The following is a 111,839-nucleotide window of genomic DNA, read 5'->3' on the forward strand; positions in this document are numbered from 1 at the left end:
ATCGTTGGGGAACGGGCCCTGATTTTGGGCCATGAGGCGATTCACAATTTCCGCTTCCCGACCGGGCGTATGCAGGTTCGCGTTGCTGTCCGATTCCTTTTTCAGTTTGCCGATTTCGATGACGGACTTGGACCGCTCGTTGAGCAGGCACAGGATCTCGTCGTCGATCCGATCGATCTCCTTCCGGAACTGCTGGATGTCCTGCCGGTTTGCCATAGATTACTCAGCCGGACGCAGCCTATTCCTGCCTGCGGCCAGACAGGAAATGGTACAGGAAGCAACCTGGCTTTGCAAGATTTATCAATGGGATTCGAATGGTTGGGGGAGCCGCCGGCTCTCAGCATTCAACTTTCAGCTCGGAGCCGCTTCGCAGAGGATTCTGACTGTGCACGCTGATGACTGATGGCTTCTTGGCTACGTCAGTAAATCTTTCGTCTTTCCAAAGTGTTCGAACGTAAGCCTGGTGGCCTGGCGGCCGCGTGCGGTCCGCTCCAAGTAGCCGGATTGAATGAGGAAGGGCTCGTAGACGTCTTCTAATGTGCCTTTCTCCTCGTTAACGGCCGCCGCCAGGGATTCGACCCCGACCGGCCCTCCACCAAACTTCTCGAGAATCGTCAGGAGAATCTTGCGATCCATGTCGTCGAACCCTGCTTGGTCCACACCCAGCCAAGCCAAAGCGTCGCAGGCCACTTGGCGGGTGATACGGCCCTCCGCTTTGATCTGCGCAAAGTCGCGAACGCGCTTGATCAAGCGGTTGACAATGCGCGGGGTGCCCCGCGCGCGACCGGCAATCTCAGCGGCTCCTTCAGGGACGATCGGAATGCCCAGGAGGCCGGCCGAGCGGGTGACGATGGTCTGCAGATCGGCCGGCGCGTAGAAATCCAGGCGGTTCACCAACCCGAAGCGTTCCCGCAGGGGCGAGGTCAAGGCTCCGGCCCTGGTCGTCGCCCCGATCAAGGTGAAGCGCGGCAGGTCCAGCTTGATCGTGCGCGTCGAGGGGCCCTGCCCAACAACCAGGTCGAGCTGGTAATCCTCCATGGCCGGATAGAGCGCCTCCTCGACGGAGGCCGGCAACCGGTGGATTTCGTCGATGAAAAGAACATCGCGCTCCTGCAGGTTCGTGAGGATCGCCGCCAGGTCTCCCGCATGGGCCAGGACCAACCCCGAGGTCGAGCGGATTGCCGCCCCCATTTCCCGCGCGATGATATGGGCGATCGTGGTCTTGCCCAACCCGGGCGGCCCGTAAAAAATCGCATGGTCGAGGGCCTCCCCCCTGCGCTTTGCGGCTTCGATGCAAATGCGCAGCGACTCCTTCATCCGTTCCTGCCCGACATATTCCTCGAGCGTCTGGGGACGGAGCGTGGCTTCCAGCCCCCGTTCATCCTCCGTCATCTGACTGGTCACAATCCGGTCGGTCACCCCGGTACCTCATGGTTCGTCATCCAAGGACGGAACGGCCCGTTCACTTGCTCTCCTTCGCCGCATCTTTCGGAGCGGGCACGTACTTCGGCGGGGACGGCATCGCCCCCTGACCCGGCGTCGGCATCGTTCCGGCGCAATTTGGCGGACAGAACCGGCCCCCCTGAGTCGGGTCGGGCAGATGGTCCTCGAACTTCTCGAGCTGGCACTGACTCATGCGTCCCCCCTCCTCGCTCCCGCAGCGGGCCGGCACCGACGAGTAGCCCACTTGGCGATAGCCCTCGGGACAAGACCCGCAGACCGCCAGGAGATTCATCGCGCCGATGGGCACACATTCCACCAGGACCGGATCGCCGTCTTTGCAGATCTCCGGCGCCTTGGTGACCCCCGTTTTGGCATAGCCAGATGGGCACGTTCCGCAGGTCATCCTGATGCTCTTGGGCGCTTCGTCCTCGGCTGAAGCGGCACAGGGGAGCACGACCCAGGCCAGGACCAGCAGCAGCCGTCCGCCTACGGCCAGGACCTTCGACCCAATGCCCTGTTGGCCCTGTCGCATGGACTATCCCTTCGCCAGGTCCTTCAAGACCTCTCGAATGACTTCTTTCAACGTGCCTGCCGACGACGACCTGGCCGCCACGCCTTTGAGCGTCTGCTTGACCTCGGCGGGCTTGTACCCCAAGTTAACCAGCGCGGACAAGGCGTCCTCCTGGAGCTGATTCAAGGGTTCTGCGGCGGGTTCCGGAAAGGCCGCGGATCCGGGAGCCAGCCGTTCGACCTTGTCCTTGATCTCCAACGCGATTCGCGCTGCGGTTTTCTTTCCGACGCCGGGCACCGTGGCCAGCTTGTCGACGTCGCCGGCTCTCACCGCCGCAATCAGGTCGGCCACGCTCAGGGCGGACAGCACGCTCAGGGCCAGCTTCGGGCCGATGCCGGAAATGCCCGTGAGCAGGATGAAGGACTCCTTTTCCAAGAGGGTCAGGAAGCCGAAGAGCTGGATCGCATCCTCCCGCACATGGGTATGCACGCTGAGCGACGCAAGCTCGTTCAGCTCCGGCAGGGAATAAAAGGTGCTGAGGGGGATGAGAACTTCGTACCCGACGCCGTGGACATCGAGCGTAATGTGGGAAGGAGCCTTGAAGGCCAGCCGGCCGGTCAGTGAGGCGATCATTGTCGAGGCAACACGGAGTGATGAATGCGAAGCGCTGAATGAAGGGCGAACGGCTGTCGCTCAGCGTTCATCTTCAGCTTTCATCGTTCGTTAACCTGCTGCCGCCACCTTCTCCATGATCTCGTCCGGAATGTCGAAGTTCGCATGGACTTTCTGGACATCGTCATGCTCGTCCAGGATCTCCATCAGCTTGAGCATCTGCTCGGCCGCCTTCTCTTGGAGCTTCACATAATTCTGCGGCACGAAGGTCACTTCCGCCAGAGAGGATTCGATCTTCGCGTCGGTCAAGGCCTTCTTGACCGTCTCGAAGTCATGGGGTTCGGTGATCACCTCGAAGGTCTTCTCGTCCACCTTTACGTCCTCGGCCCCGGCGTCCAGAGCCAGGGACAGGAGCTTGTCCTCATCCACCTTGCCCTTTTCCACCACGATTAACCCCTTCTTCTGGAATTGCCAGGAGACGGCGCCGGCCTCGGCCATGTTGCCGCTGTTCTTTGTGAGCAGGTTCCGGATTTCCGCGACAGTGCGATTGCGGTTGTCGCTGGTGATTTCGAGCAGCACCGCCGTGCCCCCCGGCCCGTATCCTTCCAACGTGAACTCTTCATAGGTAACGCCGGGCAGTTCGCCCGTGCCGCGCTGGATGGCTTTCTTCAGCGTGTCGCCGGGCATGTTGGCATCTTTGGCCTTGGCGATGGCCAGGCGCAGACGCGGGTTCCCATCCGGATCGCCGCCTGCCCGGGCCGCAATCGTGATCTCGCGGATGATGCGGGTAAAGATTTTGCCGCGTTTGGCGTCTACCGAAGCTTTGTGCCGCTTCGTGGTGGCCCAGTGACTATGGCCGCCCATGATTCAGTCCCCCCAAATCTCAACAATCATCTGTATTTACGCGGTCGTTCTAACATACCCACGAGAGCAGAGTCAACGCCGAACCAGCCGCCGGCAGGTCACCGATCTGTTTAGGAAGCGTCGCGCGGCAGGTCATATTCTTTGGCAGTCGCCACTGCGTCTACGACGCTCCAGGCCGCCAGGGCCAGGAATGGGAAGGCGCGGAGCAAGATAGCCCCGCTGTTCGGAAGCGACGTTCCGGTCAGCGCCCCTTGCAGCAAACTCAGCATGCCTTCGGAGACCCCAAGCCCGGCATCGATGACCAGGGCGCCGACGAGAAACCCCGCACCCTTTCCCCACTTCCGGCAATAGAATTGCCCGAGCCCCGGCATCAGGCCGGACAGGACGCCCGCCACAGTCGGATTTTTTGACGGCTTGGCGTCCATCGGTTCCGCTCCAAAATGAGAAGGGCCCATCCCCAGGATGAGCCCTTGCCGCACGACGCAATCCGAAGGGACCGCTACATGAACTTCATGAACTTGTCTTTGGCCTCGTCCATCACCTGCGCCGTGATCGTGGTGGCGCCGCGCTCCTTCGCCAGCCGCTCGATCTCGCGGCGGGCCATGGGGCGGATGAAGTCCGGGATGTTTTCCAGCCGCTTCTCCGCATCGGCCGACCAGGTGACGCCGTTGGAGTCGTTCTTGGAATCGTCCATCACTTGCAACGTGATGGTGGTCAGGCCATTCTTGCGGGCATAGGCCTCGATACTGCTCTGCACCATCGGTTTGACGAAGGAGGGGAGCCGGTCCAGTTTCTCTTTCGCATCCGGGGTCCAGGCAAAGTCCGACGTGCCTGGCTGGCTGGACGTCAACCCCATCTGCGCCACCATGGCGGAGAAGGGACAGCCGCCCGCCTTCTCGCCTTCTTTCGCCGGAGTCTCGGCGCTCGCCGTGGCGCCCGCCGCAGGCGCGGCCGGCTTGCCGGCCTGAATCTTTTCGTTCAGGTAGGCGGCCATCTGGCCGGAGCCGGCGAGAGCTTCGTCTTTGAGCGTACCCCGCGTCATTTCAAACGGCTGGGCCGCTTCGGTGCGGCCGCCCAGCTTGACGCCGAGCGAACTGACCATCTGAGTTTCGCCCGGGTTCGTCACCATCGAGAACTTGGCGCTGCAGGAGGGGCAGGCGAAAAAGACGCCCAGCGAACCTTCCGCCGGTTTTTCCACCTTCTCGAAGGTCATGTAGGTTTCACAATTCAAACAGACGAATTTCATATGGAACTCCTTGGGGAAGTCGTCAGTATTCAGTTCTCGGCCTACTGAAGACTGATCGCTGAGAACTGTCTACAACTTTTCCGCCAACACCTTCTTATAGTCCAGCATCGCCTGGACCCGCTCCGCGATCTCCTGATAGCGCTGGATGGTCGGGTACGTGGCGTCCAACAGTGGCAGGCCCTTGTCGAAGGTCCGCGCCAGCGTCCGATCGAAGGGGACGCGGCCCAGCAAAGGCACGTTCAACGCGTCGCACATGGCGTCCGTGTCCCCCTCGAACAGTTCGTGCTCGACGCCGCAGGAAGGGCACCGGAACCGGCTCATATTCTCCACCATGCCCAGCACGTGGATCCCCATGTCCCTGGCATAGGTCACCGATTTCTGCACGACGTCGGAGGCGACCTCGGAGGGCGTCGTCACGACGATCGCCCCGGCCAGGTCCGGGATGAACCCGGCGATGACCGGCGGCTTGTCCGCCGCGGCCCCGGGCGGCAGGTCGGTCAGCAGGTAGTCCAACTCGCCCCATATCACGTCCGCCAGGAACTCGCGGATCACGTTCATTTCCATCAGCCCGAGCCAGACCGGGCTCAGGTCCATCGGCCCTTTCCAGCGCACGGGCGACGCAGCGCCCAGAAAGAAGTCCATGGACGCGACCTTGACCCCCAATGGGCCGACCGGCGGAATGGCCCCCTCCGGCGTAATGGTGAGCGCCTGCCCATGCATGCCCAGCATGCGCGGCACGCAAGGCCCGTTCAGGTCCACGTCCAGCAGCCCCACTTTATGCCCCAGGCGGGCCAGCGCCAGAGCCAGGTTCACCGTGGTCATGCTCTTGCCGACGCCGCCCTTGCCGCTCATGACCACCAGCTTGTGCCGGATGCCGGCCATGCGGGCCTGTACCTGCTTCATCTGCGCGGTAATCTGCTGGACGACCTTGGCGTCGTCGCTGTACTGGAGCTTGCTGAGGATGGATTTCAGGTCTTTATCGGCCATGACGAACTCCAAAGAGACTGTCAGCCGTCAGCAACAGGCTACTCTTGATTGCTGAAGGCCGGGTGTCGATCGCTTCGTGGCATTGGCACGGTAACACAGGGGTTTCGAGGGAGTCAAACCGCTCAAATTGAATACTGAAACGTCGGCTTGCCCCCGATTGCCTGCGCCAGGACGCCTTTTTTCTTGAGTTCTTCGATGATCCGGCGCGCTGCCTCATCGAAGTCCTTCGGCCCGGCGAACTGGATATCCGTGTCGGGAGGCGACTCCTCGGCCGCCTTGCTCATATGCACGGTGATGACCGGAGCCGGATGCACCAAGGTACGGATCGCTTGGGCGGCTTGCGCATAGGCCGACCCGAAGGCTTTGGTGGTGGACACCACGATCAGCCCCGTGTCGATGAGCAGGCGGGCCACTTCGCCGTACCGGCGCGCCATCTCGTCCGTCCCGGCCTGGTCCGCTCCGGCCAGGTCCGCATCCAGGCCGCGCCGGAGGTTTTCCCCCTCCAACAGGTAGGCATGACGACCCTCGGCCACCAGCACCGACTCCAGCTTGCGGGCCAGGAAGGACTTGCCGGTCTGCGGCGCTCCCGTGAGGAGCACCACCGCCGCCCGATGTCCGTAATGCTGCGCCCGCTCTTCCGCCCCCACTTCTCCTTTGACCCAGGCGAAATCCCTCCGCCTGGCTTCATCGCGCAGAAACTCCTGTTCGTCATGCACCAAGTCGGTGATGATGCCCCCGCCGGCGATATCATACTCGTCCACGATCACGAACCGGCCGGTCGACTCGAAGGCATAGTACGGGTCGAACGCGATCGGGGATTTCGTCCGGAGCGTCAACTCCGCCACCTGGTTTCGCTCGACGACACTCCCCCCCTGCCGTTGGTCCAAATCCGCCGTGTCGACGATCCGGTTGATCGCCGCCACCTCGCAGTCCACCTCGTGGGTGGCCAGACGAAGCTGATACTTCCGGCCGCGCTCCAACGGGCGCCGGCCCAGCCAGAACAAGTTGACCCGGAAAGAGGTGGAGACGAGCGGGATGGACTCCTGGCGGGACGCGATCTCGCCGCGCTCGATGAAAATCTGCTCGTCCAGCGTGATTCCGACGGACTGTCCGGCTGTAGCCTCGGTCGGGGACGGTTCGACGTTGAAGGCCTCTACGGATTTAATGTTGGCCGACTTGTTGGACGGGGAGAAGACCAATCGGTCGCCGACCTTCAAGCGGCCGGCGGTCAAGCGGCCGGCGATGATCCGTCGCGCGTCGAACTTGTAGACGTCCTGGACCGGGAACCGGAGCGGTTGCTCGCGGCGGGCGGTTTCCTTGCGAAACGCCTCCAGCGTCTCAAGCACGGTCCGGCCCTGGTACCAGGCCATGTGGGTGCTGCGGGAGGCGATGTTGTCGCCGAGCTTCGCGCTCACCGGAATGACGCGCTCCGGCACCACCTTCAACTGGCCCAAGAAGTCCCGGTATTCCTTTTCGATGCCGTCGAACACGTCCTGGCGGTACCCGACCAGGTCCATCTTGTTCACTACCACCGCGACCTGCTTGACGCCCAGGAGCGACAACAGATACCCATGCTTTTTGGACTGCTCCTTCACGCCCTCCAGCGCGTCGATCAGCAGCAGGGCCGCCTCCGCGCGGGCGGCGCCGGAGATCATGTTCTTGAGAAACTCCTTGTGGCCCGGCGCGTCGATGATGATGTACTGGCGCCCCTTCCACGTGAAAAACGTGCGGGCCGTGTCGATCGTGATGCCCTGCTCCTGCTCCTCCAGGAATGCATCGAAGAGGAAGGCGTACTCGAACTCCTTGCCCTGCTGGCGGCAGATGGCCTGCACCTTCTCCAGCTTCCCATCGGGGAGCGAGCCGGTGTCGGCGTAGAGCCGCCCCAGCAGCGTGGACTTCCCATGGTCCACGTGCCCGACGATCACGATGTTCAGATTTTCCGTGGGTCTGGTTTGTACGGTCGCCATTACATATACCCGTCTTTCCTCAGCAGCTCCATCCCGCGCCCCTCATCCTGCGCCCGTCCGGACCGCTCGGCCACCGTGGTATGGCGCAGCTCTTCAATGATGGCATCCACGGTCTTGGCCGTGGATTTGATCGGGGTGGTGCAGGGGGCGCAGCCCAGGCTGCGATACCTCATGCCGTCGCCCTTGTCGAGATAGAGGTCGATAAAGGGGATGTTCTCGTACTTGATGTATTCCCAGATGTTGATCTCCGTCCAGTCCAGGAGCGGGTGAATCCGGATGTGGGTGCCCGGCGGGAACGCGGTCTTGAACTGATCCCAGAGCTCCGGCGGCTGATCCCTGAAATCCCAGTCGCCGTGCTTGTCGCGCGGCGAGAAGTATCGCTCCTTGGCCCTGGTGCCCTCTTCATCGGCCCGCACCCCCAAAATGATGCCCGTGTAGCCCTTCTGCTCGATCAGCTGCTTCAGCCCGTTGGTCTTGAGCGCCGTGCAGCAGGCAACCCGGCCCAACGTATGGTTCATGCCGCCCGCGAGGGCTTCCTTGTTCTGGCCGACGACCAGGTTCAACCGCCACTCACGGGCCAGCCGGTCCCGGTACTCGATCATCGCGGGAATCTTGTAGCTGGTATCCACATGGAGCAGCGGAAACGGCACATGGCCGAAGAAAGCCTTGCGCGCCAGCCACAAGAGGACGGTCGAGTCCTTCCCCATGGACCAGAGCATGGCCAGGTTGTCGAAATGCTTGTAGGCTTCGCGAAGAATGTAGACGCTTTGGTCTTCGAGCTGGCGGAGGTGCTTCATCTAAAACCTTTAAAACCTTCGGGTTGAACAGTCGTCAAGTCTGAAAGTCTTCAAGTCGAAATAAAAAGTGGAACCCATAGGTTGCGGCATTGGCTCCGATGACTTCACGACTTGATGAACTTTCGGACTTTCAGACATGAATAGGTTCCTTCACAATAGCAAGTTCGGCCAGCTTCCGCGCCGCCGCGCCGCTGTCCAGCGCCTGCTGCGCCAGCGGAACGCCGGCCGAAATGGATTGGACCTTGCCGGCGGCATAGAGCAACATGGCCGCGTTCAAGACCACCCAGTCCCGCTGCCCGCCGCGCACCTGGTTGTGCAGGATGCGCCGCAACAGGGTCGCCTCCTGGTCCAGCTGCCCAGGAGGAAACCCGGACATGGATTGAAAGCTCCCCGGCGAAAGACCGCAGTCCTTGGACGTCAGCGTCAAGGGCGCGATGCGCTCGTCCCGCACCTCGAGCACCCGGGTTGCCGAGGCGATGGACAATTCCGGCTCGCCTTCCGACCCGCGGATGATCAGCGCCCGCTTGCCGCCCAGCATGAGCAGCGCCTCGGCCGTCTTTTCGAAATAGGGGGGATGGCTCAGGCCGATCACCTGCGAGGCGGCCCGGGCCGGGTTCAGCATCTTGGCCACCGGATGGAACAGACTCCGCACCCCAAGTTCGCGCCGCAGATCCAGAAACCGGGCGACCGGCGGATGGTAGAGGGCGATATCCAGATAGACCAATCCTTTCGCCGTCAGTTCCTCGGCCGCTTGCTTGGGCGGCAGGTCGGTCGGCAAGCCGAGCTTGGCCAGAATTTCGACGGTCCCGGGCCGCTCCGGAATGCCTTCATGCCCGTGCATCAGAATCGCAGCCCCGGCGGCGGCGGCCACGATCGCCGCGCCCGCGGATACGTGAAAGGTGTCCTGTTTCCCCGCGTACGTCGGCAAATCCACCAGCGGCAGGTGGCGCGGCACCGGCAGGGGCGGGACATACTCCCGCGCTGCCGAGGTGAAGGCCGCCAGTTCTGTGATCGATTCCATCTTCACGCGCATGGCCAGGAGGAAGGCGCCGACCTGCGCCGGCGTGGTCTGTCCCTCGACGAGCATCCGCATCGCCTGCTTGGCCTCTTCCCAAGTCAGGTCCTTGGAAGCCTTCTGACCCTTGCCGATTTTGGCGATGAATTGCGAGAATTCCGTCATGCCTGATCCGTCCTCCGCGCCCGCGTTAAAACGTCAGCACCTGGTCCGCCGGCGCGACCGCTTCCTTCCAGAAGGCCTCGGCCTTCTGCACCTCGTCCAGTTCGGGCAGTAGCTGATCCACGGTGATCTCGAAGTACTCGATCGTCTCGCGGCAGATCGAGAGCTTCACGTCCCCCGCCTCTTTGACCTCACGCAACACGGCCGGCACATCGAGCCGTTTCCGCTCCCGCAGCAAGTCGCGCACCTTCGACTCGCGTCCCTTGTAGGCCTCCGAAAACGTCAACTGCTTCACTTTCTCGTGCGTCAATTTGGACGCCGCTTCGTCCCGAAACAACACGCTGACCTGCGCGCCGGACGCAGCGGCGATGCGGATCCATTCGCAGGCCTGCAACAGGTTGTTGTAGCTTCCCCCGGTCACGATCACGGCCAGCTTCTTCATCTCTGGAACCTCACTGCAAATGATGAATGCTGAATAATGAGTGATGAATGACGGTTCTGGTTGAATTCATCATTCAGCGTTCCGCATTCAGCACTATTTGTGGAGCCCACACTCGGTTTTCGCGAAGTTCTGCCACCGGCCGGATCGCGGATCGGCCCCGGGCATGACCGGAGCCGTGCAATGGGTGCAACCGATGCTGGGGTAGTTTTGGTCATGCAGCCGGTTATAGGGCACCTCGTAGACCTTGATGTAGGCCCAGACCTCCGCCACGCTCCAGCGGGCCAGCGGGTTGAACTTGACCAACTGAAATTTCTTGTCCCATTCCACCAGTCCCGCGTTCGCGCGGGTCGGCGCCTGATCGCGCCGGATGCCGGTGATCCAGGCCTCGTAGCCGCCCAACACCCGGGTCAGCGGTTCGACCTTGCGCAATTGGCAACATTGGTCCGGCTGCTTGGCCCAGAGCTCCGCTCCGTATTGAGCCGCCTGCTGCTCGGGCGTCAGCAGCGACTTCACCTGGATCACTTGCGCGGGACGCAATCCGTATTGGGCCGCGATTCGGTCCCGCACCTCGTGGGTTTCCGGAAACAGAAAGTCCGTATCCAGGTAGAAGAGGGGCGCGTTCGAGTCCAACCGGTGGATCATGTCCACCAACGCCACGTCTTCCGCCCCGAAGCTACAGGCCAACACGATATGCCCGCGATATCGCTCTAGAGCGTAGGCGAGCACCTCTTGCGGCTGCTTGGACTCGAAGGAGTCGCTCAGCGCCTTCAATTCCTCATCGGAGGGTCTGGTCCGGACTTCCGTCTTGTCGGTCACGATTGTCCCTAGCCCTCGACCTTTTCCACCAGCACTTTGAAGTGGGCGGCCGTCGGCTCCAACGGCTCTTCCAACAGAATCTTGTGTCCGTCGTTGCGCAAGCTCATGGGCACGTTTTTGATCGGCTCGCCCGCGTCCAGCCAGACCTCCAGCCGCTCGCCTGCCTCCATCATTTCCAGCTTCAACTTGGTCTTCACATAATTGAGCGGGCAGGCCACGCCGCGGAGATCGTAGACCGCCGCCTCCGGCCCGGCTGCAACGGGTTGGGAGGGAGGCTCGGCCTCCGCCGCCTGCATTGCGGATACCTCGGCCTCGCCGGCTTGCGCCAGCTTCAAATCCTTGCCGATCTGCTCGGTCGCCGCCCGGCACACTTCCACGAATCCCCGGGCGAAGGCAATCTTGGCCTGCGCGAATTCCGGGCTGCTGTCCTTCTGGCCCAAGTCACCCGCCTGCACCCCCAGGTTCTTGTACCGGGCCGGCACGATGCTGCGCTGGCCCAACCGCCGCTCGAACTCGGCAAAGGTTTCGGCATCCGTGGCCGGATCCAAGCCCTCGGTCACCAGCAAGGCCTTGGCCGCGGCCAGCACGGCCCGGTAGGATTTGTTGACCGAGACGGAATACTGGTGCTTCTCGGCCAGCAACTTGGCCTGATAAAGTTCCTGCTCCGCCTCGAGGATCCGATCGCCGATCATCTCCAAGGCGCCGCCGGCGCATTCGCCCGGCCCCAGATCCTCCAGGATGAACTCCTCTTCCCCTTCCCAGTCGTAATAAAAGGTCTGGTCCTCCTCGAACGCCGGCACGATCGTATAGGGAATCAGCTCTTCTTTCAGCGCAACCTTGCCAGCCCGCGTGATGAAGGAAGGGAGGCTCTCACCCTGGCGCCGGTCGCGGCGATAGACCGAGAGCAGATGCGTGATGGCGGCCGGCACGCTCTTGGCCGGCAATTTCACGGTCATCTGGCCGATCTTGGCCGTCCCGTTCACCTGCCCGCCCAGGTGCAACTCATAGTGAGGCGCCACATGGTCTCCCAGACGCTTGCCCACGCCATGCAAGCCGATCGTCGCGATGTGGTGTTGGGCACAGGAATTGTGGCAGCCGCTGATCTTGACGCTGACGTCCTTCAAATCCTCGGGCACACGGCCGGGCGGGAAGACTTCCGCCATGGCCCGCGCCAAACCCTTCGACGAGGTGATGCCCAGACCGCAGGTGTCGGTACCGGGGCAGGCGATGATGTCTTCAACCAACTCCGCGCCCGGATCGCCTAATCCCTGCGAAACCAGGTCTTCGTAGAGGGCCGCCAACCTCGCCTCCGGCACCCACCGCAATACCAGATTTTGATTGATCGTGGTCCGCAAGTTCCCGTTTGAATAGTCCTCCGCCAGATCCGTGACGAACTGCATCTGCCGGGCGGTGAGGTCGCCCATCTGGAGCTTGATTGCGGCCACCGCATAGCCCTGCTGCTTCTGGAGCACCACGTTGGTCCGTTTCCACATCTGATAGGGCGTTTCAGCGACCCCATGGCCGTTGCCCGGTGCTCCGTTGCCATTGCCATTGCCGTTTCCATTGCCCGCAGAGGAGGACGAGGTCGGCATGATGAGGGGCACCGGCTCGTCGGCATGCGCGAGCAGCTTGATGGGGCCGTGATCTGGCCTGGCGTGGCCCAGACTCACATAGGCCTCTTCCCAGCGCCGCTTGAACTCCTCGAAGCCCAGCTTGTCGATCACGAACTTCATCCGGGCCTTGTTGCGGTTCTTGCGGTTCCCCAGCGTATCGAAGACTTTGATGACCGCCTCGATCGTGGGGATCAATTCGTTCATCGGAACGAACTCGCGCAACAGCTGCGCGATGCGCGGGGCCGAGCCGAGCCCGCCCCCGACGACCATACGGAATCCGATGGTTCCGTCCTCGCGCCTGGCCGCCAGAAGTCCCACGTCGTGAATCGGCGTCAAGGCGCAGTCGTGCCGGCAGCCGGAGAAGGCGATTTTGAACTTCCGCGGCAGGCTCTGGTTGAGCGGGTTCCGCAAGAGATGGAACGCCACGGTTTTGGCATAGGGCGTGACGTCGAACACCTCGCCCTGGCAGACGCCGGCCAAGTGGCAGGCCGTCACGTTCCGCACTGTGTTGGCGCAGGCCTCCCTGGTCGTCAGCCCCACTTCGGCCAGTCCGCGCATCACCGTGCCGACATCCTTGAGTTCGACGAAGTGGAGCTGGATGTCCTGGCGGGTCGTGACGTGACCGACGCCGGTCCCGTACCGGTCGGCCAGTTCGGCCACCCGTCGCAGCTGATTGGCATTCAGTCCGCCGAAGGGGATCTTAATCCGTACCATTTGCACACCGGGCTGGCGCTGCCCGTAAATGCCATGTTGCAACCGGAAGGGCTTGAACAGGTCGTTGGACACATCTCCCGCCTGCAGCCGTTGGGCTTCGCCTTCGAAGGTTTCGATCTCTTCGAGAATGTCAGGCGGAATGGGGGCGGTCTGTATGGCCACCGGCTGCAGGGTCCGTGGAGTACTCATGAGAATTGCTCCATTTGAAAATTCGAGCATGAACGATTTGAAGTAGTCGTCGTCAATCGACCATCCCAACGATCGTCAATGATTCAAATGTGGTACATCAGGGTCCGTTCACGGTCAAGTTGCTGATGGCGTTCTGCCAGCTCGCGAAGCGTCACGGCACTCAACACGCCCAGTTCCGCCTGGCGGACCCGTTCCCAAACATCGGCCAAAAGCAAGTCCGGCCTCGATGGCCCCTTGATGTGACGCCCCGTCCCTCGATGGCCGCTCGGCGCCGAAAGGGTACCGTCCAACGCTTCCACGATGTCCGCCAGTGAAATTTCCTCCGGTAGTTTGCCCAAAAGATAGCCTCCCTGGGCACCGCGGAGGCTGTCCACCAGCCCTGCGTTCTTCATCGCGTTCAGGACCTGCTCAAGAAAACGGAGCGGAATAGCCTGACGCTTGGCAATCGTCTTTGCCTGGATGGGCGAGGTGCCGTCATTCAAGGCCAAATCCAGCGCTGCAAGCACTCCATATGTGGCCTTCAACGAGATTTTCATGGATTGTTATTCACGAGTATTCCGATAGGAAATGATATAGACGTACTTATACAACCCAATCACATGAAATGTCAAGTCGTTTTACCTCTCACATGGCTGGATTCCCCCTCGGACTCACCGCTATAGTTCAGAATATCTGTGCCATTTCCCATGCTACGGAGCATGGGCTCCTTCCCCAATTCTGGTGCCGAGGGCAGAGGGAACCGCACCCTCTTTCCATGTCAGCCACGAGCGATACAATATTCCAAATTCTTCAGCTCTGGGATAGCAAAAACCGGCAGGCATACCAATTTTTCGGCCCACTCCAGCTCCTGAGTAGGGGAGACAGCCAAAGAAATCCAGCCGAATTGCAAGAAGTGCAGACCATGACATCGTGGCACCACTGTTGCTTCTTCCCAACCGACTCGGCTGGACGAGTCGGTCCTACTTTATCCGTTGACTTGGCGGAATCCGGTGGAGGATAATCCCGCCTCTTCTTCTTGGTGCCTTCATGCCGACCCGAACAGCCGCCGTCAGCATTCTTTTGCTCACTGCCGATCCTGACCTCCAGGCCCAGATCAAGCGCGACTTCAAGGACACGGCGATTACGGTGGCCAAGGATCTGGCATCGTTGCCTCGGGCTTCGGCCAAACGTACGTTCGACGGCGTGATCATCGAAACCAAACGGAACCATCCCCAGGAGCTGGCGGAACTCTCCCGACATATCGATCCGGCCAGAACGGTTGTCGTCGCGGGATCGCGTGCAGTCCTCCGGCAGACCCACCGTATGTTTCACGCCCTCTCGAACGGCGCCGGTCCCTCGGCCAACCATGCCGATCCGAACTTTTCCCTCGAAGACTATATCAAGTCAAAATTGGGAGATTTTGTCAGGGGAATGAAGAACGGCTCCGCCCGTGATTTGCATCCGATTTTGATCAAGGCGGTGGAAGAACCTTTGATTACGCTCGTGCTGAGGGAAACTAACGGCAATCAGATGCAAGCCGCCGACCTGCTGGGCATGAACCGCAACACCCTCCGCAAGAAAATCACCGAGTTCCGGATCTCCGTCAAGCGGGAGCGAGCACGCCGGACGTAGAACCATCCGCCCCGAACAGGGCTGGCCCGATCGGGGGCGGACTGAATCCATTTGACGCCCCCTATCCAGGCGAAATTCTTGACAGTACCGCTTGGGCTATATTAGCATGGCCCCGAACGTTAGGCGCGTAGCTCAGGGGGAGAGCGCTACCTTGACACGGTAGAGGTCGACGGTTCAAGACCGTCCGCGCCTACCATTTCGCGGAACGAGGGCATCAGGTCGCCGGGGACGAGAACCCATTCGATTGCGGGAGACGGAGTCAGATGCGAGGTCGCGGGCAACAGAGAACCACGGGCGCAGTAACGTCCATGCGTTGAGGGTTTCTCCAAGCCGGTCCGGCCGCAGATGATTTCGGGATGCTTCCCGCAGGAACGAAGAGGTTCCGAGAGACGAGTCCCGCGGCAATCATGATGCCTTTTCTTATTTGAGCCCTATGCCCATCGGGACCCAACAGATTCAGATCACATTGACGGACGGGACCACCCGCCAGGTTCCGAGCGGCTGTACCGTCGCTGAAGCCCTGAGCGGAACAACCGGCCGTCTCAGCCCGGACATCCTGGCGGCGAAGGTTAACGGCACGCCCGTGGACCTGAGCAAGACCCTGACCGAACCAGCGACGGTGGAACCGATTACCTTCGCCACCCCGGAGGGTAAAGAAGTCTACCGGCACAGCAGCACCCATATCATGGCTCAGGCGGTCAAAGAGGTTTTTCCCTCGGCCCAAGTCACCATCGGCCCGGCCATCGAGGAGGGCTTTTACTACGACTTTGCCTTCGAACGGTCGTTCACTCCGGATGATCTGGCCAAGATCGAGGCCCGCACATTGGAGCTGATCAAGGCCAACCGCCCCTTCAAGCGGTTGGAGATGCGCCGCTGGGACGCAGTCAATTTCTTCAAACAGCGCGGCGAGTTGTATAAGGCTGAAATCCTCGAAAGCATCGAAGACGAGACCGTGTCCCTCTACGATCAGGGTGATTTCATCGACCTCTGCCGCGGACCGCACCTGCCGTCCACCGGACGGGTCGGGGCCTTCAAGCTGCTCTCCAGCGCCGGCGCCTACTGGCGGGGAGACGAGCGCAACCCGATGTTACAGCGGATTTACGGAACCTCCTTTCCGACCCAGGCGGAGCTGGATGCGCACCTCGCCAAGCTCGAAGAGATCAAGCGGCGGGACCACCGCAAGCTCGGCAAAGAGCTCGACTTGATCTCGCTGCAGGACGAGATCGGACCCGGCCTCGTCCTGTGGCATCCCAAGGGCGCCCTGGTCCGCCTGCTGATCGAGAATTTCTGGCGGGAGCAGCACATCAAGCAGGGCTATGAGCTGGTCTATTCGCCTCACGTCGCGCGGCTGGATCTCTGGAAAACCAGTGGACACGTGGACTACTACCGGGAAAACATGTTCGCCTCGATGAAGGTGGAGGCCAGCGAGTACCAGCTCAAGCCGATGAATTGCCCGTTCCACATCATGATCTACAAGGGCCACCTGCGCAGCTACCGGGACTTGCCGATCCGGTACGGCGAGTTGGGCACCGTATATCGGTATGAGCGAACCGGCGTGCTGCACGGCCTGTTGCGGGTCCGCGGCTTTACCCAGGACGACGCCCATCTGTTCTGCCGCCCGGACCAGATCGAATCCGAAGTCAGCCGGGTCCTGGACTTTACCTTCTTCGTGCTCCGAACGTTCGGCTTCTCGGAATTCGAAGTCTACGTCTCGACCAAGCCTGAAAAATCCGTCGGCGCGCCGGAAAACTGGGCGCTGGCAACCAGCGCCCTGGAAGCCGCCCTCAAGGGACGGGGCGTCGCCTACGAGATCGACCCGGGCGAGGGAGTCTTCTACGGCCCCAAGATCGACATCAAGATCAAGGACGTGCTCGGCCGGGCCTGGCAATGTTCCACGATCCAGATCGACTTCAACAATCCCGAACGGTTTGGATTGACCTACACGGGCGAGGATGGGAAGGCCCACCAGCCGATCATGATCCACCGGGCGCTGATGGGGTCCATCGAACGCTTCTTCGGCATTCTGGTGGAACACTACGCAGGAGCCTTTCCCACTTGGCTCGCGCCGGTCCAGGCGATGGTGCTGCCGATCAGCGAGCACCAGCATGACTATGCCGTGAAGGTCACGGAACAGTTGAAGGCGGCCGGGCTACGCGCCGACGTCGATCTGCGGAACGAAAAAGCCGGCTATAAAATTCGCGAAGCCGAGAAGGCGAAAATCCCCTACATGCTGGTCGTTGGCGCCCGCGAGCAGCAGGCTGAATCGGTGTCGATCCGCAAGCGCGGCGGCGAAGATAAGGGCAGCCAGCCGGTGCTGGCGGCCATTGACCTGATCAGGGCCGATCTGGCGCAGGCCCTGTCGTGACCATAACCCTTTTCCTGAGAGGTGTCGTATCGTCCCCAAGCTGCGTGTAAATCGGGAAATCCGAGTCCGGGAAGTGCGCGTGATCGGGCCTGAAGGCGAGCAATTGGGCATCCTGCCCACGCTCGATGCGCTCAAGAAGGCCCAGGAACTGGGCTACGATCTAGTCGAGGTGGCGCCCACGTCGGCGCCGCCGGTCTGCCGGATCATGGATCACGGAAAGTACAAGTACGAGCTCCAGAAAAAGGAGCACCAGAGCCGGAAGCATCAAAAATCCACGCAGGTCAAAGAGATCAAGCTTCGGCCCCGCACCGACAAGCATGATCTGGAGATCAAAATCCGGCAGGTCAAGGAGTTCCTGGCGGAAGGCAACAAGACCAAAGTCACGGTCACATTCCGGGGGCGCGAGATGGCGAACCAGGAAATGGGACGCACGATGATGAACAGCGTGATGCAGCAGTTGATGGAAAACGGGACGATCGAGTACGCGCCCAGGATGGAGGGGCGCAGTCTCATCATGATCGTCGCGCCCAAATAATCGGAGTCGGCCCGGTGCAGGACGAATCGACGCGAGAGAAACGTTGAAGGGAGAACGATGATGGCAGGCCAAAAATTAAAAACGCACAGCGGCGCCAGCAAACGCATTAGCAGAACCGGCAGCGGCAAGCTGCGGCGGCGCAAGGCCGGGAAGCGGCACATCCTGACCAGCAAGGCGCGCGACCGCAAGCGGAGACTCAAGGGCACGGCGCCCGTGGATCAGACCATGACCATGTCGGTGAACCGGTTGCTCCCGTATAACACATAGCTATCAGCCGTCGGCTGATGACTACGATTAAGGTAAGGAGAACAAGACATGCCACGCGTAAAAGGCGGTCCCAAGACCAGGCAGCGGAGAAAGAAGCGGCTGAAACTTGCCAAGGGCCAGTACGGAGCGAAGAGCCGGCTGTTCCGAAGCGCCACCGAATCGGTGGACAAAGGCCAGACGTACGCCTATGCCGAGCGGAAGAAGCGGAAGCGGAATTTCCGGCGCCTCTGGGTCACCCGGATCAGCGCCGCCGTGCGCCAACACGGATTGACATACAGCCGCTTCATCAATGCGTTGAAAAAAGCCAACGTGCTGCTGGACCGGAAGGTGTTGTCGGATATGGCCATCAAGGACCCGGCAGGATTCGACCAGCTGGCCGTCCTGGCCAAGCAGACCGCCTCGGCATAGCCCGCTCACAAGTCCGAAAGTCTGAAAGTCAGAAAGTCCGCCCCGTTTCAGGACTTGACGACTTTCAGACTTTATGACTTTTCGACAGTCCCCTCGGCCAGCCGATCCACTTCCAGTTCAAACACCACCGCCGGCATCGTCACCTGCCACTGCTCCAAGACCTCCGGATGCAGTTCGCCGATCAGGCCGATGGCGTGGCCGTGCAGCAGAATCCGGCCCGCCCGCCCGGGTAAGAACGAGGGGTGGGCCACCGGCTCCAGACTGTAGGGGCAATTCAAATAAAACAACAGCAGGTCCAAACTGGAATGGACTTCGGAAAAGTTCGCGCTGGCATGGGCGATCAGCGCGCCGAGCGCCATCCGGGTACGTGACCCGAGCTCCTCTGCCTGATCAGGCACCGCCACTTCCCCGACCTCAAAGAGCCGGTGCGGATAGAAGGATCGGGTGGACGCTGCTTCCACCCGCAGCAGGGACGGAACGATCCACTGCCGCAGGCAACTGAAGGTCTGGGACATCGCATTGTCCACTTCCACGATGCGGTCCCACTCGCTTCCGGTCAGCCGCATCCGCTCAATCAACTCCTGCCGCGAAGCCAGGATATTGGCCATGATTTCCTGGAAACCCAGCCCGATCATCAGATCGCGCATCCGGTCGGACAGCTGCTCCACGCGAGACAGACCGCCCACGGTGAACTGCGACGGCATCACCGGCTCGAACGATCCGTATCCGCGGCTGATCGCCACGTCTTCCACTACGTCGACCGCATGCATCAGGTCGTTCCGGTAGGGCGGCAGCTTCACCGTCAGCTTGTCCTTCGCCCCGCGGACCTCGCACCCGTACACCGACAGGGCCTCGCGAATCTGTTTCGGCTCCAACGGCACCCCCAGAGCTTCACGGATCACTTGGATGGCAATGGACCGTGGCTGGCCGAAATCCAGCGGCGTGGGCATGGATTTGCCCAGCGCCGTGGCATAGGGATAGGTCACCTGCACCGGCTCAATGGCCGCGCCCCGATCCGCCAGATTGACCGCCAGAATGTTCAAAGTCAGCACAACCATCAACAAATCGGTGCCGGTAACTTCGACAAAGAGATCCCGGTCGCCGATCCGCACTTCCCCGATCTCCCGGCTGTTAATGATGGGCGGGAGGGAGAGCACCTGCCCCTCGTCGTCCCGCAAGAGGGGCACCCGGTCATGGCCCGCGATCAACGCCCCGTACTCCAAACCTTTCGGGTGCACGGCCAGGATCTCGCGCAGCGACATCTTGTCGTCGAAGCCCAGGGGGGTGAACCGGGCATCGTCCTGCTTGACCAGGTCGTAGGTGACCGGAAAGACGATCTCCGGGAGGCGATAGAGCCCGATCGACACAGTGCTGCGCTTCCGCCCGAAAATGTCGGCCAGTTTTTCCTGCACCTGAATCAACTGCGCCAGGCCGGCCTCGGTCACCGCATACCCGCAGGCCGTGCAGGCCGCCACGTAAGGACGAATCTTCTCTAAGCCCGGCGCGACGAGCAGGCGCCGTTTTGCCTGTGGCTTGGCGCCGAAGAACGGATAGGCCGGCGCGGCACCTGTGAGCTTGATCCGAATCTGCCGGGCCACTCCTTCGGCGGACCAGAGATCGGGCCGGTTACTGTCCTGCAGTTCGACCCGCACCTCACCCGTTTCGTGGTCATGATCCTTGAGTTCGCCCTTGACCAGCGGGAGCCACGACTCCAGGCTCTCGGCGGTCAAGACGCCTCCTCCCGCCGTGGCTTCCCCGAGCGCGGCGGGACCGAGGAGCTGCTCGAAGTCTTTTAGATTGATGGAGATGGTCGGCATGAAAATACGCTTTCAGTGGTCGGCTGACAGCTCTTCAAAAATGTCCGCGCGTGGTCCGCAGCATGTCCAGATCGGTGGAGAACAGGTCGCGAATATCGTGGATACCCAGGGCCACCATGGCCATCCGGTCCAGCCCCAGCCCCCAGGCGATCACCGGCACCTCGACACCCAGCGGCAGCGTGACCTCCGGGCGAAACAACCCGGCCCCGCCCAGTTCCATCCAGCCCAGCTTGGGATGTCTGACATGAAGCTCGACGGACGGTTCGGTGAAAGGAAAGTACGCCGGCAGGAACCGGCTTTCCTTTGCCTGCGCCATTTCAACGGCAAACAAATTCAGCAGTCCCAGCAAGGTGCGAAAATTGATGTCCGGCCCCAGGACAATCCCTTCGACCTGAAAGAAATCGCAGGCGTGGGTCGCGTCCACCGCATCGTAGCGGAAGCAGCGGGCAATGGAAAAATACTTCCCCGGAACCGCAGGCCCGGATGCCAGCCGGTGCGCCGACACCGCCGTGCCCTGGCTTCGCAGCACCAGCCGCTTGGCCCGTTCGCGATCATAGTCATAGCCCCAGCCGGCGGATCCCGTGTCGCCGCCGTTCCGATGCGTCTCCGCCACACGTGAGAGGAAGGGCTCGGCGATCCCGCGCGCATGCGTGGGGTCTTTCACGAAATAGACATCGTGGATGGCCCGCGCCGGATGGAACTGCGGCATATATAACGTATCCATGTTCCAGAACTCGGTCTCGACCAGAGAGCCCCGCATTTCCTGGAACCCCATGCTGACCAGCTTGCGTTTGACCAGATCGAGAAACTCGCGGTAGGGATGCCGACGCCCAGCCGACAATCGCGGCGGCCGCAGGCTGATCGTATATTGCCGAAAACGTTTCGTCCGCCAGGACCCGTCCTTGAGCAGCTCCGGGGTGAGTTGCGAGACCTCGTCGCCCAGACCCTGGGTCGCAATCGTCTGCGCGGCTTCCTGCCCGGCCTGGGTCAATTGGTAGCGGCGCTCGACCCGGTCGTCGATCCGGAAGGGCTCGTTGGGATTGCCTCGCTTGACGGCGTAGTGCTCGATGACCCGGCGCAGAGGCTCCGGAAACGCGTGGAGCTCCCTGGGCGCGCCATGCAGATCCTTCAGCAAAGTACGCAAGGATTCGGACAAGGGGCTGGGCGCACCGGTGGCTTCCACGTGCCCACCCTGTACGATCCGAATCGCGCCTTCCTTCTTCAGACTCCCGACGGCCCCGCTCATTTCGCTGGGCTCCAATCCTTCGCGGGCCTGGAGGTCCTGGATGGTCATGCGCTTGCCGGTCTGCTTGGCGTCCCGGACCACCGACAGAATGCGTTCGATGGGGGCATATTTCTCGAAGTACCGTTCGCCCACCTTGCTCAATGACACGATCGGCGTGACGACTTCGGATTCCACCCGGAGCAACGCTTTCGCCAGCAGCCACTCTACGGCCATGCTGAGTTGGGAGGGCTCCAGGCCGGCGGCATGCCCGATATCTTCCTGGCGAAGAGGGCCAGGCTGGTGCGTCTGATGCTGGCCGAGTACGGTCAGCACCTTGACCTCAAGGGGATGGAGGCTGCCGATTTGAGAGGGAGTGTCCACCGGGTTGTCCAATCACGGCCGACGCGCCGGCCCGCCGGCCGGCGCCACGCCGGATGCAGGCGCCGTACGGTGCGAGGCCCGACGCAACGCGCCGATCACCGCGCCATAGTCCGCGCTGCAGAATATGGCCGAGCCGGAAACCAGGACGTCGGCTCCGGCCTCGATGATGCGCCCGGCGTTGTCGACCTTGACGCCGCCGTCCACCTCCAGCAAGGCGCCGCTGCCGGTCTGGTCGATGAGCTGCCGGGCTCTCGTAATTTTGTCCAGGACCGACGGGATGAACTGTTGCCCGCCGAACCCAGGATTGACCGACATGATCAACAGGAGGTCGGCCTCGCCGAGAATTTCCTCCACCGTCGCCAGCGAGGTCGCCGGATTCAGAGTCACCCCGGCCTTGACGCCCCGCTCCTTGATGGCCTGGACCGTGCGATGGAGATGCGGACAGGCCTCCACGTGGACCGTCAGGTAGGTCGCGCCGGCCTGCGCAAACTCGGCAATGAAGGCATCGGGGTTCGTCATCATCAGATGCACGTCCAGCGGAAGCTTCGTCACCTTGCGCAAGGCCTCGACGATCGGCGGCCCGACCGTCAGGTTGGGGACGAAGTGGCCATCCATGACGTCCACATGCAGCCAATCGGCGCCGGCCGCCTCCACACGGGCCACTTCCTCGGCCAAACGGGCAAAGTCCGCGGAGAGAATGGACGGAGCGATCCGCAGGGAAGGTCGTGCCATCAGGCACCAGCCTTTCGGAGCCGGGCGGCAAAGAATCCATCCATCGAGAACCGATTCACCGCCGTCGACAAGTCGCCTTGTTGGGTCATCAACTCCAAGCCGCTTGCCGGCAGGACAGCCGCAACCGACTCCCTGCGGAACTCCGCGTGCTTGCTCAGGAATTGATGGATCACGTCGAGAGTCTCCTCCGGCTCTGTGGAGCAGGTACTATAGACCAAGCAACCGCCGGGCCGCAAGAGACGGCACGCCGATTCCAGAAGCAGCAGCTGCCGCTTCTGGTGGGCAGGAAGCATCTCGGCATGCTTCTGCCACTTTCCCTCCGGATGACGTCGCAAGACGCCCAGCCCGCTGCAGGGAGCATCCAGCAAGATACGATCGAACGGCCGAGCGGCCGTCGGGTTTCCACGCGTCACATCTCCTGGAAGCGGGATGACGATCCGGACCCCGAGCCTTGCACAATTCTCCTGAAGCCGCCGCAATCGGTCCGGGCTTTGGTCCATAGCCACCACGTCGCCCCGATTCTCCATCAAAGCCGCCAGGGCCGTGGCCTTTCCTCCCGGCGCGGCACAGGCATCCAGAATCCGCTCACCAGGCTGCGGGGCCAGCAGTCCGGTCACCAACTGGGCCGCCTCGTCCTCGACGTAGAACAGCCCCTCGCCGAACTGGGGAATGTCGGTAATCGGCCCGCACTTATCCAGCACCAGGCCAAGCGGGCTGACCGACGTCGGGGCAACCTGGTAGCCGCTCAGCCGCAGGGCGTCGGCCAAGGCCTCGCGGGTGGTTCGCAGGCTGTTGACCCTGATCGTCAACGGCGGAATCGTCAGGGTGGCTTGGCAAAGTTGCTCCGCTTGGGCCAGGCCGAAGCGTGCCGCCCATCGCTCGGCGAGCCAGGCGGGACACGCATAGCGAACGGAGAGAAACGTTGCGGGCTCCTTGTCGTAATCGGGCCAAGCTGGGGCCGGCTCCCGGATCAAACTGCGGAGCACCGCGTTGGCAAAACCGGCCCATCGCGTTCCTATTCCAGGCTGGGCTTTGACGAGAGCTACTGATTCGTTGACCGCGGCGGACTGAGGAATCCGGTCGAGATAGAGCAGTTGGTAGGCCGCCAGGCGCAGGGCCGCTTGCACAGGATGGGGCAGGCGCCGGATCGGTCGGTCCGCCACGTGATCAAGCCGCCAGTCGAGGGTCAGGCGATGCCGGAGCACCCCATAGACCAGTTCCACCGCGAGCGCCCGGTCGCGGGTATCCAGCGAGGCTCGGCTCACGCTCTGGTCGAGCGCATCGTCGGCATAGACGCGCGCGCGGTCGACGGCCAGCAGCGTTTCCAACGCCGCCGCTCTCGCCCCTTTCATCGGTTTCATGAGGGCACAGTCGGTGGAGGAGATCCGAACCGGAGGCCCGGCTCAAGCGCATGACCGGCCAGGTATTGGGCCACGGACATCCGCCGGCTGTTGGCCGGCTGAACCTCCGTGACGCGCAACAGCCCCATGCCGGTTTGCACGAGCAGCGCATCTTTTCCGACGGCCACGATGTCGCCGGGAACGGACGACGGGCCGGCCCCTGAGGCAGCCGGCGCAACGGCCTCGGCCTTCCAGAGACTCCAGCGATCCTGATCAAGATACGTATAGGCACCGGGCCAGGGCGACAACCCGCGCACCCGGTTGGCCATCGCAGCGGCCGGCAAGGTCCAGTCGAGCAATCCATCCTCCTTCTTCAGCAACGGCGCCATCGAGGCCCGGCTGGAGTCCTGTAGACAGGGAGTCAGGTTTCCCGCTTTGAGGCGACGGAGGGTTTCAATCAGCAGTCGCCCCCCGACCGCCGCCAGCTTGACCGACAGGGAGCCGGCCGTGTCGTCCGGGGCAATGGGCACCGGCTCCTGCAGCAGAATCGCGCCCGTATCCATCCCCTCGTCCATCAACATGGTCGTGATCCCGGTTTCACGCTCCCCGTTGATGACGGCCCACTGGATCGGTCCGGCGCCGCGATACTTGGGCAGAAGCGACGCGTGGACATTGACGCAGCCTTTGGGGGGCAGATCGAGAATCATCTTGGGCAGAATGCGCCCGAACGCCGCCACCACAATCAGGTCCGGCTGCCAGGCCTTCAGCGCATCCAGAAAGACAGGGTCTTTCATTTTCAGCGGCTGCAGGATCGGAATCTGCGCGCGCTGGCCGACAAGCTTCACGGGAGACAGAGCCAGGGCCTGCCCTCGCCCCTTCGGGCGATCCGGCTGCGTCACCACCCCCACGACGTCGTCCGGCGAATGCAGCAGCGCGTCCAGCGACGGCACGGCGAACTCCGGCGTGCCCATGAAGACGATACGCATGGGGCTGTGTTAACACGCCATCGGCGCGAAATCAACGACCGGCCCTACCTTGACTTCGCTTCAACCGCTTTGTTAGTATCCGGCCGCGGGGTGGAGCAGCCTGGTAGCTCGTTGGGCTCATAACCCAAAGGTCAGAGGTTCAAATCCTCTCCCCGCAACCACCCTTCTCCCAATTCAATCAACAACTTCTCGCGGTCGGCTGGGTCTTCGGACGGACCCGCTAAGGGCTCACGAAAACAAAAAGCCTGAGGCAGAAGAATTCTTCTGCCTCAGGCTTTTTCGAAAACGTCACAGACCTGTCGCGATTCGTTCCTTTAGGCGATCGCGTCCACGATCGCATTCAAGGTTGGGCTTGGTCTCATCGCCTTTGACGCCTTTGCGTCATCGGGATGATAGTACCCGCCGACATCGACCGGCTTGCCTTGGGCGCCGAGCAATTCGGCCGAGATCTTGGCTTCATTGTCCGCCATATCCTTCGCAATCTTGGCAAACCGCGCCGCCAGATTCTTGTCCTGCGTCTGCTGGGCCAAGGCTTGCGCCCAATACAGCGCCAGATAGAAATGGCTTCCGCGGTTATCGATCTCACCGACTTTACGGGCCGGCGACTTGTTGCTCTCCAGGAACTTGGCGTTGGCCTGATCGAGCGTATCCGCCAAAATCTTTGCGGCTTGGTTGCTTGCGACCTTGGCAAGATGTTCCAACGACGCAGCCAGCGCCAGGAATTCACCCAGCGAATCCCAGCGCAGGTACCCTTCTTCCTGGAACTGCTGCACATGCTTTGGGGCAGACCCTCCTGCGCCGGTCTCGAAGAGGCCGCCGCCGTTCAGCAGCGGAACGATCGAGAGCATCTTGGCGCTGGTCCCGATTTCGAGAATCGGGAACAGGTCCGTGAGATAGTCGCGCAACACGTTCCCCGTCACGGAGATCGTGTCTTTCCCTTCCTTGATCCGCTCCAACGAGAGGCGCGTCGCATCGGCTGGAGTCATGATTCGAATGTCGAGGCCCTGCGTGTCGTGCTCTTTCAAGTAGCGTTCGACCTTCGTGATTAATTGCGCATCGTGCGCTCTGGTCTTGTCCAACCAGAAAATCGCCGGGGCTCCGGTGGCCTTCGCACGAGTCACCGCCAGTTTAACCCAGTCCCGAATCGGCGCGTCCTTGACCTGGCACATGCGCCAGATATCGCCTTCCTCGACTTTATGCTCCAACAAGGTCCTTCCGGACGCACCCACCACACGGATCGTGCCGTTGCCCGGCGCCTTGAAGGTCTTATCATGCGAGCCGTATTCCTCCGCCGCCTGCGCCATGAGCCCCACGTTGGGCACGCTGCCCATCGTCTTCGGATCAAGAGCGCCGTGTTTTTTGCAGAACTCAACAACCTCGTGATAGACCGGGGCGTAACTGGCATCGGGAATCACGCACTTGGTGTCCTGCAACTTGCCGTCCGGGCCCCACATTTTTCCGCTGTCGCGGATGACCGGCGGCATGGAAGCATCGATGATAATATCGCTGGGCACATGTAGGTTGGTGATCCCTTTGTCGGAATTCACCATCGCCATGGGGGGCCGTTTCTTGTAGACCTCTTGGATGTCGGCTTCGATCGCCTTGCGCTGATCGTCCGGCAAGGTTTTGATCTTGGCGTAGAGATCGCCGAGACCGTTGTCCGGGTCCACGCCCAGCCTTTTGAGCGTCTCACCGTGCTTCTCGAACACATCCTTGAAATACACCGTCACGGCATGACCGAATATCTTGGGATCCGAGACCTTCATCATGGTGGCTTTCAGATGGATCGAGAACAACACGCCCTGCTTTTTGGCGTCTTCCATCTGCGCCTCGAGGAATTCGCGCAAGGCGCGGCGGCTCATGTAGGTGGCGTCGATGACTTCGCCCGCCTGAAGAACGAGTTTGGGCTTGAGCACCGTGGTCTTGCCGTCCTGGCCGACGAACTCAATGCGCGCGTCAGTGGCCTCGGTGAGCGTGACCGATTTCTCGTTGGAATAGAAATCCCCGCCCTCCATATGGACCACGTGCGTCTTGGAGTCCGGACTCCAGGCTCCCATCCTATGCGGATGCTTCCTGGTATGGGCCTTCACGGAGAGCGGCGCGCGGCGATCGGAGTTGCCTTCGCGCAGAACCGGGTTGACGGCACTGCCCTTCACTCTGTCGTAGCGGGCCTTGATGTCCTTCTCTTTATCGTCTTTGGGATTTTCAGGATACTCGGGAAGCTTGTAGCCCTGGCTCTGCAATTCCTTGATGGCCGCATTCAACTGGGGAAGCGAGGCGCTGATGTTCGGCAGCTTGATGATATTCGCTTCCGGCGTCTTGGCCAGTTCGCCCAATTCCGTCAACGCGTCAGGCTGCTTCTGCCCCGGCGTCAGATATTCGGGGAACACGGCGAGAATACGGCCCGCCAATGAAATATCCCGCAACTCAACCGACACGCCAGCCGCCTTGCTGAAGGCGTTGATGATCGGTAGAAACGAATAGGTCGCCAGCATAGGCGCTTCATCGGTCTTTGTATAAATGATTTTGGATGCTTTTGCTGTCATGTTGTTCCCCACGTGAGTGATAACGATTGACCCGAGAGTCGGTTAGGATAATGGATTCTCCGTTTTCTTGTCAACATGCAGACGTGCCGACAGGTTTCATGCCCATCCGCCTAAACAGCACTGCTGGCGCGGCGTTTATGGCGATTCATGGCGTAAACAATTGAATGCCCCACGCATCCGGCAGGCCTCCCGGACTTGACCGGGAAGAGCCGACGCACCCTGGCAAGCTCGTGATCGCTCACGCGGCGGTGCTCTCACCAGGGCGCACCTTCACCGGCAGGATTGCGGCGGCCGCTCCTTGACATTCCAACCCTGGAGTGTCTGCTTAGGGGTAAGGTCGGCCTGTACTCGACGTAGCCTGAGGCATCGAACGGCGAGTGGGGGATTGCGAACGCCGGCGCGAAACCGGTTCCGGTCAAAGGCCTGCGAAGAGAAGCGGACTCCGGTTTTCCAGAACCTGATCAATCCTTCAACAAGAACGACATCTTTACGCCCGCGACTTCCAGCAGATCCCCGTCTTTCAGATCGGCCCGGCCGTGAATCGGCGTACCGTTGACCAGGACCTTCTTGCCGTCTTCCGAGAGGCTGATGTTGTAGCCGTCCGGCCGGCGGCTGATCATGGCCGCCACCTTCGGGGCAAACCAGCCGGTGAGCTTGACCGTGGCGCCGTCCTGCGACCCGATCAGCACGATCCGGCCGGTGAGCTGGTACTCCTTTTTATCCGTGCCGCCTGAGAGGACCTGCAAGACCCCGAACCGTTCCTTGGGTTTGGGCTGCGTGGTCTGCTCGGCTTTGAGCAATTCCCGCTGCCGCTGCGTATCCAGGATCATCGTCTTGTCCGTGTCCACGGCCGGCGCGGGCGGCGGCGCCATGCCCTTCGCCTCGTCTTCATAGAGCAGCACGTGCTTGCCGATCGTGACCCGGTCCCCGTCCTTCAACTGGCGCTTGTCGATCTTCTTCTCATTGACGAAGGTGCCGTTGGTGCTGCCCAGGTCTTCGAGAAAATAGACCGCCTGCACGCGGGACAGCTTGGCATGGTGCCCGGACACGGCCGGATTGTCGATGACCACGTCGTTGTCGGGCTTCCGGCCGATCGTGAGTTGTTCGCGATCCAGCGGCACGTCTTTGATCACCGCCTCGTTGAACTTCACAATGATCTTTGGCATACCCTCTTCACCTCACCTGGCCCCATGAACGTGTGACGCCATCCGTCATCCCCAGACCCGATGCCAGAGCCCCCGCAACCCGCTTTCACGCAGGGCGATCAGCACGACGGTCGTATTATCCTCTCCTCCCGCGGCATTAGCCAGCGCCACCAACCGTTCGGCCGCGGCCTGCGGCGTCGCCCCGTTACGCACCTCCTGCAAAATCTCATCCGGTTTGACCCCCCGTGTCAACCCGTCCGAGCAGAGCAGCAGCACATCGTGCACCCCCAGGGGCAGCTCGTCGAGCGCGACCTCCACCGTTTCCTCGACGCCCAGGGCCCGCGTGACGATGTTCTTCTGAGGCGACCGCTCGGCCTCCTCCTCGGTCAGCAAGCCGCGACGGACCTGTTCCGCCACCAGCGAATGGTCTTCGGTCAGGGGCTGGATGCCGCCGCCGCGGATCAAATACAGCCGGCTGTCCCCGATGTGCGCGACGGACAGCAGTTGCCCCGTGATCAGCGCGGCCACCACGGTCGTCCCCATGCCGGCCTGCTCGGACTGGCTCTGCGCCGCCCCGTGCACCACTTGATTGGCCAAACGAAGCGCGCTCGCCAGCCGGTTGGTCTGCGGCGAGAAGCTGGCATCCATCGGCCCGATCATCGGCAACGACGCATTCTGTCTGGCGTCACGGATATGCTGTTGGATCACTTCCACCGCGAGACGACTCGCCACCTCCCCCGCGTTGCGCCCGCCCATGCCGTCACAGACCAGGTAAAGGCCCAGTTCGGGAGCGGTACAAAAACTATCCTCGTTATGGCCCCGCTTGAGGCCGACGTCCGTCTTAGCTCCGAACCGACTTTCCATGGCTGCCGCCTATCCGATCCTCTCGCGCGTGCGCCCGTGCTAGAGCCCCTGGAGGCACCCCCGTATATCTCGGGCCATCTCACTCCCACGCTGGTACCGCAAAGTAACGTCCTTTTGCAAGGCCCGGTCGATCACCGCCTGACAGGAAGCCGGCAAGTCGGGCCGGATCTTGGCCGGCGACTGGTGGGGCTGATTCGCGATCTGGAACAGGAGGGTGGCCACGCTGTCGGCTTGGAACGGCTTTTCGCCGGTCAGCAACTCGAACAGGACCACTCCCAACGAGAACAAGTCGGACCGGCCGTCCACCTTGGTGCCGGCCAGCTGCTCCGGAGACATGTAATTGGGCGTGCCCAGCACCACGCCGGTCTGGGTCTTGGAGGAGGCCGCGATCCGCGCAATGCCGAAGTCGGTCACTTTCGGCGTCCCGTCCTTCATCAGCATGATGTTCGCGGGTTTGATGTCCCGATGCACGATCCCCTGATGGTGCGCATAGTCCAGCGCATCCGCCACTTTGGCTACGATCTCCAGGGTGCGCGGCAGCGGCAGCAGATTGTCCTTCCGGCAATGGTCCTTCAGATCCGTCCCCTCCAGGACCTCCATGGCGATGAAGCCCAGCTCCTGCTCCTCGCCCGCATCGTAAATCGTAACGATGTTCGGATGGGAGAGCCGGCCGGCCGATTCGGCCTCACGGAAGAACCGCTCCTTGACCTCGGCCAACTGCTCCGTCTCCACTTCGTCCAGACGCATGGTCTTGATCGCGACGGACCGCTGGATCTTGGGGTCCTTGCCGAGATAGACGACGCCCATGGCGCCGCGGCCCAACTCTCTGACAACCTCGTACCGGCCCAACGTCGGCTTAACCCCGCTTCCCTCCAGGATGACGGTCCCTTCGGCCCCGCCTTTCTTGAGGCCGCCCGATCCGAAGATCATGGTCTCGCCTGCCTCTTTCAGACGCCGCCTGCGCTCCTCGACGTCTTTGAACCGGCGATCCTTGGTCTGAATGTGCTCGTAGACGGCCACGGCCTTATTGAACATGCGCTTGCGTTCGAAGTCGAGGGCGAGGTTGTAGAGGAGCCCCATCACGGCCTCGTCCAGCGGGCACTTGCGGAATTTTTCGAAGGCCAGGTCCAGCATGCCCTGCCCTTGGAACGAGAGACCCAGCGTTTTATTGCTTTCGATGCTGTCCGCTTCCGCCAGTTCCTGCCGCCGTTCGCTGAGCAGGAAGCGTGTGGCGACGACGCCCGCATAGCCCAGACCCAACAACAGGCAAGCCGGCAGGACGGAGACCACAGCACCGGACATCGCAAAGAGCGCCGCGGCTGTGCCGGCAAGAATTAGGATTGCGGCTCCGGTCGCGATGCCGCCCCACCTGACGCTCAGCCGCGGCAAGCCCGCGACGAGAACCGCGCCGGACAACAGCAGGGCCAAGAGTTCGAACGGACCGGCCCACACAGGGACGGAGATGAAGCGCTGATCCAGAAGGTTTTGCGCCACGCTGGCCACCACCTCGATGCCGGGGACCGAGGCCGAGAACGGCGTGACGTGGCGGTCGGCCAGGCCATCCGCCACGGGGCCCAGCAGAACCAGCTTGTTGCGGAACGTCCCCGGCAGGGCCTCTCCCGAGAGGACCGCATGCGCCGGGACGGTCTTGAAGACATGGTCCGCGCGGGCGAAGCCGACCGGCAGCCGCAGCCAGGGGTCCGTGGGAATCTGGAGCGGGCCGAGCGACACCTGGCCGCCCAGCTGCACCTGTACCTTGCCGGGTGGGACGTTCAAAAATGCGCCGACCGCCCGCAGGGCGAACGAGGGGAAGACGTGCCCGTGGTATTCTACCAACAGCGGCTCGCGGCGCACCACGCCGTCTTCGTCCGGGTGCAGATTGACGTGGCCGACGGCCATCCCTTCGTGCTGAAAGATCGGGAGAGGCGGCGTGAGCCGCCGGGCCTCGGTCGGCGGGAAGACGTTCCGGTCCTGCGGATTGCCGATGGCGTCCATGGCATTGGCCAGAATCGGCGCCGGGGGATCGTTGGCCTCCGCGCCCAGCGGGGGGCCGATCTCGAACACCATCGGCAGCACCACCTGGGGCGCCCGGTCGAGCGAGGCGGCCAGCTTGGCATCGTGGTCCAGACGGGTTTCGGCCTCGGTCAGATCTTGCAGCAGCGCGGTGTATATCTCCTGCGCCCGAAGATCCGCCTCGGCCGGTTTCTTGGCCGCCTCCAACTCCGACGCCACGGCCTGGGCTTGCAGCGCCAGCTCTTTTTTGAGCCCGCGTATTTCCTGCAAGCCTTGCGTCTGGTCCGGTTCGGACAGGGCAAAATCCACGCCGATCACCGTAGCGCCGCTTTCGCGCAGAATGTCGATCAGCTCTCCCATGGTGGATCGGGGCCAGGGCCAGCGACCGACCCGCGTCAGGCTGTCGTCGTCGACGCCGACGATCACGATCTGGTCCGACGGTTGCGCGGATGCACGCAAGGGGAGACGCAGGTCGTAGGTGAGATAGTCGAGGTTGCGCAGGACCGACCAGTCGGCCAGGTAGCCGACGACGAACAGGAGGGTGAGGACCCCTCCGATGACCCGCTCGGAGAGCAGGTGTTTGGACGATGCGACGCTCATGGCCTCATCCAAGACTGGCCGTGGCAAGTCCAGCCAGAGTAGTCAAACGGCCCATGCAAGTCAAATAAAGCGCGAAGTTACAGGAGGCGAGAAAGACTGGGCCGGTTACGGTCGCCCAAGAGGTTGAACCGGAGCCTGAGGTTGGGCCGGCGGAAGGTCGGCATAGAGTTCCATCCGATCCCGCACTTGCCTGAGGTAGAGCCTGGTATCCTCCGGAGCCCGCTGCGCCAGGAGGCTGAGCACTTGCGTGTCGGTCAGGTCCTGGATCCGCACTTGCTTGAGCACCTTGTTCTGGACGTTGGCCGGCCCCCATTTATAGGCGCAGATCAAGAGGGAGGTTTGCTTGTCCCCGGCCTCCAATCCCCCGACAAGCTGCTTCCGCAGGAGACGCAAATAGGCGGCACCCAACTCGACGTTGTGGGCCGGGTCCAGGAGATACTCATCGTCCAGCACCCGATCTTCTTTGTAGAGAAAGTTGTAGGCGTCCCGCGCCGCCGCGCGGGGCACCAACTGCATCAGCCCGTAGGTCGGCGAGGGGGACTGGGCCCGGGGATTGAAAAACGATTCCGTATGGATCACCGCATAGAGCAAGCGCGGATCGAGGCCGTGTTGTTTTGCGTACGGCGGCACCACGTCCTGATATTGCAAGGCGCGCCGCTTGATGTGGTCGGGGGTCATCGCGATCTTGGCCGTGATCTTCACGCGCGCGACCCCATCCCGCGATTCCACCGGCTTCTGCTCGACCACCGCGGCGGGCAGAACCTCGTCCTGCACGTAGGCCTTAACGGTCTGCCGATCGACCGGCTTCCCCTCGCGGGTCACAACTTGGCCGGCCAGCGCCATACGGCCAGGCGCAGCTTCCTGGTCGAAGACCCGCTCGAACTGGTGGAGGAGCCGGGTCCAGGACGCGGGCAAGGCGGTCAGCCGCATCTGCGCCTGGTCCGGGAGCGGCGCCAGCAACGCCGGCACCGCCCGCAACCCATCCAGAGTCAGGCCGACTTTGGTCAGGGACAAGAACCAGGCCGGCTGCACGGCGCTGACTTCGGCGAGAGGCACGAGCGCCACGACCTCGACCGTCCCCTGCTCGAAATCCACGATGCTGCGGGCCTCATGCGTCTGGGAATAGTCCACCCAATCCTTCGGGGTGGACCGCAACGCCCGGTCCCACTTCTGCTCGATGGTCTGCTTGGTCTGATCCCAGCGGGCCTCGATCTCCCGTTCCCGTTGCTTCCACTGAGTCTCCATGGCCTGCCGCTTGCCCCGATACTCCTCGTGGAGGCCGCGGAGCGCATCCTCTCCCTGCTGCTGCCGCTCTTGAAACCGCCGGTCGATTTCCTGAAACGGGTCGGCGGCACGGACAGGGCCTGGAGCCAGCTCCCCCGCCGTGATCCCCATGATGACTCCGATCGCCAGCATCCGCCGCCACAATTGTGTCATCGCATACTCCCCGCGTACCGGGCCTCGCTCAAATGCCGAACAGCCGTTTCAGCTTGTCGATCTCGACCGGATCGTATTTCTTCCGAATTTCCAATTCCTTCTTCAGCGCCGACACTTGTTCGGACAGTTCAAGAAAATCCTTGATCCAGTTGCCTGGCACAAAGGCTTTGATATCGGTGGACTTGTAGGTCGGACCATAGGGCGTCTGCTCCTCGATCAGGTCGATCGTCAGGAGCGTTGCGCCGGCGTCATGACAGAAGGAGAGGAGCATGGACGCGGGACACCCCGTCGTCAGACCTTCGGAGACCCGTTTGCGGCAAATGATATAGCCGCGACTGTTCTGATCGAAGCGGAGGAACTCTCCTTCGCAACCCTCGGTCCCGACCGGCGGGGGAACCGACGCCTCATCCGCCGGCGCCTCGCGTGCCGACTCGCCGCCGGCCGTCTCGGAAGCAACCTTCTCCCAATGAGGCGAGCTTCGGACTTGTTCGTACATGTCCAGCAGCCGCCGGCTCAGTTCCAGGCTGCGGGCAAGAGCCTTACGTTGTTCCACTTGAGCATGGATGTTCCCGGTCATTTCCCGCAAGTCCTGCTCCAGGCGGCGGAGCCGCGCATCGAGTGCCCGGCGGAGCGAGATAAGGTCGTGAAATTTCTGTTCGTCGTCCATGGGTCCATCACAAAGACGGCGAGGCGCTCAAAGTCCAGGGCCGGCCGCGACTGGGTTCCAGCTTAGCATTGAGATGCATGACGCACAACTCCGCCACGACATTCGACCGAGCCACCGGCGGCCCACGTATGGGTGGCGGTTGCACGTCAAGGAACGTCCAGGTACAGTACCTCCGCAACAGGGCGGGGAGCCTGTCGAGGAGGGCACATGCAGTATCGGCGGTTGGGGAAAACGGGCTGGCAGATCTCCGAGGTCGGCTTCGGCGCCTGGGGCATCGGCGGCACCTTTTGGATCGGCGCCCAGGACCAGGAATCCCTGTCGGCCCTCCACGCATCCATCGACGCGGGGCTGAATTTCATCGACACGGCCCTGGTCTATGGCGACGGGCACAGCGAAGCCCTCGTGGGCCAGGTGGTCCGGTCCCGCAAGGAACGTCTCTACGTCGCCACCAAAGTTCCTCCGAAAAATCTTCACTGGCCGGCCTTGCCGGACGATACGGTCGAGACGGCCTTCCCGCCTGCCCACATCATCGACTGTACCGAGCAGAGCCTGAAGAACCTCAAACTCGACTGCATCGACTTGCAGCAGTTGCACGTCTGGCGGGACGAGTGGATGGAAGACCAACGTTGGCTGGAAGCGTTGCTGACGCTCAAGAGCCAGGGAAAGATTCGAGCGATCGGGGTGTCCATCAACGACCATGAGCCGGACTCGGCGCTCCGCCTGGTCGCCAGCGGCCTGATCGATTCCGTGCAGGTGATCTACAACATTTTCGACCAGTCCCCGAACCGTGCGCTACTCCCTGCCTGCCTCAAGCATGACGTCGGCGTGCTGGCCCGCTGTCCCTTCGACGAGGGGGGCCTGACCGGCAAGATCACCCCCGAGACGATCTTTCCCGCAGGCGACTGGCGCAACGACTACTTCAAGGACGACCGCAAGGCCCAGGTCGCCGAGCATGTCGAGCCGATCAAGCGACTACTCGGCCCCGAAGCGAAGACGCTGCCGGAACTGGCGCTCCGCTATTGCCTGGCCCATCCGGCGGTGAGTACGGTCATCCCCGGCATGCGCACCCAGGCCAACGTACGAGCGAACTGTTCCTGGTCGGACGGGCGGCGCTTAAGCGAGGGACTCGTGAAGACCCTCCAGGCCCATGCCTGGGAGAGAAACTTTTACGACTGATCGAAATCCGGTGAGGTGGTGATGGGCTATCTGAAGGTTGGGGAACAGGCGCCGGATTTTACCGCGAAAACCGGAACGGGCGAAACGGTCTCGCTTCATTCCCTGCGCGGCACACAGGTCGTGCTGTACTTCTATCCGAAGGACGACACGTCGGGCTGCACGATCGAAGCCTGCGGGTTTCGGGACGCCACAACCTCATTGGAACAGGCAGGGGCGGTGGTGCTGGGCGTCAGCCGGGACGGACAGGCTTCCCATCAATCGTTCAGCCAAAAATTCAACCTGCCGTTCCGTCTGCTTTGCGACGAAGACGGGACGATCGAACGGGCCTACGGAACCCACTGGCCGGTCCTGAGCTGTTTGCCGGTCATCGGCCGCTTGATCGGTTCCAAGCGCAAGACTTTCGTCATCGACGCAACCGGCCGCCTCAAAGCCATCTTCCCTAACGTCAACGTGCAGGGACACGTCGAAGAGGTATTAGCCACGCTGCGGAGCTAAAAACGGGCTGCCACTACGGATCAGCTGCGACCAAAGGCTGGCGACTGGATACCAACGTTAGACGACAGGTGATTCAGTCGCCAAAAACTTTAGAAGTTCTTCCTGTGCTTTCGTGATCTGTGGCTGGGCGTCCTTGATACGCCTGGGTGCCTCGTTGACACCTTCCGCCCACGAATTCGAGCCTTTCGGGTGCCGCCAAGCGCTATCGACAATCTGGCTCGCCGCATCCATTGCGACATAGGCGTCAAGAACCGCCTCGCGAATCTCGTCGCGAAGAATGGCAATTGAGCCCACTTCGATGGCGCGCCGGAGTTGGGCGTCATGGAATCTTGCGCCTTGATCTTGCACGTTTGGTCTGGCTGCGACCTTGCCGTTAAGCGCTAACTCATCAATCAAAGCCTGCAATGGGCCTACATCTGCTGCCCGGTGCACCGAAACGAGCACATCTGGGCGCTCATCACAGATCTTGAGCCACTGTTCTTTGTGCTGGCGTAGCTCGTCGGGAAGAAACTTTCGACCCCGAGGGTGCTGGTCGTTGTAACTGTGAATCTCAGCATGACACTCGAAACACACCGGAATGGCATTTTCAATGTCATCGCTGCCGCCCTGCTCCTTGGGCACAATGTGGTCTGTCTCAATCTTTATGCCACAGAAGCGGTGGCACACGCAGCACCGTCTGTGGCATCGCGCCAAGAGTTTGGACACTAAGTCTCGAGGAAAGGCCATTGGCAACTATTCCTTTTACTGTATAGGTACGGGGCCTTTTAGCACTTTGCAAGATATTTTCAGGCGTCCGAAGCCTGACCACAGCGACCTGCTATCTACCTATTTCAGACAGCGGTTCCTTAGTCACACAAATCGCCCCGCGCGGATTGGCGTCCAGTTGATTGGCCGCGGCCAGTTCCTCCCTTGGCGGCGATGTCGTACATTCCGGCGTGGTGACCAGGCCCCAATGTTGGTTGTCGCGGCAGATATTGCTCAGGACCATGGCTTCGGCATTGTGGAAGAGCAGGATGCCGCTGAGCATGTTGTCGCGGCAGACGTTGCGGACCAGGTCCGGCTGCGTACCCTCGTCCCGGACGGCGAGCCCGAAGTGGTGGTTCTCGAAACAGTGGTTCTGGGCGAGGTAGGGGCGGGCACCGGCGAATGAAAAGATGCCGGACTCGCGGTTGTGGCAGACTTCGTTGTCGATCAACGTGGGCCGGCAGTCCGGCCCGTAGATGACCACCCCGGACAGAATGCCTTCGGTCGCGCGGCAGGCGGCGATGGTGCAAGTGCTGTCCAGAATGTTCATCGCGGAATTCTGGTCGCTGCCGACGTAGCGGAAGGTGATCCCGCTGATGCGGCCGTTGGGCACCCGCTGCAGATAGAGGGGCCCGCCGCGCCGGCTGAAGATCTGCACGACGTCGCGCCCGGCTCCGATCAGCAGGATCGGCCGCTCCGACACGAAGAGCTTGTCCTCATACCGTCCCGGCCTGATAAAAACCTGATCCTCCGGCCCTGCCTCATTGACCGCCGCGCTGGGACGGGGATAGGCCGCAGGATCGACCGCGTCCACGATGAGCGTCCGGCCGCCGTTGGGATTGGGTGGAGGTTCTTGCAGAATGGGCTGGGCCTGAGGCGGCTGGTCAGGGGAGCCGGGGCGAGGCGCCTTCTCGGAATCACCCGCAGATCCATTCGCCATGCTCTGGCCTCGGGCCGGGAAATTCCGGCTATTACTCGAAAGGAATGCGACGGTCCACGACGCCGACTTGCAGTTGATACTGTCCCCTGCGGCGATCTTCCACGTATCGGGCCAGCGCTTCATGAATGACCGGGAAAGCGAGGCGATCCCAGGGCACCTTGTCCCAGGGAAACAATTGCACATCCAGACTTTCCATGCCGGCGCCGAATTCCAAGTTGCGGAGCGTTCCCCGGAACACGAGATAGACCTGGCTCACGTGGGGCAGGCTGAGCAGGGCATAGAGCGAGGTGATCTCCACGGAGGCCTTGGCTTCTTCCAGCGTCTCGCGGGCCGCAGCCTGGGCTGTGTCCTCGCCGGCCTCCATGAAGCCGGCGGGAAAGGTCCAGAAGCCGATGCGCGGCTCGATGGCCCGCCGGCAGAGGAGAATCTGATCTTCCCATTCGGGAATGCAGCCGGCGACGATCTTGGGATTTTGGTAATGGATCGTCTGGCAGGCATCGCACACATGGCGGGGCAGGTTGTCCCCCGGAGGCACTTTGAGTACGACAGGACGGCCACAGTGGCTGCAATAGTTCATGGCCGACTCATATCCGATCCGCCGCCATGGTCCAAGAACTCCTGCAAGGCCTTGGGCGAGGGTTTCGCAAAGGTGGCGGCCCGGCTGACCTCCGTGCCGTTAAGCCGGCGGAGGGTCACCGCCAGCTCGGCCATCTTGGCCAGCACCGCCAGGCCGTTCAGCACCACCGCCTGCCCGACGGTGAACTGCGCGACGCGGGAGAAGAGGAGCATCGGCAGGCCCCCGGCCGGGATGATCACTTCCACGCCATCGTCCACCAACGGCTGGGCCTGCTCCTTGAATTGTTGGAGGATGCGCTCGAACGCACCTGCGTCCGTGAAGGCTCGGTTGAGTTCTTCCGGGTCGGTCGTCAGGGCCTTGACCGCCACCACCCGCTCCGTCAGTCCATAGCGGGCGATCTGCTCTTCGTGAAAGGGAATAAAGACCGGGTTGATGGTCACCAGCGCGATCTTCCTCCCCAACAGGCAGGCATAGAGCATGGTCGTCTCGCCCAGACCCAGGACCGGGATATCCACCGTCGCCCTGGCTTCATAGAGCCCCCGTCCTGGAAATGTCCGATGGCGAAGGCGTCGTAGCCCTGTTGCTGCGCCGTGACGGCATTGCGCACCACCTGCGCGGCGCAGCGAAACTCCGTGATGCGGTGCAGCTCGAGATCGGGCGGCGTGATCCCGTGAATCTCGTAGCTGGCCTCCGGGCCGGCGCAGGCCGTCAGCGCTCTCCGCAGATCGCGGACATACCCCGTCTGCTGGTTGGGGTCGACGAAACTCTGATACCAAATTTTCATTGGACGGCTCATCGCAGCTCCGCGGCCTAGGTCCGGCAGGCAGGAAGCGGTCACCGGGGAACGGCAGCCCCTTCGAGACTGTGTACCACAAACCCCCGCCGCCGGTCACTGGCTCCTGCCCGATTCAAGTTTTTCGGCCATTCGACCGCTAGGCCTCTATATCTACCCATGTCACATGGGTCATTGAGCTCGGGCGAGGGGGCGCCTGCGCATGAATTCTTTTGTCTCGCATCTCAGAGTTCATCATTCTCGGGAACAGCCGGCGGCCCACCGGGATGCCCGGCAACCGGAGCCCAGGATGCTGCGCGACCGCCGGGCGCATCCGCGTCTGGCCGTCTCCTTTCCCCTCGAATTCGGGGTCCTGCCCTGGTTCAGGCACTGGCTGTTGCGCCCGACCTATCAGACAACGCGCAGCCTGGATCGCAACCCAACCGGCAGCCTGGCCGTGCCGGACCCGGAACCCTGGTCCCATCCCTATCTGGCCGTGGCCCGATACCTGGGCAAGCTGCTGTTTATCAACGGGACCCGCTGCTGGGACGGCGAAGGGCAGATTGCCTCCGCCAACGGGCTGGACCTCAGCCAAAGCGGACTCCGCATGACCACTGCCTATCCGCTCTGGCTGGGTGCGTCGCTCCATTTGCGCGTGCCGGCCAGCGAACTGGCCCCCTTTGGATACACCGTGCTGGGAAAAGTCATGCGCGTGGCGAAAACCGATCGGGACGAGGTGGAAGCCGGCGTGGCCTTTACCGGCATTCATCCGTCGGACAGCCATGAGCTTCCCCGCTTCCTCCTGACCCCGCTGCCAAAACTGGCCGCCCTGCGCCGACAGGAACGGTATGTTCCCCGGCCCCAGGCCGACGAGCCGGTGGGAATCGGAGCACCCTGAGCCAGCCATAGGTCCCCGCAGGACTTCCGTCGGGCAGAGGTACCAAGATCGGCTGCGCCTCGCTATGCTCTGGTACTCGCCCGCTAGAGGAGAATCGGCCCCGGTCTTGCCTTCTGACGCCGGCAGACATACACTCGCGCCATGCGACTCCTCTTCATCCTGACCGTGGTCCTGGCCCTCCAGGGCTGTCAGACGGCTCCGGAACCGGTCGATACCCCGGCGACACGCGCCGCCAAGGCCATGGCCCTCGCGGCGGCCGCGAAGGAGGCATACGAGCATCGGGAATTCGCCCAAGCGATCGAGCAGGCCAGGCGCGGGCTCCAGTTGGACGAGACCTCCCTGGATTCATTGTATTGGCTCGGGGCCTCCCTGTTTGCGAGCAATCAGGAGGAGGAAGCCTTTACGACCAACAAACGGTTCGTCGAGCTTGGGGCCGCCCGCCCCGACCGGCAAGGCCAGTTGGCACAGGCTTACGACAGATTGGGATGGATCAGCTTTCGGAAAGGCCGCACGGACGAAGCGGCCAAATATTTTTCCCTGGCGATCGAACGGGCCCCGGCCCTCGCCCACGCCCTGGACGGGCGAGGACAGATCGCCTACTTAAAGAAGGACTATCCCGCCGCCGTCCGGGACTTCTCCAGGGCGTTGGAACTGGGGTCCACAGCGCATCAAATTGCGGTGGAATCCCGTGGGCTGGCCTATTATTGGATGGGCAATTTTGCCAAGGCTTTACCGGACCTGAAAGCCGCGTTCGAATCCACCGGAGCCGATCGGAGGACTGATCGGAAGGACTTGCTGCGGGCCAGAGCCTTCTGTCACCTGGCGCTGGGGGAACAGGAGGCGGCCACGAATCTCTTTACCCGCGGGACGGACTTCAGCGAGGAAGAACGCCGCTACAACCTCGCCGTGATCACCTATCTCACGGGAGACAAGGAGTTGGCCTTGCGCCAGGCCGGTAAGCGCACCGGCATCATTGTCAAAGAAGCCAAGCTCAACGCCGCGATCATTGCCCGTGTGGACAAGGTGGCCACGGGCAGCCCCGCCGAGAAAGCCGGCGTCCAGGTCGGCGACGAGATCACAATGGCCAACGGCATCCCGGTTTCGAATCTCGAGCAGTATCGCGAGGTGATGCGCTCCATCCCCCCCGGCACCAAGTTCACGCTCAGCATCGTCCGGAACGGGGCCAAACGGGATCTCGGTCTGACGATGGGCGACGCCGAGTACGTCATCAAGTCGGACCCCTACCTGGCCCCGCTCCTGGCCAAGCCGTTACGATCCAAAAATTAGCCGTCGCGAGTCTTCCGTCAGTCCTTCTTCAGAAAAGACCGTCCCGTTCCGACAAGGACAAGAAGGAGCAAGAAGTCCCATGGCTCAGCCCAAGACCCACGAACATAGCAGCCCGGCCCGCGGCTCTTCCGAACCAGAAGTTCCGGAGCCTTCGCTGGCCGAGCGGGCGCGAACCCTCATGCACCTGGGCCCGATCGGGAGCCTCTGCACCCTGTCGCAAAAACAACCGGGCTGGCCTTTCGGTTCGATCATGCCCTACGCCCTGGACGGCCAGGGACAGCCGATCTTTCTGATCAGCACCATGGCCATGCACACGAAGAATCTCCTGGCCGATGCCCGCGCCAGCCTCCTCGTCGCACAGCCGGAAGCCGCAGGCGATCCGTTGGGCGCGGCCCGCGTCACGGTGATGGGGCAGGTGGCTCGGGTGCCCAAGGACGAGAGCGACGCCGCACGGCAGGCCTATCTGGCCCGCCATGCGAACGCGAGCTACTGGGTGGATTTCGGCGATTTCGGGTTCTACCGCATGGCCATCGTGGATGTGTATTACGTCGGCGGGTTCGGTGTGATGGGCTGGGTTTCCGCCGACGACTACCGACGAGCTTCGGTAGACCCGCTGGCCGACCAGGCATCAGGCCTCATGCAACGGATGAACGCCGAGCGGGCCGCGGACCTGCTGGATCTGGCCCGGGGCTCCGGCTACGCCCAGGCGGAGGAAGCCAGGCTGACGGCGATGGACCGGCTGGGTTTCCACCTGCGTCTGCGTACGGGAGAGCGGGTACAAGGGGTGCGCATCGCCTTCCCCCGAGCCGTCACCGGCGGGCAGGAGGCCGAACAGATGTTGGGAGAGATGATCCGGCAGGCAAGGGCCAAGGCTTAGACTTAATGCGCGGCGGCGGGCGCCCGCCGGACCCGTTTGGGCGAGAAAAAGACCGACAAGAAAAAGACCGTGGTGGCCAGCAGCACGATGGCCGGGCCTGACGGCAAGTCCCACCAGTAGGAGACCATCACTCCTCCCACGGCGCAGACCGTCCCGATCAGCACCGCATAGATCGTCATCTGCCTCAGACTGTGCGTCAGCTGGTAGGCCGTGGAGGCGGGGATCAAGACCATGGCGAAGACCAGAATGGCCCCGACGGTCTTGAGCGAGATGACCACCGTCAGCGCGATGAGCGTCAGGAGCAGGTAAAAGATCCGGCGCGCCGGCACGCCCGAGGCTTCGGCCATGTCCTGGTCGAACGCGATGAAGTACAGTTCCTTGGCAAAGACGACAATCACCCCGACGACCAGCAGGCTCAGCAGCCCGATCACGCGCAGCTCCTCCGGCGTCACCGAGAGCACGCTGCCGAACAGGTAGCCGTAGACTTCCGCGTTGTAGCCCTTCATCAGTCCGATGAACAGGATCGCCAGGGCCATCGTGGCCGTATAGAGAATCCCGATCGACACGTCCAGCTTCATCCGCCCCTGCTCTTCCATGACTCCCGTGATCCACACGGTCGCCAGGCCGAACACGATGGCCAGCGGCAGCGGCGAGACGCCGAGCAGGTAGGCCAGCGCCACCCCGGCAAAGGCCGCGTGGGCCGTGCCGGCCCCGATGAACGCCAGCCCCCGCAAGACAACGAACACGCCGATGACCGAGCAGACCGCTCCCACCAGCGCCGCCGCCAGCAACGACCGCTGCATGAAATCGTATGTGAGCATCTCGATCATGAAGTTATCAGTGAATCGTGAAAGGTGAATGGGCAGAAGAGAAGCCCCATTAACATCGTTCTTCTTTTTCTCTGCTCACCATTCACTGTTTACCATTCACTATTCAGTGGTGGTGGTGATAGTCTTCCACAATAATCAGGTCCTTCTCCGTGATCACGAGTTCCTTGCCATAGACCTGCTGCAGCACATCCTGGCGCAGGACTTCCGCCGGCGGGCCGGCCGCATAAAGACGGGTTTTCAGCAACACCAGCCGATCTACGTAGGACCGGATCATGTTGATGTCGTGGGTGATCAGGAGGACGGTCAGCTTCAAATCCCGGTGCAAGTGCCGGATGAGATCCAACACCGCGTGCTGCGTGGTGATGTCGATGCCGGTGGTCGGCTCGTCCAGGAGCAACACTTGCGGCTGCTGCGCGAGCGCCCGCGCAATCAGGACCCGCTGCTGCTGCCCGCCCGAGAGGTGCCCCAACGCACTGTCCCGGTGATCCTGCATGCCCACCTGTTCCAACGCGTGCAACGCGATCTCCCGATCCTGTTTTCCCGGCCGCGTGAAGAGGCCCAGCGCGCCGTAACGGCCCATCATGACCGCCTCCAACACCGTGATGGGAAAGTTCCGGTCCAGCACGCCCTTCTGCGGCAGGTACCCGATGCGGGCCCGGTGGTGGCAGCGCAGTTCCTGGCAGGCGCAGTCGAAAATCTGGAGGTGGCCGGAGCGCGGCGGCAAGAGGCCCAGGACCGCCCGGCAGAGCGTGGTTTTGCCGGAGCCGTTCGGACCGATCACGCCCACGAATTCCCCGTCGGCGATCTCCAGCGAAATGTCCTCCAGCGCGGTGACGCCGGGGAAGCCGAAGGTCGCGTGGGAGAACCGGATGATCGGAGTCGCCATCATGGGGTCCGCGGATGGAGCCGACTAGGGCTGGGCCAGCGCATGAGCCAATTGCCGGCCATTATACCCCAGCATCTCGAGATAGGTCGCCGTGCCGGGCAATCCGCCGGACAGCGGCGTCAAGACCACCACTCGCACGCCGGTCTCGCGCGCCAGGACCTCGGGAATCTTTTGATTCAACTGCGGCTCGGAGACGACGACGCGAATCCTGTCTTTTCGGATTTCCGCGATCAATTCCTGGATATGATGGGCCGAAGGTTCCGCGCCGGCCTGCGTGACGATCTCGCCGGCGATCGTGAGTCCGAACCGCCGCGCGAAATAGGGCCAGGCCGGATGGTGCACGATGATCCGCCGCTCGGGCACCTGCCGGAACCGCTCGGTCAACTCGGCCTGCAACTGCTCGATTTGACGGACGTAGGCGGCCTCATTGCGCCGATACTCGGCGGCATGGGCCGGATCCACCAGGCTGAAGGCATCGGCAAGGTGCCGAATCATGACCTTGGCATTGTCCGGGTCCAACCAGACATGAGGATTTCCGGATGGGTGCCGATCATCATGGGCCTGCCGAGTTCCCGCGTGAGCCTCGCCCCCCTGGATCAGCTCGATCCCCTCGGAGGTCGTCACCACCAGCAAGCCGGCGTTGCCGGAATTCTTCACGAGCGACGCCACCCACACTTCCAGCCCGATGCCGACTTGTAGCAGAAGACGCGCCTTGCGAAGCGCGATCAAGTCGCTCGGCTTCGGCGAATAGCTGTGCTCGCTCTCGAGACCGGAAATCAAGGACAGGACCCGAACGTGAGCGCCCCCGACCTGCTCCGCCCAGTCCTTCAGGACCGGGATGGTGACGACGACCGGCAGCGGCTCTTCCGCCCATGACGGCACGCTTGCCCCCAGCAGAAGGCAGGCCGCAAGCATCCAGGCGCGGTTCGTAATTGCAAACGGTTTGCGCATGGGCGGGACCGTAGCATCGCCCCCCACGGAAAGTCAAACCGCGCCGCGGCCTTCGCTTGACCCCTCCGGTCACTTCGGTTAGCCTGCGCGGATGCGCTTGGCCCACGGATGGTTCCAATTGAGTGCCGCATGAAGGTCGTCGGCCTCATGTCCGGCACATCCGGCGACGGAGTGGACGCCGCGTTGGTGGACATCCGCGGCGCCGGGCTCGCCCTCAGAGTGACCGCGCTGGCGTTTGCCCCCACGCCCTATCCGGCGGACTTGCAGCGGCGGGTGTTGCATCTCTGCTCCGGCGGATCCGTCGCCGAGGCCTGCCATCTGAACGCCGTCTTGGGCGAATGGTTCGCCAGAGCGGCGCTCCGCGTGATCAAGAAAGCCGGACTGAACCCCGCCGAGGTTGAGCTCATCGGGTCCCACGGGCAGACCATCCAGCATCTGCCGCAAGGCATCCGCGAACGGGGGCTGGGCCCCATCCGCTCGACGCTGCAAATCGCCGAACCGGCGGTGATCGCCGAACGGACCGGCATCGCGACGGTGGCTGATTTTCGCCCCCGCGACATCGCGGCCGGAGGACAGGGAGCCCCGCTGACCCCCTATGTCCACTATCTCTTGTTCAGACATGCCACGCGGTCACGTCTTGTCGTCAACCTGGGCGGCATCGGCAACGTCACCCATTTGCCGGCCGGCGGTTCCCTGTCCACAGTGCGGGCCTTCGATACAGGCCCGGGCAACATGGTGCTGGACGGGCTGGTCCAGCGGCTGACCAACGGCCGACAGACCATGGACCGAGGCGGGCGGCGCGCGGCCCAAGGCACCGTGGATGCCGGACTGCTGGCCGAGTTACTGGCCCACCCCTTTCTGAAACAGCCGCCGCCCAAGTCCACGGGGCGGGAAACGTTCGGGGAGCCCTTCGTCGCGCGGCTGCTCGCCACCATGCGCAAGCGCCGCCTCACGGCCAACGATGTCCTGGCGACTTGTTCGTTGTTCACCGCCGTGACCGTAAGTAGTGCCAGGCGCTGGCTGGGGCCGAGCCTTGACGAAGTGATCGTCGCCGGCGGCGGCGCGCGCAACCGGACGTTGCTGGGGGACCTGGCGGCCGTGTTCGAACCGATTCCGGTGCGCACCCTGGAAGAGATCGGCTGGGACAGCAAAGCCTTCGAGGCCGTCGCCTTCGCCGTCCTGGCCTATCAGACGCTGCACGGGAAATGCGCCAACGTCCCGGCCGTCACCGGCGCGACGCATCCCGTGCTCCTGGGCACGATCGTGCCGGGCACGCGGGGCCCGCGCTCCTTGTTCCGCAGAACCGGCGGGAAAAGCTGAGGCCTTGTGGACGCTCCCCTGATTCTGAATGTGGCCGGAGGGATGCTGCTTCTGGGACTGGTCCTGCTGCTCCGGACCAGGATCAGCCGCCGGCAGGCGGACAGGGGAGACGGCCAACCGAAAGACATCACCTCGCCCATTCCGCCCGGGCTCACCCTCACCCCGCAACCGCTGCTCTCGGAGGCTGAAGCCGCCTTCTACAACCTCTTACGGCTGGCCGTGCAGGACCAGTTTCTCGTCTTTGCCCAGGTGCCGGTCTGGTGCCTGGTTGACATTCATACGCAAGACCGCCAGGCGCGTGGCGCCTTCCTGAGTCAGGTGGCGCTCAAACGCGTGGACTTCGCCCTAGTGCATCCGGGGAGTCTGTCGGTCGTCAAGGTCATCGAGCTGCGTGACGCAGCCCCGCCTTCGCCGCAACGGCAGACGCGGGATCGGCTGCTGAATGCCGTCTGCGAACACGCCGGCATCGAATTGATCAGGCTGGACGGCCGGGAGACCTACACGGTGCCCGGGCTGGCCGCTCGCCTGGGGCTTGAGCCGGAGGAGTAGGCGACCGCTTAGGGGACTTTTCTCGTCAATTCTTTTTTCTCTCCCTCCCGCAGCACCGTGACTTTCGTGACGTCGCCCGACTTCAGATTCGCCAGGCGGTCCCGGATCACCGTAGTGCTGGAGCCGTCGCCCACGATCGGAACCCCCTGCACCTCCAGCACAATGTCGCCGCCGACGAGGATGGACTGCCCCTCGATCACCGCCTGCATCGAACCGGGACGCAACCCGATTTCCGCGGCGGGCGACCGGGCCGCAATCCGCTGGACCAGGAGCCCGGCCGGCTGCGGGAGGTTGAACACCTTCGCGAGGTCGCCGGAGAGCAGGAAGCCCTCGACCCCGCTCCAATAAGGATTCTTCTCCAGCAAGACGCGCCGCGCCACCGACGAGGTCACGACGAACCCCAGCCCCTCGAAGCCGCCCGACTTGGAGATGATGTGGCTGACGATGCCGATGACCTCGCCCGCCATGTTGAACATGGGCCCGCCAGAGTTGCCCTGATTGATCGCGGCATCGGTCTGAAAAAACTCCGCCTGGGCCAGGCCGCCATACATAGTTTTGGGTTTGTGCCGGGCGCTGATATGGCCCACCGTCAGCGTATGCCCCAGCCCCAACGGCGCGCCCACGACGAAGACCTGGTCGCCGACTTGAGCCTCGTCGGAGTTCCCGAGCCTGGCCACCTCGGTGTGCGGCGGGACCCGCTCCAACTGGAGGAGGGCCACGTCGGCGGAGGGTTCGGAGGTCACGACCTTGGCTTTGACCACCTCGCCGGTTTGGAAATGCGCCGTAACCTCGTCGGCCGTCTGGACCAGATGGGCCGCCGTCATGACCTTGCCGTCCGCGGAGATCAGCACCCCCGAGCCCATCCCCGCGAGGGTGGTGGGTTTCTGCTCGGGCCCGCCCACGGTCTCCTTGCGATTGGTCTGGATCACGATGACCGCGCCGTCCACTGCCTTGAACATCTGGCGGAGCGTGTCGGCGTCGGCGTTCCCCCAGGGCCAGCCGACCAGGACCACTGCACACAACAGGATGGCACGCGCGTTCATGGACACCTCCAGCTCGGCGTTGGCGGGCGGGCCGGCTACGTCGGACGGTTCCGCTTCCAGTTCTCGAGGGTTTCCCTTGCGGAATGATAGCCGATGTCCACGATCCGGTCGATCGATTTCCAGTCGAAGATGCTGATCCCTTCGGTCGGGACGTGGAGATAGAGATCCGCCTGTCGTTTGATCGTCTCGATCTTCGACAAGGTGTTCAGCATCGTCGCCCGGGTCAGAATATTGAAGATGTTGGGCACCGACACGCGCTTCGCCAAGGGATTCAACCGGCGCCAAAACAGCTGCCAGCCCGAGAAGAACGTATGGGCGCCGACGTTGGTCGTCAAGTCGGTCCTCGCGCAGACGTCCACCGCGATCACGGCCCCCTGGGCTAACTCGCCCATCACGTCGGCCGGCAGGTTATTGAGGATGCCGCCGTCGATCAGCAGGTCTCCGTTCGGCAGGACCACGGGCGGAATCGCGCCGGGCACCGCCACGCTGGCCCTGGTCCACAACCACAAGGGCCCGGCCTGGTGGACCATCATCGCGGCACGCGTGAGATTCGCCGACACGCAAAAGTATTTGATCCAGAGATCTTCAATCTGCCGGGAGCCAAACATCATCTTGAGCATCTTGGTGAGTTTGCGGCCGGTGATCATCGCCATGATCGGCAGGGTTTTGTCCCGGTGCGGCGCCAGCCCGACGAACCCCTTGCGGTTCAACTCGACGATCTCTTCGACGGAGCGCCCCATGGCGTATTGTCCGGCGATGATCGCCCCCATGCTCGTGCCGCCGATGAGATCGATGGGCAACCCGCAGTCCTTGATCGCCCGGATGACGCCGATGTGGGCGAACCCCCGCGCGCCCCCGCCGCTCAGCACCAAGCTCACCGAGTGCCCGGTCAGGATCCTGGCCAACCGCTCGTAGTCCGCTTGCCGGTCGGCCCGCACGTGATGATGGGCGGACACCTGGCAGGCTTTGAGCCATTGACCGGTGCCCTCCGGTGCCTTCGCGTCATCCGGATGCAGGAGGACCAGTTCTTTCCTGGCGCCGGCCCCGCCGGCTTCCCCCGACCGCATCAGCATCTCGATCACGCCGGGCGATGAGTAGGCGCCCGCCGTATGGACGAGGAGAATCAGGTCGGCTTGTCGCAGGCAGCGCTTGGTCCAGGGGGAGGGAGTCGAGTCGCACTCCAGGAGCAGATATCGGTACTGCGTTTCCTGGTCGTTCAGCCAATCCACGATCCGGTTGTTGCTTAGACTGTTCAGCGGCACCTGGGCCGTGCCCTTCCCCAGGTGCCGGTCCAGCCGGCTGCCGTCCAAATGCAACACCGAGCCGCCGCAGGTCCCCAACGCCGAGACCAGGCGTTCGGCGAAACGGGCATGCGGGACGGCCTGGTGGCCGGGCACCACCGCAATGGTAGCGATCGGCGTCGTCTTCGTCCGCGACGCATCCGATTGCTGCAGACGCCGGGCCAGCGTGCGTGACAGTTCGACGGCGGCCTGCGGATGGGCTTGCAACAAGCGGTCGAACGCCGCTTTGGGGAGACGGATCAACTCCGAGTCGCGTACCGCGCGCACCGTCGCCGAACGGGGGGCCTCCGTCAACAGCGCCATCTCCCCGACGCAAGTCCCCCGCCCAATGGGTCGCACCATCGGATCACCCCCGCCCTCCTCCTGGATGATGGCCTCGAGCCGGCCGCTCACGACGGTGTAGAGGCAATCGGCGGGATCCCCTTGCCGAAACAGGGTGTCGCCCCCGGACAGACGCAGCCACGCGGATTCCTGAATGACCTGATCGAGGGCCGATTGGTCGAGTCCGCGGAACAGATCCATCAAGGCAAGAGACTGGCCGGACTGCCGGCTGCTCGCCAAGCGCTCCAACTGTTGTTTGATGTCCGGATGCTGGGCCAGAAACCGATCGAGCCCCGCCTTGGTGAGACGCATCAGTTCCGACGGCTGGATGGCACGGACGGTCGCCGACCGGGGCTGGTTTGCGAGGAGGGCGATTTCTCCGAGGCAGCCGCCGACGGCAATCTGCCCCAACACCTGTTCGGTGTCGTCGGCCCGTTCGAAAACCACCTGCAGGCACCCGTCCGCCACGAGATACAGACTGTCGGCGGGATCGCCCCGGCGGAAGAGCACCTCGCCGGCGGACAGCCGGACAGGCTCCATCTCGTCCCCCAGCTTCCTCAGCGTGGGCTGATCCAACCCATGAAACAGCTCCACGGAGGCCAGTAAGGCGCTGGTGTCGGGATGCGGGCAAGGAGGTTCCGGACGCTGCATCGGGGTCCTTCTGCTCACGCGCGATCGGTGCGACGGACTCGCGAGAACCGGCCACCGGGCCGGGCCAAGACAGCCGAGCTTACTGACTTATGCGTGAGGGGTCAACGGGGAATGGGGGAGCGCCGGCACGGAAGTCTCGCGGCGCGGTTCGGAACCGGGCACAAGCCGGTGGTCACAAGCGCCCTTCGTCCAACTCGATGGCCTCCACCCAGGTAGTGACCGAAGGAAGCGATTCGACCGGCACCTTCCGTTTGGCCGCGATCTCGGCAAGCCGGACCTGAAACCTGTGTTGTGCCGCCTCGTCCTTGGGCGCGGCTTTCAGGAGGCCCTGGTTCCACAGCCGGATATCCGCCTCCGTCAGCGGCTTGCCCTCACGGCGCACCCAGGCCAGCAGCTCATCGTCCGTGCCGCCGGCCTGCACTCGCCGTTCGAAAGCGTCGCCCGTCAGGCCGAGCAGATCCAGCAGGTACTTGTCGAAGCCCGCCGTGAGATAGTTGTAGTCCTGAATCAAGCCGGCATGGCGCAGGCGCACTTTGTCGATCATGCGCCCGAGATGCATGATGCCGCCGAGCATCGCCTTGGGACTGCGGGGATAGGTGTCGGCCATCTAATTCGCCTGCCGGCTCAGCCGAACCACGATGGCGCCCATCACATCGCCCTTTTTGAAATTGCGCCAGCGGCTTTCCGGGTGGCCGTTGTGGCAGTCGGCGCAGGACTGGGAGACGGCGAAGTCGGCCGCCATGGCCTTGAACTGTTTCCCGTCAGAAAAGGTGACGATCTTCTTGCTGGGATCGGCCATGAGGCTTTTCAAGGCTTCCGTCTCGGCGTCGGTCTTGGGCAGGTTGCTCTTGTAGATGGGGGTCAGACCGATGATGCCGATCTCGAACGTGTCCAGGTCGGACCCGGCGGTTTTCACAAACTGGGCGGGCAGCGGGATCGCATGGGCGTTCTTGACCCAGTCTTCCTTGGGCGCGATACCGACGTCCTTCGTATGTTCGACGACGTGCAGCACGTAAGCGGAGCGGAAGGCGCGGACCGTTTCGAGCACATAGCGGGCCACCAGATCGTAGGTTTCCGCCTGCGCCACGGATCCCCACAGGACCAAGCCGACCACTCCCGCCCCCATCGCCATACCCAAGGCTCGCTTGTTCATGATCCCTGCGCTTTCCTCATTTCTCGTGTTTGTTCAAACGGACGATGACGGCCCCCATGATGTCCCCCTTCTTGTAGTTTCTCCAGGGACTGTCCGGGTGGACGTTGTGGCAGTCCACGCAGGACTGCACCACCGCGATATCGGCCGCCATAGCCTTGAATTGCCTGCCGTCGACAAAGGAAACGACCTTCTGGCTGCGATCCGATGTCAACCGCTGGAGCGCATCGCTCTCGGCCTGGGTGCGGGGGAGATTACTCTTGTACACCGGGGTCAAGCCGATCAGCCCGATCTCGAAAGATTCCAGATCGGCGCCGGCCGCCTTCACGAACTGGGCGGGGAGGGGAATGGCATGGGCATCCTTGATCCAGTCTTCTTTCGGAACAATGCCCCCTTCGCGGACATGCTCCACCACGTTCAACACGTAGGCCGTGCGGAACGCCCGGACCGTCTCCAGCACGTACCGGGCGACCAGATCATAATTGTCCTCGGCCCGGCCCGGAGAGACGGCCAGCAGGATCGCGGCAACAGCCAGGGCCGCTCCCATCTTGATCCGTGTCCAGCATGACATGACCGCCTCCCTTCGCCCCCGTCTATTCCCGTCCCGCACGCAATGCGCCCGACGATGATACTGGAATCACCCAGACCATACAAGGGTCGCAACGAGCTGCGGAACATGGTACAAAAGGGCGCGGAAGGAACGGGCGGAGACGTTCAGCAGGAGGACGACGATGAATCGTAAGGAGTTTGCGGCCGTGCTGGCCGTGGCCCTCGTGGGCGGGTTCCTGGGCGGCCTGTGTGCGGACCGGCTTCTGAACGTGGAGCCGGCGTTGGCTCAGCAGCGGATGAAGGTGGTCAACTCGGAAGAATTCCTGTTGGTGGACAAGTTCGGCAGGACGAGAGCCGGTCTCGGCTTGGATGCCAACGGAGAAGTCGGGTTGGTGTTGCTGGGCAAAGACGGGAACCGGAGCCTGCACCTCACACCCGACGAACCGCAAGCGCTGAAGGTGAAAGACAAGGCGGGGAAAATCCTCTGGGCCGCGCCCTAGTCCGCGGCTTGGGCGCCGGCTACCAATCGGCGCCCAACCGGTCCACGACCACGTGGTGCACGACCGCATGCGGCCCCAGCGTCGCCAGATACACGGCGGTTTCCGCAATGTCGAACGGACTGATCTGCTCGCTGCGCCGGATCTCTTCCGGCGACGCATCCACGAGCGCATCGGCGACTCCGCCCGGGCAAATGGCGCTGACTTTGATCTTGTAGCGACGCCCCTCATCCGCCAACGATTTGCTCAGCGCCATGATGGCATGTTTCGAGGCGCTGTAGGCGCCGGTGCCGGCCCAGGCTTGCAGCCCGCAGACGCTGGACATGTTCAGGATCGTCCCACCCTCCGGCTGCTGCATCATCCGACGGAACCCGGCCCGGCAGCAGAAAAAAGTGCCCCGCAGATTCGTGCCGATCACTTCGTTGAACGCTTCCGTGCTCGTCTCGACGATCCGGTCGCCGCCCCCGATCCCGGCGTTGTTCACCAGAATGTCCAGCCGGCCGTACTGTGTGACCGTGTCGGCGATCAGCCGCTCCACTTGCGCCTCGTCGGCCACGTCCGCGGGCAGGGCCAGGGCCTGCCCGCCCCGCTGCGTAATCTGCCGCACAACCTGCGCGCAGAGATCGCGCCGGCGGGCCGTCACGACGACCTTGGCCCCCTCGGCAGCGAAGGTCAGGGCGATGGCCTTACCGATCCCACTGCTGCTGCCCGTCACGACCGCCACCTTGCCGTCCAAACGTCCGCTCATACATCCGGCTCCTTCGTGAGATGCACGGGCTTCATCCCCGGTTGACTCGACCGCATCGGACAGCGTACACAGAAGACCATTGTAATCCAGCCGGAGACCTTGCACCATGAACTTGTCGGACCTAACCCCCGAGCAACTGCGCGAGCTGGTCTCGGGCATCGTGGACGACCGGCTGCGCGACTTGCTGGGCGACCCGGACTTGGGCCTGACCCTGGGGGAAGCGGCGAGGATCAGGCTCAAGGGATCCCTCGCCTCGACGACACGTCTCACGGGCGAGGACGTGGCCGAAAAACTCGGACTACGCTGGTAACAAAAATGGCTTGGTTTCAGATTGCCTATGGCCCAAACGTGGTGGCCGATTTGAAACAGATCGAGCCGGGCACGGCGCAGCGCCTGCTGGACAAGACCAAGTGGCTGGCCTCCAATGTGGACAATCTCCGCCACGAGCCCCTGGCGCCGGATTTACCCGACCTGTCGAAGTATGCGGTGGGCGACTGGCGCATCCTCTACTCGATCGACAAGGACGAACGGCTCCTGGCCGTGCACTCGATCGCCCATCGCCGGGACTTGTACGGAGCCGTCCGCTGAGAGCCCCGGTGCATCTCCACCATACCGCATTGCATAAAAAAGGAGTCATTCATGGCTGAAATCACGACGCCATCCGGACTGCAGTACGAAGACACACGGGAAGGGACCGGACCCGCCGCCCAATCGGGCCAGACGGTGTCCGTCCACTATACGGGGTGGCTGACCGACGGCAAGAAGTTCGATTCCAGCAAAGACCGCAACCAACCCTTCGAGTTTCCCTTGGGGGCGGGCCGCGTGATCAAGGGCTGGGACGAAGGCGTCCAGGGTATGAAGGTGGGCGGCAGCCGCAAACTCACCATCCCGGCCAATTTGGGCTACGGGGCGCGGGGGGCCGGAGGCGTCATCCCGCCGAACGCCACGCTGGTCTTTGAAGTGGACCTGTTGAAGATCCTCTAGCCCCTTGCCAGCCCGTGGATCGCGGCACCCAGACATTCTTTGCCCCCTGCCCGCGCGGGCTGGAAGATTTATTGTGCGCCGAACTGGCCAAACTCGGCGCGCAGGATATTGCCGGCACGCAAGGCGGCGTGAGCTTCGCCGGCCCGTTCGATCTCTGCTACCGCGTCAACCTCGACAGCCGCCTGGCCAGCCGCATCCTCTGGCGGATCGCCCAGGGTTCCTACGCGCACGAGCAGGACCTTTACCAGGCCGCCCTTCGCCTGCCCTGGCCCGACTGGTTTCCCTCCTCCTGCACGATCAAAGCCAAAGTCAGCGCCAAGCGGTGCCCGCTCAAGAGCCTCGACTTCGTCACGTTGCGGATCAAGGACGCGGTTTGCGACACGTTCAAATCCCTCACCGCAAGCCGCCCCACCGTCGAAACCAGCAGGCCCGATATCCGGATCGACGCCTTCCTGGATGAAACCCGGTTCACGTTCTATCTGGACACGTCGGGGGAAGCTCTCTTCAAACGAGGCTGGCGCAAGGCCGGAACCGAAGCCCCGCTGCGCGAAAATCTTGCCGCCGGAATCCTCCAGCTGGCCGGCTGGACCGGCGACCAGGTCCTGCTGGACCCGATGTGCGGCGGGGGGACGATTCTGCAAGAAGCGGTCATGCTGGCCAAGCGCATCAGCCCCGGACTGGGCCGCCGCTTTGCCTTCGAGAAGCTGCGCAACTTCGAGCCGCAACGTTGGCGGATGCTGTGCGACGCGAGCCGCGGGCAACAAACCAGCGACGCTCAGCCGGCCATCTTCGGGAGCGACCGGGACGCGACGGCGTTGCGCGCGGCCCGGGCCAATCTGGACGCAATCGGTCAGGCAGACGCCGTGCGGCTGACACAGGCCGATGTGTTGGACCTCACGGCACCGGCCACGGAAGGCCTGTTGATCACCAACCCGCCCTATGGGGTCCGCCTCGGTGACGACGCCATGCTGGCGGCGTTCTACCCGAAGCTGGGCGACCTGCTCAAACAGTATTTTCCAGGCTGGCGCGCCTATATTTTGACCGCCGACCTTCGCTTGCCGAAGCTGATCGGACTCGCTCCCTCCCGCCGCACGCCGCTGTTCAACGGCGCGCTGGAATGCCGGCTGTACGAGTTCAAGATGGTGGCTGGTTCGATGCGCCGCAATAGGTCGGAGGGGGCCTAGTGTGAACGGGCTCATCGTCACGATCGGCTTGGGCTTGTTCACCGCCTTGGTCGGATGCGCCGATCGACACCCGATCCCCTCCGATATCGGGGACAAGCCGTTGCCGGTGGCCACGCTGCTCGCGCAGGTGCGCGGAGAGGTCGAACGGTCCGCCGGCGCGCAACAGGCAGCCACGCTCAAGGCCCTGGCCGAGGCTGTGACGGCGCCCGTCCTGTTCAAACAGCCGCTCAGCCTGCGCACGCTGACGGACCCCTGGCGCGGCTTCGCGACATTGGAACAGCGCCTGGCACGCGTGGCCGGCGCCACTGCTTCGCCTCAGCCGCTGGACCCATTGTTGGTGGCGCTGGAACAGTTGTCGGAACGAGCGCCTGGGTCGAAGGCCCAGCCCGCGCCCCCGACATCAACACAGGCAGAGGACCATGTGGCCTATCTGGAAGCCCTGCTCGCCGAAGCTGCCCGGCTGCGCGCGCAAGCCCTCAGTCAGTTGACCGACGAGGAGCGGCAATTCCTGTTCGACCAGGCGGCGCGGCTCGCGGACGGCTTCGTCCCGCAATGGTCGGAACGGGACGAGGACCAACGTCGGCAGGCGCAGGCGGACCGCCGCTTCTTCGCGTTGGTCGGGGATCGACTGGACCAGGCCTCCTTGTTGGACGCCGCGCGGCTCCTCGCTAGCCTGGACGACGAAGAATGGCTGGGCAGGGTTCGCCTCGCCTTCAAAGATACGCCGGCCCTGACTCACCCGCTGCCGGGAATCACGGGGCCAGTGCTCCTGTTCAAGAACGCCCAGTCGGGATTGCTGATTATCGGAGGACCCGGTCCCAACACCTACGACCTACATGAACCGGTCGCCCTCCTGTTGGATTTGGGCGGGGACGATACCTATCGAGGCACGATAGCTGCCGCCACGGATGTCACCCACGGCGTCAGCCTCTTGCTGGACCTCGACGGCAACGACCGTTATGAAGCCTCGCCGCTCGGCCTGGCGACCGGACGGCTGGGTGTGGGACTGCTGATGGATCGCAACGGGGACGACCAATATCGCCTGGCGGCGGGAAGCGGCGGGGTTGGACTGGCGGGGATCGGCCTGCTGGAGGACAGAGAAGGGGACGACCGCTACGTCGGCTCCCGCCTGACGCAGGGAGCGGCAATCGGCGGGCTGGGCCTGCTGGTCGATCTCGCCGGCAACGATACGCACAGCAGCTTCGGCTATGCCATCGGGTTCGGCGGGCCGCTCGGCACGGGCGCCCTGATCGACGTCGCCGGCCACGACCAGTATCAGTGCGGGAATCGGTATCCCAGCCGCTATAACGAACAGGACGCGCCTCAAGCCAAGCAAGGCGACGCGCAGTTCCAATATGAGTGTTTCGGCATGGGGGCCGGAGTCGGCCAACGGTTCATGCCCAAGCTCGACCGTTCCACGACGGCCGACATCGCCGGGGGCCTGGGCCTGATCCTGGATCTGGCAGGCAACGACCGTTCCCTCAGCGCCAACTTCTCGCAGGGTGTGGGCTATGCCTTCGGGACCGGCGCGAAACTGGATCTGAGCGGCGACGACGAGCATGTGGCGGCGCGATACGGCCAGGGGGCGGCGGCCCATTTCGGCGTGGGACTATTCGTGGATGCCGGCGGCAGGGACTCCTACGGCTCCACCGGCCCCCTGTACAACGGCGCAGCGGCCTGGGACCGGAGTGTGGCCCTCTTCGTGGATGGGGGAGAGGACGACGATTGGTATGACTTTCAACAGTCCACCGGCTTGGGCATCGCCGAGCAGCAATCCTGGAGCCTCTTTCTCGACGCGGGCGGGACGAACCGGTATGCGATCCGGAGCGGCAAGGGCACAGCCGACGACGGCAGCATGAGCGTCTTCATCGGACGCTGAGCTGCCCGCTCAAGCTTTGGTTTCCTCCGACCGATATCCCTTTACACCTTGCTGTCTCCCGAGCCGGAGGCGCACACAACCGACACCAACGAACACCGAGCCCTGTGAGCGGGTGACGAAGGGAAAGAGGTCGCGATGCTGACGGCCATGGGCGACGTGATGCGGCACTGTTACGCCAAAGGCTGGATCACCACCAGGGACGGCAACATCAGCCTGTGCAAAAAGGCGGGCAAGTACCTCTACATCACCCCGACCGGATTCAGAAAAACGATCGTGCACCCGGAGCAGATCGTCAAGCTGGAAATCGTCGCGGATGCGGCGACAGCGGAGCGCCGGCCGCGCGTCCTGGAGCAGCAACGGCCTTCGGGAGAACTCTGGATGCATTGGAACATCCAGTGCCATACCCCGCGCACGAGAGCCGTGGTCCACATCCACCCGACCCACGTAGTTGCGGCCATCTATCGGGGATTCGACTTGCAGAAAATTTGCGCGGACTTCCCGGAGATTTCCCGGTACACGAAGGTCGGCCCGTCGGTCCCGCCGCTGCCGGCCCTCTCCCGCGAATTCGCCGACGCAACCGCGGACTGTCTGGGCGTGCACCAGGACGGTTCGTTGGACTATGACATCGTCGGGCAGGCCAACCACGGAGTCTGTTCCGTGGGGTCTGATCCCTGGTCGGCCTACGAGCACATCGAGCGGCTCGACCATATCTGTGAGATTGTACTGAAGAGCGGGGTGAGCCCCGGAGTCGGAATGTTCGACGCAGTCTTACGCTGACGGAAGGCGCCGGCTGTCCGGCACATCCGAACCGATCATCGGCCTATGATCTGATCAGGCCGTGACCCCACCCCGAACCACCATCCAGCTGAACAGCACCACCAGTGAGAATGTAAGCATGTTGGCTTCCCTCCTTGGCACCCTCTGGCTTCCTCGTTCCGTTCAATCGCTTGCCCCTTACTTGAGCAAGATGGGTACCATCTTGACACCAGCCCCGATTACATATCGCAAGATATTGAAATAATATAATTATTTTAGATTTAAACTGGAGCAAATGGCCTGCAAAAAATGGCCATGTGGCACAAAGTTGAGTCTTATAGGACGCCTTTGCGGTGTTTTTCACACACCCGGATGAGATGAAATGATGGAGCTGGCAAATGGGTAGGGAGGCCGGTAAGCTAGATAAAAATCGGGCTTGCGCCAGCCTTCGTAAGGAGAGAAGAGAATCGACGACTAAACGGTACGCGCCTCGCAGCACCGTTGTGCTTGTCGATAAGGAGCCCCCCATGGAACGACGAACCCTGCTCAAGACCCTGGCGGTCTTGGGAATCGGATGGCTGGTTAAGGGCATGAGTCCGAAACCGACCGAGGCAAAGGAGGCAGCAATGGGTTTTGAAGTGGTCAAGACAGACGCGGAATGGAAGGCGCTTCTGACGCCGGAGCAATATCAAGTCCTGCGCCATGAAGGGACCGAGGCGCCGTTCAAGAACCCCTACCACGACAACCATGCCAAGGGCGTCTACCACTGCGCCGGCTGCGACCTGCCGCTGTTTGCTTCCGAGCACAAATACGACAGCGGCACCGGTTGGCCCAGCTTCTGGCAACCGATCAACGACCACGCCGTCCAGACCAGGACGGACTACAAGCTGATCCTGCCCCGCACCGAGGTCCATTGCCGACGCTGCGGGGGACACTTGGGCCACGTGTTCGAGGACGGACCCAAGCCGACCGGCTTGCGTTACTGTATGAACAGCGCGGCCATGAAATTCGTACCGGCCAAGGCCTGACTGTTTTTGCAAAGACCGCTTGGGGCTTGAGGGTATCGCTGGAGGCGGACCCCGTCCTTTCCGTTGTCCTCGCACACCGACAGCAATCGGCGGACGCGATTGACAGAAGCGAAGGACCGCCGTACAACTCACCGGCAGGCCATATCTCCGGGAGGCATCCATGTCCGCCATCAAGACTCACGCTGCACGACAGATCTGGGCCACGGTGACTCTTCTGCTAACCCTAACGATCAGCGGCTGCGCATCGGGCGACGCCATCAAAGCCCCCAAGCCGCCCGCCACGTTCAGCCCGCAGCAGGAAGCGCAACTGCTGAAAACCGTCCTGGACGCCTTGGAGAAAGGCGGCATTCCCGGCGCCGTCATCGGGATCTGGGCGCCGGACCAAGGCACCTGGGTCGAGGCCTTCGGCCAGGCCAGTCTCGCCGGGCACCAATCCATGGCCGTGGACCACAAGTTCCGTATCGGCAGCATCACCAAAACCGCCACCGCCACGATCGTTCTGCAACTGGCCGGCGACGGGGTGATCGATCTCGATCAGGACATCGAGAAGTACGACAAGAAATACGACCTCAAGATTCCCAACGCCAAAGAGATCACGATCCGCCAGTTGCTGAACCACACCAGCGGCCTCTTCAGCTACACCGACGATCCGGCGCTGGAAGCGGTCAGTTACGCCAACCTGCTCCTCTATTGGACGCCGCAGGAATTGATCAAGTACGCCGTCTCCCACCGGGACACCGCACAGCCCGGCAAGGAACACCATTACTCCAACACCGGCTATGCCCTGCTCGGCCTGATCATCGAGGAGGAAACCAAGCACCGGCTCGACGAAGAGATGGACCGTCGGATTATTCAGAAGCTCGGGCTCAAGCACACGTCGTTCCCCATGCTGCCCAATACGACCGAGCCGCATGCGAACGGCTACATCGCCAATGCCGATCTCCTGCGCCTGTCCTTCAACCTGCGGGGAAACAAGACGGCCGAGCTGGTGGACGTGACCGCCTTCAACCCCTCCTGGGCCTGGGCCGCCGGCGCCATGGTCTCGGACGTCAACGACCTGAAGGTCTATGCCAAAGCCCTGGGGACCGGCTCGTTGGTGGGGAAGAAGATGCAGGCGGAGCAACTGAAAATGATACCCGTGGTGCCAGGGTCGGACGTGAAATACGGGTTGGGTCTCGCGGAGTACAAGGGATGGCTGGGGCACCGAGGCGAAGTGCCGGGCTACGACATCAGCATGTATTACTCGCCGGAACTCGACGCCACCTTCGTGGTATGCCTGAACCGGACCCCCAACAGCGTCCAATCCGATGCGCTGCTCTTTAGTCTGGCGAAAATCGTGTACCCGAAGAAATTTTAGAGCGTCAGGGACAGGCGCATTAAATCCCACAGACGCATCACCAGCCAGAGGACGGCCAGGATCGCACCGACCAGCAGAACCAGGGTGCCGGTCAGGAGGCTGATGACGAACGTCCAGTCCACGATGTTGGCGGTACGAGGGACCACGCTGGCTCGCCGGAGTAGTGCCGCATTGCGCCGGTTGCTCTGAAACCAGACCGAGAAAGCATCGCCCATCCCGGGAACCGCCCCGACAACCCCGTTCAACAGCAGGTTCAGGCACATGCGGGCCAGCGTCACCCTCGGCACGCGCAACCGCACGGCCATCACCAGGATCGCCGCGCCGATTAGGCTGGCCAGCGCATCCCCAATGCCGGGGATCAGCCCGATCAACGGATCGAGACCAAGGTAGAGGTTTGTCCCAGGAATCCGGACCGCTGAATCCAACAGCCTCGCCAGAAGGTCCGCCGCCTCCCGGATCGCCTCGGCCTCCGCATCGGCGGACCGTCCGTCCCGCAAAGACTCCTGCCGTTGATCGCCGGACATCCACGCCTCCCGGACGAGGGATTATCGCGCAAGGCCCGGCCCAAGACCATGAGATTCGCGTCGGCGGAACGGCCCCTCCGGGATCTCAATTGACAGGCCTACCGGCCGGGACTATGCTGCCGCGCATACGTAGCCCCATCCCCCGTCACCCGGGAGACTGCCATGACGCTCACCCGCTTCACTTGTCTTGTCCTGATCGGAAGCTGGTTCATCTCCGGCGCAGCCGGGCCGGCGCCGGCGCAAACCGGCCGCTCCTATACCGCGCAGCCCAGGTCCGGCGGCGCGGCCGCGCCGCAGATGCTCATCTTCAACTGGATCGGGCAAGACGCGGACTTCGTCGGCGAGTGGGGGAACGGGAGGCCGGACGGCCGCAAGGACGGCCATTTCCAACTGTCGCTCAACGCCGGCACCGGCGCCGAGGTCACATCCATTGCTGTGTACAGCACCGACGCAGGCGGCAATCCGGTCGGCGGCCAGGTCTGGCACAGCGCCACCACCAATCACTGGATGCTGGGCGTCTTTCAGAACGGCCGGCAGATGAACCCGAGTCACGTGCCGACGCTGGGCACCTTCACGGGGCCGGTCACGCTCGACCTCTACGGCAACGACTCCGGCTGGTTCAAGTCTGGCAACTGGTTTCTCGTAGAAGTGACTCTGGGGACCGGGACGAAGATCAAGAAAACCGTGCAGCTGGGAGCCGCGGCGCCGACCGGACGCTCATACACAGCCCAACCCAGAACCGGTTCCACCGCCGCGATCACCTGGGCGGATACGCCCAAAGAACTGCGCGGTAGGAACGGACAGCAATTCACTTACGTCTGCCCGCCCAACGGCACGCCGGCCCGCGTCTGGGGCACGGATATCTACACCGACGATTCGTCCATCTGCGCGGCCGCAGTCCACGCTGGCCGGATCACCTCCATCGCCGGCGGCACGGTCACGATCGAGATTCGACCGGGCCAGAGCAGCTACATGGGGACTGGCCGCAACGAAGTCTTGAGCGAGGGCTACGGGGCCTGGCACGGCAGCTTTGCCTTGGCCGGAGCCACTCCCGCGACGGGAAGCCCGCCGCCCCCTCCGTCCTCCGCAGCGACCCCGGCGACCTGGACGACCCAGGCGAACCAATGGCGCGGCCAGAACGGGCGGCGCGAAATGCTGACCTGTCCTCCCGGCGGACCCACAGCGGGACGTCTCTGGGGCGCCGATCTTTACACCGATGATTCCTCGATCTGCCTGGCGGCGGTCCATGCGGGAGCCCTCACCGCGGCGGCCGGCGGCACGGTCACGATCGAGATCCGGCCCGGCCTGTCCAGCTATACCGGCAGCGTCCGCAACGGCGTCACGAGCCAGGCCTACGGGGCTTGGAGCGGCAGCTTTGCCGTGGTCGGCGCGACGCCGTGAATGACCGGGGGATCACGAAACCGTGCTCGCCCTTACCATGCATCCGGTAAGACAACAGCTCTGGCCCTGGCTGAGCGGAGCCCTGCTCGCGACGGGGCTTTGCCTGACGCCGGCATGGGCGGCCCCGACCGATCCCTTTCCGCAAGCGGCAGCCGCATACCTGCTCCTCGTCCAGGGAGAGCCACAGTGGGCAAGACATGCGGACATCCCCCTGCCGCCGGCCAGCCTGACCAAGATCATGACTGCGTTGCTCGCCGTGGAGAGCCATAAGCTCGAGGAGACGGCGACCGTCGGCGCCGCGGCGGCAGGGGAAACCGGCTCTCGCATCGGCCTCAAGCCCGGCGATCAGTTGAAGGCCGGCGACCTGCTGGCCGCCACGCTCCTGATGTCGGCCAACGACGCCTGCCACGCCCTGGCCGACCACGTCGCCGGCAGCGAGGCACAGTTCATCAGCCTGATGAACCGGCGCGCGGCAACGCTGGGATTGCGGCATACGCATTTCACTAACGCCTGTGGGCACGACCAGCCGGGACACGTCTCAACGGCCCGCGAGCTGGCAACGCTGGCGCAAGCGGCGATGGACGATCCGGCCTTCGCTTCCCTGGCCGGCGTCGTGCGCACGACGATCGCGACGACGGACGGAGCGCGCCGGTTCCAGCTGGACAACAAGAACGAATTGATCGGCCGCTATCCCGGCGCCGTCGGCGTCAAGAGCGGATTCACTGCCAAGGCGGGAAAATGCATCGCGGCGGCGGTGAACCGGGACGGCCGCCGCGTGCTGCTCGTCCTGCTCAACGCGCCGGACCGTTGGTGGACCGCCGTGTCCATGTTGGACCATGCCTTCGGTTCCACCCAGGTCTCCCGGGCCGGAACCCCCGCGCCATGATCGGCGAACGACTGCGCGGCAACAAGGCCCACCCGTTCATCCTGCTCGGCGCCGTGGGCCTTGCCTACCTCAACGCCTTTGCCGGCGCCTTCCAGTTCGACGACTACAACGTCATCGTGGAGGCCCAAGCTGTCCAGAGCTGGGCCTCCTGGTGGCACGACCTGTCCCAGAGCATCCGCCCCCTGTTGAAAGCCAGCTACACGCTCAATTGGACATCGGGCGCCGGGCTGTTCGGCTTTCATCTCGTCAACCTGCTCGTGCATGCGGGCAACGTGCTGCTGGTCTATACCCTGTCCCGCAGAATCCTCGCGAACACGGAGGCTGTGCGCGCCGACCTGGTCGCCGGCGCCTCTCTCCTGACTTCGCTCCTCTTTGCATTGCACCCGGTCCAGACGGAGGCCGTCACCTATGTCAGCGGCCGATCGGCCTCGCTCATGACGCTCTTCTACCTGGCCAGTCTGTTGACCTACGTCCGAGGATGCGAGGGGCAACAGTCCTGGCGGATGGCCTCCCTGTCGCCGTTCTTCTTCCTCTGCGCGCTGGCCGTCAAGGAAACCGCCGTGACTCTTCCGGCGGCGCTACTCCTATGGGAACTGACCGTCAGGACGGACCGGGCCTCCTGGGGAACCATCCTCCGGCGGCAGGCGGCTCACTGGCTGCTGTTGATCGCGGCGCTCGGCCTCCTGCTGCTGCATCCTCGATACGAATGGCTGCTGGGCGTCAGCCTTGGGGCTCGGAGCCTAGGCGACAACCTGCTCACGCAGATTCACGGCATCGCCTATCTCCTATCCCAGGTCCTCTGGCCGAACCAGCTCAACATCGATCCGGACTTGCCCGTCATCACGAGCTGGACTTCCGGCCTGACGGCCGAAGCGATTGGACTGGCCCTGCTTGCGGCGTTGGGGCTTGTGAATCTCCCCCGGCGGCCATGGCTAGCCTTCGGCATCTTGTGGTTCATGCTGCAGTTGCTCCCGACCAATTCGGTCCTGCCCCGGCTCGATGTCGCCAACGACCGGCAACTGTATCTCGCTGGTTGGGGGCTCTTCCTGGGCGGGGTGGTGGCCTTGGTGAAACTGCTCGCCCGAGGACTCGCTTCGGTTGGGGAAGGATATGGCAGCTACTTCATCCGTCGCGTTGGGCTGACGGCTGCCGCGCTGCTCCTGCCGCTCCTCCTCGGTTGGATGACGATCGAACGGAACGCCGACTATCGGACGGAGATCGCGCTCTGGGAACAGACGGTGAGCCTCTCTCCAAACAAGCCCCGCGCCTGGAATAACCTGGGCTATGCCTACTTCCTCGCCGGACGCCAGACCGAGGCCAGGGAGGCCTATCAGACCGCCCTGCGCCTGGACCCGAGATTCGCACTGGCCGACAACAACCTGGCTCTGTTGACCTTGCAGTAGATGCAAGAGGGGGTAGACTCTTGCGGAATGAAGGGGGAGCATGGAAGTTTTGTGGCTGTACTCCGCTCGGGTAAAAACCGTGGGAGGTGTCCATGCTGAGTCTGATCGTCCTGGCCGCAAGCCTGTACGTCTGTCCGGGCGGAGTCTATGCGGACCATCCTGAACCGGGCTGCAAACCATTCACGGAATCCCAGCAGCATGGCTTCAGCACCAAGGAAGACTTCCCCGCCTCTCCTGCGGCGCCGGTCGAATCACGGCCCAGCCGGCCCCAACCCTCCGTCGCGGCGCCCTCTCCACAGCCGGTGGGCAAAGAACCGTCAGCCGCTGCCTCCGAGCTATGCGACAATTATCGCGAGTGGGTGGCCCTCAGCTTGAAACAGAGCGGGGGCGGATTGACCCCGCAAGAAGTGAATCGGTGGAACGCCTTGCGGGGAGTCTTCGGCACCAGCAGCGCCCCGCCCGTGAAGTGCTGATCCAGTCCTAGCCAGACCGACCGTCAACGCGGCCAGCCCTGCAGGACGCCCTGCCGGCGGCGGCGGACAGGGAGCCGTCAACCGATTCGTACCCACCTTAGGCTCCGTGCTCGGTCATCAACCACCCGGCGACGGAGAGTCGCTTATACTCCCCACCCACGGGGTCCACACGGCACACACGATGGAACCGGGGGACGGTAAAAAGGACCAACGAGCCGGGCAGCGGCGCAATGCAATGGGTGATGGAGAGTCGGCGTCTATTCATGCCACCGCCGGAGCCGTTCGCATAGATGATCAATTCGCCCCCCCAGTCCGGCTGCCATTCATCATGCAGGTAGGTGACGAGGGCAAGGCGCCGTAACGGTGCCACGCCATGCCGTGCATTCGCCGGTCCGGCGGTTTGCACCGTATCGTCATGTGTCAGCAGACAATCGCCCGCCGCATAGGAATAATAGCTGAAGCTCATGTGTCGCCGCCGGATACTCGGGAACGACTCGATGTAGCGCTCGATGCACGGCAGCGACAGCCGCTCCAGTAACCGTTCTGCTTCCGGTCGAGCCATCTCCGCCTTGCCCCAGTTGCCGCAGTCAGGAAACGTCGCCCGAACGTGCGGCATCTCGGACAACGCTCTCCAGGCTGCGCGCGTCCCCGCCTGCAACAGGACTTGGCGTTCCGCATCCGTCCAGAAATCTTCAATGACCAGGACCGGATCCCGGTGGAAGGAAAACTCGTCGGCATCGAACTGATTCCAGGATATATTCATGCAGCGCTTTCTTGACTCCTCTCTTGAGTGAGCGGCCCGAACGAAGCCGCCCGCTTCGCTGCAAAATTCGATCCATGCCTGCGTTTGAAATTGTGCCGTGCCCGTTGCTGTTGAAGAGCTGGAAGAACGCCTCTGATACGCGATCGGCATGTCTTGAAATGGGGGGCGCGTACGCCCCATTCGCAGGATCCAGCACTGAGCGTTGCGTGCGAATTCGCCCATTGCTGAGTCGATCTCAGCGATCACTGGAGAGGCAATGAGTGAGCTATCCGTGAAGGAACCGGCTGGAGCGTGGCGCGAGCAAACGGAGTTACCGGTGGAGAACGGCCAGGAGCTTGTCCCGATCACCGAATATCTGGTCCCGGATCTGCTCCACCGCTTCGGTGAAGGCCCGGTTCAATCTGGCATGAGCCGGGTAGAGGGGCATGGACCAGTAATGATGATCGCGGCCCTCGATCTGGCTATAGTCCGCCTGCCCACGATAGGTCCCCAGCATCCTGCCGTCCGCTGTCGAGAGCACCAACTCGAGATCCACCTCGCCCGCCCATTGCTGGAACGGCACCCAATAGGCATGGGCCGCCCAACTCATCCAGGGGACATGGAGCCAGGAGGGGGTGGACACCTCCCCATAGAACTGATGGATCGTTCCGCTCAAGATCAGATCTGGGCTTTGTTGGTTCCGATGGAGCGTCTGAAAGACGCCGGTCGCGCTGAAGTCCGCCACGATCGCTTTGGTGACCAAGACGCTGAGGTCCCCTTCCATCGAGCCAGGGGCGGTCTGGGACAAACTGGCCTCGCTGGAATTTTGCTTGTCGTCAGGCGGCGAAGCATCGACCAGTGGCCGCACCAGCACCTTGGCGGGAATCGTATCGAACGTCGCCTCCATCTTCAGCGTCGGCTTGTAGGGAGTGGCGCAGGCGGTGAGGAGTAACGTGACGCCGACGCCGGGCAAGAGCTGCAAGGCACCGGTCAAGAAAGAGCGCGACATACCGACATACTAGCGACGGGCCGTCGCCACTGCAACCGAAGCTTCGTTCACCAGCCAGGCTCACGCACCGGGCCAAGCCTCGTGGGGAATGTGCCAGGTGGACAGGACGCCCGCGCGCCGCTCGCGCAACAGCAGGCCTTCGTGGCCCTCTACCGCTTCGATCACGCGATCCGCCTTCCGCTGCAAGGCTTCCAGCAGATGCCCCCGCCGCGGGAGCGAGGGCGGCGGGCAGAGGCAGAGGACGCGGCAGCCCTGGCCGGCCAGGAGCCGGAGCGAGGCGAACAGCACCTGTGCCAGCCGGACCGCCTCCGCCGCAGGCACCGTCTCGTCGTAGAACGTCTCCAGCGGTCCGGAGAGAACGACCGCACTGCCGCGGGCGGCGCGGAGGGCCGGGCCCAGCCGTTCCGTGACCAGCTGGACCATCTGGTGGCAGGTAAAAGCCCGCGACACCTGGATGGAGGGCAAAATCCTGCGCGGCAGTGAACCGGCGGCGCGGGCCAGTCGGCCGATCAGAAATGGATCGAAGGCATTGGCCCCGTCCAGATAGAACAGCGACTCGCCCGCGAGGCTTCGGTCCACGACGGCGCAGAGCCCCAGTTGCAGCACGGCCGGATGGCCGTGAAGCACCACCAGTCCATCGCTCTGGGTGAGCCGCCAAGGCCCCTGGTGGACAAGCCGGTCTACCGGAACGGGCGAGGGAACGGAAGACTCGATCGTTGCACTCACCGATGGCAGCCGCAGTGGAAGGATCTGAGGGCAAAAAGTCCGGCTCATCATGATCGCACCTCCATACAATATCGATTAAACCAGAGAGGGGAGACGGAGCACCCCTTGCACCTTGCCCAAAATGCGGACCACCGGGCCATCGGGCGTCAGCGGAATCGGCGCATACTTGGGATTCTCCGGCTGCAATTCATACCCGTCGGCAGTTCTGGCCAGCCGTTTGACCGTAGCCTCGTCATCCAGCAACGCCACAACCAACTCGCCCGGTTCTGCCTGATCCTGGGCTTTCACCAACACGTGGTCCCCATCCAGAATCCCCGCGCCGACCATGCTGTCCCCCTTCACCCTCAAGAGGAAGGGCCTGTCCCAACGGACAAGCGATCGATCCAGCACCACCCGGTCGAGCACTTGCTCCTCCGCAAGCAGCGGCGGCCCGGCCGCGATGCGTCCAAGGATCGGCACCGACACCCCGTCTACCTGCGAAGCATCACGGGTGAGGTGGAGCGCCCGGCGCGCCCCCGCCTTGCGGACCAGACGTCCCTTTTTTGCCAGCGCGCTGAGGTGCTTCTTCACGCCGTTGAGACTCGACAGTCCGTGGTGATCGGCAATCTCACGTAGCGTGGGCGGGTAATGGTGGGCGGCGGTGTACTGTTCGACGAAATTCAGGATCAGTTCCTGGCGATTGGTTAGTTGCAGAGCCATGGTGCATAAAAGTACACCATATATGAAAAAGATGTCAATACATAATTATTGCAATTTTTTCATGAAGTTATGAGTAGATAACCGTTCGGACTAAGACAAGCGATGCATGAGAGATGATCCTGACTGTTTACCGGAAATCATTAAATGTACCGAGAATCTCGCTGGATAAATTGACCGACGTTCATCGCTCACGTACTCTATTTCCTTCATCCTGATCGGATCGTTGATACGAATCAAACGCCCATGCCTACGAGTAACTTCCAATCGCACTTTTCCACCGCGCAGTCCGTGGACCAGGCCCTCGCGGCGGTGGAAAGCCGGCTGGACAAACTCAATCTCCCCGTGTTGGAACAGAAGCTGGGGTGCAGTCTGGATCGGCTGATGCGCGTGGCGGCGGCAGAGCCTGGGGCCCAGTGGGCATTGCGGTTTTCCGATGAGAAGGCGTTTCTGCTATCGCTGGCGGAAGATGCGGCCCGCAGCGAACTCGGCCGCTTCCTGCTCTGCGCGCGGGGGTTGAACTGGCGCGCCACCGACCTCCTGTTCGATCCGGCCTATCAGGCAACGCTCCGCCAACAGGAGCGTGACCACAGCCTGGGCCTGTTCGATCGGTTGGCCTTCTTCACCTGCCCTCTGTTCCTCGCAACGCGGGAGCGCTTCCGCATCTTTCAGCAACAAACACAGCCGTTGGTCACGGACGGAACCGTCCTGGCCAGCCTGCCCTGCGGGCGGATGCGGGACCTGCTCAGCCTGGATTATGCTCACCTCGGGCAGGAGGTTCGGCTCGTCGGCCTCGACAAAGACCCGGAAGCGCTGCAGGGAGCTCAGACCCTTGCCACCGAGATGCAAACGATGCGGCCTGCGCGGTGCGCCGTAGAGTTTCTCGCCTGCGACATTCTTAAGCCCAACCTGACCGAGACCGGCATTCGCGAGAAGTTCGACGTCGTTACCAGCAACGGGTTGAACATCTACCTCAACGACGACCAATGTCGGACCTTCTACCGTCACGTGCATGAGGCCCTGAAGCCGGGGGGAACCTTTATCACCAGCCACATCGTGCCTGCCGAGGAATACCGGTGGGACCAGATCAACCGGGACCATTGGCACCTGCAAGCAATCATCTTGACTGTGCTGATCGGCGCGCTCTGGGAGCCGCGGGTGAAGCCGGCACAACTGGTGCGAAAACAGTTGGACGCGGCGGGATTCCGGGAGGTGCGGACCCGCCCGGACTTACAGGGCATCTTTCCGACCTTCGTTGCGAAGAAACCCCGGTAGGCGAGAAACTGTTTAGCGGAGCTGCCGGTAGCGAAAACAATTGATCCGATGGTCGTTGACCATGCCGACGGCCTGCATGAAGGCGTAGCAGATCGTCGAGCCGACGAACTTGAACCCGCGTTTGGCCAGGTCCTTGCTCAACGCATCCGACTCAGGGGTCTTGTCCGGCGTCGGCTTGCGTATTGGCCGGCGGTGAACTTTTGGCTTGCCCCCGACAAACCGCCAGAGGTAGGCATCGAAGCTCCCGAATTCTTGCTGCACGGCCAGGAAGGCCTTGGCGTTCTGGATGGCCGCCGCGATCTTGAGCCGATTGCGCACGATGCCTGCGTTGCCGAGCAGTTGCCGGACTTTACGCTGGCCGTAGCGAGCGATGATGAAGGCATCGAAGCGATCGAAGGCGGCGCGATAGCCCTCGCGTTTTTTTAAAATCGTGGCCCAGCTGAGGCCGGCCTGGGCCCCCTCCAAGATCAAGAATTCGAACAGCAACCGGTCGTCGTGCACCGGCTGACCCCATTCCTCATCATGGTAGCGGATCATCAGTTCGCCGGCATCGGCGGCCCAGGCGCAACGCTCCATCGCTTATCCCTTGTTCGTGTCGGATGGGTTCACCAGGCTATGGACCGCCGAATAGTCCACGTCGGCCAGGCCCTGGGCGACGGCTTGCTGCAAGAGCTGGCGCACCCCGGATGCGCAGTCGGGATTGAGTCCGAGGCCCTTGGCCTCGTCGAGAAAGAGGTTCAGATCTTTCAATAAATTCTTCGTGGAGAAGTTGGGATCGGCATAGTTACGCGCCAGCAGGCGCGGCAGCTTTTTCTCGAAAGCCGGGGCGAAGAGGGCGCTCTGGCGCAGGATGCCCATGAACATTTCGACGGGAATGCCCTCCCGCTGCACTAATCCCACGCTCAACGAGAAGGCTGCGATTTCCGCCGCGATGAGCTGGTTGAGCGCCAGCTTGAGCGCGGCGGCCTTGCCCACCGGACCGATCAACCGCAGCTCGGGGCCGAAGCTCTTGAGCAGCCCGGCCCAGCGGGTGAACTGCGCTTCCGTGCCGCCCACCATGACCAGCAGTCTCTGTGTCTTTGCCTCGGCAATGCTGCCCAAGACCGGCGCTTCCAGATACTCTCCGCCGGCCGCCTGTACTTCCTGTTGGATCGCCCGGCTTTCCTGCGGCCCGATCGTGCCCATCTGAATCACGGTCCGGCCCTTGAGCTCTGCCTTCCCTGCCGGTGACAGCAACATACGGCGGATAGCGCCCGCATCCGCCAGCATCAGGATCACACAGGCTCCGGCGCGAATCGCCGCCTCTGGCTGCGCCGCCACGGCGATCCCGACCTTCGGCAGATCCGCAATCTTCTCCTGTGTGCGGTTATAGATCGTGACCTGATGACCCGCAGCCTGTAGCCGCTCCGCCATCGGCCGTCCCAACAGCCCAGCCCCCAAAAATCCGATATGCATGGCAACCTTTTGTTCTGCGCAAAGCGTGCCTGCCTACTTCGGCAGGCTCATCGCGCAGCGCAAGCCCACCGTGTCGTGGCGGTAGATGGGCGTGTCCCAGTCGCGGTTGGCGGAACGGGCGCGCAGCGCCCCGTTGGCCCAGGAACCGCCGCGGATCACTTTGTACTGGCCGGTAGCCGGCCCTTGGGGATTGTGCTCCTGCTCTTTCTTGTAACTCCCTCCGTACCAGTCGTGGGTCCACTCGGCCACGTTCCCGATCATGCCGTGCAGGCCCCAGGGATTAGGTTCGAAGGAACCGATCGGCGAGGTCCGTGGGAAGCCGTCCGTGTACCCATGGACGATCCCACCGATCAGCTGCCGCGCCGATTCGTCGGCGATGTTCCCCACCTTCCGTTCGCGGGGCTCTTCATCGCCCCACCAGAAGAGGGTGTGGGTGCCGGCCCTCGCCGCATATTCCCACTCCGATTCGGTCGGCAACCGCTTCCCCGCCCAAAAGCAATAGGCATTGGCGTCTTCCCAGGACACGGACACGACCGGGTGCTGATCACGATGGGGCAGGATCGGCGTGTCGCCCCCCTCCGGCTGCCGCCAACTGGCGCCCTTCACCGCCACCAGCCCCCGGCCCTGCACCCAGGCCTTGGCCCAGCCCTCCCGCTCGGCGGTGGTCAGGTAGCCGGTGGCGGCGGTGAACTGGGCAAACAGACGATTGGTCACTTCATGCACATCCAGATAAAAGGCGTCGAGCGAGACCTTGTGCCGGGGCATTTCGTCTTCATACCAACCCACGCAGGTCGCCTCATCCAGTTCCTGGTTCGTGCGGCAGTCCTGGATCACCAGATCCACCTCGGCCCTCGTACTCCCCATCCAAAAGGAACCGGCCGGCACCAGGATCATGGCGGCTCCATCCCGTCCCGTAATCTCCTGACCCGGACCCGGTGCGCCATTGGGAGACGCAGCTCCGCTCGGATGGTATTCCGCAGGACTGGGTCCGGGACACAAGACCAGGGCGCCGAGCGCCAACGCCACTCCGATTGTCAGGCCCGCGAAGGAGACCTTGCACTGTCTCATGCCGCACCGATCCGCTGTCTCATCGTCCGCCCCTGTGACCGCCGGCGATCGTTTGAGAGAGAGTAAAAGAATCCGACGCCGCATACAAGAGGCTGGTCTTTTGCCACTGGCCCAGGTAGGCTGATCCCGATTTTTCCACGCGACGCTCACCCGACAGGGATCGAACGATGGCGGACGCCGCTTCATTCCAGTTCTCCGGACAGCGTTTCACCGTTGAATACCGTCTGAGCGGGACGGAGGCGGAAGCGCGCACGAAAGCGGCCTCGGTCTGCAACGATCAGACGGTCGAGGCGCCCGACAAGATCATTCCGGCGGGCATGATCCGCGAACAGATTCTGGGGCGGGTGGAACGGTTCACCAGCGCGGCCGGCTCATCGCTCGCCGCCATCAGCTATCCGATCGAGCTGCTCGGCCAGGACTGCGCCCAACTGCTCAACGTCCTGTTCGGCATCAGCAGCCTCAGGCCCGGCATCCGCGTGGAACGGCTGGAGATCCCCGAGGCGGCGGTGCAGGCGAAAGACTGGCCCGGGCCGCGCTTCGGCCGGAACGGGTTGCGCGACCTCGTCGGCACCCCCGTCCGTCCGTTGGTCTGCGGCGTGCTCAAACTGCTCGGCTTGTCCCCGACGGCATTGGCCGACCTGGCCTATCAGTTTGCTCTGGGCGGACTCGACATCATTAAAGACGACCAGGGCCTCGCCGACCAACCCTTTTGCCCATTCGAAGAGCGAGTGGCGCGTTGCGCCGAGGCCGTGGCCAAAGCCAATCAGGAAACCGGCCGGCACTGCCTCTATCTGGCACACGTGACCGGCCGCTGGGAGACGATGAAACAGCAAGCCTTGTACGCGAAGCGCGCCGGCGCCGGGGGCCTGCTGGTCTGCCCGGGGTTGGCCGGGTTCGATGCCCTGCGCGACCTCGCGCTGGATGACGCCATCGCGCTCCCGATCCTGAGTCACCCGGCCCTGCTCGGAAGTTTTGTCACACAGGCCGACAGTGGAATAGCCCCGACGGTCCTCTTCGGCCAGCTCCCCCGGCTGGCGGGCGCCGATGCCAGCTTGTACCCGATCTACCATGCGGGGTTTCCGGTCACGCGGGACGACTGCCGGGCCATTGCCAAGGCTTGCGGCGAATCCTGGGGCCATCTGAAGCCGATCTTCCCCACGGCCGCAGGCCGCATGGGCTTCGAGCGGGTGCTCGAGATGTGCGAGTTCTACGGGCAGGACTTGCTCTTCATTGTGGGCAGCAGCATCCAGCAGCATCGGGCCGGACTGGTCAAGGCCTGCCGGCTGTTCATGGACGAGGTCGCCCGCTCTACCCAACAGGCTGCGCCAAAATAGCAGGCACCGATGCATTCTCCCTCACTGCTCCTCATCATCCCGCCGCTGACGCAACTCAACACCCCCTATCCGTCCACCGCGTACCTGACCGGCTTCCTCCGGTCGCGCGGCTATCGAGTCGCGCAAGCCGACGTCGGGATTGAAATGGTCCTGGCCCTTTTCTCCCGGGCCGGGCTGACGCTGGTGTTCGACCGCATCAGCCGCGCACAGGGCAAGCTGCCGGGAGAAGCCCGTCAGATGCTGGCGCTGCGGGATGCTTACCTAAATACGATCGACGCGCTCGTCGAATTTCTGCAGGGCCGCAATCCGACCCTGGCTCCGTTGATCTGCCAAGGCCGGTTCCTGCCGCAAGGCCCCAGATTCGCAGCCGCCGGCGGAGCCGACTTGGGCTCCTCGGCTCACTCCATGGACCAGGCCAAACGATGGGCGACAATGTACTTGGAGGATCTGGCCGACCTCGTCCAGGCGACCGTGGCGCCCCAGTTTGCCTTGAGCCGTTATGCCGAGCAGGTCGGGACCTCGGCTTCCTCGTTCGAGCAAATCGCGCGGGCGCTGGCCAAGCCGCCCAGCCTGACGGATCAGCTCATGCTGGATTCTCTGTGGCGGCATGTTGACGAGGTCCATCCAACCATCGTCGGACTCACCGTGCCCTTTCCCGGCAACCTCTATGGAGCCTTCCGGATTGCACAGGCGCTGAAAGCCGGCCGGCCCGAGATTACCATCGTCCTAGGGGGCGGCTATGCGAACACGGAACTGCGGCGCCTGGCCGATCCCCGCTGCTTCGACTATGTGGACGCCGTCACCCTGGATGACGGCGAACGTCCCTTGCTTTGCCTGCTTGAATATCTGTCGGGTGCCCGCGAGCAAGGTTTGTTGCGCCGGACGTTTCTTCGATCCGGCGACAAGGTCGTCTGGCAGGACGGAGCAGAAGAACCGGACGTGACCATGGAAGCAGTCGGCACGCCGACCTACGATGGGCTGCCGCTGGACCGATACATTTCCATCCTGGACACGCTGAACCCGATGCACCGGCTCTGGTCGGACGGGCATTGGAACAAGCTCACGGTCGCGCACGGCTGCTATTGGAAGCAATGTACCTTCTGCGATGTGGGGCTGGACTACATCGGCCGCTACGAGGCGGCGCCCAGCGCCATCCTGGCGGACCGGATCGAGGCCCTGATCGCCGAGACCGGGAAGCGTGGGTTCCACTTCGTGGACGAGGCGGCCCCGCCGGCCGGCTTGAAAGGACTGGCGCTAACACTGCTCGAACGGGGCCAAACGATCAGTTGGTGGGGCAACATCCGCTTCGAAGAAGCCTTCACGCCGGACCTCTGCCGACTGCTCGCCGCCTCCGGCTGCATCGCCGTGAGCGCCGGGCTGGAAGCGGCCTCGGACCGACTGCTGGCCGAGATGAAAAAGGGCATCACCGTGGATCAGACCGCAAGGGTCGCCGTGGCCTTTCACGAGGCCGGCATCCTGGTCCATGCCTACCTCATGTACGGTCTGCCGGGCGAGACAGTTCAGGAAACGGTGGAGAGTCTGGAGCGGGTCCGGCAATTGTTCGCTCAGGGATTGATCCAGTCGGCCTTCTGGCACAAGTTCACGGCCACGGCGCACAGTCCGATCGGCTTGGCCCCTGCAGCCCACGGCATCCGGGTCACCGGCCCGCGCTTCGACGGTTTTGCCGAAAACGACCTGACCCATCGGGACCCCCATGGCTCTGCGCCGGACTGGCTGGGGGCCGGGCTGCGGAGGGCCACGTTGAACTTTATTGAAGGCAAGGGCCTCACGGCCAACGTGCAAAGCTGGTTCGATAAGTCGGTCGAGAAGCCGAAGGTCCGTCGCAACTGGGCCAGCCTGGCCCTGGCCGGAAGAGCACGAGAAGATGATCCGACGGCGGAACGACGGATCGTCTGGACCGGCGGGACCCCGGCGGTGGAAACGTTACGAGGAACGAGCCGACGCGTGATTCTCCCCGGCAGGACGGACGATGCGGAGCTTCGACTGGAGGCAGAGAAGGCCGCTTGGTTAGTCGGGTTGATCCGCGAGGCCACGCCTGCCCGTAACAAGCAGGGCGAGGGCTACCCCTCGCTCAAAGACGTGCGCGCCGCCTATCCGTTGGGCGGGCCCCGCGCTTTCGACGCGCTGCTTCGCTCCGCCGCCTGGCGGCAAGCGCGAGCCATCGGGTTGTTGCTCGTCTAGGGATAAAAAAGGGCCGCTGGAAATTCTCCAGCGGCCCCCTCGGTACGCACGGCAGAAAGGGTGTTCAAACAGCCTATCCGGCAAGGCCGCAGCGAGCGAGATGCCGAGGCGTACCTTTCTCGTACGTTGAGGCATCGAGCGACGCGAGAACGCCGCCGGCAGGCTGTTTCAACACCCGTTACTTGTTCGGCTGCGGCGTGATGCGCAGATACGGCTTCACCGCTTTGAAGCCCTTGGGGAACAGGGTCTTGGCTTCCGCGTCGGATACGGCCGGGGTAATGATGCAGTCCTGGCCGTCCTTCCAATTCACCGGCGTCGCCACCTTGAACTTGGCGGTGAGCTGCAGCGAATCCACCACCCGCAGCAGCTCGTCGAAGTTCCGCCCGCAGGAGGCCGGATAGGTGAGCATGAGCTTGACCTTCTTGTCCGGCCCGATGACGAACACCGACCGCACGGTCATGTTGTCCATCGCGTTCGGATGGATCATGTCGTAGAGCATCGCCACTTTCTTCTCCGGGTCCGCGATCAGCGGATAGCTCACCTGGCACCCCTGCGTCTCGTTGATATCCCCGATCCAGCCCTTGTGGGACTCCAGCGGGTCCACGCTGATCGCCAGAACCTTCACGTTCCGCTTCTTGAATTCGCCCGACAGCTTGGCCATGTAGCCCAATTCGGTCGTGCAAACCGGCGTGAAATCCTTGGGGTGCGAGAACAGGATGCCCCAGCCGTCGCCCAACCACTGATGAAAATTAATGGGCCCCGCTGTCGTCTCCGCCGTAAAGTTCGGCGCCTCATCGCCCAATCGTAGTGCCATGTCGGACTCCTTTCATTTATGAGAAGGATGATGGATCGTGTGCGGTCGGCCTCCGGACCTCTAGGATACGGCCTTCTCCTGCCGATGTTCAATAGGGGGAGCGCTAGACCTCGACCGACGTGCCTTCTCGGGCAAAGCACCAGTCGACTTCGTGGAACGGAAGGTTTTTTTCCCGCGCCGTTTTCTTCTGCCGTTCGTAATACTCGCGGGTCCGCGCCTCGGCCTCGGCGATCTTGTCATCCGACGAGGCCGGCTCGTGATGGATAAAGCGCACCTTCTTGATCCCTTCGCTGATCGCCAGGTCCAGCCCGATCAGCGCGGCCGCGTGCCCCCAGTCCACCTTCTCGACCACCTCCATAATGGAGTACTGGGCGTCGAACACCATCAGGTCCGCCCCCTGGTACAAGGGCAGGTCCGGACCGAGGTCCTCCCGGCTCATACGCGTACACTCGGTATCCGCACAGTGAGAAAAGACCTTGCCTCGATGTGCGAAGCGGTAGCCCCAACAGGGGTCCGGATGGTCCAGCCGGTAGGGCGTGACCGTCAGATCGCCCAGTTGCGTCGGCTGACGGGGCGGCAACCGGTGATACACCACTGTGCCTCCGATTCGTTCGAGCGGCACGGGAAAATTCGGCTTGCGGAAGAGCGTGCGCAACACCTCGGGCAGGTCCGGCTCGACGGCGTAGAGATGGATCTTGTTGCCCGGGATGAAGAGAGGCGTGAAGAACGGCAGCCCGATCAGGTGATCCCAGTGGAAATGGGTGAACAGGAGGTGGACTTCGCCCTGGCCCTGGCCGCAGGGGCCCTTCAGCAGTTCGTAGCCCAACAAGCGGAGCCCGCTGCCTGCGTCGATGATAACCTGCTGGGTCTCGGTCTGCACGTCGAGGCAGAGGGTATTGCCTCCATAGCCGCCGATCTGTTGGGGAGGCAGAGAGCCCAGGAAACGGTCGATATCCTCGGCACCCCGGTTCCCGGCGGAAAAGAAGGCGTGGAGCAGGTCGCGCGTTCTCGTAATCAGAGCTTGCGGCGCGGTAGGCGAGGGGAGCGAGCCGCGGACGCCCCAGAATGTGACGCGCATGGCCATAGGGTCCAAGCCTCCCATTCTCGGCCTGGGCGAGTCAAGAGCGCCTCACCAGTCCAGGGATGGCTGCGGGACCTGCGGCAACAAGGGATGGTCGGTCAGCGCCTCATAGGCCTGGCTGATCGAGCTGACCGGGGAAACTTGCACGAGAAAGGGCGTGAGCCAGTCGCTATCGGCAATGTCCAGCTCGTCCGGCACCAGCACGCGGTGCATGTGCGCATAGCCGGCCGCGATGACTTTCAACGGCACAGCGCCCACCGGCGAAATGTGCCCGTCCGGCGTCACGGCGCCGGTCATGACCCGATCGGAGGGAATGAATTCGCCTTTGGCCAGAGCCACCACGGCCAGGGCCACCATGGCGGATAAGCTATCGCCATAAATGGTGACGCCGGCATAGGGCACGGACAGGATAACGTTCCAGGAATCGGTGGAGAGGCCGGCGGCCTGAGCCGCCCGCCGGATCGCCTGCTCGACGGCGGTCTGGGCCATGCGTGAGAAACGGCCGGGCGAGGTTCTGAAGTGGACGGCCAGGCCGGTCCGATCCAGCCGTTCGTCGAAAGCCAGGATGAGGTTCGCAACGGTGCCGATGGGCTGTGATTCCATCGTCACGCCGAGGATGGGGATGAGTTGCTCCCGCTGCCCGCTGAACGCCTGGGCTGGCGGCGCCTGAATCAAGATTGCGGCCAGCGCCAGGATCGAGGCCAGCGCCAATGCCGGCATCATGACCGGCGACCCGCGCGCGCGGCCTGGCCGCGTTGCGGTCCCCACAATCTCTGGACGCCGCCTTACCCCATCAGTCGCCCTCCTGCGACACCATGCATTCGTCCAGGCTGCCCTCCCAATCCCGAGCCGGCCGATACTCCAATAATGGACAGACCGGCTGATCGTCCTGCCGTTTCCGGAGCGCCGCCGACAGCCCGTCATAGATCGCACGGGCCGACTGCGACCAGTCCACGTTGAACGGTTGCCCTTGAAAGGCCGCCTCCGCCGCTTTCATCTCATCATGCGTGAGGGGTCGCGGTCGCTTGAAAGTGTTCATGATCATCGCATTGACTCCGCATCCGCTTCTGCTAACCCTATCGGTCGGAGGGTAGGGGAAGCTTGAGCGGGGCCCCATTCCAGCGAAAAATCGACAAAAAGTTCCGCCAGGGAACAGCGAGACCTGTCCCCGTTGCTTTCCGAACCAGCCTCAGCCATCCTGGCCCCCATGTCCCAATATGACGTCATCGTGATCGGGGCCGGCGGGGCCGGCCTCATGTGCGCCCTACAAGCGGCCAGACGAGGCAGACGGGTGCTGGCGCTCGACCATGCGCCGAAGATCGGCAAAAAGATCCTGATTTCAGGCGGCGGCCGCTGCAACTTCACCAACCTCCATGCAAGCCCGGCCAACTTCGTTTCGCACAATCCTCATTTCTGCAAGTCGGCTCTGGCCCGCTTCACCCCAGACGATTTCATACAGATGGTGAAGGACCACGACATTCCGTTTCACGAGAAGAAGCTGGGACAGTTGTTTTGCGACCGCTCCGCGCGAGATATCGTCGCCATGCTGGTCCAGGACTGCGAGAAGGCCGGCGTGACGTTCCAGCTCGACTGCCTGGTGCAGACCGTCACGAAACCCGACCGGTTTCTCGTGGAGACTTCTCGGGGCTCATTCTCGGGCGAGTCGCTGGTGGTCGCCACAGGCGGCCCTTCTGTGCCTGACACGGGCGCCACGGATTTCGGCTATGGACTCGCCAGACAGTTCGGGCTGGCCCTCGTCGAACCGGCGCCGGCCTTGGTCGGGCTCACCTGGAGCGAACCCGACCTCCGTTCGTTCGGCGATCTGGCCGGCGTCTCGGCCGAGACGGTCGTCACCTGTCGGCAGGCATCCTTCCGGGAAAATATCCTGTTCACGCACCGCGGCCTGAGCGGCCCGGCGATTCTCCAGGCCTCCCTCTATTGGAACCAAGGCGACCCGATCACGATCGACCTGTCGCCGGACTTCGATTTGACCACCTGGCTCCTGGAGGCCAAGCGCCTTGGCGAGAAAACCGAGTTGAAGACATGGCTGGCCTCACGTCTACCTAAACGGCTAGCTGAAAAGTTTTGCGCCCTGTATCTGCCGTCAAAACCCCTGGTGCAACTGGCGGACAAGGACCTGGCCTCCTTCGCCCAACGGCTTCACCGGTGGACCGTCACGCCGAGCGGCACCGAGGGGTTCAAGAAAGCCGAGGTCACCAGGGGCGGGGTGGATACGGACTCACTCTCCTCCCGAACCATGGAAGCCAAGCAAGTCCCAGGTCTCTATTTCATCGGGGAGGTCGTGGACGTGACCGGCCAACTGGGCGGGTATAATTTCCAATGGGCCTGGGCGTCAGGTTTCGCGGCTGGCCAGTCTGTGTAACAGACGGTGAAACTTGGATCGTTGCCCTTAAGGAACTTGCAAAGAAAAGTGTGGTAGCATGACCGACATGTCATCACGGCCGGCTGGTTGATCCGGCGGAGGAACCATGAGCGACCATCGAGACCCGAATGAACGAGATAAAAGGAAGGCCGGAGGAAAAGAACAAGTAACGGGACAGGGCTCCTCCTCGCCGAACGATCCCCTGGTCTTGATCGACGACTGTTTAGCCTCCCTGCCGGACGACGATCCACGGCAGAAGATCCTCTACAAGCTCCGTCATCTGATACTGCAGGAAGGGGCGGCCCACCAGCAACGGGAAGCGGAATTCAAGAAACTCAGCGAGGTGGTAGGCAAGCTGACCGCGCCGGCCAACCGGATCGGCACCTTGTTGGAGCTGCCGGCGGACGGCTTGGCCCGCATCGTCGTGGGCGGGGCCGAGTATTACACGAATGTGGACCCGCGCGTGGCGCCGGCCGAGCTCAAGATCGGCACGCAAATCCTGGTGAACGAGGCCTATGCCCTGATCAAGACGCTCGGCTACGACCGCAATGGTCCGGTGCTGAAGGTTTCGGATACCTTGCCGGACGGGCGCATCCGCTTCGAGCAGGAGCCGGGTCGCCAGGCCTTGATCCTCCAACGGGGGAGCGACCTGGTCGGGGTGGAGCTCAAGGCCGGCGACGAGGTGCGGATCGACCCGAGCCACCGCATCGCCATCGAGCGGCTGGAGGACCGGCAAGCAGACCGCCATCTGCTGGACGAAGTGCCGACCGTCACCTGGGAGCAGATCGGCGGGCAGAAGGCCGCGATCGAGGCCATCCGTAAGGCCATCGAATATCCCCTGCTCCATGCCAAGACCTTCGAGCAGTTCAAGTTCACCCAGCCCAAGGGCTTCCTCCTCTATGGCCCTCCCGGCTGCGGCAAGACGCTGATCGGCCAGGCGGCAGCGGCGAGCCTGTCCAAACTCGTGGGGGACTCCCAAGAAGCCCAGGCTTCACCGGACAGGCCCAAGGTCACAGGCGGGGCTTTTCTCCACGTCAAAGGCCCCGAGATCCTCAACATGTGGCTGGGCGAATCGGAACGGATCGTCCGCGATCTGTTCGCCCAGGCCCGCGCGCGCCGCAAGGCCGGCTTGCTGCCCTTCATCTTCATCGATGAGGCCGAGTCCATCCTGGGCACCCGCCGGGCCATGCGATCGTTCAATATCAACAATACGCTCGTGCCGATGTTCTGTTCGGAAATGGACGGCATCGAGTCGCTACGCGACGTGGTGATCATCTTGGCCTCCAACCGGCCGGACCTGATCGACCCGGCGGTGCTACGGCCGGGACGGATCGACCGCAAGATTAAGGTGGCTCGCCCTGGTCGCGAGGAAGCGGCGGACATCCTGAAGGTCTACCTGACGGCCGACTTGCCGCTGGACCGGTCGCTGCTGGCTTCGCACGGCGGCAGCCAGGAGGCTGCCTGCCAGGCTCTGCTGACGCAGGCGACGGAGGCGATCTTCGGCAAGACCGATTCCAACCGGCTCCTCTCCGTCCGCCTCCGCAACGGCCAGCACAAGGTGCTCTACCGGGCCGATCTGGTCAGCGGGGCCATCCTGGCGTCCATCGTCCAGCGGGCCAAGGAACGGGCCATTGAAAGGGTGATCGGTGCGGCAGGGAGCGAAGCGGGATTGACCAAAGACGATCTGATGATTTCGATCGACGCCGAGTTTCGTGAAGGGGAAATGCTCCCGCCGGACGACGCGGCGGAGGAGTGGCTCAAGCTCCTAGACCACCACCCGGAACAAGTGGTGGGGATTTCCTCGTTCCGCAAGGGCCGGCCGGCGGAAGAGCGGCTGATCGGCCAGATCATTTAAGCGTTGGAAAGTCCGTAAAGTCAGAAAGTTGGCAAGTCGCAGACTTTTGACTTTATGACTTTTCGACTTTCACACTTTACGACATGCGTTTATTTGGCCTCGAAACCGAGTACGGGATCACGCGCGAAGATCTGGACCAGGTTGATCCGGTCGTGGAGTCCATGGACCTGGTGCGGGCCTACCTGACTGCATCCTTCGAGCGGACCTGGGACTACCAGGGGGAAGACCCCCATGAAGACGCCCGCGGCTTCCGCGTCTCCGGCTTGCAGCAGGACAAGGAAGAGGACGAGTTCGCCAAACAGGACGCCCACCGGCCCTTTTCCTTCTATGAGATGAAGAGCGATCTGGTCCTGCCGAACGGCGCGCGGTTCTACAACGATCATACCCATCCCGAATACTCCACCCCCGAATGCCGGACCCTGCGCGACCTGATCGCCCACGACCGGGCCGGCGAGCGGATCGTGCAGCGGGCGGCGGACCGGCGTAACCGGGCCCTGGGCGGCCCGCACGTGCAACTGTACAAGAACAACACCGACTTCCACGGCCACAGCTACGGCTGCCACGACAACTACCTGCTCCTGCGATCCGTCCCGTTCCCAGCGCTTGTCCAGGGCCTCCTGCCGTTTCTGGTCAGCCGCCAGATCATTGCCGGAGCCGGCAAGGTGGGCATCGAGGCTCAGGAGAGCGGATTCCAGCCGGGACGGTATCAACTGTCGCAGCGGGCGGACTTCATGGAAACCGAGTTGAGCGTGGACACGATGCACAACCGGCCGATCTTGAACACGCGCGACGAGCCCCACGCGGACCGGACCCGCTTCCGGCGGCTCCACCTGATCGTCGGCGACGCGAACATGTGCGAGTATGCGACCGCCTTGAAGGTGGGAACGACTCGACTTGTCCTGGACCTGATCGAACTGGGCCAGGCCCCCGCAATACAGCTCGACGAGCCTGTGGCCGCCATCAAGGTCCTCTCGCAGGACCCGGACTTGAAAGCGCTGGTGCGCCGAAACGGCGGCGGCACGATCTCCGGGCTGGAGATTCAAAGCCTCTATCAGCAAGCGGCGCAGCAACACCTTTCCGGCTCGGACGAGGAAACCGACTGGGTGATCCGCGAATGGGGCGAGACCTTGCGGCTGCTACAGAGCGACCGGAGCCGGCTCGTCGGCCTGCTGGACTGGGTCACCAAGCTCTGGCTCCTGGACGCGTTCATGGAGGCCGAACATGTTGCCTGGGACGACCCCTGGCTGACGAGCCTGGACCTGGAATATCATAATGTGAATCAGGCACGGGGCCTCTTTCTCGGCCTGGAGGCCGAAGGCAAGACGAGGCGGCTTGCAACCGAGGTGGAAATCGAGCAAGCTCTGCGCGAAGGGCCGGCGGACACCCGCGGCGGGATCAGGGGACTCTGCGTCCGGCGGTTTCCGGACCAAGTTAAATCGGTACAATGGGAACAGGTGCGGTTCAAGGGACTGCTGAAGCCGCATACCCTCGACATGGGCGACCTGTTCGAGCCGGATCGAGTGCAGGAGCTGGGACGGATTCTGGCCAAGGCCGCCTCTCCGTCGGAGGCCTTGACGGAGTGGAAGGAAAGAAAGGATCGGCAACCATGAATGAACGTATAGACCTGGAACGGCGCGAGCGGCCGTTCGACCCGATGCCCAAACCGACCGGCCCGGGCGAAGAGGGCGGTGGCCCGAAGCGGCCAGAGACCGGTTCGCCGGACAAGGACAATTTGCTGAAACGGATGCGCAAGGTGGACCCGAAGCAGGCGGAGCGGTACCGCCAAAGAACCGGGGAGTAGGCGCGATGGGTATGCAGGGTGATTTCTTGCAGCTCCTGAAGGAGCAGGGCTATCAGATCGGCACCTCGGTCCCAGCCGGCACGGGGGTGGAGATCACGCGCGGCACGACGATCCTGGCCATGAAATACCGGGACGGGGTCCTGGTGGCCGGCGACCGTCGGGCCACAGCCGGCAACATGGTCATGTACGACCGCACCGACAAAGTTCTGGAACTGGACCGCCACAGCGTGATGGCGATCGCCGGCGTCCCCGCCACCGCCTACGAGATGGTGCGGGTGCTGGAACATTCCTTCAAATACTACCGCCGCACCCAGCTCCAGGAATTGAGTTTCGAGGGCAAGCTACGGGCCGTGTCCAAACTGCTGAAGGAAAATGTAGCCGCGGCGCTGGCCGGCACAGGCGCGGTGGCGCCCATCTTCGCCGGCTACGATTTCGAGCAGGGCTCGGCCAAGATTTTCTTCTACGACATTCTGGGCGCCGAGTTCGAAGGGGTGGAATATGCCGTGTCCGGTTCCGGCTCGCCGACGATCCGCGGCATCCTGCACTACGTGAACACCTGGGGCGGGCAACCCCTGGCGGCGCTGCCCGAGGAAGAGGCGACGATCCAGGCCTTGCGGCTCCTCACCTGCGCCGCCGAGTTCGACTCGGCCACCGGCGGGGTCAACCACGAGGCGAACCTCTATCCGGTCGTGAAACTCATCACCGAGCGCGGCGTCCGGACGGTTCCTGACGGGACGTTGAAGCCGCTGTTCGAATCCAAGGTGATCCGCCATGTATGAAGAGCCTTATCGCTGGGTGGAGGCGGTCGGCAACCGCCGCCAGTATCTCGACGAGCAGCTCAAGCAGGGGAGCCCGGTCGTCGCCCTCTCCTATGCGGACGGGATTCTGCTCCTGACCGTCAGCCGCGGCACGCCCAAACTCTACGAAATCTACGACCGCATCGCGCTGGGCGGCATCGGCCACCCGGCCGATCTGGAAAAGCTCCGTTTCAGCCTGCTCGAAATGGCCCATCTGGAGGGTTTCAACCGCTCGCCGTCCGACGTGACCGGCGCACGCATGATGAAACTCGGGCTGGCGCCGATCATCAAGCAGGCCTTCGAGGAGATCTTCAAGGCGCCCTTCATCGTCAAGATTCTCCTGGCAGAGTTGAGCCTGAAACCTGGCAAGGACATGTTCCTAACCATCGACTATGACGGGACGTTCGAAGAGACCTCCGGCTATGCCGTGCTGGCCGCCACCAAGGCCATCCAGACTCGCATGGTCGCTTATCTGAAGAAGGCGGGACACGCACCGCCCCTGTCGCTGGACGCAGCGTTGGCTCTAACCGCCAAGACCTGGTCCGTTGGGTCTCTGGCGCAAGCGGCTGAGTCGGAGGCCGATCACAAGGACGAGAAGGAATCCGCCATACCCGTCGCGCAGGAGCCGGACGACGCCCAGCTGCTGGCGCACTTGCGGGAAACGCTCGCCGACAAGATCCTCGAAGGCGCCGTCCTGGAACGACAGGCTCCCGGCTCGTCGAAATACCGAGCGCTCACGAGAGAGGAGTTGGCCTTTCTGGTCCCGAAGTCCGCGCAGGCATCTGCCTGAGATCACGCCACTTCCATGCTCAATAGAATCTTTGGCCTGGAAACCGAGTACGGGCTCCTGATCAACAGGGACCGGCCCGACCATTCTCCCTCCTGGGTCGCCCATCAAATCCGCGACCACCTGTTCCACCGACAGCAGCTCGGGGTGCTGGACCTGCACCACCGGGGACACGACGAGCCGCCCGGCAACGGGGGCTTCCTCACCAACGCCGGCCGCATCTATCTGGACATGGGGCACCTGGAATATGCCTCGCCGGAATGCGGGTCTCTCACCGATCTCGTCGCCTCCGACCGGGCCGGCGATCAGCTCATCCAGCAGGCGATCGAGGAAATGGGGCTCGGCGACCAGGTCTCGCTGATCAAGAACAACATCGACCACGAGACGGATGCCACCTTCGGCTCGCATGAAAACTACCTGGTCACCCGCCGGTTTCCCTTTTCGCGCCGGGGTCTCGGCCTCCTGGTGCCGTTCCTGATCACGCGACAGATTTTCACCGGGGCCGGACGGATCGGCTCCGCCGATACGCCGGACGGCTGGATTCCGGTGGAACAACTGCTCATCCGCCGGCCCGGGCTGCGCAACGCGGGGGACCGGCCGTCGCTGCCCTTCCAGATTTCCCAGCGAGCCGACCATATCGTCAATGACTTCTTCGAGTGGGTCCAGCAGAACCGAGCCATCGTGAACACGCGCGACGAGCCCCTGGCCGACCCGAACCAATTCCGCCGCATCCACCTCTTATTGGGCGATTCCAACCTGGCGGAAACGGCGACCGCCTTGAAGCTGGGGACGACCGGGTTGGTGCTGCAACTGATCGAGGAGGGCCATGCGCCGACCGGCTTCGACTTCGAGGACCCGGTGGAGACGCTGAAAGAGATTTCCCGGGATCAGGACTTCACCTGGCTGGTGGCCCTACGCTCGGGCAAAACCATCTCGGCGATCGACATCCAGGAGCAATTCCTCGACGCAGCCAGAAAACAGTACCGGGGACAGGACGAGGAAACTGATTGGGTGCTGGACCAGTGGGAAGCGGTCCTCACGGACTTGCGCGGCGACTACCGCAAGCTGGTCGGCCGCGTGGACTGGGCATCGAAGCTCTGGCTCCTGGAATCGTTCCGGGAGGCAGAGAAGGTGAAATGGAACGATCCCTGGCTGAAAAGCCTGGACTTGGAGTATCACAATCTTCATCCGGACAAGGGGCTCTACTTCGGCCTGCTGGAAGAAGGGAAGGTCCCCCGCGTGACCACCGACCAGGCGGTAGCCCTGGCCCAGAAGCAGCCGCCCCGGAACACCAGAGCCTTCGGACGAGGGGAGTTGGTCCGGCACCTGCTGGACCATGGCGTGCCGGAATCGGACGAACCGGAGGACGAGACACAGGGCCGTCAGCGGTTTATCCCGGACTACGTGATCAACTGGTCTATCTTTCAAGTGCGCGGACGTCCACCTTTTCCGATGCCGGACCCTTTCAAAACTTATGCGCAGGAAGTCCGCAGCCATTTGTCCGGCTAAGCCCGTTCGTTCAAGTTCCAGTCTTTCCTGAATGATTCTTGTTTGGCTCTCCTGCGCACCACGCGCCGTTGAAGAGGTGCTGTATGCAATCTTGGGATTGGGCCGCCGCCGGGCTCGTCGGCCTCATGGCCGCGCTGCTCGCCGGCAAATTCATCGAAGCGCTGTCCGGCAAGGCCAAGCTGCTCATTTTCAGCATCGCCGCCCTGGCCGTCGTGCAGGGAGCCGCCACCTACGCCATCCTGCCGGGAGCCTTACTGAGAGATACGCTCTTGGCCCCCATCCTGGGCACACGGCCCGCCGCGGACCGACTGGCAAACCTCTACGAGAAAAAAATTCTGGACGACCCGCTCCTCGGCCCGCAGCTCAAGAGCCTCTCCACCGCGGACCGGAGGCAACGCATGTTCACGCTGACCGCGCACGGGATGCCACGGCTCGATGCCTCCTGGCACGAGAAGCGCGTGGCGCTCATTAATCGCCTGCTTGCCGTGGCCACGGTGCAGGAATGCGCCGCGCTCGGACGGGGCAAGGTGACGGAAGCCGGGCTGCACACCCTCATGGTCAAGCTGTCCGAGCCGGAGGTGGCGCAGATGCATGAGCTGTCCATTGCGGCAGCCCGGGCGGAAATCGGCAACCAGCCCTACCAGAAGGCCGACGATACGGAGCTCGGCGCGGCGGTGCGCGAACTCCTGTCCCGCTTGCCGCCCGAGGATGCGCAACGGTTCGAACGGGAATTCCCGCGCATGCTGTTCGCCGACGACCCGGATGTCTGCTGGATGGGCAAGACCCTCTACGGCGAAGTGGGCAACCTCTCGCCGCCGAACCGGGACGCGCTCCGGCAGGCGCTCAGCCGCTGGGAGTGAGCCGGGGCACGGCTGCCTGCCGACCCACTTCCGGCCTCGCTTGACTCTCGCCCATCGACTCAGTAGCGTGGGCCCACGAGGACGCGATGGCACCCACAGCCGGCCCAGTTCTGAGCGAATACCGGACCAAAGAACGCTTCGTCCGGAACGGCTTCCTGGCCAGCTTTTCGACGTTCACGCTCAAACTCACCGCCGCCCTGCTCAGCAATTCCCTGACGATTTTCACCGATCTGCTGCGCAACGTCGGGGAAACGATCGCCTGCTTCTTCGCCTGGCAGACCATGCGGCGGATCGCGAAGGGCAAGGCGGGCACCTATGACTACGGGTATGGGAAGGCGGAAAGCCTGTCGAGCCTGCTGGTCGCCGGCGTGATGGTCGTCTCGCTGATCATCGCACTGGCCGGAGCCGTCGATCGGTTCCGCCACCCAGTGGACACGCACCGGGTGGAGCTGGGGTTCTTCGTGGCCGTCTATGCCACGGGGTTGAACACGCTCCTCTGGCGGAGGAAGTATCGCCTCACCCGCGCCGCCCCCTCGCCGATCATGGAATCCCAGTGGCACCTCTTCCGCAACAAGGCCCTGGTCAACGGCTGCGTGGTCGGAGGACTCGGGCTGGACCAGGCGTTCGACGGCGCGCCCTGGGCCCTTTACATCGATCCCGCCGCCTCGCTCGTCGTCTGCGGATTTCTGGCCTATTCGATCTATAACATCGCCACCAAAAACACCGCCGACCTCCTCGACCGGGCGCTGGACGAGTCGCTGCAACTGGTGATCCTGCGCGCGCTGGCCGGACATTTCGATGAGTATGCGGCCTTTCACGGCCTGCGGTCGCGCCGCTCCGGCACCGCCGTCTACGTCGAACTCTTTCTGGAGTTCGAGGGCAGCAAGACCATGGCCGAGGTGCAGCGGACGATCGAATCGCTGAAGACCGAGCTGGAACGTCACATTCCAGGGAGCCGGATCGTCATCGCCCCCGCCACGGCCAAAGTGGTCTGAGTTTCGGACAAGACCGCTCCGCAGCTGCCATCTCGTCCCCGACATGCCAGCCTTGCATTAACGACTTCTAATCCCTCCTTAATCGTCCGCTCATCTTGCGGTGCTACCGTTTCGCCCAGAGACAAGGGATCGTGGGCGGGCAGGATCATGGACAAAAGGAGGCGGAATCATGGAATGCCGCAAGTGCAGGGGATTGATGGTGCAGGAGTGGTGGGCGGACTTTTTCGAGGAGACGCGCGCCTGGCGGTGCCTGAACTGCGGTTCGGTGTTGGATCGGATGATCCTGCACAATCAGGAGGCCGTGGTGGCGCTGAAAAAGGAGCCGCGAGGGCCGAGAGCAGTCGCGCGCGTCGGAGCTCGTCGCCTCGAGCCGGCGATCCGGTAAATCCGCGGTAAGATTCGGCAGGAACGAAGCGTTTGTCGGGCCGACTGAAGTCCCAATGCTGGACTCCGTCCTCTGAAATCGTTACAAGAGGAGTCGTCTGAGTCGGCATTGCGCAGCCGATGCAGACAGCACCAACAGCCGGGGCTCTGTCCATGCCGATTCCGGAGCTGACGATCCGTCAACAACTGGCCGAGTTGCTCATGGGGACCCTCCGTTCCTCACGACAGTTGGCCGAACTGGTCGGAATTCCCGAGCGCCAAGTCGAAGACCATCTCGGCCATCTCATCAAATCGCTGGGGCGGAATCGGCAGAAGCGGTTCGTCATGGACCCGCCTGCCTGCCAAGACTGTGGGTTTCTGTTCAGAGAACGTACGAGACTGACCAAGCCAAGCCGGTGCCCCCGCTGTCGAAGTGAAGCCGTTTTGCCGCCCCGATTCGGCATCACTCCTCTCTGCTCGATCAGCGGCAGTGACAATTCCGCAACCGACGCTCGCAGCCTAGATCGCAGGTCGTGACCACCTAGGCAAGGAAGTGGATGAAGCCCATCCATTTCTATCCCGGACCGGCGGGAACGATGAGGTATGGGCAGCATCCCCATTCCATGCTAAAACTGCGGGAATGGAATCAGTCACCTTTCAAGATATTAAGCGGGCCGCGGAACGGCTCCGCGGGATCGCCCACGTGACCCCGGTCGTCACCGGCCGCCAATTGGACGAAATGTCCGGCGCATCGGCTTTTCTCAAGTGCGAGAACTTTCAGCGCGTCGGGGCCTTCAAGTTTCGCGGCGCCTACCATGCCATCCTCATGTTGCCTCCGGAAGAACAGGGCCGGCCGATCGTGACCATTTCGTCCGGCAATCACGCGCAGGGGGTCGCCCTGGCCTGCCGGCTGCTGGGACGGCAGGCCCACATCCTCATGGGCGGCTTGACCAACCCCATCAAGCGCCAGGCCGTGCTCGGCTATGGAGCGACGATTCACGAAGCAACCGATCATCTGGATGCAGAGCGGAAACTGCCGGCCCTGCTGGAGCGACTCCACGCCCGCTACATCCACCCTTTCAACGACCCGCTGGTCATTGCCGGCCAGGGTACCGTCATGCTGGAATTTCTCTCCACCGTCCCGGATCTGGACGTGGTGCTGGCCCCCGTGGGCGGAGGCGGGCTCCTCTCCGGCACCTGCCTGGCGGCACATGGGCTCAACCCCAAGCTACAGGTCTATGCCTGCGAACCGGCCGGGGCCCTGGATGCGATGCATTCCGTGCGGGAAAATCGGATCGTGCCGATGCCAGAGCCCCACACGCTGGCCGAAGGCCTCAAGACCAGCCTGGGCGACGTGACCTTGCCGGTGCTCCGGCAACATCTGGCCGGTTTCTTCGTGGTGGAGGAGGACGAGATTCCCCGCGCCATGCGGTTCGCCTTCGAGCGGCTCAAGCTGGTGATCGAACCATCCAGCGCGGTGGCCCTGGCGCCGCTGCTGCGCCGCGAGCCGGCGCTGGTCGGCAAACGGGTGGGCGTCATCCTGACCGGCGGCAACGTGGACCTGACGAAGTTCTTCGAGCAGCTCTCATCACGGGCTTAAGCCATACACCGATCGGCCTATTGCCGGTTCAGATTGGCCTTGCCATTATCATTCCTTAAAACTAGACTGTTCTCCGATCTATGTAGATTCTTCCTCAATCGATCGATGTCCATAGCAAAGCTTCCATTCCTCATTCTAATCCTGCTTTCAGTCACGTCATGCGCACGTGTTATGGATGAAATGATGGCCCTAAATGCCGGACCTCGTCGGGCATCAAGCGACATGAACGAACAGAGCAGGAAGTTGGGTCAACTGACAGAAGGTCGCTACGAGCAGCTTGTCGAGGAGTTAGAGGGCAGGTATCCGGATCTATCTTCTGCATACATGGACGATCTTGGGCCGTTGTGCAAAGCCTACAGCGAATTAAAGAAATATAACAGACTGTTCACTTGCTTGGATGAACTTGAGCGTAAGACAAACAAGTACCGCAACGAAGACTATCCATTGCTCGTCGAGGAATATGAAATTGCCTTCCTTCGAGCGCAAGCCTTATTGGACATTGGAGATTACCAGAATGCCCTTCCCCATGCGCAACACGCCTTCGGGCTCTTGAATAAGAACGAAGTGAAAGAAGCCGAGTTTCAGCATGGGCGTCATGCGACTCTGACTTTGCTTGGCCTAGCTCAAGCCCTGAGCGGGAATCGTCAGGAGGCGCTTGCGAGCGCACGCCGCATTGAAAGTAACGGCGTCACGTCGAAAGATTCCATGGTGCAGGAAGAAGAAGAGGCTTTGGAGGATTTGTCTCGTATCCCTATTTACCTTGTCCTGCAAGACGACGAGAAATGTCTCCCTCTTATGCCGAAGGCTCAGCGAGCGGTGAACCGGTGGGAAGCTCAGGGAGCCAGGTGGCTGAAAAGGGGCTTGTACAATTATTTCTTTGGTGGTGTCATCAGGGGCCGTTATCTCATCAGCAAATGTTTCTTCGAAAACAAAAGGTTCGCCGAGGCCAAGGCCGCATACGATAAACTCTTAAGCTACCCCCAAATTGCCAATCAAGGTGGTCTGTATAGGATCATTCTCTTTGACCGAGGACGAATTGCCGAAGCCGAAGGAGACCGCAAGATGGCCCAAACTTATTATCAGCGGGCCATCGAAGTCATCGAACAGCAGCGCTCCACCATCAACACTGAAGCCAGCCGTATCGGATTCGTGGGAGACAAGCAGCAGGTTTATCATCTCTTGATATCCGACCTAATCGCAGAAGGCCGGCCCGCTCAAGCCTTTGAATACGTCGAGCGCGCCAAGGCACGAGCCTTGGTGGATATTCTGGCCTCCAAACAGGACTTCGCCGCTGCTGGATCAGCCTCTCAGCAGATCGTCTCGCTTGTGACTGAAATAGACCAGGCCGATCAAGACTTGCGCGTTCCTGTCTCGTCATCCGAGGAATCCCGCCGCCGCAGCGCACGGGGCGTCCAGGTAAAAGCCAATCTGCGAGCTGCCGCTCCAGAGTTGGCCTCGCTGGTCATGGTGACGGAAACGGCCAGCGGCGCGGTTCAAGCCCTACTGGAGCCGGATGAGACGCTGCTCGAATATTACTATCATGACGACGACCTCTATGCCTTTGTAGTGACTCGCGAGCGGGTCCAGGCCGTCAAGCTGCCAGGCAAGGGCCTGCTCGCCGACGTGGAAGAGTTTCGGAAATCACTGGAGGACCCGAAATCCGATGAGACAAAAGCGCTCTCACAAAAACTCTATGGCCGATTGGTTCAGCCCATTGCCGGGCAGCTCGCGACAAAGCGCTTGCTGATCGTCGGCCATGGTATTCTGCATTATTTGCCCTTCGCCGCCTTGTCGGATGACGCCGGTTACCTGGCGGACCGATACAGTTTGAGGCTCCTGCCCAGCGCGAGCGTGCTACAGTTTCTCAAGGGACGGCAAGCTCAAAAGGGCGGCAGTCTGCTGGCCTTCGGCAATCCCGATCTCGGCGACCGGCGGCTGGATCTCAAATTTGCCGAGGACGAAGTGCAGACCATTGCCAGAGCCTTTCCCAACACCAAGGTTCTCCTCCGTCAGGACGCCACCAAGAACGCCTTCAAGACCCTTGGCCCGCAGTTTACTTATCTTCATCTGGCCACCCACGGAAAATTCGATCCGGATGCACCGTTGAAGTCGGGACTGTTCTTGGCCGGTGATGCGCAAGGCGAGGGTTTTCTGAGCCTGGGCGATCTCTATTCGATGCGGCTGAACGCCGAATTGGTGACCTTGAGCGCCTGCGAGACCGGTCTGGGCAAGGTCAGCAACGGGGACGATGTGGTGGGATTAACGCGCGGGTTTCTCTATGCCGGGAGCAATTCCATCGTGGCAAGTCTCTGGGAAGTTGACGACCTGGCAACCTCCCTCTTGATGACCGAGTTCTACGCCCACCTCAAGAAGGGCGATAAGCAGGAAGCCCTGCGCCAAGCACAACTGGCAACCAAGGCCAAGTATCCGCATCCCTACTACTGGGCCGCCTTCCAACTCACCGGATTGCCGTAGTTATTGCTTTTAGTAGCTTTCTCTCCAGAACGCTCAAAAAAGTTACAGTTCTCACCCACCCACCCCGGCGCGCAAGACGCGCCTGTTCCACGGGCAAGGCCGCAGGGAGCGAGGCCCCCGAGGCGTACTGAAGAAGTACGTTGAGCGGGGTCGAGCGACCGAGAACAAAGTTGGGGACCTTTTTCAGCGTTCTGTGCTGCGGCGGCCGTAGAGGAGGGTGATGTTGATCCGCCGGCTCTCATAGTCGTCCTTGAACCGGATCGTGTCCGACTCGTGGAACAGATCTGAATTGAAAATGAGGGCGCGGTTCTGCCGGTAGGGGACCGTGATCGCCTTGGCCCCGCTGTTTCGCAGGAATTCCCGCACCATCGGCTCGTGAGCCGAGCTGTTGTACGCCTTGAAATGCCACTCCTTCGGCGCTTCCTTGTCCCAGACGACGAGCCCCCCGTGCTCCTGGTCCAGATTGGCCTCGTCAGGCGTGATCCAGAAGTTCACATTCACGGCCGCTGCGTCCGCATGGAGGTTGAGCGCCTTTCTCTCGCTGTCGCACTTGAACGACCAGGCCTGCATCAGCCGATGCTGCTTGAAGATGCCGGGGAACCGGAGCCGCAGCTCCTCGGACAGTTGGAGAAAGAGCGGGCAGGAGAAGCCCTCGCCGATGAAGGCCCCCACGTAGCCGTTCACATATTCCTTCTTCCAGATCGTCGAATCCAGACAGAACCGGCGTAAGGATTCGAGGGCCTCCTTCGTCAAGAGACCGTCGACGTAGACGATGCCCGGCTGGGCTGCCTCATAGCGGGCTTCGATGGCCGTCACGTCGAGGGCCGGATTCAGCGCGCCGCCGGGCAAAGCGGGACAGTCGGCATAATGGAGGATGCGGTTGAAGGAGGGACCGATCTCCGTCAGCGCCTCCTTGGGCACCGGCACCGCAAGCTGGCCGGCCGGCAGTTCGTGAGCCAGCTGTTGCAGCCGCTTCCACCCATTCACGCAGGAGACGGAAGCCACCGGGATCAGTCCCAGGGCGAGCAATCGCTCCAGCTGCTCCACTTCATGCTTGATACGGGACCGATGCACCGTCGCCGGAGCGACCGGCTTGCCGTGATTCTGTTTCACATCCGCCGCCCGGCGAAACCATCGCAGCGCCTCGTCGAGCCGCCCTTGCCACAAATTGGCGAATCCCAAGTTGGTCTGAGCTTTGACATGGTCCGGGCTCAGCCCCAGGACCTTCTGATACGCGGCGACCGCTTCCTCCACCTTCCCTTGCTCCATCAGCGCGACTCCCAGATTGCACTGGGCTTCCAGGTGAGTCGGCTTGAGGTCCAACGCGCGCCGGTAGCAGGCGGCCGCCTCCTCCAGCTTCCCCTGTTCCTTGAGCGCCACCCCCAGATTGTTGTGGGCTTCGACGTAGGAAGGGTTGGCCTCCAGGGCTTTGCGGTAGGCAAGGACCGCCGCCTCCGGACTCCCTTGCTCCAAGCGGACATTGCCCAGGTTGCTCAGCGCTTCCGCATGGGCGGGAAACAGCTTCACGGCTTTCTCGTAAGCCGCCGCCGCTTCGTCCAGTTTGCCCTGCTTCTGAAGGACGACGCCCAGGTTGAACCGATAGGGGGCCTGGCTCGAATCGTTCCGGATCGCTTGGGTGAGGAGCGCGACGGCCTGATCCAGTTTGCCGACTTGGTAGGCCAGCAAGCCAAGCAGGTGGAGCGCTTCGGCATGGTTCGGGTCGAGGGCGAGGATCTGGCGGTAGAAGGGCTCGGCCTGGGCCAACCGGCCGGCCTTGTGATGGGCCGATCCCTCCCGCAGCAGCGGCTGGATCTCGGCCTGGGCCGGGCCGCGCTTGTGGGTTTTTTCCTGACGGCGTCGATCGGCTCGATTCATGCGGGCAGGCTAGACTTGTCCTTGGCACCTGTCAAGCATCGGTTCGCCCGGGGGAAACGGCCAAGCCGGCCGCGAGGGAGCCGGGCTTACAGAGAGAATGAGGCCCAGAGAAACGTGTGGTCGGAGGGGTCTTTGGCGCGGCGCGGTTCGATGTCCACCGCCACCTCGGTGCAGCGGTCGGCCAGCGGCTTGGTGGCGAGGATGTGATCGATGCGCCAGCCCTTGTTGGCGTCCAACGAGCTGGGCTGGCGATAGTCCCAGAAAGTATATTGCTGCCGGTCCGGGTAGAGTTTCAGAAACACGTCCTGGAACCCCCAGGCGATGGTTTGCTCGTAGGCCTGGCGCGCATCCTCATGGTAGCAGACGTGCTTGAGGTGCTTCTCCGGACTGTGCACGTCGATCGGGCGAGGCGCCACGTTCATATCGCCGCACCAGATCGCCGGCTTGTCGGGAGACAAATGCTTGGCGAAGTAGCCGCGGAGCCGCTTGTACCAGTCCAGCTTGTAGGCGTATTTGGGGGACTCGATTTCGAAGCCCTGGGGCACGTAGGTATTGATGATGGGAATGCCCCGGTAGAGAATGCGCAGCAGCCGCGCCTCGTCCGGCTCTCCTCCGTCGTCGAACCCGTACCAGACTTGCTCGGGCGGCTGCTTGGTCAAGATCGCGACCCCGTTGTAGGCCTTCATGCCCCGAAAGGTCACCTGGTAGCCGGACGGATGAAGGTCCATCAGCGGGAACTCCGTATCCTGAACTTTCGTCTCCTGCAAGCAAAGCACGTCGGGCTGGTGTTTGGCCAGCCAATCGAGGACGATCGGGAACCGTTTGCGGAGCGAGTTGACGTTGAACGTGGCGATCTTGATCGACGATGCGGCGCTCATTCAACACACTCCTGTTTGAGCCAATAGGTCAGTACCTGTCGTTCATTAAACGTCAAGATGTACTCCTGGCAGTCCGGCTCGGCAGGATGCCCTTTGTAGGCATAATTGAACGGGGAATCGGGAAAGTAGTGGTAGACCCATTCGGTCCCGCCGCGGTCCAGCTTCTTGACCTCGGTCGGTTTGCCCAAGCGGGCCGTCACCTCCTCCTGCGAGGCCTTGTGGATCTGTTGCGTCAGGTAATCGGCTTGCCAGGAAGTGCAGGCCGGCAGCGCAACAAACAGCAGCGCGGCCAGCAACCGGACGGCGACGCTCATCGGCATTCGCTTGGAGCCGGTGGCAAGACCAGCGTCATAGCGCGATGGGGAATTCCGGCATCGTCGAAGATCGCGCCCATCGCTTGGAAGCCCTGTTTTTCGTAAAAGCCGACAACAGGAACCTGCGCTGCCAGATAGACTTTCGTCATCCCACGAGTCTGGGCCAAGTCAAGCAAGGCCAAGAGGAGCGCCCGCCCGACGCCCCTGCCTCGATGTTCCTTCAGCACAGCCATACGGCCAAACCGTGCTTGCTTCCCATCCTGGTACAAGCGGCCCGTGCCGGTGGGCTCTCCTTGCTCGTCCCACGCCAGTACATGCCAGCTGGTCGGGTCCAACCCATCCCATTCGAGCTCAAGCGGCACGCCTTGCTCGCGCACGAAGACCGTTTCACGGATAAGGCGGATCGCCGGCTGAGCCTGCGTCCATTCCACCAATTCAATATGGATGGCTGTGCGAGTCATAGGGTGCCGCACGGGGAGCCGGACGTTTCTATCTGGTCCCGTCGTTCTTTTCTTGCAGTCGTTTGAGCGTGCAATACAGAGCGTACCCCTGGGCCAGCATCCCGGTCGCAATCAGGCCCAGCGAGGTCTGCAGCCAGACGGATTCCGGATGATCCAATCCGTGCATGCCGGCCACAAATCCCAGCGCGATACAGACGATCCCGACCGACCGGGCGATCATGGCCCCGGTCCGGTGGTTGCCCATGCCGCGTTCCTCCTCCACGCCCGGCACCCCACGCCCTTGCAGAATAACAGCACAGTACACCGGATGCCGGACCCGACGCAACGGGAGTCGCTATCGCTTGCGGAGCTTGGCCAAAAACCACATAGGCACCGCCTCCCGGCCTTCGGTAAAGGCCAGCAGTTCGAAGCGATCCAGCACAAAGGGGGTGAAGTACTCCGAGAAGGTGTGTGCCGGCTGGCGGATCGCGCAAGGAGGCTGCATGTCCGGGATCGTAAACGTGATGGTCTCCTTGCGATGGTAGGTCCGGTGTTGTTTGCGTTGAAAGACGAACAGCGGATGCTGGACGAGATAGATGAACAGTCCGCCGGGTTTCAGAATCCGGTGCATCTCCCGAAAGGCCGGCTGCAAGTCCGGCTCATTGTGCAAGGCGTAAATACTGGTCACCAGGTCGAAGAACCGGTCGGGGAAGGAGGTCTTCTGGATTGGCTGAACGGAGAGGCGATCCGAGACATCCGGACACTGCTGCCGGGCCAAGACGATCATGGCCGTGGACGGGTCCGTACCGTAGACGGTGGCCCCGCGCTTCGCATAGAAGGGCAGGTCATGGCCGTAGCCGCACCCGGCGTCCAATACCTTCTTCCCCTTGAGCGGCACCGTGAGCTGAGTCCGGAACGCCCGCCGGTGATCCCGCATCGGCGACGACTGTTGCGCACGCATGAAGGCCCGGCCCTCCCGGTCATACTGTGCGAAGAACGTCTTCCCCCGTCCTGCCATGCCTCCTCCTCTCCTGCGGGATCGGCCTCCATTATCGTGGTGCGATGACGGAAGCCTCCACGATCGCCGCCTCCTGGACCCGTTTCATCTTGCGAAGCAGCGCCGCATAGCCGAGCCGGCTTTTGACCGTTTCCGCATGCGCCGGCCCCAGTGTCTGCGTACGGATCGCCAAGGCCCTCCGGTACAGGGGCTCCGCCGGTTCGTACCGACCCTGCGTTTCGTAGAGCATGGCCAGATTGTGCAGGCCCAAGGCCACTTCCTGGTGCTCGGGACCGAACGCCTTTTCCTTGATCGCAAGCGCCCGTTTCAGCAACGGCTCCGCCTCGGCATACTGGCCGTGCAGGCGATGCAGCACGCCCAGGTTGTTCAAAATGGCCGCCACGTCCGGGTGCTCCGCGCCCCGGACCTCCTGCAGGAGTTTCAAGGCCTGGCCGTAATGCAGTTCGGCCTGATCGAACTTGCGCTGCGCCTGCTCCGCCTGCGCCAACTGATACAAGGCAAAGGCGGGCCGCGCATCGTCCGCGCCGAACCGTTCTGCCTTGGCGACGGCCGCCAGAAACAACCGCTCGGCCTCGGCCGGATCGCCGCGCCCCAGCGCTTGCCGGCCGGCGGCCATCGTCTCTTCCCACCCGGCGGACTGGCCGCAGCCGGTCAAGGCCCACCCGATCAGCAAGCAACAGCCTAGCGCCTGCATGGAGTCTTTTCTCACGACACTGTCCTCACAACATCTTCCTCGTCGGACGAATGTGCCTGTACGCGGCCGTGTGGACAGCAACGCCGGCGGCGCTCAGGGCCTGGGCTTCTCGTCGACTTGCTGGAGCTCCGCGCAGGTCTTCGGATCGCCCCAGGAGAAGGCTCGTTCCAGGTACCGGGCCGACGGGAAGACGCCCCGGCAATGATAATGAAGCGTCGCGATCGCCACGCCTCTCTCATAAGCCACCCGCTCGCCTTGCAGCAACCCCTGCCCCAACGACAACCCGATGGCCAGAAGCACCAGAGTCGCCAGCACACCGGGCAAGAGCCAGCCCTGAAGTCCAGCCATGGGCATCCCCGCCTCCTCACTGTGGGCCACAGCACAAAACCAGCGCGCGAGGCCGGTAACACCGCAAGCCTCTGCGCAGAAATGCGGAAGTGTTGACGATCTTCCCACTCCGCGGCTTCGGAGGCAAGCCCATCGAGGCGAGGGCTCTTCGTCCGATCGCCCAGGCGCCCCGCCTAAGGCCTCCGTAAGGCGTGTCGAAGCTCGCGATGATGCGGGAGTTTCACGTTCAACTTGACCGTTGTGTGAAAAAGTCCTACAACCGTCCTATCATGCCCAAGATCCTCTACATTCATCGTCCGATTCGGGGAGGTGCCGTTATGGTTGAACCTGTTCCGAAGGGGAATCCGTTGCTGGTTGGAGTGACCGCGATGTTGGTACTCGCGATCTTTATTCTGGATCTCTTTACCCCGGCCGGCATTACCATTCCCTTGCTCTATACTATCCCGCTCTTGTTCGCTCTCTTGATTTCTGATCGCCGTTTTTTTCTTTCGGTGGCCGCCGCCGCCGCAATCCTGACGCCCATGGGCTTTTACTTCTCTCCGCCCGGCGGCGTTGCCTGGATGGGTATCGTGAACCGCATAATGGCCGTGCTGGCATTGGGCGTCACCGCGGGATTTTATTGGCGGCTCAAGTCCTTGCAGGCGTTGCTGCCTTTTTGTTCCGGCTGTCAGAAGATCCGCGACGACAGGGGATACTGGAAGCAATTGGAGCTCTATCTGGAAGAGCATTCGGGCACGCAGTTCAGCCGAGGTCTCTGTCCAGCCTGTATGACCAAGGACGCCAAGGCCCTCTCGGCCTAACCAGGCGCAGGCCGCCTGCTCAGGTCAATTGGGCCGCCAGGGCTTCGGCCGGATAGGTGAGGATCTCCGCCAAGGTCGGATGGTAGTGCGGGATACGGAGCAGGTCCCGCACGGTACCGTGGTAGTACATGACCGCGATCAGCTCATGGATCAGTTCGCCGGCCTCCGGCCCGACGATATGCGCCCCGAGCAGTTCGCCGGTCTTCGGCCGGCAGAGCAACTTGACCTGTCCGTAAGTCTCGCCCAGGCACAAGGCTTTGCCATGGTCGCTGAAGGGATGGGACGCCGCTAAGTACGGGATGTCCCGCGTCCGGCATGCCTTCTCGGTCAAGCCCAGCGTGGCCACCTGCGGATCGGTGAAGATCACCTCGCAGGTCAGTCGGTTATCCAGCCGCCGCGGGGGCCCCTGCGGATGCACCGCGTTGTAAGCCGCGATCTCGCCTTGCAGGATCGCTTCGTGGACGACGTTGTGCAGATCCGCGACATCCCCGACCGCAAAGATATGGGGCTGGCTCGTCCGCATCTCACCGTTGACGAGGGGGCGACCGTTCTGCACCTGGATCTGGGCCGCCTCCAGATTCAGGCCGTCGATATTCGGACGACGGCCCAACGCCTGCAAGATCAACTCGCCTGACGCGGTCTTCTCCCGTCCCTCATGCACGAAGTAGACGGTCTTGCCGGGCCCTTGCTTCGTACACCGCTGGAGCTGCGCCCCCGTATAGACGACCATGCCTTCGTCGCGGAACCGCGCCTCCACGGGTCGAGCCAGATCCTCGTCCAGGTACGAATGGACATGGGGCGCCCGCTGAATGAGCGTCACCGCCGTGCCGATCCGTTGATAGAACTGCGCCAACTCGGTCGCCACCGGCCCGCCGCCGAGCACCAGCAGCGAAGCCGGCTGGACCTTCAGTTCCAACAGGTCATCGCTGGTCAGATAGCCGGCCGCTTCCAAACCGGGGATGGGCATCCGGGAAGGAACCGAGCCGGTGGCGATGATGAACGTCTTGGCACTCAGCACATGCCGGCCGACCTGTACCTCCTGCGGGGAACGAAACGTCGCCCGCTCCTCGTAGAGGGTGAAGCGGGGAGCGTGGAGCGCCTTGATCCGGTCCTCGGCAAACTCCCGAACCAGCCGGTCTTTGCGGGTGATGATGGCGGCCAGGTCGGCCTTGGCCGGGACGGGATTCAGCCCGAACTCGCCGGCGCGCCGCATCAACGCGATCACCTCCGAGGAGCGCAGGATCGTCTTCGTGGGCATACAGCCCCGAAGGATACAAAGCCCCCCCAAGGGACCTTGATCCACGATCGCCACGTCCGCGCCGGCCTCCTGCGCCGTGCGCGCCGCCGCGTAGCCGGCCGAGCCGCCGCCGATCACGATAACATCATGCGTCGTCACAGAATATCCTTCATAGGCTCATCAGCACATGCTCAATTTTATTCAGAGGATGCTCAAAAGGGCCAGCCAACGAGGCCGCAGGGCGTGAGGACCCCGAGGCGTACTGAAGAAGTACGTTGAGGGGTTCGAGCGCCCGAGAACAAAGTTGGGGGCCGTTTTCAGCATCCGATTACGACGAACAACTCACGATGATCTGCGTTCCCCAATCCGGCGGCGGCGCCGCATAGGCCTCCATGCCCGGACGTTCGGTAAAGGGATCGCTCAACAGCTCCAGCAGCCGCGCAATCTCGGCATAATCCTTGTGCTTGGTGGCTTGCTCGATGGCCGCCTGAGCCAGATAGTTCCGCAGCACGTATTGGGGATTCACTTGGTCCATGCGCGCTTTCCGTTCTTCATCACGGCTGCCTTCCGCCCGCAGCCGTTCTTTGTATCGGACAGCCCAGGCATCGAACGCCTCCTGGTCGAGAAAGTAGTCGCGCACCGAGTCGTTCTTGGCTTCCGTCGCCTGTTTGAAATCCCCCAGCGCCCGGAAGACGTTCGTGTAGTCGGCGCGAGCGGCTTCCATCAACCCGAGCCAGTCGTCGACCAGGGCCTGGTCCCCCGTCTTCGCTTCACGCAAGCCCAACTTGTCCCGCATCAGGGCGTCATACCGAGCGGCGAAGACCGCCTCGTACCGGTCCAGCGCCGCCTGCGCCTCCTGCTGCGGCAGAAAGGGCGAGAGGGCCTGGGCCAGACAGCGTAAGTTGAAGTACCCGATGTCCGGCTGGTGATGAAACGCATAGCGGCCCTGGTGGTCCGAATGGTTGCAGACGAAGGCCGGATTGTACTCGTCCAGAAATCCGAACGGACCATAGTCCAGCGTCAGGCCGAGGATGGACATGTTGTCGCTGTTCATCACCCCATGGGCAAAGCCCACGGCCTGCCACCGGGCCATCAAATGGGCCGTCCGCTCCGCCACCTCCCCGAACAACCGGACATACTTGTCCGCCTCGTTCGCCAGGTGCGGAAAGAAGTGGCCGATCACATAGTCGGCCAGGAGCGCCACATGGTCGTGCTGCCGCCGATAGTAGAAGGCTTCGAACGAACCGAAGCGGACATGCGTCGGCGCCATACGTAGGAGCATCGCACCGGTTTCGACCGTCTCGCGTCTGACCGGCTCGTCCCCGGCTACGACGCAGAGGGCCCTGGTGGTCGGAATGCCCAGCCCGTGCATGGCTTCGCCGCAGAGGTACTCGCGGATGCACGACCGCAGCACGGCGCGCCCGTCCCCGTCGCGTGAAAAGGGCGTCGCGCCGGCCCCCTTCAAATGCAAATCCCACTTCTCGCCGGCTTGGTTTCGTACCTCGCCCAGCAACATCGCCCGGCCGTCCCCCAATTGCCCGGCATAAACGCCGAACTGATGGCCGTAATAGAGCATCGCGACCGGATCGGCCCCCGGCGGCAAGAGATCGCCGCCGAAACAACGGGGGAACTCCGGCCGCTGAGCCTCGTCCGGGTCCAGGTCGATCAAGGCTGCGGCCGCCTGATTAAAGCTCACCAGATGGGGAACGGGCAGGGGCGTGGGCATCACCCGCCGGTAGAAGGCCTCCGGCAGGCGCGCATAGGTATTGTCGAACTGGAGTGTTTCGAGCTGGCGCATCGGTTGTCTGCGCCATCATACCATGGCGCACGGCGGGGACGGACTCTGGTGAGGCTCCCCACCGTTACTTGGGAAACTCAACCGGCGGCGCGACCTGCCAGCCCTCGCCGTTCAGCGCCCGCATATATTCGACGAGGTCCGCCTTTTCCTGATCGGTCAGGCTGAGCGGGACCATCAAGTTGGACAGGTGTGGATTCTGGATGCCGCCCTTGTCGTAAAACTCGACGACCTCTTCCAGCGTGACGAACCGCCCGTCATGCATATAGGGGGCGGTTCGTGAGATTTCCCTGAGCGTCGGCGTCTTGAAGGCGCCGATATCCTCCGGGTCTTTGGACACTTTGTACCGTCCCACGTCGATCTGGTCCCCATCCCAATCGATGCCCAAGTTGTGGAAGGCCTCATCGGTAAAGTTGAAGCCGGAATGGCAGCGCGTGCAGCGGGCTTTGCCTTGAAAGAGCGCCAGGCCTCGCTTGGCCGATTCCGAGATCGCATGCTCTTCCCCGCCCATATCGAACCGGTCCGCCGGACTGTTGCCCGAGAGGATGGTGCGCTCAAAAGCCGCAATGGCCTTGGCCAACCCGTCCAGCGTCACGTCCGTGCCGAAGACTTTTTGGAACCGTTCCCGATAGCCCTTGATATCGTTCAGCTTGGCCACTTCCGCCTCGTAGGAGGGCATGCCCATCCGAACCGGCTTGTGGAGGGGATTGATCGCCTGCGCCTCCAACGACGGCGACTTGCCGTGCCAGAGCTGCGCCTTGCTGTACAACCGATTGACGATCGTCTGCGTGTTGCGGGTGGCCAATTGCCGGTGGATGCCGATGCCCACCTGCTGCCCGTCGGTCCAGGCCAGCTGCGGCATATGGCAACTCGCGCAAGAGACGGTATTGTTCTGCGAAAGCCTGGTGTCGAAGAAAAGGAGCTTGCCCAGCTCGACTTTCTCCTGAGTGAGCGGGTTATCCGCCTGGATATAGCCGGCGGCTGCGTCCAACCCGAAGGGAATCGTGAGCGTATAGGAGGTCGGGCCTGGTTTAGCCGGCGCCGCAGTTCCCTCCGCCGTAGCCCTGCTGCCGGCCGGCAACAGAAGCAAGACGCTCAGCATGCACACAAGTCTTCCAGGCCTAATCTTCAGAATAAGACCTTGTGCCATACGACCTCCTCTGTTCGCCCCTGCCACACGTCTTCACGCCACCGGGCAGGGCCCCATCGCCGGACTCAAGTTTCACGCTCACTCGTCCGACAGTATAGCACTGGGGGTCTCATCCACTTGGAAAGGCTGACGATCGTGCACCGAGCGGCCCGTTTCGTGCGGTGGCATCTTGCTCCGCCGGCTCTCGTCCTGGGTCTGACCATGTGTTTCGCGGCGGCAACCGCTGTCGCCGCCCCGCAGGACGGGCGGGCGCTCCGTCTCACCATGAGCGATGGGAAGGTCGTCGAAGGCACCGTCCTCGACGGAACGCTGACCATCACGAATGCCTTCGGGTCCCGGCAAATTGACGCCGCAAACCTCCGTGCCTTGTCCCCCGCTGGGTTGATGCTGGATACAGGCCTGACATTGACCGGCAACGTGTCTATCGCGGCCGGCACCCTCCGCGTGGAAACGGAGCAGGGAGTCGTGACGATCTCGGGCCCGGCCTTGAGAATCGTCCAGGGGACCGGCACCTATCTGCCGCCAAGCAGCCCCGGCTCGATGCCCGGCAAGATCCAGGGCGATCCCCGGACGCTCCTCCTCGGCAAATGGCAGGACAGTAACGGACAGACGTGGGAATTCCTCAAGGACGGCACCGCCCTCATGGGCCAAATGACGGCGCGGTACCACGTGCCCGACGAGCGGCATCTCACAGTGGATGTCAACCTCGGCATCGGGATGATGGTCCCCGGCTCCCCGGCCGTGCTGTCGGGGCAGGGGCAGGGAATTGGGCGCCTGTACGAGATCGTCTCCCTGGATCAACAGCACATGACCTGGCATCTACAGGGCAATGAAATCACGCTGACGCGCATCCGCCGGTGACCTTTCGCGACCGGGCCGAGGCGGTCCGGAGAAAGGGGAGTCCGATGCTGACGACGCTCGCATCATTCCTGACGACCTGCTGCCCCGTCTGCCGATTCCGTTCCGGGAGTCCGCGCTTCCCGACACAGACCGACCGACTCCTGGCCCTGCTCTGCATTCATCCATTCGAATGCCGATCCTGCAATTTTCGGTATCACGCCCTCGCGTGGCGCACCTCGATACGGCGTTCGCTGTCCTTGAGAATCGCCTCGTCCCAATCTATGATACAGCGGTACAGGGAAATCGAGGGCGCGTACGATGATCCCACCGGGTCGATATCGTCACTACAAGGGCAAGGACTACGAGGTGCTCGGCAGCGCCACACATTCCGAGACGGAGGAGGAACTCGTCGTCTATCGCGCGCTCTACGGTGAGCGCGGCTTGTGGGTTCGCCCTGAGGCGATGTTCGTCGAGGAGGTCGTCGTGGACGGCCGCCGAGTCCCACGCTTCCAATTCATCGAAACGGATAACCAGACCAGGTAGCCGGCCGACCGCTGCCATTTCTTCCCCTTCCACCCGGGCTCATAACCTTCCGCCCCTTGCCGCTCATGGCCGCTTCTGGCACATCGCTTGCTTTTTATCCGATGCAGTTGCGTTGCCTCACTGATAAGGGGAATGTTCTGCCGAACCAAGGGGTCAGATGTGCCAGGATGGGCCGATTCCTGCCCATCGGTTTCGCGCTCCTAGCCCTGCTCTCGTTCCCGCTCGGCGCCCGGGGCGAAACCAAGCCGGCCGAACCGCAGAAGTCCTGGTGGGTGGAGCCGCAGGTCAACTGGTGGTTTCCATCCCTGCACGCCAAGTTTCTGAGTTCCACGGCGAATGCGCCCGGCACGGCGCTGAACCCGAACAGCGACTTGGGGATGAACACGACACGGAACTTCGTCTGGCCGTCCCTCACCATTCAGCCAGCCGATCGGCACCGGCTGATCCTGTCGTACCTGCCGATGCACTACGGGGGAGACAAGACCCTGACGCAAAACATCGCCTTTGCAGGACGGACGTTCGCCGCCGGATCAAGCCTGCATAGCGATCTGAGTTTCACCGACGCCTCCGCCACCTATGCCTACGATGTGGCCAGAGGCGCCGCGGGCAACTTCTATCTCGACGTGCAGGTACACTACCTGGATGTCGGCACCCGCTTGCAGGGAATTTCCGGGAGCGGCAAGGTGGAGGTTGAAAAACGGCTGCAGGCTCCGATTCCCACGATCGGCGGAGGCATCCGGACCGCCTCGGCCTATGGACTTTCGCTCGATGGGGATTTCAACATTTTCAAGCTCGGCATTCCCGGCTTCAAAGGCGAACTGATCGACAGCCAGGTCGGAGTCAAGCTGGACCCGCTCGCCTGGGCCAAACAGAATCCCGGCCGCATCTGCAACCCCTTCGCCCCCTCGATGTGCTTCACCCCCGAGGCTGACCGGGTGGCGCTGACCGGCGGGTTCCGCTACTTCCGCGTCCTGGAGCGCGACACGAAGGGGACGACCCAGTTGGACTGGCTTCAGAAGGGGCCCTACGTCGGGCTCAGCATCCGGTTCTGAGTCCACCTCGGAAGCCAGACGTTCAGCCAGATCCGGAGCGGCCGCTTGACGTCAGGAACGTCCAACGGGAGAAGGTCGCGGCTTGGCCCTGCTTCTGACCCGTTTCATCCGCCACATTCCACACCAGCGCGTTCTCGACCAAGAAGCGCCGACCGGTTCGGGAAATGCGGACGCCCCGGTAGTCGTCAATGAAGCCGCGCGTCGCCGCCTGCGCCAACATCCGTTCACGCTCCGCCCGGTTCTCCGGCTCCGCCGTGAGCCGCGAGGGCGTGCGGGAGAAGGCCTCCCAGTCCATCTCCCAGAGCTCCAACGCGATCCGGTTGCCGTAGTTCAGCGCCGGGTCCGGCTCGATGCCGTGCGACACCACCACAAAGGGCGCCGCAAACAGCCGCGCCGCTTGCGTTTCGACCGTTCCGCTCCGCTCGATCAGGTCGCGCCCGGTCCAGCGGCGAAAACTGTCCAGCAGCAGTTGCGCCCAAATAATCTTGGCCGACTCCATCCACCACTCCTTGGGGGTCATTCCTATAGCTCCCGCAAATGTTGGGGGGGCCAACCTACGACAAGTCCGAGGCTCAAGTTCATACCCTTCTCTGCCGACACGAGAGATGGAGGGGAAGGAGGCTTCTATGCCCGTCATCCTGGCCGTCAATGGAACCGTCGAATCCTACCAGCCGAGGTCCGATGGACGTCGGCCGAAGGTGCCCCGTCCCGCCCGCCGCGAGCACGAGGATGAGGCGCAGTCCGATCAGGAGCAAGCTCCAGACCAAACCGTGACGGTCTTAGCCGCGCGGCAGGCTTATGCGCAAGTCGGTTCGCCACAGGCCAGAAAGCCGGCCGTCCTGGCCCAGGACATCATGAGCGCCCCCGTGCAAACGCTCCGACCGGACACGTCGCTGAAAGAGGCCTGGGCCTTGATGAAGACCCAGGGCTTCCGCCACCTCCCCATCGCATCAACAGACGGAACGCTGGCGGGCATCATCTCGGATCGGGACTTGCTGCGCTACTCCAGCCTGCTGGAGAACCATGCGCCCCAGACCGTGCAGCAGACCGTCGCCACGATCATGGCCACGCAGGTGCTGACCGCAACACCCACGACGGAGATTCACGAACTCGCCCGCGTGATGCTGGCCGAGCGCATCAGCGCCCTGCCGGTCATCGACAACCACCACCGGCCCATCGGGATCGTGACGATCAGCGACATCCTGCGCTGCGTGATGCTCCGCGCGCCACTCGAATTGTGGACATAGCCCATCGCGATCCGTCGCTCGTATCTCGTGAAGCGTATCTCGCAATCCGACTCAGCGGCGTGACGAAAGGCGTGGGCGGCTTCACTGAGGCGCGGCGCAGACGGCTTGCGGAGCCGGCTCGGTCACCATCTTGTCGTATTGCGACCGGCCGGGAGTCCCTTTCACACCCCAGACCTCGTTCAGCACCTCGGGCGTGTACCGGTTCAAAAACTGGACCGTCAAGTAAAGCTGGTAGGGATCGTGGCTGGACTCCAGGATCTTCCGTTGCGCGGCCCGATCGTCCGGGCCGGCGGCGGCGGGGTCGGTCTTCCAGGACGTCACCTCCTGGATGGCCTTGACGAGCTGGGCATAATCGGGGTTGAGGTCGCTGTAGAGTCCCTGCTCATGCTCGACTCCGCCGGAGTCCTCGTAACGACCCTTCCTATCGTGTTTGAGAAAGACCAGGCTCCTGAGCGAGCCTTGCCGGTGGGCCTTCCACCAGCAAGGTGACTGGATCGCAAAAACATAAATTTGCTTCGGGAGCGGAGTCGTCTTCCCGCCGGGAAGGGGCTTGAGCACCCGCTCGCTCTTCGCCTCTTTCATGGCCCGATCGAAGAGCACCCGGGGAAAGGACAGGCCTTTGGGATCGTCGGCCTTCGCCGGCATGTGCTTGGGGATCGGCTGGTCCAGCGGCAAACGCACCTCGACGATGCTTTCCGCCTGAAAGACCTTGTCCGCCAGCGTCATCCGGATACCGCCCTCGCCGAGCGCGGCGGGCGGAGACGCGAGCAGGAGGAGAGCCCATCCCATCGCACCCATCGCACCGCCCGGCAGGCCGAGACGCAGCCGACCGGCCGTCGGGACCGGCTTTGATCGCGAACCGCTGTCAGGCACCCCGCTCATGGGGAACCACCGTACAGAAAAATTGGATGGAGTGCAATCACCGGAAATGATTGGGGAGAAAAAGAGTTGGCGGTGATCAGTATTCAGTCCTCAGTTTCCGGAACTGCCGACGGAGAACTGTTTACTGAAAACTCCCTCTTCACGCTTCACGCTTCACGCTTTTGCGGCGGGGCACAAACTCGTCCGCCACCACCCGGCAGACGCAGAAGAACACCTGTCGTTGCTCGGCCCGAACCCGCACGATCATCGAGCCGCAAGCGGGGCAGGCGGGAGGCAGGGCCTCCCGCTGGATGGTCCAGCGCGGGATCGTGATCAGATCGAAAGAGATGGGCCTGCTCATATCTGTTCCATCGGACGTCCAGCGCAAAACTTGAGTCTTCCGTGACGGCCCGCTTCGCCCGGCGATTCTCCCGGATGCAGATTCGATAGGAACATTGGTATAATAGGCGTCCGATTGCGGACCGAGACCGAGTATCGGCCGGCATCCATAATTCATAATTGCCGGCTGGCAAGGAGTGTGTCATGGCAGCGAAAACGATGTTCGAAAAGATCTGGGACGCCCACGTGGTGCGGGCGGAAGCGGACGGGACCACGCTCCTTTACATTGACCGCCACCTCGTCCACGAAGTCACGTCGCCGCAGGCGTTCGAGGGCTTGAAGCTGGCCGGCCGCGCGCCCCGCCGCCCCAAGACCGTCCTGGCCGTGCCCGACCACAATATCCCCACCACGGACCGGCGGCTGGGCATCGCGGACCCGATCAGCGCCAAACAGATCGCCACGCTCGAAGAGAACTGCAAAGACTTCGGCCTGACCCTGTTCGGGATGCACGATGTCCGCCAGGGCGTCGTGCACGTCATCGGACCGGAGCAAGGCTTCACGCTGCCGGGCATGACGATCGTCTGCGGGGATTCGCACACCTCGACCCACGGCGCCTTCGGCGCGCTGGCCTTCGGCATCGGCACCAGCGAAGTGGAACACGTGCTGGCCACCCAATGTCTCTTGCAGAAGCGCCCCAAGACCATGATGATCCGCGTGGACGGCGTCCTGTCGAACCGCTGCTCGGCCAAGGACATTATCCTGGCCATCATCGGCAAAATCGGCACCGCCGGCGGGACCGGGTACGTCATCGAGTACGCCGGCCCGGCCATCCGCGCGCTGACCATGGAAGGTCGCATGACGCTGTGCAATATGTCCATCGAAGCCGGGGCCCGCGCCGGCATGGTCGCGCCGGACGAGCAAACCGTGGCCTACATCAAGGGGCGGCCCATGGCGCCCCAGGGAGCCTTGTTCGACCAGGCCGCGAAATCCTGGCTGGAACTGCGGACAGACCCGGGGGCAACCTACGACCGCACCGTCGAACTGCGCGCGGAGGAGATCGCCCCGCAAGTGACCTGGGGCACCAGCCCCGGCATGGTCACCGGCGTGGACGGCACCGTGCCGGACCCGAAGACCATGCAAGACGAGAAACTCCGCCAGGCGACGGAACATGCCCTGGCCTATATGGCGCTGACACCGGGCACGCCCATCACGGAGATCGCGATCGACAAGGTTTTCATCGGCTCCTGCACCAACGCGCGCATCGAGGATTTGCGCCTGGCGGCCGGCTTCGCCAAGGGCAAGAAGGTAGCCAAGAGCGTGCAGGCCATGGTCGTCCCCGGATCGGGTCTGGTGAAACAGCAGGCCGAGGCCGAAGGGCTGGACCGGATTTTCCGGGAGGCCGGGTTCGAGTGGCGCGAGGCCGGCTGCAGCATGTGCCTCGCCATGAACGCCGATGTCCTCCAGCCGGGCGAGCGTTGCGCCTCCACCAGCAACCGGAACTTCGAAGGACGGCAGGGCAAGGGAGGGCGCACCCATCTGGTGTCGCCGGCCATGGCGGTCGCCGCCGCGGTCGAAGGACACTTTGTGGATATCAGGACCTGGTCCTAAAAACGCGGACTGATGACCGGCATGACTTCGCAATTCATCATGCATCGTTCATCGTTCATCATTATGGCCAAGGATTAATCATGCAAGCATTCACAACATTGACCGGCCTGGTCGCGCCGCTGGATCGGCTGAACGTGGACACGGACCAGATCATTCCCAAGCAGTATCTCAAAACCATCAAGCGCACGGGGTTGCGCGAGGGGCTCTTCTTCGACTGGCGGAGCAAGAAGGACGGATCGCCGGACCAGGATTTCTTCATCAACCAAGCCCGATATCGGGACGCGACGATCCTGCTCACGCGCGACAACTTCGGCTGCGGCTCCTCGCGCGAGCATGCGCCCTGGGCCCTGCTCGATCAGGGGTTCCGTTGCATCATCGCCCCCAGTTTCGCCGATATCTTCTACAACAACTGCTTTCAGAACGGCATCCTGCCGGTGGTGCTGACGGCGGAGGAAGTGCAGGCGCTTTTCCAAGGGGTCAAGGCTACACCAGGGTACCGGCTGACCGTGGATCTGGCGGCCCAGACCGTCAGCACCCCGGACGGAACGCGTTACCGCTTCGACGTGGATCCGTTTCGAAAGGACTGTCTGTTCAAGGGACTGGATTCGATCGGGCTCAGCCTGCAGCACGAACCGGCCATCACGGCCTACGAACGTCGGCGCAAAGCCGAAGCCCCCTGGCTGTTTACCGACCTGTCGGCCTGATCGCATGGATCGGGTGACGCTGGCCGCCGATTACTCCGAGCAGGACGTTCAAAAAGGCTGTCCAGCGAGGCCGCAACGAGCGAAAGGCCGAGGCGTACTTTTCTTGTACGTCGAGGACTTGAGCGATGCGAGAACGAAGCTGGCAGGCTTTTTCAACGTCCGTTAGAAGCCGTACGCGATCCCGACCGAGAGGGCGTAGGCAGGCGCCCCGTCCGACAGGCCGATCTGCGTGGACCCGTTCAACGACCAGCCTCCCGACAACGTATAGTTGGCTGCGAAGAGAAAATCCTGCGGGGCCTGATAACCGGCCAGCAGGCTGCGGTAATATTCATAGTACCCGCTGACCAAGAAGTCTTTGGTGACGTAGTAGCCGATCCCCACGTCGTAATACCACTGGTTCCTGAGATCCACGCCGGGCGGCTTGCCGATAATCGTATACCCCGCATCCGCGAACGACACCCACTTCGCACCCATCGTTTTCGTCAACTCGATACCCACGCCTTCGTCCGGCTCCCCGGTGCCCAACCCCTTGTTGGCGTCGGCCGTGGGAATCTTCAACCGCCCGGTCACGGCGATCGTCGGGATCCAATCTTTGCCATCCATGAGATAGTACCGGCCCCGCAATACCACGTCGCCCAACCCGCTGTTGGTGACGATCGGATCGGGCGTCGCCGGGTCGCGCTTGCGCCGGCCCCGTTCCGGCGTGGGAGCGCCGCATTGATGGTTGGTGCGGTTCGGCACGCCGCTGAGCAGCGTGACGGAACAGTCGCCGGTCACACTGACATAGGGCACCACCAGGGTGATGTCGCCGTCTTTGAACAGGCGCTGCAGGCTGAGGGGCGCGTACCAGATTGTGGTCTTGGACCCGGCTCCGTAATCGCCGCTGGAAAAGTTCGGCGTCAGCGATACCTGCCAGGTCGTATCGTCGGCATGGACCGGCTCGCCAGGGCGGGACTCTTCAGCTTGCACGGGACCTGGCAGGAGGCAGAGGCCCAGGCAAGCCAGGAACGCGCAGGCGACGCGGCGACGGGCGACGGGCAGGATAGGCTCCGACGTTGTCGGCATGGGAGGGATCAGCGGTGGAACCGCTCGGGACGGTGCGGCCGTTCGGGACGGGCGGGGCGGTCCGGCCGGCTGTCGCGCGAGGACTCTTGTTTCGCGTCCGCCTCTCGTTTTTCGGCCGGCACGTCCTTGCTTCCGCTTTGCGGTTCCTGCCCTTCCTTCAGCTGGGCGCTTTCGCCCGAACTGGACGCCTGGCGATCCCCGGCCTGGTCCCGCTCGCTGCTCTCCAACGCCCCCTGCGCATAGGCATGGGGTCCGGTCGCAAGGAACAGGGCCAGCGCAAGCACCGCCGACCTGATGGGCAAAACGTTCATCGTTTCACACCTGACGCGCAAGCCCTCAGCCGCCCGGCTTATCCGGCCAAGACCGTTCGAAGAAACGTGCTCAGTCGGTTGAGGACCGCCTCGGGAATCTCGTGCCCGCCCCGAAAACTGTTCCAGTCTACCACCATTC

114 protein-coding genes, 2 tRNA genes and 1 pseudogene (2 of these 117 only partly in view) are annotated in these 111,839 nt (G+C 62.9%); 50 read left to right on the top strand and 67 right to left on the bottom strand.

All coding sequences use genetic code 11. The annotated features are described in order from the left end of the window. From pheA to EPO61_04350, 15 genes are all read right to left on the bottom strand, one after another. Positions 1-216: the beginning of a prephenate dehydratase gene (pheA, locus tag EPO61_04280; GenBank protein ID TAJ09940.1), read on the bottom strand. Its footprint begins 867 nt before the window's first position; the window shows 216 of its 1,083 coding nt (coding positions 1-216); the start codon lies at positions 214-216; the stop codon falls past the left edge of the window. 198 nt (positions 217-414) lie between these two features. Then, entirely contained in the window at positions 415-1,392 is a 978-nt protein-coding gene (gene ruvB, locus EPO61_04285; GenBank protein TAJ10094.1) for a Holliday junction branch migration DNA helicase RuvB, read from the bottom strand. 70 nt (positions 1,393-1,462) lie between these two features. After that, positions 1,463-1,975: a hypothetical protein gene (locus EPO61_04290; protein TAJ09941.1), complete on the bottom strand. Its 513-nt coding sequence runs from the start codon at positions 1,973-1,975 to the stop codon at positions 1,463-1,465. A 3-nt stretch (positions 1,976-1,978) separates the two neighbouring features. Then, positions 1,979-2,587: a Holliday junction branch migration protein RuvA gene (gene ruvA / locus EPO61_04295; GenBank protein TAJ09942.1), complete on the bottom strand. Its 609-nt coding sequence runs from the start codon at positions 2,585-2,587 to the stop codon at positions 1,979-1,981. Positions 2,588-2,677: 90 nt separating this feature from the next. Next, positions 2,678-3,430 carry a YebC/PmpR family DNA-binding transcriptional regulator gene (locus tag EPO61_04300; protein ID TAJ09943.1) on the bottom strand — a complete coding sequence of 251 codons (753 nt, stop codon included), beginning with the start codon at positions 3,428-3,430 and terminating at the stop codon, positions 2,678-2,680. 110 nt (positions 3,431-3,540) lie between these two features. Further along, a complete protein-coding gene (locus EPO61_04305; protein TAJ09944.1) occupies positions 3,541-3,855 on the bottom strand; it encodes a hypothetical protein in 315 nt (104 codons plus the stop codon). A gap of 74 nt (positions 3,856-3,929) precedes the next feature. After that, positions 3,930-4,124, bottom strand: coding sequence for a protochlorophyllide oxidoreductase (locus EPO61_04310; protein ID TAJ10095.1), 195 nt, complete (start codon positions 4,122-4,124; stop codon positions 3,930-3,932). Between the two features lie 621 nt (positions 4,125-4,745). Further along, positions 4,746-5,663 (bottom strand): ATP-binding protein, encoded by a 918-nt coding sequence (locus EPO61_04315; GenBank protein ID TAJ09945.1) that lies wholly within the window; start codon positions 5,661-5,663, stop codon positions 4,746-4,748. Positions 5,664-5,785: 122 nt separating this feature from the next. After that, a complete protein-coding gene (locus tag EPO61_04320; protein TAJ09946.1) occupies positions 5,786-7,630 on the bottom strand; it encodes an adenylyl-sulfate kinase in 1,845 nt (614 codons plus the stop codon). Continuing rightward, positions 7,630-8,427, bottom strand: a complete 798-nt coding sequence (locus tag EPO61_04325) for a sulfate adenylyltransferase subunit 2 (protein ID TAJ09947.1) — start codon at positions 8,425-8,427, stop codon at positions 7,630-7,632. The genes EPO61_04320 and EPO61_04325 overlap by 1 nt, the downstream gene beginning before the upstream one ends. 130 nt (positions 8,428-8,557) lie before the next feature. Further along, positions 8,558-9,607, bottom strand: a complete 1,050-nt coding sequence (gene trpD / locus EPO61_04330; GenBank protein ID TAJ09948.1) for an anthranilate phosphoribosyltransferase — start codon at positions 9,605-9,607, stop codon at positions 8,558-8,560. A 25-nt stretch (positions 9,608-9,632) separates the two neighbouring features. Further along, complete coding sequence (locus EPO61_04335; GenBank protein ID TAJ09949.1) at positions 9,633-10,046, bottom strand: hypothetical protein; 414 nt, start codon at positions 10,044-10,046, stop codon at positions 9,633-9,635. Positions 10,047-10,139: 93 nt separating this feature from the next. Continuing rightward, on the bottom strand, positions 10,140-10,862 hold the full coding sequence (locus EPO61_04340) for a phosphoadenylyl-sulfate reductase (GenBank protein ID TAJ09950.1): 723 nt from the start codon (positions 10,860-10,862) through the stop codon (positions 10,140-10,142). 8 nt (positions 10,863-10,870) lie between these two features. Further along, positions 10,871-13,408 (bottom strand): HEPN domain-containing protein, encoded by a 2,538-nt coding sequence (locus EPO61_04345; GenBank protein ID TAJ09951.1) that lies wholly within the window; start codon positions 13,406-13,408, stop codon positions 10,871-10,873. Between the two features lie 53 nt (positions 13,409-13,461). Continuing rightward, a complete protein-coding gene (locus tag EPO61_04350; GenBank protein ID TAJ09952.1) occupies positions 13,462-13,914 on the bottom strand; it encodes an Rrf2 family transcriptional regulator in 453 nt (150 codons plus the stop codon). Positions 13,915-14,788: 874 nt separating this feature from the next. On the opposite strand from EPO61_04350, the gene EPO61_04355 reads away from it, so the two are divergent. From EPO61_04355 to EPO61_04380, 6 genes are all read left to right on the top strand, one after another. Beyond that, positions 14,789-14,989 carry a hypothetical protein gene (locus EPO61_04355; GenBank protein TAJ10096.1) on the top strand — a complete coding sequence of 67 codons (201 nt, stop codon included), beginning with the start codon at positions 14,789-14,791 and terminating at the stop codon, positions 14,987-14,989. Positions 14,990-15,110: 121 nt separating this feature from the next. Next, positions 15,111-15,185: transfer RNA gene (locus EPO61_04360), tRNA-Val, on the top strand. A gap of 237 nt (positions 15,186-15,422) precedes the next feature. Continuing rightward, positions 15,423-17,354 carry a threonine--tRNA ligase gene (thrS, locus tag EPO61_04365; protein TAJ09953.1) on the top strand — a complete coding sequence of 644 codons (1,932 nt, stop codon included), beginning with the start codon at positions 15,423-15,425 and terminating at the stop codon, positions 17,352-17,354. 28 nt (positions 17,355-17,382) lie between these two features. Next, positions 17,383-17,889, top strand: a complete 507-nt coding sequence (locus EPO61_04370; protein ID TAJ09954.1) for a translation initiation factor IF-3 — start codon at positions 17,383-17,385, stop codon at positions 17,887-17,889. Between the two features lie 60 nt (positions 17,890-17,949). After that, positions 17,950-18,156: a 50S ribosomal protein L35 gene (locus EPO61_04375; GenBank protein TAJ10097.1), complete on the top strand. Its 207-nt coding sequence runs from the start codon at positions 17,950-17,952 to the stop codon at positions 18,154-18,156. 48 nt (positions 18,157-18,204) lie between these two features. Next, complete coding sequence (locus EPO61_04380) at positions 18,205-18,564, top strand: 50S ribosomal protein L20 (protein TAJ09955.1); 360 nt, start codon at positions 18,205-18,207, stop codon at positions 18,562-18,564. Positions 18,565-18,635: 71 nt separating this feature from the next. Here EPO61_04380 and EPO61_04385 read toward each other — a convergent pair whose 3' ends face one another. The 5 genes from EPO61_04385 to EPO61_04405 are packed head-to-tail and all read right to left on the bottom strand — an operon-like array spanning position 18,636 to position 25,045. Next, positions 18,636-20,381: a phenylalanine--tRNA ligase subunit beta gene (locus EPO61_04385; protein ID TAJ09956.1), complete on the bottom strand. Its 1,746-nt coding sequence runs from the start codon at positions 20,379-20,381 to the stop codon at positions 18,636-18,638. 34 nt (positions 20,382-20,415) lie between these two features. Further along, complete coding sequence (locus EPO61_04390) at positions 20,416-21,999, bottom strand: phenylalanine--tRNA ligase subunit alpha (protein TAJ09957.1); 1,584 nt, start codon at positions 21,997-21,999, stop codon at positions 20,416-20,418. Next, on the bottom strand, positions 22,000-22,719 hold the full coding sequence (locus EPO61_04395; GenBank protein ID TAJ09958.1) for a ribulose-phosphate 3-epimerase: 720 nt from the start codon (positions 22,717-22,719) through the stop codon (positions 22,000-22,002). It lies immediately after the preceding gene. Further along, positions 22,719-24,080, bottom strand: coding sequence for a 16S rRNA (cytosine(967)-C(5))-methyltransferase RsmB (gene rsmB / locus EPO61_04400; protein ID TAJ09959.1), 1,362 nt, complete (start codon positions 24,078-24,080; stop codon positions 22,719-22,721). The genes EPO61_04395 and rsmB overlap by 1 nt, the downstream gene beginning before the upstream one ends. Beyond that, positions 24,077-25,045 (bottom strand): methionyl-tRNA formyltransferase, encoded by a 969-nt coding sequence (locus EPO61_04405; GenBank protein TAJ09960.1) that lies wholly within the window; start codon positions 25,043-25,045, stop codon positions 24,077-24,079. The genes rsmB and EPO61_04405 overlap by 4 nt, the downstream gene beginning before the upstream one ends. Before the next feature lie 84 nt (positions 25,046-25,129). Here EPO61_04405 and EPO61_04410 point away from each other — a divergent pair. After that, positions 25,130-25,206: transfer RNA gene (locus tag EPO61_04410), tRNA-Met, on the top strand. Between the two features lie 153 nt (positions 25,207-25,359). Here EPO61_04410 and EPO61_04415 read toward each other — a convergent pair. The 6 genes from EPO61_04415 to EPO61_04440 form a co-directional block, all read right to left on the bottom strand. Next, a complete protein-coding gene (locus tag EPO61_04415) occupies positions 25,360-27,591 on the bottom strand; it encodes an NADP-dependent isocitrate dehydrogenase (protein TAJ09961.1) in 2,232 nt (743 codons plus the stop codon). A 461-nt stretch (positions 27,592-28,052) separates the two neighbouring features. Then, positions 28,053-28,757 carry an FHA domain-containing protein gene (locus EPO61_04420; protein TAJ09962.1) on the bottom strand — a complete coding sequence of 235 codons (705 nt, stop codon included), beginning with the start codon at positions 28,755-28,757 and terminating at the stop codon, positions 28,053-28,055. Between the two features lie 45 nt (positions 28,758-28,802). Next, on the bottom strand, positions 28,803-29,600 hold the full coding sequence (locus EPO61_04425) for a Stp1/IreP family PP2C-type Ser/Thr phosphatase (GenBank protein ID TAJ09963.1): 798 nt from the start codon (positions 29,598-29,600) through the stop codon (positions 28,803-28,805). 39 nt (positions 29,601-29,639) lie between these two features. Beyond that, positions 29,640-32,213 (bottom strand): CHASE2 domain-containing protein, encoded by a 2,574-nt coding sequence (locus EPO61_04430; GenBank protein ID TAJ09964.1) that lies wholly within the window; start codon positions 32,211-32,213, stop codon positions 29,640-29,642. Between the two features lie 105 nt (positions 32,214-32,318). Next, complete coding sequence (locus tag EPO61_04435; GenBank protein ID TAJ09965.1) at positions 32,319-33,650, bottom strand: DUF3393 domain-containing protein; 1,332 nt, start codon at positions 33,648-33,650, stop codon at positions 32,319-32,321. A gap of 28 nt (positions 33,651-33,678) precedes the next feature. Continuing rightward, a complete protein-coding gene (locus EPO61_04440) occupies positions 33,679-34,317 on the bottom strand; it encodes a hypothetical protein (GenBank protein ID TAJ09966.1) in 639 nt (212 codons plus the stop codon). 207 nt (positions 34,318-34,524) lie between these two features. On the opposite strand from EPO61_04440, the gene EPO61_04445 reads away from it, so the two are divergent. Together EPO61_04445 and EPO61_04450 are read left to right on the top strand one after the other, a co-directional pair. After that, a complete protein-coding gene (locus EPO61_04445; GenBank protein ID TAJ09967.1) occupies positions 34,525-35,493 on the top strand; it encodes an aldo/keto reductase in 969 nt (322 codons plus the stop codon). A 21-nt stretch (positions 35,494-35,514) separates the two neighbouring features. Continuing rightward, positions 35,515-35,988, top strand: coding sequence for a peroxiredoxin (locus EPO61_04450; protein ID TAJ09968.1), 474 nt, complete (start codon positions 35,515-35,517; stop codon positions 35,986-35,988). Positions 35,989-36,045: 57 nt separating this feature from the next. On the opposite strand, the gene EPO61_04455 is transcribed toward EPO61_04450, so the two are convergent. The 4 genes and pseudogenes from EPO61_04455 to EPO61_04470 all read right to left on the bottom strand — a co-directional run bounded on the left by EPO61_04455 (position 36,046) and on the right by EPO61_04470 (position 39,033). Then, positions 36,046-36,714, bottom strand: a complete 669-nt coding sequence (locus EPO61_04455) for an HNH endonuclease (protein ID TAJ09969.1) — start codon at positions 36,712-36,714, stop codon at positions 36,046-36,048. 91 nt (positions 36,715-36,805) lie between these two features. After that, positions 36,806-37,795 (bottom strand): hypothetical protein, encoded by a 990-nt coding sequence (locus EPO61_04460; protein TAJ09970.1) that lies wholly within the window; start codon positions 37,793-37,795, stop codon positions 36,806-36,808. Further along, the gene (locus tag EPO61_04465; GenBank protein TAJ09971.1) at positions 37,704-38,249 is read right to left on the bottom strand and encodes an NUDIX hydrolase; all 546 of its coding nucleotides are present in this window, start codon (positions 38,247-38,249) and stop codon (positions 37,704-37,706) included. Before EPO61_04465 ends, EPO61_04460 begins: the two co-directional genes overlap by 92 nt. After that, positions 38,246-39,033: pseudogene (locus EPO61_04470) on the bottom strand (hypothetical protein). Before EPO61_04470 ends, EPO61_04465 begins: the two are co-directional and overlap by 4 nt. Before the next feature lie 211 nt (positions 39,034-39,244). Here EPO61_04470 and EPO61_04475 point away from each other — a divergent pair. The 3 genes from EPO61_04475 to EPO61_04485 all read left to right on the top strand — a co-directional run bounded on the left by EPO61_04475 (position 39,245) and on the right by EPO61_04485 (position 42,083). After that, positions 39,245-39,919, top strand: a complete 675-nt coding sequence (locus EPO61_04475; GenBank protein TAJ09972.1) for a PilZ domain-containing protein — start codon at positions 39,245-39,247, stop codon at positions 39,917-39,919. Positions 39,920-40,060: 141 nt separating this feature from the next. Next, positions 40,061-41,206: a tetratricopeptide repeat protein gene (locus EPO61_04480; GenBank protein TAJ09973.1), complete on the top strand. Its 1,146-nt coding sequence runs from the start codon at positions 40,061-40,063 to the stop codon at positions 41,204-41,206. 79 nt (positions 41,207-41,285) lie between these two features. Beyond that, the gene (locus tag EPO61_04485) at positions 41,286-42,083 is read left to right on the top strand and encodes a DUF2470 domain-containing protein (protein ID TAJ09974.1); all 798 of its coding nucleotides are present in this window, start codon (positions 41,286-41,288) and stop codon (positions 42,081-42,083) included. Between the two features lie 2 nt (positions 42,084-42,085). Here the strand turns inward: EPO61_04485 and EPO61_04490 are convergent, their stop codons facing one another. The 3 genes from EPO61_04490 to EPO61_04500 all read right to left on the bottom strand — a co-directional run bounded on the left by EPO61_04490 (position 42,086) and on the right by EPO61_04500 (position 44,750). After that, positions 42,086-42,913, bottom strand: a complete 828-nt coding sequence (locus tag EPO61_04490; protein ID TAJ09975.1) for a metal ABC transporter permease — start codon at positions 42,911-42,913, stop codon at positions 42,086-42,088. 103 nt (positions 42,914-43,016) lie between these two features. Further along, entirely contained in the window at positions 43,017-43,802 is a 786-nt protein-coding gene (locus tag EPO61_04495) for a metal ABC transporter ATP-binding protein (GenBank protein TAJ09976.1), read from the bottom strand. Between the two features lie 21 nt (positions 43,803-43,823). After that, a complete protein-coding gene (locus tag EPO61_04500; GenBank protein TAJ09977.1) occupies positions 43,824-44,750 on the bottom strand; it encodes a zinc ABC transporter substrate-binding protein in 927 nt (308 codons plus the stop codon). A gap of 108 nt (positions 44,751-44,858) precedes the next feature. On the opposite strand from EPO61_04500, the gene EPO61_04505 reads away from it, so the two are divergent. Continuing rightward, on the top strand, positions 44,859-46,070 hold the full coding sequence (locus EPO61_04505; GenBank protein TAJ09978.1) for an anhydro-N-acetylmuramic acid kinase: 1,212 nt from the start codon (positions 44,859-44,861) through the stop codon (positions 46,068-46,070). 42 nt (positions 46,071-46,112) lie between these two features. Next, entirely contained in the window at positions 46,113-46,619 is a 507-nt protein-coding gene (locus EPO61_04510; GenBank protein ID TAJ09979.1) for a DUF2726 domain-containing protein, read from the top strand. Positions 46,620-46,627: 8 nt separating this feature from the next. Here the strand turns inward: EPO61_04510 and EPO61_04515 are convergent, their stop codons facing one another. The 5 genes from EPO61_04515 to EPO61_04535 form a co-directional block, all read right to left on the bottom strand. After that, on the bottom strand, positions 46,628-47,662 hold the full coding sequence (locus EPO61_04515; protein ID TAJ09980.1) for a trypsin-like serine protease: 1,035 nt from the start codon (positions 47,660-47,662) through the stop codon (positions 46,628-46,630). Positions 47,663-47,697: 35 nt separating this feature from the next. Further along, a complete protein-coding gene (locus tag EPO61_04520; protein ID TAJ09981.1) occupies positions 47,698-49,935 on the bottom strand; it encodes a cyclic nucleotide-binding domain-containing protein in 2,238 nt (745 codons plus the stop codon). Between the two features lie 172 nt (positions 49,936-50,107). Beyond that, on the bottom strand, positions 50,108-50,542 hold the full coding sequence (locus EPO61_04525; GenBank protein TAJ09982.1) for a DUF5069 domain-containing protein: 435 nt from the start codon (positions 50,540-50,542) through the stop codon (positions 50,108-50,110). Next, positions 50,543-51,088, bottom strand: coding sequence for a DUF3365 domain-containing protein (locus tag EPO61_04530; GenBank protein TAJ09983.1), 546 nt, complete (start codon positions 51,086-51,088; stop codon positions 50,543-50,545). Between the two features lie 16 nt (positions 51,089-51,104). Beyond that, positions 51,105-51,656 (bottom strand): DUF3365 domain-containing protein, encoded by a 552-nt coding sequence (locus tag EPO61_04535; protein TAJ09984.1) that lies wholly within the window; start codon positions 51,654-51,656, stop codon positions 51,105-51,107. 160 nt (positions 51,657-51,816) lie between these two features. Between EPO61_04535 and EPO61_04540 the strand changes: the two genes are divergently transcribed. Beyond that, complete coding sequence (locus tag EPO61_04540) at positions 51,817-52,134, top strand: hypothetical protein (GenBank protein TAJ09985.1); 318 nt, start codon at positions 51,817-51,819, stop codon at positions 52,132-52,134. A 19-nt stretch (positions 52,135-52,153) separates the two neighbouring features. Here EPO61_04540 and EPO61_04545 read toward each other — a convergent pair whose 3' ends face one another. Continuing rightward, entirely contained in the window at positions 52,154-52,879 is a 726-nt protein-coding gene (locus tag EPO61_04545; protein ID TAJ09986.1) for an SDR family oxidoreductase, read from the bottom strand. A gap of 106 nt (positions 52,880-52,985) precedes the next feature. Here EPO61_04545 and EPO61_04550 point away from each other — a divergent pair, with 106 nt between their 5' ends. The 8 genes from EPO61_04550 (at position 52,986) to EPO61_04585 (ending at position 60,067) form a co-directional block, all read left to right on the top strand. After that, positions 52,986-53,189, top strand: coding sequence for a hypothetical protein (locus EPO61_04550; GenBank protein TAJ09987.1), 204 nt, complete (start codon positions 52,986-52,988; stop codon positions 53,187-53,189). 5 nt (positions 53,190-53,194) lie between these two features. Then, complete coding sequence (locus EPO61_04555) at positions 53,195-53,467, top strand: type II toxin-antitoxin system mRNA interferase toxin, RelE/StbE family (GenBank protein ID TAJ09988.1); 273 nt, start codon at positions 53,195-53,197, stop codon at positions 53,465-53,467. A 51-nt stretch (positions 53,468-53,518) separates the two neighbouring features. Then, positions 53,519-53,863, top strand: a complete 345-nt coding sequence (locus EPO61_04560; GenBank protein ID TAJ09989.1) for an FKBP-type peptidyl-prolyl cis-trans isomerase — start codon at positions 53,519-53,521, stop codon at positions 53,861-53,863. Positions 53,864-53,877: 14 nt separating this feature from the next. Beyond that, positions 53,878-55,047 (top strand): class I SAM-dependent RNA methyltransferase, encoded by a 1,170-nt coding sequence (locus EPO61_04565; GenBank protein TAJ09990.1) that lies wholly within the window; start codon positions 53,878-53,880, stop codon positions 55,045-55,047. Position 55,048: 1 nt separating this feature from the next. Next, positions 55,049-56,926: a hypothetical protein gene (locus tag EPO61_04570; GenBank protein TAJ09991.1), complete on the top strand. Its 1,878-nt coding sequence runs from the start codon at positions 55,049-55,051 to the stop codon at positions 56,924-56,926. A gap of 135 nt (positions 56,927-57,061) precedes the next feature. Beyond that, a complete protein-coding gene (locus EPO61_04575) occupies positions 57,062-57,703 on the top strand; it encodes a class II aldolase/adducin family protein (GenBank protein ID TAJ09992.1) in 642 nt (213 codons plus the stop codon). 506 nt (positions 57,704-58,209) lie between these two features. Continuing rightward, entirely contained in the window at positions 58,210-58,710 is a 501-nt protein-coding gene (gene msrB, locus EPO61_04580; GenBank protein TAJ09993.1) for a peptide-methionine (R)-S-oxide reductase, read from the top strand. A gap of 160 nt (positions 58,711-58,870) precedes the next feature. After that, positions 58,871-60,067: a class A beta-lactamase-related serine hydrolase gene (locus tag EPO61_04585; GenBank protein TAJ09994.1), complete on the top strand. Its 1,197-nt coding sequence runs from the start codon at positions 58,871-58,873 to the stop codon at positions 60,065-60,067. Here EPO61_04585 and EPO61_04590 read toward each other — a convergent pair. Next, positions 60,064-60,591, bottom strand: coding sequence for a DUF4112 domain-containing protein (locus tag EPO61_04590; GenBank protein TAJ09995.1), 528 nt, complete (start codon positions 60,589-60,591; stop codon positions 60,064-60,066). The two genes, EPO61_04585 and EPO61_04590, sit on opposite strands and share 4 nt — an antisense overlap. A gap of 162 nt (positions 60,592-60,753) precedes the next feature. Here EPO61_04590 and EPO61_04595 point away from each other — a divergent pair, with 162 nt between their 5' ends. The 4 genes from EPO61_04595 to EPO61_04610 all read left to right on the top strand — a co-directional run bounded on the left by EPO61_04595 (position 60,754) and on the right by EPO61_04610 (position 64,754). After that, the gene (locus tag EPO61_04595) at positions 60,754-61,992 is read left to right on the top strand and encodes a hypothetical protein (protein ID TAJ09996.1); all 1,239 of its coding nucleotides are present in this window, start codon (positions 60,754-60,756) and stop codon (positions 61,990-61,992) included. Positions 61,993-62,029: 37 nt separating this feature from the next. Further along, positions 62,030-62,878, top strand: a complete 849-nt coding sequence (locus tag EPO61_04600) for a D-alanyl-D-alanine carboxypeptidase (protein ID TAJ09997.1) — start codon at positions 62,030-62,032, stop codon at positions 62,876-62,878. Next, the gene (locus EPO61_04605; protein ID TAJ09998.1) at positions 62,731-64,281 is read left to right on the top strand and encodes a tetratricopeptide repeat protein; all 1,551 of its coding nucleotides are present in this window, start codon (positions 62,731-62,733) and stop codon (positions 64,279-64,281) included. Before EPO61_04600 ends, EPO61_04605 begins: the two co-directional genes overlap by 148 nt. A gap of 92 nt (positions 64,282-64,373) precedes the next feature. Continuing rightward, positions 64,374-64,754: a hypothetical protein gene (locus EPO61_04610; GenBank protein TAJ09999.1), complete on the top strand. Its 381-nt coding sequence runs from the start codon at positions 64,374-64,376 to the stop codon at positions 64,752-64,754. Positions 64,755-64,851: 97 nt separating this feature from the next. On the opposite strand, the gene EPO61_04615 is transcribed toward EPO61_04610, so the two are convergent. From EPO61_04615 to lexA, 4 genes are all read right to left on the bottom strand, one after another. Continuing rightward, positions 64,852-65,763: a hypothetical protein gene (locus tag EPO61_04615; protein TAJ10000.1), complete on the bottom strand. Its 912-nt coding sequence runs from the start codon at positions 65,761-65,763 to the stop codon at positions 64,852-64,854. A gap of 64 nt (positions 65,764-65,827) precedes the next feature. Then, positions 65,828-66,505: a hypothetical protein gene (locus EPO61_04620; protein ID TAJ10001.1), complete on the bottom strand. Its 678-nt coding sequence runs from the start codon at positions 66,503-66,505 to the stop codon at positions 65,828-65,830. 60 nt (positions 66,506-66,565) lie between these two features. Then, complete coding sequence (locus tag EPO61_04625; protein ID TAJ10002.1) at positions 66,566-67,231, bottom strand: hypothetical protein; 666 nt, start codon at positions 67,229-67,231, stop codon at positions 66,566-66,568. 75 nt (positions 67,232-67,306) lie between these two features. Next, a complete protein-coding gene (gene lexA / locus EPO61_04630; protein ID TAJ10003.1) occupies positions 67,307-67,930 on the bottom strand; it encodes a transcriptional repressor LexA in 624 nt (207 codons plus the stop codon). Between the two features lie 243 nt (positions 67,931-68,173). Between lexA and EPO61_04635 the strand changes: the two genes are divergently transcribed. Then, a complete protein-coding gene (locus EPO61_04635; protein TAJ10004.1) occupies positions 68,174-69,202 on the top strand; it encodes a class I SAM-dependent methyltransferase in 1,029 nt (342 codons plus the stop codon). 12 nt (positions 69,203-69,214) lie between these two features. On the opposite strand, the gene EPO61_04640 is transcribed toward EPO61_04635, so the two are convergent. Genes EPO61_04640 through EPO61_04650 form a run of 3 tightly spaced genes read right to left on the bottom strand, consistent with a single transcriptional unit; the run spans position 69,215 to position 71,911 of the window. Next, positions 69,215-69,778 carry a DNA-3-methyladenine glycosylase I gene (locus tag EPO61_04640; GenBank protein ID TAJ10005.1) on the bottom strand — a complete coding sequence of 188 codons (564 nt, stop codon included), beginning with the start codon at positions 69,776-69,778 and terminating at the stop codon, positions 69,215-69,217. A 3-nt stretch (positions 69,779-69,781) separates the two neighbouring features. Next, positions 69,782-70,657, bottom strand: coding sequence for an NAD(P)-dependent oxidoreductase (locus EPO61_04645; protein ID TAJ10006.1), 876 nt, complete (start codon positions 70,655-70,657; stop codon positions 69,782-69,784). A gap of 33 nt (positions 70,658-70,690) precedes the next feature. Beyond that, complete coding sequence (locus EPO61_04650; protein TAJ10007.1) at positions 70,691-71,911, bottom strand: formylglycine-generating enzyme family protein; 1,221 nt, start codon at positions 71,909-71,911, stop codon at positions 70,691-70,693. Here EPO61_04650 and EPO61_04655 point away from each other — a divergent pair. Both EPO61_04655 and EPO61_04660 read left to right on the top strand, forming a co-directional pair. Beyond that, positions 71,893-73,059, top strand: coding sequence for a ribulose 1,5-bisphosphate carboxylase large subunit (locus EPO61_04655; GenBank protein ID TAJ10008.1), 1,167 nt, complete (start codon positions 71,893-71,895; stop codon positions 73,057-73,059). The genes EPO61_04650 and EPO61_04655 overlap by 19 nt on opposite strands. A 9-nt stretch (positions 73,060-73,068) precedes the next feature. Continuing rightward, positions 73,069-75,261 (top strand): B12-binding domain-containing radical SAM protein, encoded by a 2,193-nt coding sequence (locus EPO61_04660; protein ID TAJ10009.1) that lies wholly within the window; start codon positions 73,069-73,071, stop codon positions 75,259-75,261. A gap of 178 nt (positions 75,262-75,439) precedes the next feature. Here EPO61_04660 and EPO61_04665 read toward each other — a convergent pair whose 3' ends face one another. From EPO61_04665 to EPO61_04675, 3 genes are all read right to left on the bottom strand, one after another. After that, positions 75,440-76,075, bottom strand: a complete 636-nt coding sequence (locus tag EPO61_04665) for a peroxiredoxin (protein TAJ10010.1) — start codon at positions 76,073-76,075, stop codon at positions 75,440-75,442. Between the two features lie 103 nt (positions 76,076-76,178). Continuing rightward, positions 76,179-77,153 carry an MBL fold metallo-hydrolase gene (locus EPO61_04670; protein ID TAJ10098.1) on the bottom strand — a complete coding sequence of 325 codons (975 nt, stop codon included), beginning with the start codon at positions 77,151-77,153 and terminating at the stop codon, positions 76,179-76,181. 51 nt (positions 77,154-77,204) lie between these two features. Further along, a complete protein-coding gene (locus tag EPO61_04675) occupies positions 77,205-78,080 on the bottom strand; it encodes a hypothetical protein (protein ID TAJ10011.1) in 876 nt (291 codons plus the stop codon). A 283-nt stretch (positions 78,081-78,363) separates the two neighbouring features. On the opposite strand from EPO61_04675, the gene EPO61_04680 reads away from it, so the two are divergent. From EPO61_04680 to EPO61_04740, 13 genes are all read left to right on the top strand, one after another. Then, entirely contained in the window at positions 78,364-79,539 is a 1,176-nt protein-coding gene (locus tag EPO61_04680; GenBank protein ID TAJ10012.1) for an NAD(P)/FAD-dependent oxidoreductase, read from the top strand. A gap of 106 nt (positions 79,540-79,645) precedes the next feature. Further along, positions 79,646-81,394: an AAA family ATPase gene (locus EPO61_04685; GenBank protein ID TAJ10013.1), complete on the top strand. Its 1,749-nt coding sequence runs from the start codon at positions 79,646-79,648 to the stop codon at positions 81,392-81,394. A gap of 83 nt (positions 81,395-81,477) precedes the next feature. Beyond that, positions 81,478-83,004, top strand: coding sequence for a peptidase (locus tag EPO61_04690; protein ID TAJ10014.1), 1,527 nt, complete (start codon positions 81,478-81,480; stop codon positions 83,002-83,004). Continuing rightward, a complete protein-coding gene (locus EPO61_04695; protein TAJ10015.1) occupies positions 83,001-83,195 on the top strand; it encodes a ubiquitin-like protein UBact in 195 nt (64 codons plus the stop codon). Before EPO61_04690 ends, EPO61_04695 begins: the two co-directional genes overlap by 4 nt. A gap of 5 nt (positions 83,196-83,200) precedes the next feature. Continuing rightward, on the top strand, positions 83,201-83,974 hold the full coding sequence (locus tag EPO61_04700) for a proteasome subunit alpha (GenBank protein ID TAJ10016.1): 774 nt from the start codon (positions 83,201-83,203) through the stop codon (positions 83,972-83,974). Next, complete coding sequence (locus EPO61_04705; protein TAJ10017.1) at positions 83,967-84,782, top strand: hypothetical protein; 816 nt, start codon at positions 83,967-83,969, stop codon at positions 84,780-84,782. The genes EPO61_04700 and EPO61_04705 overlap by 8 nt, the downstream gene beginning before the upstream one ends. A 15-nt stretch (positions 84,783-84,797) precedes the next feature. Further along, positions 84,798-86,288 (top strand): hypothetical protein, encoded by a 1,491-nt coding sequence (locus EPO61_04710; GenBank protein TAJ10018.1) that lies wholly within the window; start codon positions 84,798-84,800, stop codon positions 86,286-86,288. 83 nt (positions 86,289-86,371) lie between these two features. Continuing rightward, positions 86,372-87,148, top strand: a complete 777-nt coding sequence (locus EPO61_04715) for a hypothetical protein (protein ID TAJ10019.1) — start codon at positions 86,372-86,374, stop codon at positions 87,146-87,148. A gap of 86 nt (positions 87,149-87,234) precedes the next feature. After that, positions 87,235-88,143 (top strand): cation diffusion facilitator family transporter, encoded by a 909-nt coding sequence (locus tag EPO61_04720; protein ID TAJ10020.1) that lies wholly within the window; start codon positions 87,235-87,237, stop codon positions 88,141-88,143. 169 nt (positions 88,144-88,312) lie between these two features. Next, entirely contained in the window at positions 88,313-88,528 is a 216-nt protein-coding gene (locus EPO61_04725) for a hypothetical protein (GenBank protein ID TAJ10021.1), read from the top strand. 152 nt (positions 88,529-88,680) lie between these two features. Continuing rightward, positions 88,681-89,043: a transcriptional regulator gene (locus EPO61_04730; protein ID TAJ10022.1), complete on the top strand. Its 363-nt coding sequence runs from the start codon at positions 88,681-88,683 to the stop codon at positions 89,041-89,043. Positions 89,044-89,146: 103 nt separating this feature from the next. After that, entirely contained in the window at positions 89,147-90,106 is a 960-nt protein-coding gene (locus EPO61_04735) for a pyridoxal-phosphate dependent enzyme (GenBank protein ID TAJ10023.1), read from the top strand. A 105-nt stretch (positions 90,107-90,211) separates the two neighbouring features. Beyond that, positions 90,212-92,581 carry a CHAT domain-containing protein gene (locus tag EPO61_04740; protein ID TAJ10024.1) on the top strand — a complete coding sequence of 790 codons (2,370 nt, stop codon included), beginning with the start codon at positions 90,212-90,214 and terminating at the stop codon, positions 92,579-92,581. A gap of 183 nt (positions 92,582-92,764) precedes the next feature. Here the strand turns inward: EPO61_04740 and EPO61_04745 are convergent, their stop codons facing one another. The 8 genes from EPO61_04745 to EPO61_04780 all read right to left on the bottom strand — a co-directional run bounded on the left by EPO61_04745 (position 92,765) and on the right by EPO61_04780 (position 98,148). Next, positions 92,765-94,456 carry a tetratricopeptide repeat protein gene (locus EPO61_04745; GenBank protein TAJ10025.1) on the bottom strand — a complete coding sequence of 564 codons (1,692 nt, stop codon included), beginning with the start codon at positions 94,454-94,456 and terminating at the stop codon, positions 92,765-92,767. An 86-nt stretch (positions 94,457-94,542) separates the two neighbouring features. Beyond that, positions 94,543-95,334: an exodeoxyribonuclease III gene (gene xth / locus EPO61_04750; protein ID TAJ10026.1), complete on the bottom strand. Its 792-nt coding sequence runs from the start codon at positions 95,332-95,334 to the stop codon at positions 94,543-94,545. Beyond that, positions 95,331-95,648, bottom strand: a complete 318-nt coding sequence (locus EPO61_04755) for a hypothetical protein (protein ID TAJ10027.1) — start codon at positions 95,646-95,648, stop codon at positions 95,331-95,333. Before EPO61_04755 ends, xth begins: the two co-directional genes overlap by 4 nt. Beyond that, complete coding sequence (locus EPO61_04760; GenBank protein TAJ10028.1) at positions 95,645-96,109, bottom strand: GNAT family N-acetyltransferase; 465 nt, start codon at positions 96,107-96,109, stop codon at positions 95,645-95,647. The genes EPO61_04755 and EPO61_04760 overlap by 4 nt, the downstream gene beginning before the upstream one ends. Before the next feature lie 28 nt (positions 96,110-96,137). Further along, complete coding sequence (locus EPO61_04765; GenBank protein TAJ10029.1) at positions 96,138-96,353, bottom strand: hypothetical protein; 216 nt, start codon at positions 96,351-96,353, stop codon at positions 96,138-96,140. A 90-nt stretch (positions 96,354-96,443) separates the two neighbouring features. After that, the gene (locus tag EPO61_04770; protein TAJ10030.1) at positions 96,444-97,106 is read right to left on the bottom strand and encodes a class I SAM-dependent methyltransferase; all 663 of its coding nucleotides are present in this window, start codon (positions 97,104-97,106) and stop codon (positions 96,444-96,446) included. 31 nt (positions 97,107-97,137) lie between these two features. Next, positions 97,138-97,815 carry a tetratricopeptide repeat protein gene (locus EPO61_04775; GenBank protein ID TAJ10031.1) on the bottom strand — a complete coding sequence of 226 codons (678 nt, stop codon included), beginning with the start codon at positions 97,813-97,815 and terminating at the stop codon, positions 97,138-97,140. Between the two features lie 78 nt (positions 97,816-97,893). Beyond that, complete coding sequence (locus EPO61_04780; GenBank protein ID TAJ10032.1) at positions 97,894-98,148, bottom strand: hypothetical protein; 255 nt, start codon at positions 98,146-98,148, stop codon at positions 97,894-97,896. Positions 98,149-98,354: 206 nt separating this feature from the next. On the opposite strand from EPO61_04780, the gene EPO61_04785 reads away from it, so the two are divergent. After that, positions 98,355-98,948 (top strand): hypothetical protein, encoded by a 594-nt coding sequence (locus tag EPO61_04785; GenBank protein ID TAJ10033.1) that lies wholly within the window; start codon positions 98,355-98,357, stop codon positions 98,946-98,948. Between the two features lie 19 nt (positions 98,949-98,967). On the opposite strand, the gene EPO61_04790 is transcribed toward EPO61_04785, so the two are convergent. The 3 genes from EPO61_04790 to EPO61_04800 all read right to left on the bottom strand — a co-directional run bounded on the left by EPO61_04790 (position 98,968) and on the right by EPO61_04800 (position 103,082). Next, the gene (locus EPO61_04790; protein ID TAJ10034.1) at positions 98,968-100,344 is read right to left on the bottom strand and encodes an FAD-dependent oxidoreductase; all 1,377 of its coding nucleotides are present in this window, start codon (positions 100,342-100,344) and stop codon (positions 98,968-98,970) included. Positions 100,345-100,513: 169 nt separating this feature from the next. Beyond that, complete coding sequence (locus EPO61_04795) at positions 100,514-101,983, bottom strand: YdiU family protein (protein ID TAJ10035.1); 1,470 nt, start codon at positions 101,981-101,983, stop codon at positions 100,514-100,516. A 64-nt stretch (positions 101,984-102,047) separates the two neighbouring features. Continuing rightward, on the bottom strand, positions 102,048-103,082 hold the full coding sequence (locus tag EPO61_04800; GenBank protein ID TAJ10036.1) for a c-type cytochrome: 1,035 nt from the start codon (positions 103,080-103,082) through the stop codon (positions 102,048-102,050). 183 nt (positions 103,083-103,265) lie between these two features. Here EPO61_04800 and EPO61_04805 point away from each other — a divergent pair, with 183 nt between their 5' ends. The 3 genes from EPO61_04805 (at position 103,266) to EPO61_04815 (ending at position 105,565) form a co-directional block, all read left to right on the top strand. After that, entirely contained in the window at positions 103,266-103,991 is a 726-nt protein-coding gene (locus EPO61_04805) for a hypothetical protein (GenBank protein ID TAJ10037.1), read from the top strand. A 297-nt stretch (positions 103,992-104,288) separates the two neighbouring features. Beyond that, complete coding sequence (locus tag EPO61_04810) at positions 104,289-104,513, top strand: DUF1653 domain-containing protein (GenBank protein TAJ10038.1); 225 nt, start codon at positions 104,289-104,291, stop codon at positions 104,511-104,513. 167 nt (positions 104,514-104,680) lie between these two features. After that, positions 104,681-105,565 (top strand): hypothetical protein, encoded by an 885-nt coding sequence (locus EPO61_04815; protein TAJ10039.1) that lies wholly within the window; start codon positions 104,681-104,683, stop codon positions 105,563-105,565. 22 nt (positions 105,566-105,587) lie between these two features. Here the strand turns inward: EPO61_04815 and EPO61_04820 are convergent, their stop codons facing one another. After that, a complete protein-coding gene (locus tag EPO61_04820; GenBank protein ID TAJ10040.1) occupies positions 105,588-106,085 on the bottom strand; it encodes an MEKHLA domain-containing protein in 498 nt (165 codons plus the stop codon). Between the two features lie 85 nt (positions 106,086-106,170). Here EPO61_04820 and EPO61_04825 point away from each other — a divergent pair, with 85 nt between their 5' ends. Continuing rightward, positions 106,171-106,812, top strand: coding sequence for a CBS domain-containing protein (locus EPO61_04825; GenBank protein ID TAJ10041.1), 642 nt, complete (start codon positions 106,171-106,173; stop codon positions 106,810-106,812). A gap of 81 nt (positions 106,813-106,893) precedes the next feature. Here the strand turns inward: EPO61_04825 and EPO61_04830 are convergent, their stop codons facing one another. Together EPO61_04830 and EPO61_04835 are read right to left on the bottom strand one after the other, a co-directional pair. Continuing rightward, a complete protein-coding gene (locus EPO61_04830) occupies positions 106,894-107,694 on the bottom strand; it encodes a hypothetical protein (protein ID TAJ10042.1) in 801 nt (266 codons plus the stop codon). A 139-nt stretch (positions 107,695-107,833) separates the two neighbouring features. Then, positions 107,834-108,034, bottom strand: coding sequence for a hypothetical protein (locus EPO61_04835; GenBank protein ID TAJ10043.1), 201 nt, complete (start codon positions 108,032-108,034; stop codon positions 107,834-107,836). Between the two features lie 182 nt (positions 108,035-108,216). Here EPO61_04835 and leuC point away from each other — a divergent pair, with 182 nt between their 5' ends. After that, positions 108,217-109,620, top strand: a complete 1,404-nt coding sequence (gene leuC, locus EPO61_04840) for a 3-isopropylmalate dehydratase large subunit (protein ID TAJ10044.1) — start codon at positions 108,217-108,219, stop codon at positions 109,618-109,620. Positions 109,621-109,700: 80 nt separating this feature from the next. After that, positions 109,701-110,324 (top strand): 3-isopropylmalate dehydratase small subunit, encoded by a 624-nt coding sequence (gene leuD, locus EPO61_04845; protein TAJ10045.1) that lies wholly within the window; start codon positions 109,701-109,703, stop codon positions 110,322-110,324. Positions 110,325-110,486: 162 nt separating this feature from the next. On the opposite strand, the gene EPO61_04850 is transcribed toward leuD, so the two are convergent. The 3 genes in view from EPO61_04850 to EPO61_04860 are tightly spaced (at most 38 nt apart) and all read right to left on the bottom strand, a layout consistent with a single transcriptional unit that may run on beyond the window. Further along, a complete protein-coding gene (locus EPO61_04850) occupies positions 110,487-111,389 on the bottom strand; it encodes a transporter (protein TAJ10046.1) in 903 nt (300 codons plus the stop codon). An 8-nt stretch (positions 111,390-111,397) separates the two neighbouring features. Next, the gene (locus tag EPO61_04855; protein ID TAJ10047.1) at positions 111,398-111,700 is read right to left on the bottom strand and encodes a hypothetical protein; all 303 of its coding nucleotides are present in this window, start codon (positions 111,698-111,700) and stop codon (positions 111,398-111,400) included. A gap of 38 nt (positions 111,701-111,738) precedes the next feature. Next, positions 111,739-111,839, bottom strand: partial view of an alpha/beta fold hydrolase gene (locus EPO61_04860; GenBank protein TAJ10048.1) — the 3' end only. Its footprint extends 616 nt past the window's final position; only the last 101 of its 717 coding nucleotides appear in the window; its start codon lies off the right edge, out of view; the stop codon is at positions 111,739-111,741.

This window comes from Nitrospirota bacterium (genome assembly GCA_004296885.1).
Classification (GTDB): Bacteria; Nitrospirota; Nitrospiria; order Nitrospirales; family Nitrospiraceae; genus SYGV01.

What these genes read in the sequence shown, in the direction of transcription:
- ruvB (TAJ10094.1), bottom strand. Translation starts at nt 1,392, where the DNA reads ATGACGGAGGATGAACGGGGGCTGGAAGCCACGCTCCGTCCCCAGACG.
- EPO61_04290 (TAJ09941.1), bottom strand. Translation starts at nt 1,975, where the DNA reads ATGCGACAGGGCCAACAGGGCATTGGGTCGAAGGTCCTGGCCGTAGGC.
- ruvA (TAJ09942.1), bottom strand. Translation starts at nt 2,587, where the DNA reads ATGATCGCCTCACTGACCGGCCGGCTGGCCTTCAAGGCTCCTTCCCAC.
- EPO61_04300 (TAJ09943.1), bottom strand. Translation starts at nt 3,430, where the DNA reads ATGGGCGGCCATAGTCACTGGGCCACCACGAAGCGGCACAAAGCTTCG.
- EPO61_04305 (TAJ09944.1), bottom strand. Translation starts at nt 3,855, where the DNA reads ATGGACGCCAAGCCGTCAAAAAATCCGACTGTGGCGGGCGTCCTGTCC.
- EPO61_04310 (TAJ10095.1), bottom strand. Translation starts at nt 4,124, where the DNA reads ATGGACGATTCCAAGAACGACTCCAACGGCGTCACCTGGTCGGCCGAT.
- EPO61_04315 (TAJ09945.1), bottom strand. Translation starts at nt 5,663, where the DNA reads ATGGCCGATAAAGACCTGAAATCCATCCTCAGCAAGCTCCAGTACAGC.
- EPO61_04320 (TAJ09946.1), bottom strand. Translation starts at nt 7,630, where the DNA reads ATGGCGACCGTACAAACCAGACCCACGGAAAATCTGAACATCGTGATC.
- EPO61_04325 (TAJ09947.1), bottom strand. Translation starts at nt 8,427, where the DNA reads ATGAAGCACCTCCGCCAGCTCGAAGACCAAAGCGTCTACATTCTTCGC.
- trpD (TAJ09948.1), bottom strand. Translation starts at nt 9,607, where the DNA reads ATGACGGAATTCTCGCAATTCATCGCCAAAATCGGCAAGGGTCAGAAG.
- EPO61_04335 (TAJ09949.1), bottom strand. Translation starts at nt 10,046, where the DNA reads ATGAAGAAGCTGGCCGTGATCGTGACCGGGGGAAGCTACAACAACCTG.
- EPO61_04345 (TAJ09951.1), bottom strand. Translation starts at nt 13,408, where the DNA reads ATGCTCGAATTTTCAAATGGAGCAATTCTCATGAGTACTCCACGGACC.
- EPO61_04350 (TAJ09952.1), bottom strand. Translation starts at nt 13,914, where the DNA reads ATGAAAATCTCGTTGAAGGCCACATATGGAGTGCTTGCAGCGCTGGAT.
- EPO61_04355 (TAJ10096.1), top strand. Translation starts at nt 14,789, where the DNA reads ATGAAGAACGGCTCCGCCCGTGATTTGCATCCGATTTTGATCAAGGCG.
- thrS (TAJ09953.1), top strand. Translation starts at nt 15,423, where the DNA reads ATGCCCATCGGGACCCAACAGATTCAGATCACATTGACGGACGGGACC.
- EPO61_04375 (TAJ10097.1), top strand. Translation starts at nt 17,950, where the DNA reads ATGGCAGGCCAAAAATTAAAAACGCACAGCGGCGCCAGCAAACGCATT.
- EPO61_04380 (TAJ09955.1), top strand. Translation starts at nt 18,205, where the DNA reads ATGCCACGCGTAAAAGGCGGTCCCAAGACCAGGCAGCGGAGAAAGAAG.
- EPO61_04385 (TAJ09956.1), bottom strand. Translation starts at nt 20,381, where the DNA reads ATGCCGACCATCTCCATCAATCTAAAAGACTTCGAGCAGCTCCTCGGT.
- EPO61_04395 (TAJ09958.1), bottom strand. Translation starts at nt 22,719, where the DNA reads ATGGCACGACCTTCCCTGCGGATCGCTCCGTCCATTCTCTCCGCGGAC.
- rsmB (TAJ09959.1), bottom strand. Translation starts at nt 24,080, where the DNA reads ATGAAACCGATGAAAGGGGCGAGAGCGGCGGCGTTGGAAACGCTGCTG.
- EPO61_04405 (TAJ09960.1), bottom strand. Translation starts at nt 25,045, where the DNA reads ATGCGTATCGTCTTCATGGGCACGCCGGAGTTCGCCGTGCCGTCGCTG.
- EPO61_04415 (TAJ09961.1), bottom strand. Translation starts at nt 27,591, where the DNA reads ATGACAGCAAAAGCATCCAAAATCATTTATACAAAGACCGATGAAGCG.
- EPO61_04420 (TAJ09962.1), bottom strand. Translation starts at nt 28,757, where the DNA reads ATGCCAAAGATCATTGTGAAGTTCAACGAGGCGGTGATCAAAGACGTG.
- EPO61_04425 (TAJ09963.1), bottom strand. Translation starts at nt 29,600, where the DNA reads ATGGAAAGTCGGTTCGGAGCTAAGACGGACGTCGGCCTCAAGCGGGGC.
- EPO61_04430 (TAJ09964.1), bottom strand. Translation starts at nt 32,213, where the DNA reads ATGAGCGTCGCATCGTCCAAACACCTGCTCTCCGAGCGGGTCATCGGA.
- EPO61_04435 (TAJ09965.1), bottom strand. Translation starts at nt 33,650, where the DNA reads ATGACACAATTGTGGCGGCGGATGCTGGCGATCGGAGTCATCATGGGG.
- EPO61_04440 (TAJ09966.1), bottom strand. Translation starts at nt 34,317, where the DNA reads ATGGACGACGAACAGAAATTTCACGACCTTATCTCGCTCCGCCGGGCA.
- EPO61_04445 (TAJ09967.1), top strand. Translation starts at nt 34,525, where the DNA reads ATGCAGTATCGGCGGTTGGGGAAAACGGGCTGGCAGATCTCCGAGGTC.
- EPO61_04450 (TAJ09968.1), top strand. Translation starts at nt 35,515, where the DNA reads ATGGGCTATCTGAAGGTTGGGGAACAGGCGCCGGATTTTACCGCGAAA.
- EPO61_04455 (TAJ09969.1), bottom strand. Translation starts at nt 36,714, where the DNA reads ATGGCCTTTCCTCGAGACTTAGTGTCCAAACTCTTGGCGCGATGCCAC.
- EPO61_04460 (TAJ09970.1), bottom strand. Translation starts at nt 37,795, where the DNA reads ATGAAGCGCTGGCCCGATACGTGGAAGATCGCCGCAGGGGACAGTATC.
- EPO61_04465 (TAJ09971.1), bottom strand. Translation starts at nt 38,249, where the DNA reads ATGAACTATTGCAGCCACTGTGGCCGTCCTGTCGTACTCAAAGTGCCT.
- EPO61_04475 (TAJ09972.1), top strand. Translation starts at nt 39,245, where the DNA reads ATGAATTCTTTTGTCTCGCATCTCAGAGTTCATCATTCTCGGGAACAG.
- EPO61_04480 (TAJ09973.1), top strand. Translation starts at nt 40,061, where the DNA reads ATGCGACTCCTCTTCATCCTGACCGTGGTCCTGGCCCTCCAGGGCTGT.
- EPO61_04485 (TAJ09974.1), top strand. Translation starts at nt 41,286, where the DNA reads ATGGCTCAGCCCAAGACCCACGAACATAGCAGCCCGGCCCGCGGCTCT.
- EPO61_04490 (TAJ09975.1), bottom strand. Translation starts at nt 42,913, where the DNA reads ATGATCGAGATGCTCACATACGATTTCATGCAGCGGTCGTTGCTGGCG.
- EPO61_04495 (TAJ09976.1), bottom strand. Translation starts at nt 43,802, where the DNA reads ATGATGGCGACTCCGATCATCCGGTTCTCCCACGCGACCTTCGGCTTC.
- EPO61_04500 (TAJ09977.1), bottom strand. Translation starts at nt 44,750, where the DNA reads ATGCGCAAACCGTTTGCAATTACGAACCGCGCCTGGATGCTTGCGGCC.
- EPO61_04505 (TAJ09978.1), top strand. Translation starts at nt 44,859, where the DNA reads ATGGTTCCAATTGAGTGCCGCATGAAGGTCGTCGGCCTCATGTCCGGC.
- EPO61_04510 (TAJ09979.1), top strand. Translation starts at nt 46,113, where the DNA reads ATGCTGCTTCTGGGACTGGTCCTGCTGCTCCGGACCAGGATCAGCCGC.
- EPO61_04515 (TAJ09980.1), bottom strand. Translation starts at nt 47,662, where the DNA reads ATGAACGCGCGTGCCATCCTGTTGTGTGCAGTGGTCCTGGTCGGCTGG.
- EPO61_04520 (TAJ09981.1), bottom strand. Translation starts at nt 49,935, where the DNA reads ATGCAGCGTCCGGAACCTCCTTGCCCGCATCCCGACACCAGCGCCTTA.
- EPO61_04525 (TAJ09982.1), bottom strand. Translation starts at nt 50,542, where the DNA reads ATGGCCGACACCTATCCCCGCAGTCCCAAGGCGATGCTCGGCGGCATC.
- EPO61_04530 (TAJ09983.1), bottom strand. Translation starts at nt 51,088, where the DNA reads ATGAACAAGCGAGCCTTGGGTATGGCGATGGGGGCGGGAGTGGTCGGC.
- EPO61_04535 (TAJ09984.1), bottom strand. Translation starts at nt 51,656, where the DNA reads ATGTCATGCTGGACACGGATCAAGATGGGAGCGGCCCTGGCTGTTGCC.
- EPO61_04540 (TAJ09985.1), top strand. Translation starts at nt 51,817, where the DNA reads ATGAATCGTAAGGAGTTTGCGGCCGTGCTGGCCGTGGCCCTCGTGGGC.
- EPO61_04545 (TAJ09986.1), bottom strand. Translation starts at nt 52,879, where the DNA reads ATGAGCGGACGTTTGGACGGCAAGGTGGCGGTCGTGACGGGCAGCAGC.
- EPO61_04550 (TAJ09987.1), top strand. Translation starts at nt 52,986, where the DNA reads ATGAACTTGTCGGACCTAACCCCCGAGCAACTGCGCGAGCTGGTCTCG.
- EPO61_04555 (TAJ09988.1), top strand. Translation starts at nt 53,195, where the DNA reads ATGGCTTGGTTTCAGATTGCCTATGGCCCAAACGTGGTGGCCGATTTG.
- EPO61_04560 (TAJ09989.1), top strand. Translation starts at nt 53,519, where the DNA reads ATGGCTGAAATCACGACGCCATCCGGACTGCAGTACGAAGACACACGG.
- EPO61_04575 (TAJ09992.1), top strand. Translation starts at nt 57,062, where the DNA reads ATGCTGACGGCCATGGGCGACGTGATGCGGCACTGTTACGCCAAAGGC.
- msrB (TAJ09993.1), top strand. Translation starts at nt 58,210, where the DNA reads ATGGAACGACGAACCCTGCTCAAGACCCTGGCGGTCTTGGGAATCGGA.
- EPO61_04585 (TAJ09994.1), top strand. Translation starts at nt 58,871, where the DNA reads ATGTCCGCCATCAAGACTCACGCTGCACGACAGATCTGGGCCACGGTG.
- EPO61_04590 (TAJ09995.1), bottom strand. Translation starts at nt 60,591, where the DNA reads ATGTCCGGCGATCAACGGCAGGAGTCTTTGCGGGACGGACGGTCCGCC.
- EPO61_04595 (TAJ09996.1), top strand. Translation starts at nt 60,754, where the DNA reads ATGACGCTCACCCGCTTCACTTGTCTTGTCCTGATCGGAAGCTGGTTC.
- EPO61_04600 (TAJ09997.1), top strand. Translation starts at nt 62,030, where the DNA reads ATGCATCCGGTAAGACAACAGCTCTGGCCCTGGCTGAGCGGAGCCCTG.
- EPO61_04605 (TAJ09998.1), top strand. Translation starts at nt 62,731, where the DNA reads ATGCATCGCGGCGGCGGTGAACCGGGACGGCCGCCGCGTGCTGCTCGT.
- EPO61_04610 (TAJ09999.1), top strand. Translation starts at nt 64,374, where the DNA reads ATGCTGAGTCTGATCGTCCTGGCCGCAAGCCTGTACGTCTGTCCGGGC.
- EPO61_04620 (TAJ10001.1), bottom strand. Translation starts at nt 66,505, where the DNA reads ATGTCGCGCTCTTTCTTGACCGGTGCCTTGCAGCTCTTGCCCGGCGTC.
- lexA (TAJ10003.1), bottom strand. Translation starts at nt 67,930, where the DNA reads ATGGCTCTGCAACTAACCAATCGCCAGGAACTGATCCTGAATTTCGTC.
- EPO61_04635 (TAJ10004.1), top strand. Translation starts at nt 68,174, where the DNA reads ATGCCTACGAGTAACTTCCAATCGCACTTTTCCACCGCGCAGTCCGTG.
- EPO61_04640 (TAJ10005.1), bottom strand. Translation starts at nt 69,778, where the DNA reads ATGGAGCGTTGCGCCTGGGCCGCCGATGCCGGCGAACTGATGATCCGC.
- EPO61_04645 (TAJ10006.1), bottom strand. Translation starts at nt 70,657, where the DNA reads ATGCATATCGGATTTTTGGGGGCTGGGCTGTTGGGACGGCCGATGGCG.
- EPO61_04655 (TAJ10008.1), top strand. Translation starts at nt 71,893, where the DNA reads ATGGCGGACGCCGCTTCATTCCAGTTCTCCGGACAGCGTTTCACCGTT.
- EPO61_04650 (TAJ10007.1), bottom strand. Translation starts at nt 71,911, where the DNA reads ATGAAGCGGCGTCCGCCATCGTTCGATCCCTGTCGGGTGAGCGTCGCG.
- EPO61_04660 (TAJ10009.1), top strand. Translation starts at nt 73,069, where the DNA reads ATGCATTCTCCCTCACTGCTCCTCATCATCCCGCCGCTGACGCAACTC.
- EPO61_04665 (TAJ10010.1), bottom strand. Translation starts at nt 76,075, where the DNA reads ATGGCACTACGATTGGGCGATGAGGCGCCGAACTTTACGGCGGAGACG.
- EPO61_04670 (TAJ10098.1), bottom strand. Translation starts at nt 77,153, where the DNA reads ATGCGCGTCACATTCTGGGGCGTCCGCGGCTCGCTCCCCTCGCCTACC.
- EPO61_04675 (TAJ10011.1), bottom strand. Translation starts at nt 78,080, where the DNA reads ATGACGGGCTGTCGGCGGCGCTCCGGAAACGGCAGGACGATCAGCCGG.
- EPO61_04680 (TAJ10012.1), top strand. Translation starts at nt 78,364, where the DNA reads ATGTCCCAATATGACGTCATCGTGATCGGGGCCGGCGGGGCCGGCCTC.
- EPO61_04685 (TAJ10013.1), top strand. Translation starts at nt 79,646, where the DNA reads ATGAGCGACCATCGAGACCCGAATGAACGAGATAAAAGGAAGGCCGGA.
- EPO61_04690 (TAJ10014.1), top strand. Translation starts at nt 81,478, where the DNA reads ATGCGTTTATTTGGCCTCGAAACCGAGTACGGGATCACGCGCGAAGAT.
- EPO61_04695 (TAJ10015.1), top strand. Translation starts at nt 83,001, where the DNA reads ATGAATGAACGTATAGACCTGGAACGGCGCGAGCGGCCGTTCGACCCG.
- EPO61_04700 (TAJ10016.1), top strand. Translation starts at nt 83,201, where the DNA reads ATGGGTATGCAGGGTGATTTCTTGCAGCTCCTGAAGGAGCAGGGCTAT.
- EPO61_04705 (TAJ10017.1), top strand. Translation starts at nt 83,967, where the DNA reads ATGTATGAAGAGCCTTATCGCTGGGTGGAGGCGGTCGGCAACCGCCGC.
- EPO61_04710 (TAJ10018.1), top strand. Translation starts at nt 84,798, where the DNA reads ATGCTCAATAGAATCTTTGGCCTGGAAACCGAGTACGGGCTCCTGATC.
- EPO61_04715 (TAJ10019.1), top strand. Translation starts at nt 86,372, where the DNA reads ATGCAATCTTGGGATTGGGCCGCCGCCGGGCTCGTCGGCCTCATGGCC.
- EPO61_04720 (TAJ10020.1), top strand. Translation starts at nt 87,235, where the DNA reads ATGGCACCCACAGCCGGCCCAGTTCTGAGCGAATACCGGACCAAAGAA.
- EPO61_04725 (TAJ10021.1), top strand. Translation starts at nt 88,313, where the DNA reads ATGGAATGCCGCAAGTGCAGGGGATTGATGGTGCAGGAGTGGTGGGCG.
- EPO61_04730 (TAJ10022.1), top strand. Translation starts at nt 88,681, where the DNA reads ATGCCGATTCCGGAGCTGACGATCCGTCAACAACTGGCCGAGTTGCTC.
- EPO61_04735 (TAJ10023.1), top strand. Translation starts at nt 89,147, where the DNA reads ATGGAATCAGTCACCTTTCAAGATATTAAGCGGGCCGCGGAACGGCTC.
- EPO61_04740 (TAJ10024.1), top strand. Translation starts at nt 90,212, where the DNA reads ATGTCCATAGCAAAGCTTCCATTCCTCATTCTAATCCTGCTTTCAGTC.
- EPO61_04745 (TAJ10025.1), bottom strand. Translation starts at nt 94,456, where the DNA reads ATGAATCGAGCCGATCGACGCCGTCAGGAAAAAACCCACAAGCGCGGC.
- xth (TAJ10026.1), bottom strand. Translation starts at nt 95,334, where the DNA reads ATGAGCGCCGCATCGTCGATCAAGATCGCCACGTTCAACGTCAACTCG.
- EPO61_04755 (TAJ10027.1), bottom strand. Translation starts at nt 95,648, where the DNA reads ATGAGCGTCGCCGTCCGGTTGCTGGCCGCGCTGCTGTTTGTTGCGCTG.
- EPO61_04760 (TAJ10028.1), bottom strand. Translation starts at nt 96,109, where the DNA reads ATGACTCGCACAGCCATCCATATTGAATTGGTGGAATGGACGCAGGCT.
- EPO61_04765 (TAJ10029.1), bottom strand. Translation starts at nt 96,353, where the DNA reads ATGGGCAACCACCGGACCGGGGCCATGATCGCCCGGTCGGTCGGGATC.
- EPO61_04770 (TAJ10030.1), bottom strand. Translation starts at nt 97,106, where the DNA reads ATGGCAGGACGGGGGAAGACGTTCTTCGCACAGTATGACCGGGAGGGC.
- EPO61_04780 (TAJ10032.1), bottom strand. Translation starts at nt 98,148, where the DNA reads ATGGCTGGACTTCAGGGCTGGCTCTTGCCCGGTGTGCTGGCGACTCTG.
- EPO61_04785 (TAJ10033.1), top strand. Translation starts at nt 98,355, where the DNA reads ATGATGCGGGAGTTTCACGTTCAACTTGACCGTTGTGTGAAAAAGTCC.
- EPO61_04795 (TAJ10035.1), bottom strand. Translation starts at nt 101,983, where the DNA reads ATGCGCCAGCTCGAAACACTCCAGTTCGACAATACCTATGCGCGCCTG.
- EPO61_04800 (TAJ10036.1), bottom strand. Translation starts at nt 103,082, where the DNA reads ATGCTGAGCGTCTTGCTTCTGTTGCCGGCCGGCAGCAGGGCTACGGCG.
- EPO61_04810 (TAJ10038.1), top strand. Translation starts at nt 104,289, where the DNA reads ATGATCCCACCGGGTCGATATCGTCACTACAAGGGCAAGGACTACGAG.
- EPO61_04815 (TAJ10039.1), top strand. Translation starts at nt 104,681, where the DNA reads ATGGGCCGATTCCTGCCCATCGGTTTCGCGCTCCTAGCCCTGCTCTCG.
- EPO61_04820 (TAJ10040.1), bottom strand. Translation starts at nt 106,085, where the DNA reads ATGACCCCCAAGGAGTGGTGGATGGAGTCGGCCAAGATTATTTGGGCG.
- EPO61_04825 (TAJ10041.1), top strand. Translation starts at nt 106,171, where the DNA reads ATGGAGGGGAAGGAGGCTTCTATGCCCGTCATCCTGGCCGTCAATGGA.
- EPO61_04830 (TAJ10042.1), bottom strand. Translation starts at nt 107,694, where the DNA reads ATGAGCGGGGTGCCTGACAGCGGTTCGCGATCAAAGCCGGTCCCGACG.
- EPO61_04835 (TAJ10043.1), bottom strand. Translation starts at nt 108,034, where the DNA reads ATGAGCAGGCCCATCTCTTTCGATCTGATCACGATCCCGCGCTGGACC.
- leuC (TAJ10044.1), top strand. Translation starts at nt 108,217, where the DNA reads ATGGCAGCGAAAACGATGTTCGAAAAGATCTGGGACGCCCACGTGGTG.
- leuD (TAJ10045.1), top strand. Translation starts at nt 109,701, where the DNA reads ATGCAAGCATTCACAACATTGACCGGCCTGGTCGCGCCGCTGGATCGG.
- EPO61_04850 (TAJ10046.1), bottom strand. Translation starts at nt 111,389, where the DNA reads ATGCCGACAACGTCGGAGCCTATCCTGCCCGTCGCCCGTCGCCGCGTC.
- EPO61_04855 (TAJ10047.1), bottom strand. Translation starts at nt 111,700, where the DNA reads ATGAACGTTTTGCCCATCAGGTCGGCGGTGCTTGCGCTGGCCCTGTTC.